Here is a 111,138-nt window from a genome sequence, read left to right on the forward strand (position 1 = left end):
CTTCCGTCAACTATCGGAGGGGTCAATCGAGCACGGCGACCGCTTCGATCTCGACGAGCGCTCCAGGGCGGCCGAGCGCCGCGACGAACAGCACCGTGATGGCGGTCGGGTGGGGCCCCCAGACGCGCATCGACGCCCCGAATCCCTCGTCGACCGACTCGCCGGCGGCGACGTAGACCGCCATGCGCACGACGTTCGACTGATCGGCACCCGCCTCGGCCAGCACCGCGAGCACGTTACGCAGCGCCTGCTCGGTCTGCGGGCCGAGGCCGCCCTCGACGATCGCCCCCGAGGCATCCGTGCCGTTCTGGCCTCCGACGTAGAGCGTGTCGCGCACTCCCCGCGCCAGGACGCCCTGGCTGAAGGCCGGGTTCTTGTGGAGCGCGTCGGGGTTCAGGTGAGTGATATCCATGCCGACCGTTCTACTCCGACCCCGCGACATCCGTCGTGCCCGCGCCCCCCTACTGCAGCGGAGCATCGGGCGGCGCGATCTGCACGCCCCGCTCGAACTCGACGGTGACCCCCTCGATGGCCCGGAGGCGCTCGATGGTGTCGTCGTCGGCCCAGCCGGTGACCACCCCGACGACCTCGAGGTGCTCGTCGACGACGAGGCCGGTCTCGGCGAGCGCCTCGGGCGCGAGGGCGGCGGCGGGGCCGCCGAGCGTGACGTGCACGCGGCGCCTCCGGCCGCCATCGATGCTGGTCACGGCGTGGGCGGCTCGACCGGACCCGGTTCGGTGATCGGACCGGGCTGCCAGGCCATCGGCGCAGGAGCGATGACCGCCATCCGCCGCACGGGCACGACGGCGAGCCCCTTGCCGACCTCCTGTACCGACTGCGGCAGCGGCACGGCCGTTCGCTCGAGCTCCCGCCAGAGCGCCCGTCCGCGGAATCCGGTCTTCTGTCCGAGCCGCGCCGCGACCCCTGCGACGTGCGGGGTCGCCATGCTCGTCCCGCTCTTGATGCCGTGCGAGCCCTTGCCGACGGGCACCGACGAGTCCGTCGCCACGCCGGGGGCGGCGACGTTGATCTCGCCGCCGCCGCCGTTGAGCGCGACGCACGAGAACGACGCACGCTGGAGCGATTGGTCGAGCGCCGCGACCGCGAGCACCGAGGGGCTGTTCGCGGGCGCACCCACGGGCTTCCATCCCTCATTGCCGGCGGCGGCCACGATGAGCGAACCGGCGTTCAACGCGGCCACCGCCGCCTGCTCGTAGTAGACGAAGTGGGGTTGACCCACGGCCACGGCTGACCCGAGCGACATCGAGATGACGTGCGCGCGCTGCCGGATCGCCCAGTCGATGCCCGCGAGGATCTGGCCGCTCGTGCCGCTGCCCGAGTTTGACAGCACCTTGCCGATGAGGAGGCGCGCATGATGCGCCACGCCGTAGCGCCGTCCGCTCGCGGGCGACTTGATCCCGGCTGCGGTACCGGCGCAGTGCGTGCCGTGGGAGTGCCCGTCCTGCACCGACTGGCCCGGGATGAAGCTCTCGCTCGCGATGATCCGGCCGGCGAAGTCGGGGTGCTCGAGGTCGATGCCCGTGTCGAGCACGGCGATCCGCATGCCTGCGCCGGTCCACGGGGCCGTGTGCAGGATGGGCGGGATGGCCCGCACGGCCTTGAGCCCCCACGCGTACGTCGGAGTGTCGGCGTAGACCTCGGCTTCGTCGAGCTCGTCGTCCTCGGTCTCCTCGTCGGCGTCGACGGCGGCCACCTCATCGATGAGCTCGCGTGTCTCATCCGTCTCGATCGTGTCGAAGACGTGCACGTAGACCTCGGGCTCCACCGCGAGGACCGGACTCGCGGAGTCGCCAACCGCACGTGACAGGTCGCCGAGCCGTTCGGGGGCGGAATCGACGACGGCGATGCCGAGCGTCGCGAAGTAGACGCCGTCGCCGTCGACCTCGTCGAGCGTCTCGAACGGCTCGACCTCGCGGGAGTCGGCAAGGTCGAGTCCCGCGACATCCCGCGCCTCGCCTCTCGCCCTTCCGGCGTCGACGTTGTCGAAGGTGATGATCTGCCGACCGGTCGGACCCTCAGGAAGCCGATCGACGGTCGATGCGGTGCTCATGTCGTGTTCCTTTGCTCGGGGGCGCCGTCGCGTACCGAGTGCCGGGGGACAACGCCCGTCGTGCGCACAGTCTGGATCGGGACCGATCGGGCGGCATCGGGGGACACCCTGATTGGCACGATACGCGGGTCCGCCGACGCCGTCACCCGTGTGTCCGCGCGACCTCGACGGCGATTTGGCCGCTGCAGCGGCATCCGTTACCCTTGACGGAGCCGAAGACCGCTGGTTGTCGCGCTGCCCTGAAAACGCAGCATGACCGAAGTCTTGCGAAAGCAAGTGCCCGCGCAGGTGTGACGAAGACTTCCCCGAGTGATCGGGCCGAGCTCCGCGCAACTGCGCCGGAGCTCTTTTCTTTGCCAGCGCTCCCAGGCCGTGCATCGCCACCGCGATGCGCGTTGAAGACACAAGGAGTGGCCATGGCGAACAAGGAAGCCGCGGTTGCCGAACTCACGAACCTGTTCGAGAGCTCGACCGCCGTTCTGCTGACCGAATACCGCGGCCTCACTGTTGCCCAGCTCAAGGAGCTGCGCAAGTCCATCAGTGGGGACGCGAGCTACGCCGTGGTGAAGAACACGCTGACCAAGATCGCGGCGAACAACGCCGGCATCTCGTCGTTCGACGACGAGCTCGCCGGTCCGTCCGCGATCGCGTTCGTGCACGGCGACCCGGTCGCCGTCGCGAAGGCCCTGCGCGACTTCGCCAAGGCGAACCCTCTCCTCGTGGTCAAGGGCGGCTATTTCGATGGCAAGCCCCTGACTGCGCAAGAGGTAGGCAAGCTCGCCGACCTCGAGTCCCGCGACGTGCTGCTGGCGAAGCTCGCCGGCGCCTTCAAGGCCTCGCTGTTCGGAGCCGCATATCTGTTCAACGCACCGCTGTCGAAGGCCGTTCGCACGGTCGACGCGCTGCGTGAGAAGCAGGAGTCCGCTGCGTAGGCGCGAGCCTCTCAAGCGGTGAGTAACCACAACAAGGAGATTAGAAATGGCAAAGCTGTCCACTGAGGAGCTGCTCGAGCAGTTCAAGGGCCTGACCCTCATCGAGCTCTCGGAGTTCGTCAAGGCGTTCGAGGAGACCTTCGAGGTCACCGCCGCCGCCCCCGTCGCCGTTGCCGCTGCCGGTGCCCCGGCCGCGGGTGGTGGCGACGCCGCGGTCGAGGAGGAGAAGGACTCGTTCGACGTCGTCCTCGAGGCCGCCGGCGACAAGAAGATCCAGGTCATCAAGGTCGTGCGCGAGCTCACCTCGCTCGGCCTCGGCGAGGCGAAGGCCGTCGTCGACGGTGCTCCCAAGGCCGTGCTCGAGGGCGCGAACAAGGAGACCGCCGACAAGGCGAAGGCCGCCCTCGAAGAGGCCGGCGCCACGGTCACCCTCAAGTAGTCGGCCGCCCTCGAAGAGGGGAGCAGACACTGGGTGCCACCGTCACCCTCAAGTAGTCGGCCGCCCTCGAAGAGGGCAGCAGACACTGGGTGCAGCGTCGCCTGAACCACACGGATGCCCCGTGCCGATTCGTTCGGCACGGGGCATCCGTCGTCTGCGAGCGGAACTGTCTGGCCGGAGCCGATCGCTGCTACTGTGCTCACGTGGGTGTTCGCGCGGACGAACTCCGCATGAGGTCTTCACGAGCGCTGATCGGGTCGGCGATCATCGTGTTGTCGTATCCGGTCGCCCTCGGCGTCCAGCTCCTCTTCGGCGGCGGCGCTGAGACCGTGATCCACTTCCTCACCGGAGCGGGCTTCGTCGTCTTCGCCACGGCGGTCTTCGACTTCGACCTGCCGCGATGGGTGAACGTGATCGGTGCGGCCGCGGCCGGCGCGTTCGGCGTGATCTTCCTGCTGCAGGGCGTCAGCGACGTGACTCGGCTCGACGGACTCCGGTACGTCGCCTTCGACGTCCTCGGGCAACAGCTCGAGCGGCTGCTGCCGTATGTGGTCTACCTCTGGTTCATCGCGCTGCTGCTGCTGTCGAGCAAGGGCATCTCGCGCATCGTCGGATGGGTCATCATGGTGATCGTCATCGGACTCGAGGTCGCGGCGCTGGTCACCTCGATGCTCGGGATTCCGATGGCGAACGTGAAGGTCGTCATCCTGCTCCCCTTCATCTGGCTCATCTTCGAGAGCACCACGCGCCGACCGGCCCACGGAGCCGCTCCGGGCGACGACGGCCGGCCGGCGGCCGAGCACGCGGCGCCGTGACCATGGTGCTGCCCGGCATTCACCGCCGCTGACGCTCAGCGGGGTGCGCTCGTCGTGCTCCCGCGCACCACGAGCCGCGTCGGCAGCGGGGCTCCCGAGTCGGGCAGCGGGTCGGCCAGTGCGCCCTCGCCGAGCAGGCGCATCACCACGTCGACCGCCAGTCGCCCCTGCTCGCCCGGGTACTGCTCGACGGTCGTCAGGTCGAACATCTCGGCGTACTCGTGCCCGTCGACGCCGATCACGGAGAGCTCCGCCGGAACGGAGATCCCGAGTCGTTCGGCCGCCCGGATCGCGCCGATGGCCATCTCGTCGGATGCCGCGAACAGGGCGGTGGGCCTGCGGCGCGGGTGCCCGAGCAGCTGCAGCGCCCCGGTGTATCCGCCCGGAAGGCTCACGTCGGCCTCCACCACGAGCGCGCGATCGACCTCGAGGCCCTCGGACGCGATGGCGTCGAGGAACCCCTGGAGGCGCCGGCCCTGCACGCTGTCGGGTCGCGCGGCCGCATCGAGGCCCGCGAGGTGGGCGATGCGGGTGTGGCCGAGGTGGAGGAGGTGCTCGGTGGCGAGCTGGCCGACGGCGCGGTCGTCGACGGCGAGGCGCGCGGCGGCGCCCCCACTGCCTCCGAGGCAGACGAGCGGCTTCTCGCGCCGCTCGAGCGCATCGACCTCGTGCCCGGTCAGGTCGACCCCGACCGCGATGACGGCATCGACTCGCTTGCGAGCCAGGAAGAAGTCGAAGACCCGCGCGCGCTCGGCGCCTCGGCCCGCGAGGTTGTAGAGCGTCAGGTCGTACCCGGCGCTCAGCAGGGCACGCTCGATGCCCTCGAGCACCTCGCCGAAGAACCACCGGTTCACGAACGGGATCACCACGCCCACGTTCTTCGTTCGACCCGTGACGAGGCTCGCGGCATCGGGTGACGCGATGTAGCCGATCTCGGCGGCGGCGGCCTCGACCCGTCGTCGGGTCTCGACGGCGACGTAGCCACGGCCGCTGAGGGCGCGCGAGGCGGTGGCCTTCGACACCCCGGCGAGCCGCGCGACATCTCCGATCGCGGCCATCGCGCCGCCTCCCTCCCTCGGGCTGCCCGGTTGCAGTGTAGTGCTCCGAGGCCGCAATGTGGAACCGGTTCCGGATGCCGCAGCCGACGATTCAGCGTGAAATCCCGGGCGGTCATGTGAGCGCTCTCACCCAGACGCTGCGCGCCCGTGTCGTCGGTGTCCGAACCGTGACCTCCGGTCCCTTGTGACGAAGCGGCGGTGTGACCTACCGTGGAGGCTGGAACCGGTTCCGGCTCCCTCCTGCACCACACGCAACCTCGATGAGGAGATGACATGAGACTCACACGGCATCGCCGTTGGCTGGCTCCTGCGGCGATCGCCGCTGCGGCCGGCCTGGCACTGACCGCCTGTACTGGCGACATCGCGAATGAAGAGGCCGGCGACGTCGACTGCGGCCCCTATGAGGAGTACGGCACCTTCGACGGTGCCAACGTCACGGTGGCCGGCACCATCCTCGACCTCGAGGCCGACCGCCTCGACGAGTCGTGGTCCGACTTCGAGACGTGCACCGGCATCACCGTCGACTACCAGGGCTCGAGCGAGTTCGAGGCGCAGATCGCCGTGCTCGCCGAGGGCGGCAACGCTCCCGACGTGGGCATCGTGCCGCAGCCCGGCCTGCTCCAGCGGCTCGCGGCGGGCGGCTGGCTCATCCCGGCGTCCGAAGAGGTCGAGGCCAACGTCGACGAGTTCTGGTCCGAAGACTGGAAGCAGTACGGCACCGCCGACGGCACGTTCTACGCCGCGCCGCTCATGGCGAGCATCAAGGGCTACGTCTGGTACTCGCCCGACGAGTTCGAGGAGAAGGGCTACGAGATCCCCAAGACCCTCGACGAGCTGAAGTCCCTTTCCGAGGACATCGCGGCCGAGGGCGAGCACAAGCCCTGGTGCGTCGGCCTCGAGTCGGGTGACGCGACCGGATGGCCCGGCACCGACTGGATCGAGGACTACATGCTGCGCCTGCACGGCGCCGACGTCTACGACCAGTGGGTGACGCACGGCATTCCGTTCAACGACCCGCAGGTCGCCGAGGCGTTCGACGCCGTCGGTGAGTACCTGAAGAACGACGAGATGGTCAACGGCGGCATCGGCGACGTGTCGACCCTGGTGACCGAGGCGTTCCAGACGGCCGGTCTCCCGATCCTCGACGGCGAGTGCTCGCTGCACCACCAGGCCTCGTTCTACGAGACCTTCTGGAACCCCGAGGGCGGCGACGAGAACACCGTGGCCTCCGACGGAACCGTGTTCGCGTTCCTGCTCCCGCCGGTGAACGCCGACGACCCGCTGTCGGTGACCGGTGGTGGCGAGTTCCCGGTCGCGTTCCGCGACGCCGAAGAGGTCGAGGCGTTCCGTGCCTACCTCTCCAGCGACACGTGGGCGAACGAGCGCGTGAGCCTCGGCGGCGTGATCAGCGCGAACAAGGGTCTCGACCCCCAGGTCGCGTCGAGTGAACTGCTGACCCAGTCGATCGAGATCCTCCAGGACGAGGAGACGACGTTCCGGTTCGACGGTTCCGACCTGATGCCCGGCGCCGTGGGCGCCGACTCCTTCTGGAAGGGCATCGTGTCGTGGGTCGGCGGGCAGAGCACCCAGCAGGTGCTCGACACCATCGAAGCGAGCTGGCCCGCGAGCTAGCTCACCGCGCGTCGCGTGCGGCGCACCCCCACTACGGGGCATGATCGAGGGGCGGGGTCTGCGAACCCCGCCCCTCGGCACCCAGCTTCAACGACGAACCGGGAGGCAACGATGACCACGGCCGATCTGCTCGGCAAGATCCTGCAGGTGGTGATGGGCCTCGCCGTGTTCGCGGCGGTCGTCGGCCTGCTCATCTTCTTCATCGACAAGGCGCCGAAGAAGGGCCGCGACTATTGGCAGCTCGCGCTGTTCCTGCTCCCCGCGATGCTCTTCGTCGTGGTCGGTCTCGTCTATCCGGCCATCCGCACGAGCCTCCTCGCGTTCCAGGACCGCTCTGGCGCCTGGAGCCTCGACAACTTCATCTGGATGTTCACCCAGCCGACGGCCATCCGCACGCTCATCAACACGATCGTGTGGGTGGCGATCGCGCCGATCGTCTCCACGGTGATCGGGCTCGCGTACGCGGTGTTCATCGACCGGTCGCGTGGTGAGAAGTACTACAAGGTGCTCGTGTTCATGCCGATCGCGATCTCGTTCGTCGGGGCGAGTGTCATCTGGCGCTTCGTCTACGAGTACCGCTCGGGCGATCGCGAGCAGATCGGCCTGCTGAACGCCATCGTGGTCGCTTTCGGCGGCGAGCCGGTGCAGTGGCTGCAGACCGACCCGATCAACACGATCCTGCTGATCGTCATCATGATCTGGGTTCAGACCGGCTTCGCGATGGTGCTCCTCAGCGCCGCCATCAAGGGGATTCCGACCGAACAGATCGAGGCTGCGCAGCTCGACGGAACGAACGGGTGGCAACGCTTCAGGAACGTGACGGTCCCTGGCATCCGCGGCGCCCTGGTCGTGGTGTTCACGACCATCTCGATCGCGACGCTGAAGGTCTTCGACATCGTGAGAACCATGACCGCGGGCAACTTCGAGACCAGCGTGGTGGCGAACGAGATGTACACCCAGGCCTTCCGAGCCAGCGAGGTCGGTCGAGGCTCGGCCCTTGCACTGATCCTGTTCGTGATGGTCCTGCCGATCATCATCTACAACGTCAACGTGCTTCGGAAGCAGAGGGAGATCCGATGAGTAGCGTCGCCCCGGCCGAACTCCCGATCGGCAAGGACCTCGCCGAAGGCGAGGCTGCCGAGCTCGCCGAAGTCGAGCCCGGCACCAAGGCAGGCCGCGTCAAGAAGCGACTCACGTCGCGAACCGCGACGATCGCGGCGCTCGTCATCGCCGTCGTCTGGACCATCCCGACGTTCGGCCTGTTCATCTCGTCGTTCCGCCCCGCCGAGCTCATCCGCACGACAGGCTGGTGGACGATCTTCCAGAATCCCGGCTTCACGCTCGAGAACTACGCCAGCGTGCTCTTCTCGAGCTCGAGGTCGTCACCTCAGCTCGGCGCATACCTGGTGAACTCCATCGCGATCACGCTGCTCGCCACCCTGATCACGTTGACCTTCGCGGCGATGGCCGCGTACGCGTTCGCGTGGATCAAGTTCAAGTGGGTGAACTGGTTGTTCATCTTCGTGTTCGCCCTGCAGATCGTCCCCCTGCAGATGTCGCTCGTTCCGGTGCTCCAGATCTTCTCGACCTGGCTCCGGCCGATGCAGGCCTGGTTGCACGACATCGTGCCGATCATCCCCGAGCAGAACTACCTGCCGCTCTGGCTGGCGCACACGATGTTCGGCCTGCCGCTCGCCATCTTCCTGCTGCACAACTTCATCTCCGACATCCCCGCCGACGTCATCGAAGCGGCGAAGGTCGACGGAGCCACGCACGGGCAGATCTTCTTCCGCATCGTGCTGCCGCTGGCGACCCCGGCGCTCGCATCGTTCGCGATCTTCCAGTTCATCTGGGTGTGGAACGACCTGCTCGTCGCGCTCATCTTCTCCGGAGGCACCCAAGACGTCGCACCGATCACGCAACGATTGGCGGAGTTGGTGGGCACGAGAGGCCAGGACTGGCAGTTGCTGACAGCCGCCGCGTTCGTGTCGATCATCATCCCGCTGATCGTCTTCTTCGCCCTGCAGCGATACTTCGTGCGCGGGCTCCTGGCCGGCGCCACGAAGGGATAGACCGCTCGACGTTCCGCGCAGCCGAGGTGAACGGATGCCGCGCCACGAGGCTGCGGCATCCGTTCGCGCAACCCTTGGTCACGCCCACGGCGGCGCGGTAGAACTGGTGCATGGCCGCATCGCCGCTGCTGCTCGGACCGATGCTGCGGTACGTCGACGAGACCTCTGCCGCCATCTGGGTGGAGACGCGTGCGGCGTGCCGCGTGAGCGTCCACGCCGAGGGGCGGTCGTGGGATGCCGCGACGTTCGCGGTGCACGGACACCACTACGCGCTCGTCGAGGTCGACGGCCTCGAACCGGGTACCGAGCGGCCATACGAGGTGCGCGTCGACGGCACGCTCGCCTGGCCCGAACCCGACTCGGAGTACCCGGCGCCGGTCATCGCCACGCTGGCCCCCGGGCGTCCCCTTCGGCTCGCGTTCGGGTCGTGCCGCACAAGCGTGTCGCACGATCGCGCCGGGAACCGCGGGCACGGCGTGGACTCGCTGCGGGCGTTCGCGCTCGCCGTGGCGGGAGGGCGCGGCATCCGACCCGACCTGCTCCTGTTCGTCGGCGACCAGGTGTACGCCGATTCCACGTCGAAGGAGATGCAGGAGTTCATTCGTGCGCGGCGCGACATCCGGGAGGAGCCGGGCAAGGAGCTGAAGGACTACGAGGAGTACGCCCATCTCTACCAGCTCGCCTGGACGGATCCAGCGAACCGCTGGCTGCTGTCGTGCGTGCCCACCGCGATGATCTTCGACGACCACGACATCCGCGACGACTGGAACGCATCGCTGTCGTGGAAGCGGAAGATGGAGGCGACCTCGTGGTGGCAGGGCAGGATCGTCGCCGGGCTCGCGTCGTACTGGGTGTACCAGCACCTCGGGAACCTCTCGCCGAGCGAGCGTGCCGACGACGAGCTGTGGCGGCGGATCAGCACGCACGAGGGCCCCGGTGAGCTCGACCTCACCGAGGCGCTCGATGAGTTCGCCGACCGGTGCGACAAGGACCCCGAGACCTACCGATTCAGCTTCTGCCGCGACTTCGACGACGTGCGCCTGATCGTGGTCGATTCGCGGGTCTCGAGGGAACTCGACCCGTCGAAGCGGGGGCTCCTGGATGCCGCGGAGTTCGCCTGGTTCGACGAGCAGATGCGCGGCGGGTTCCGTCACGTGCTCGTGGCGAGCTCGCTGCCGTTCCTGCTGCCGACGGGTCTGCATCATGTCGAGGCGTGGGACGAGGCCATCTCCGAGGGCGCCTGGGGGCGGGCGGCCGCCTGGGTCGGGGAGAAGCTCCGGCAGGCCGTCGATCTCGAGCACTGGGCGGCGTTCCAGAACAGCTTCCAGGCGGTCGCGCGCATCGCGACCGAGGTGGCCGACGGGGAGCGGGGCGCGCCCCCGCAGACCGTCACGTTCCTCTCCGGCGACGTGCACTACTCGTACCTCGCCGAGGTCGACCGCGAGGGCGGAGGTCGCATCGTGCAGGCGGTCTGCTCGCCGGTGCGCAACCCGCTGCCGAGGTTCCTGCGCTGGTTCGCGGTGGTCATGTCGTACGGCCTGGCCACTCCCATCGGTGCGGCCGCCGCGCGTTCGGTCAAGGTCCCCGATCCGCCGTTCACCTGGCGGACCGTGAAGGGCCCGTGGTTCGACAACAACCTCGCGCTCCTCGAGGACGGTGTTGATGGGCTGACGATGACGTGGAGCACCGGGGTGATCGACGACGGCGACGAGCTGCACCCGCGACTCGAGGCCGTGGCATCCGTCACCGTCCCCGCGAAGCGGGACGTGCCGTTGTCGGCCTGATCGTTCGCCTGCGGCGACATCGGGCGGCGGCGCGGGTGGCGCGACCTAGGCTTGGCGCATGAGTATGCGCGGTGGCGGGCCGGCCGGGCCGGGCGGAGCGGCCGGGGGGGGCAGGGTGCGCTCGCGCATCAGCTCCGCCGACGAGGAGGCGCAGCGCGCCGAGAACGCCGAGGCGCCGAAGATCCCGCACCTGCTGCGCCGGATCACCGAGCTGTTCGCCCCGCACAAGGCGGCGCTCGTCACCACGGTGGTGCTCGTGCTGGCGGGGGCGGCGCTCAGCGTCATCCCGCCGCTGCTGACCCAGCGGGCCTTCGACGACGGGGTGTTCCCAGTCGACCCCAGCGGCGACCAGGCCGGCCCGAACCTCCCGGTGCTCGCGACGATCGTGGGTGCGATGATCGCCGTGTTCATCGTCTCGGCCCTGCTCGGGGTCTGGCAGACCTGGCTCACCGCCACGATCGGCAACAAGGTCATGGGCGCGCTGCGCGTCCGGCTCTTCACGCACCTGCAGGCGATGGAGCTGTCGTTCTTCACGCGCACGAAGACCGGCGTGATCCAGTCGCGCCTGCAGAACGACGTCGGCGGCGTGGCATCCGTGCTCACCAACACCGTGTCGAGCGTGCTCGGCAACACGGTGACGGTGATCTCGGCGTTCATCGCGATGCTCCTGCTCAACTGGCAGCTCACGATCATCGCGCTCATCCTGATGCCGTTCATGGTCATCGCGCAGCGTCGCGTCGGACGGGTGCGGGCCCGCATCGCCGGCAAGACCCAGGAGTCCCTGTCGGAGATGACCGCAATCACGCAGGAGACGCTCTCGGTGTCGGGCATCCTGCTGTCGAAGAGCTTCACGCGGCAGCGGAGCGAGATCGACCGCTACGCGGACGAGAACCGCAACCAGATCCGGCTGCAGGTGCGGCAGCAGATGACCGGCCAGTGGTTCTTCGCGATGGTGAACATCTTCATGTCCTCGATCCCGGCGATCGTCTACCTCGCCGCGGGCTGGCTCATCACCGGCGGCGTCGCCGACATCACCGCCGGGACGATCGTCGCCTTCACCACCGTGCAGGCGCGGCTCCTCTTCCCTCTCATGGGCCTCATGCGCGTCGCCCTCGACCTGCAGACCTCGAGCGCGCTCTTCGCGCGGATCTTCGAGTACCTCGACCTGAAGCCGGCGATCACGGATGCCCCCGGAGCCCGCGATGTGCCCGACGGGCCTGATCTCGGGCGGGTCGAGTTCGACCACGTGACGTTCCGCTACCCCGATGCCGACGACGACTCCACGCCCACCCTCGACGAGGTGACCTTCGCCATCGAGCCCGGGCAGTTCGCCGCATTCGTCGGGCCGTCGGGCGCGGGCAAGACCACGGTCTCGTACCTCGTGCCGCGGCTGTACGAGGCATCGGGCGGTGCGGTGCGGTTCGCCGGCGTCGACGTGCGCGATCTCCGCCAGGAGTCGCTCATGTCGCACATCGGCATCGTGAGCCAGGAGACCTACCTGTTCCACGCGTCGATCGCCGAGAACCTGCGCTATGCCAGGCCCGATGCGACCGACGCCGAGCTCGAGGCGGCCGCCCGTGCCGCGAACATCCACGAGACGATCGCCTCGTTCCCCGAGGGATACGAGACCGTCGTGGGCGAGCGCGGCTACCGGCTGTCGGGCGGAGAGAAGCAGCGCATCGCGATCGCGCGGGTGCTGCTCAAGGATCCCGCGGTGCTCGTGCTCGACGAGGCGACGAGTGCGCTCGACACGATCTCGGAGCGAGTCGTGCAGCAGGCCCTCGACGACGCGTCGCGTGGCCGCACGACGATCGCCATCGCGCATCGCCTGTCGACCGTGGTCGCCGCCGACGTGATCTTCGTGATCGTGGCGGGCCGCATCGTCGAGCAGGGCACCCACGCCGAGCTCGTCGCCGGCGACGGTGTCTACGCCTCGCTCTACCGCCAGCAGGAGGAGCGCCCGGTGCTCGAGCACTGACCCCCTGCCTCGGGTGGCGCTCGTCGTCGGCTGCGAAGACGCCCGGTTCGTTGCGCTCCATCGCGTCACGCGAAGAGATCGGTTTCACGACCGCGCGACTCCTGAAAACAAGGACATCTTCAGCGGAGCATGCGGCCACCGTCGGCGTGAGGAGTGTCCTTCTTTTCAGGAGCTGCGCGGCTTCACGACTCCAGGTGAAGCCGCGGCGCATCGGCGCACGGAACGGATCGAGAACCCGTGCGGGACACCCGGCAGGTCAGCTGCGCTCGTCGAGCATCCGCGTCATGAGGTCGATCTCGGCCTTCTGGCTGTCGACGATCGACCGGGCCAGCGCGACCACCACGCCGTACGAGGAGCGGTCGAGCACCGCCTCCGCCATCTCGACGCCACCCTCATGGTGCGTGATCATCAGCTCCAGGAAGAGCCGCTCGGCGTCGAGGCCCGTGAGCGCGCGCAGCTCCGCCACCTGCTCGGGGGTCGCGTACCCGGGCATCGGCGCGCCGGGCTCGTGCGTCGCGTGGCCCTCGTGGCCTCCGCCGGCGACCGGCCGCGTCATCCAGGTCATCGACGGCTCACTGCCCGCCTGCGAGAGGCCCCACTCATTGAGCCACCCGTACATCTGGCCGGCCTGCTGCCCCTGCGTCGTGGCGATGTCGTAGGCGAGCAGGCGCAGATCGGGGTCGTCGGTCGCATCGCGCACGATCATCGCGAGCTCGACCCCTTGGATGTGGTGCACCTGCATGTCGCGGGCGAATCCCGCCTCGGCGCTGTTCTGCGTCGGCGTGGGATCGCCGAGGGTCGACAGGCGGCCGATCGAGAAGGCCGCGATCGCCACGATCACGAGGGCGACGGATGCCGCGACGAGCACCGCCACCCGGCTCGCGCCGCGACGCCCGTCGTCGGAACCGCCGGCCCGGGTCGACTCGTCGGTCACGCGACCTTACCGGGAGCGTCGATCGCACCGGTGCAGAGCGCGCCGGGCTCGGGCACGTTCTGGCTCTTCCAGTACTCCTCGAGGAACTCCGCGATGCGCGGGTCGTCGACGTTGTCGACCTGCAGCTGGCTGTTCCAACCGCTCAGCACGACGTCGGACGGCAGCCCCTCGAACGGCGAGAGGATGACGTACGTGGAGGGCAGCTTCGACCGCAGCGTCTCGAGGTCGGCATCGGAGAGGCTCGGGTCGTAGGTCACCCAGACGGCGCCGTGCTCCATCGAGTGCACCGCGTTCTCGTTCGGCACGGGCTGGTCGTACACGCCGCAGTTCAACCAGGCGGGATTGTGCTCGCCACCGGCCGGCGGGGTCTGCGCGTAGTCGACTGCGCCCTCGACGTGGCCGGCCCCGTTGTCGAAGGTCTCGACGCCCTCGATCGTGGCCCCCGTGCCGCCTGCGGTGTACGACGCGGGCTGCGGCGTCAGCACGATGGTCGTCACGATCAGCCCCACGATGGCCACCGCACCGACCACGGCGCTCCAGATGCCGATGAGCCGGTTCCGCCGGCGCCGCGCCTCCTTCTTGCGGAACTCCTCGAGCTTGCGCTCGCGGTCGGCGGCTCGCTGCTGCTTAATCGACAGCTGCTTCTGCTGCTGCTTCACCTTGGGGGGAACGGGCGGGGTCGCGTTCACGCGCAGGCCTCTCTCGTAAGGTTGTCCCTTCAATCATACGTACGCATGCGCTGGGAGAACACTCAGCGGCGACACCGCGGGCCGGGCTGCAGCATCCGCGGTGTCGGGTGCCTTCGTCGAAGGTGCTGCATTCCGAGGTCGTCGCGGCTGCGGCATCCGCGTGACTAGAGTGGACCCGTGGTCCTCTCGCTGTGTTGTCGCTGACGCCGACGTCACCCGACCCCAGCCGCCCGACCGTCCGCCGCCCGTCTGCCGCATGGCCTCCGCGGCGCACGAGCCGAGAACCGAAGGACACCATGAAGTACGCAGAATCCATCGTCGACCTCGTCGGCGACACCCCGCTCGTGAAGCTCCACCGTGTGACCGAGGGGGTGACGGATGCCACGGTGCTGGTGAAGCTCGAGTACTTCAACCCGGGCGGCTCATCGAAGGACCGCATCGCCGCCCGCATCATCGACGCCGCCGAGCGCGAGGGCAAGCTGAAGCCCGGAGGCACCATCGTGGAGCCGACGTCGGGCAACACCGGCGTGGGACTCGCGCTCATCGCGCAGCAGCGGGGCTACAAGTGCATCTTCGTGTGCCCCGACAAGGTCGGCGAGGACAAGCGCAACGTGCTCACCGCCTACGGAGCCGAGGTCGTGGTGACGCCGACGGCGGTTGCGCCCGACAGCCCCGAGTCGTACTACGGCGTGTCCGACCGGCTGGCTCGAGAGATCCCGGGCGCGTTCAAGCCCGACCAGTACTCCAACCAGAACGGGCCCCGCTCGCACTACGAGACCACCGGGCCAGAGATCTGGCGCGACACCGACGGCAAGGTCACGCACTTCGTCGCGGGCGTCGGCACGGGCGGCACGATCACCGGAACGGGCCGCTACCTGCGCGAGGTGTCGGGCGACTCGGTGCGCATCATCGGCGCTGACCCCGAGGGCTCGGTGTACTCCGGAGGCACCGGCCGGCCGTACTTCGTCGAGGGCGTCGGCGAGGACTTCTGGCCGACCGCGTACGACCCGGCGGTGCCGCACGAGATCATCGCCGTCTCCGACGCGGAGTCGATCGCGATGACCCGGCGCCTGGCGCGCGAGGAGGGCATCCTCGTCGGCGGCTCGAGCGGCATGGCCGTGGTCGCGGCGCTGAAGGCCGCGGCATCCGCCGGCCCCGACGAGGTCTTCGTGGTGCTGCTGCCTGACGGCGGACGCGGCTACCTGGGCAAGATCTTCAACGACAAGTGGCTCCGGGCGTACGGCTTCGGCAACGCGCCGAAGGGTGACACGGTCGCCGAGCTGCTCGCCGCGAAGGCCGACCGTACGCCGCCGCTCGTCTTCGTGCACCCGAACGACACGGTGCGCGACGCCATCGACAAGATGACCGAGACCGGCGTCTCGCAACTGCTCGTGCTCTCGGCCGAGCCGCCCGTCGTGCTCGGCGAGGTCGTCGGCGCGCTGCACGAACAGGAGCTGCTCGAGCTCGTCTTCTCGGGGCAGGTCAAGCTCAGCGACCAGGTCGCGGGATTCGTCGGCGACTCGCGGCCGCTCATCGGCGTGACCGAGCCCGTGGCCACCGCGCGCAGCGCGTTCACCGACGCACCGGCCATGCTCGTGACCGACGGGGGCAAGGCGCTCGGCGTGATCACCCGCTCCGACCTGCTGACCTACCTGTCGGCCTGACCCATCGCCTCGACTCGAGAATCAAGGAAGTCCCGCGCCATGAACACGAACGACGCACGCTTCGACACCCGCGCCATCCACGCCGGCCAGGAGTTCGACCCGACGACGGGCGCGGTGATCCCGCCCGTGTACCTCACCTCCACGTACGTGCAGGACGGCATCGGCGGCCTGCGCAACGGGTACGAGTACTCGCGCGGCGGCAACCCGACGCGCACCGCACTCGAGACCCAGCTCGCGGCGCTCGAGGGCGGCATCCGCGGCCTGTCCTTCGCATCCGGACTCGCCGCTGAAGACGCCCTGCTGCGCACCGTGCTGACGCCCGGCGACCACGTCGTCATCGGCAACGACGTGTACGGCGGCACGCACCGGCTCATCCGCCGGATCTTCGGCGACTGGGGCATCCGGCACACCACCGTCGACACGAGCGACATCGACGCAGTTCGCGACGCGATCGAGCTGGGCACCACCAAGGTGCTCTGGGTCGAGACGCCGTCGAACCCGCTGATGAAGGTGTCGGATGTCGCGGCGCTCGCCGAGCTCGGCGACGAGGCGGGCGTGCTCGTGGTGGTCGACAACACCTTCGCGTCGCCGGCCCTGCAGCAGCCGATCGCGCTCGGCGCGGCGGTGGTCGTGCACTCGACCACGAAGTACCTCGGCGGGCACTCCGACGTGGTGGGGGGCGCGCTCGTGTTCGCGGCCGGGCAGGAGGAGCTCGCCGAGCGGGTCGGCTTCACGCAGTTCGCCGCGGGTGCGGTGTCGAGCCCGTTCGACGCGTTCCTGACTTCCCGGGGAATCAAGACGCTGGGGATCCGGATGCAGCGGCACAGCCAGAACGCCCTGGCCATCGCGCGGCGGCTCGAGGAGCATCCGGGCATCTCGCGCGTGCTCTACCCGGGCCTCGAGTCGCACCCAGGGCACCAGCTTGCGGCGCGGCAGATGTCGGGCTTCGGCGGCATGGTCTCGATCGACCTCGCGGGCGGCGGTGAGGCGGCGCGCCGGTTCGCGGAGTCGACCCGGTTGTTCCAGCTCGCCGAGTCGCTCGGCGGCGTCGAGTCGCTCGTGAACTACCCGTCGGAGATGACGCACGCGTCGGTTCGCGGCACGGAGGCTGAGGTGCCCGAGTCGATCGTGCGGCTGTCGGTCGGCATCGAGGACGTCGACGACCTGCTGGCCGACATCGACGAGGCGCTGGCCCGCCTGCAACCACCGCCGGTCGTCGAGTAGCGCCGGTCGTCGAGTAGCGCCGCCCGCAGGGCGACGCGTATCGAGACGCATCGCGGGTCTCGATACGCGTGCCGCTTCGGGGCGCGCTACTCGACCACCGAGGTGACGGATCGTGGGTCTCGATACGCGTGCCGCTTCGCGGCTCGCTACTCGACCACCGGGGTGACGGATCGGGGGTCTCGATACGCGTGCCGCTTCGCGGCTCGCTACTCGACCACCGGGTCGCTACTCGACCACCCGACCACACCAGTGGCAGGAAGTCGCCGATGGGTGTCATCCCTGCCATCGCGGGTGTCGGTGGGATGCCGCAGAATGAGCGGGTGACTTCGAACGAGCCCGCCCGCACCCACGCACACGGCGGAACCCTCGGGCTGGGCCAGGGCACGGCGCTCTACGTGGCGAGCGTGCTGGGCACCGGCATCCTCGTGCTGCCGGGGGTCGCGGCCGCTGCCGCCGGGCCGGCGTCGGTCGTCGCGGTCGCCGCGGTGCTCGTGCTCTCGATCCCGCTGGCGGGCACGTTCGCCGCGCTCGCAGCACGGTTCCCCGACCCGGGCGGTGTCGCGAGCTACGTGCGACGCGCACTCGGCGGCACGGCCGCGCGCATGGCCGGATACTGGTTCTTCTTCGGGGTGTGCGTCGGCGCGCCCGTGGTCGCGGTCCTCGGCGGCGAATACGTCGTCGCCGTGCTGGGCGTCGATCGGGCCGCCGTGCCGATCATCGGCTTCGCCGTCTTCATCCCGCCGTTCATCGCCAACTGGTTCGGCGTGCGCGTGGCCGGGTGGGTGCAGTTCGTGCTCACCGGTCTGCTGCTCGCCGTCGTGGTGGGTGTGGTCGCGGCCACGTTCCCGGCCGCCGAGGCCTCCAACTTCGAGCCGTTCCTGCCCCACGGCTGGGCCGGGGTGGGCGTCGCGATCAGCCTCTTCGTGTGGGCCTTCGCCGGGTGGGAGGTCGGCACGCACATCGCCGGTGAGTTCAAGAACCCGCGCCGCATCATCCCGATCGCGACCGCCATCGCCGTGGTCATCGTCGGCACCGGCTACCTCGCCCTGCAGTTCGTGACCGTCGCCGTGCTCGGCGACCGGGCGGGCGCGAGCCAGGTGCCGCTGCTCGACCTCGTCGAGACCACGGCGCCCGGCATCGGGTCGGTGCTCGTCGCGATCGTCGCGGCGATCGTCACGGTCGGCGTAGTCAACGCCTACCTGCCCGCGTTCGGCAAGCTCGGCGCCGCGCTCGGCCGCGACGGCGATCTGCCGAAGTTCTTCGCCAAGGGCGCGGCCGACGGCGAGATCCCGCGCCGCGCGCTCGCCCTGACCGGCGTGCTCATCGTCGTCTACTTCGGGCTCATGCTGCTGAACGAGCTCGACCTCACCGCCTTCATCCTCATCCACACGAGCAACATGGTCGCGATCTACGCGGCCGGCATGCTCGCGGCCACCCTGCTGCTCCAGCGCTGGTCGTTCGGGTGGTGGCTCGCCGTCGTCGCCACCGTCATGACGGCCGGGCTGCTCGTGCTCGCCTGGGCGAACCTCGTGGTCCCTCTCGTGCTCGCCGCCGCGGCGCTGGCCGTGACGCTGGTACGCCGGCTCCGAGCCCGCCGCCACCCAATGGATGCCCCGCCGCCCGACGACGAGGTCGCGAGGCCAACGGCCGACGAGGCCACCGCTCCATCCGAGTTCGTCGCCGCGGGCATGACGTCAGACCTGCGAGCCGACCCCCACGCCGACTCCCTGCAGAAGGAGACCGAGTGACCGAGTACCGCGCCCACTTCGACGCCGAGATCGAGTTCGTCAACGGGGGCGGCCTGCGGGCCGAGGCATTCCGACTCGACCTGCCGTCGGCCGGCCTCACCGAAGCACAGGTCGGCGAGTTGTTCGTGCGGCATCTCGGCCTCGCGATGGTGGGTCGCATCGAGCTCGCGAACCTCGAGATCGTCGAGGAGGCGCACAAGGGCTCGCGCGGAGTGCCCGACGCCTCGGCCGGTGCCGCCGCGGCATCCGGTGCCTCGTCGGCGACCAGGGGCGAGGTCGTCGATCTCAGCCACCCGGTTCGCGCCGGGCTCGTGACGTATCCGGGCATCCCGGCGCCGACGATCGTGCCGCACCTCACGCGCGAGGCGTCGCGCGAGCACTACGCGCCCGGCACCGAATTCGCGATCGACGTCATCACGATGGCCGGCAACACCGGCACGTACCTCGACAGCCCGTACCCCCGCTACGCCGACGGCGGCGACCTCGCGAGCCTCGACCTCGCGACCCTGGTCGGCGTGCCCGCCGAGGTGTTCCGATTCACGGATGCCGCGGGCCGCGGCATCCCCGCAGCGGCATTCCTCGACCGTGAACTCGCCGGCACGGCGGTGCTGCTGCACACCGGGTGGAGCCGGCACTTCGGCACACCCGAGTACGCGCACGGTGCGCCGTTCCTCACCGAAGACGGGGCCCAGCACCTCGTCGACGTGGGCGTCGCCATCGTCGGCATCGATTCGCTCAACATCGACGACACCGAATCGGGCAGCGGCACGCGGCCGGCCCACTCGTTGCTGCTGGCCGCGGGCATCCACGTCGTCGAGCACCTCACCGCGCTCGACCGGGTACAAGCGCGCGGCGCCCGGTTCACGGCCGTGCCTCCGAAGGTCGAGGGGTTCGGCACGTTTCCGGTGCGCGCGTTCGCGGAGCTCCCGGTCGCCTAGCTGTGAGTCGTACTGCGGCCGGCGGTCGTGCTGTCGTCGGTCGTGCTGTCGGCGGTCGTGTTGTCGTCGGTCGTGTTGCCGCCGATCGACTCGCCGTCCCAACGACGTGCGCCGGTGCCGGTGGCGCCCAGCACGTCGTCGGGGTTGTTCAAGCGGCAGGTCCTGAGGCTGAGGCATCCGCACCCGATGCACCCGTCGAGGTCGTTGCGCAGGTGCTCGAGGTCGGCGATGCGAGCGTCGAGGGCAGCACGCCAGCGGCGCGAGAGTCGCGCCCAGTCGGCCTTGGTCGGCGTGCGCCCCGAGGGCAACGAGGCGAGCGCCTCATGCACCTCGGCGAGCGGGATGCCGACGCGCTGCGCCACGCGGATGAACGTGACCCGGCGCAGGGCGTCGCGGCGATAGCGCCGCTGGTTGCGGTCGTCGCGCTCGGCCGTGATGAGTCCCTTGCGTTCGTAGAAGTGCAGCGCCGACACCGACACCCCGCTGCGTGCGGCGAGGTCGCCGACGGTGAGCATCGTGTGTCCGACGGCTTCGAGCTGAGGCATCCCACCATGATCGCCCGAAGCAGAGTTGACCTCAACCGAGGTTGAGGTCGTACGTTGATGCGCATGACTGTTGAGACGACGAATGAGACCGGTGGCATCCCGGCCGTGCGCGAGACCCTGCTCGGCCCCCGCTTCCGCTGGGTCAGCATCGGCATGTTCGCCCTGGTGTTTCTCGCGGCCTTCGAGTCGATGGCCGTGACGGCGGTCATGCCCGCCGTGGCCGCCGACCTCGACGGGCGCGCACTCTACGCACTCGCGTTCGCCGGCCCGCTCGCCGTCAGCGTCATCGGCATGATCGTCGCCGGCAACGCGGCCGATCGCGGCGGCCCGCGGCTCGCGTTGTACACGTCGGTCGCCCTCTTCGTCGTGGGCCTCGTGATCGCGGGCACCGCGGTCGAGATGTGGCAGTTGGTCGCCGGCCGGCTCGTGCACGGACTCGGCGGCGGCGGGCTCACGGTCGCGCTGTACGTGATCGTCGCGAGGATCATCCCGCCCGGCCTGCATCCCGGGATGTTCGCCGGGTTCGCAGCCGCCTGGGTGGTGCCGTCGCTCGTCGGCCCGTTCGTCGCGGGCGTGGTCGCCGACAGCGCGGGATGGCCGTGGGTGTTCCTCGGGGTGGTCGCGCTGGTCGTTCCCGCTCTGCTCATGGTCGTGCCGAGCCTTCGGGGGCTGCGCAGCGGCACCAACGGCGAGCGACCGCCGTGGAGCGTCTCGCGGATCGCGTGGGCGACCCTGGCCGGCGTGGCCGTGCTGGTGCTGAACCTCTCGACCGAGGCGAGTGGGTGGGCCGCCTGGGTGCTCCCGATCGCCTCGATCGCGGTCATCGCGATCGCCGTGCGGCCGATGGTTCCCCGCGGCACGCTCCGTGCCGTTCGCGGCCTCCCGGCCAGCGTGCTCACTCGCGGCGCGCTCGCCGGTGCGTTCTTCGGCACCCAGGTGTACCTGCCGCTGCTGCTGACCGGCGAACCGTACGTGCTCAGCACGGCGATGGCCGGTCTCGTGCTCACGCTCGGCGGCGTCGCCTGGGCGATCGCCTCCCAGGTGCAGGGGCGCAACCCGGTGCGGCTCAGCAACGAACGCGCCCTGCGCATCGGCCTGGTGCTGCTGGGGGCCGCGATCACGATGTCGCTGGTCGCGACCCTGCTGCAGCTGCCGCCGTTCGCGTTCATGCTCGCGTGGACGCTGGCGGGTGGCGGCATGGGACTCATGTACCCGCGCACCACCGTGATGGGCCTGCAGTCCTCGACCGACGAGAACCAGGGGTTCATCAGCTCGGCGATGACGGTCTCGGATGCGCTCGGGGCGGCCGTCGCGATCGCGCTCACGGCCATCGTCTACGCGGTGCTGCTGCCCAGCGGTTCCGTCGTCGCCGTGGCCGGCGCCATCGCGGTCGCCCTCGGCGTCTGGGCGGTCGCGCTCTTCGCCGGGCTCCGCGCGCACGCCGAGCCGCCCGCGCGGGCCGCGACGACCGTGGCGGCCTGACGATGCGGGCGGTCGTCGCGGGCCGGCCGGGCCCACCCGACGTGCTGTCGATCATCACCCTGCCCGACCTCGCGCCCGGTTCGGGGCAGGGGCGGGTGTCGGTCGAGTTCGCCGCGATCACGTTTCGCGACACGATGCTGCGCAGCGGCCGAGCGGATGCCCCGGGGTCGTTCCCGCTCGTACCCGGCAACGGCGTCGGCGGCAACATCGACGCGGTCGGGCCCGACGTGGACCCGGCCTGGCTCGACACGAAGGTGGTGACCTCGACCGGCGGCACGGGTGGCTACGCGAGCTCGGCGCTCGCGCACCTCGACGACCTGCACCGCGTGCCCGACGATCTCGAGCTGCGCGAGGCGACCGCGCTGCTCGCCGACGGCCGCACGGCGATCGGGCTTGCGGATGCCGCCGCCATTCGACCGGGCGATCGGGTCGTGGTGTCGGCGGCGGCCGGGGGCGTGGGCAGCCTGCTCGTGCAGCTCGCCGCCCGCCATGGGGCATCCGTCATCGCGCTCGCCGGCAGCGCGGCGAAGCTGGGCCTGGCGCGCGAACTCGGTGCCGCGCATGTCGTGGACTACCGCGCGTCCGACTGGCTCGAACGCCTCGATGCGGTCGCGCCCGACGGCGTCGACGTCGTGTTCGACGGTGTCGGCGGCGATCTCACGGCGGCGCTCGCCCGGCGCACTCGCACCGGGGGCCGGTACCTGCAGCACGGCGCCGCCGGCGGCGCATGGGGTGAGCTCGATGGGAACGCACTCGCCGCGCGAGGCGTCGCCGTGATCCCGCTCGCGGCGATCGGCAGCAGCCGAGCCGAGCTCTTCGAACTCGTCGAGCGCGCGCTCGAGCTCGCGGCCCGGGGCGACCCGCGTGCCGTCGTCGGCCAGGTCTTCCCCCTCGACGACGCGAGCTCCGCCCACGCCGCGATCGAAGCGCGGGCCACGATCGGCAAGACGCTGCTCGTGCCCTGATCGACACGCCCGGCGCGCGTAGCGCGCTGTGGTGGCATCCGCCGCTCTCGTGCGTGAGGATGGTGGAATGATCGCACCGGCGTACTCACTCAGCGACGGCAATTCGATTCCCGCGATCGGGCTCGGCACCTACGGGTTGAACGAGCAGAGCGGCATCGAGGCGATCGTGTCGGGCATCGCCGACGGGTACCGGCTGATCGACACCGCGTACAACTACGGCAACGAAGACGTGGTGGGCGAGGCGATCCGGCGCACCGACGTCGACCGCAGCGACCTCGTCGTCACGACGAAGCTGCCCGGGCGTCATCACGGCTACGACGAGACGCTGGCGAGCCTCGAGGAATCCCGCAAGCGCCTCGACCTCGACTGGATCGACCTGTACCTCATCCACTGGCCACTGCCGCGCATCGACAAGTACGTCGACTCGTGGCGCGCGATGATCCGGTTGCGGGAGAAGGGCCTCGTGCGCTCGATCGGCGTCTCGAACTTCACGATCGAGATGCTCGAACGGCTCGAGCGCGAGACGGGCGTCGTACCGGTCGTCAACCAGGTCGAGCTGCACCCGTACTTCCCGCAGGCCGAGCTGCGCGCCTACCACGACGAGCACGGCATCCGCACCGAGAGCTGGAGCCCGCTCGCCAAGCGCCTGCGAGCGCAGCTGATGGAGGAGCCCGTGATCGCCGAGATCGCGGCGGTGCACGGGGTGTCGCATCCGCAGGTCGTGCTGCGGTGGCACGTCGAGCTCGAGGCCGTGCCGATTCCGAAGTCGGCGGATGCCACGCGCCGACGTGAGAACCTCGACATCTTCTCGTTCAGCCTCTCCGACGACGAGGTCGAGGCGATCTCGTCGCTCGAGCGCGGTCGGCTGTGGGGCGGCGATCCCGAGACGAACGAGGAGTTCTAGGGGTCGTCTCGCAGTCGGCCCGTCGCGTGTCGGCACCGCCGCCTGAGCTGTCATCGGTCGGGGCTAGGCTCGATCGGGTGAGTGAGAAGATCGGATCCGCGGGGGAGCCCGCGCCGACCCGAGAGCCCGCGGCGACCACGTCCGAGCACTCGGTGATTCCCATGGCCGAGGGAGCCGCGTCGGCCGAGGCATCCGCTCACGCTCCGCACGTCGCCGCGGCGAAGGGGCCGCTGTCGCCCCCGTACCGCTGGCTCTCGGCCGGCATGTACGCGATCATCTTCCTCGCCGCCTTCGAGGCGATGGCCGTCACGACGATCATGCCGCTCGTCGCCACCGACCTCGACGGGCTGTCGTGGTTCGCGCTCGCGTTCGCCGTGCCACTGGCCGCCGGCATCATCGGCATGGTCATCGCCGGCAACTGGACCGACCGCGCCGGACCGCTGCCGTCGCTGATCACGTCGGCGGTGGTCTTCGTGATCGGACTGCTCGTCGCCGGCACGGCCGTCGACATGGGCGTCTTCATCGTCGGCCGGTTCCTGCACGGGCTCTCGGGGGCGGCGGTCATCGTGCCGCTCTACGTGATCGTCGCACGCATCTATCCCGAGGCGCTGCGTGCCCGCGTGTTCGCGGGATTCGCGGCAGCGTGGGTCATCCCGTCGATCGTCGGGCCCGCGATCGCCGGTCTGATCGCCGAGGCGTTCAGTTGGCACTGGGTGTTCCTCGGCGTGATCGGCCTGCTCGTCCCGGCCGCGGCGATGATGCTCGTGCCGATCCTGAAGGTGCTCGACCGGGTGCAGGGCGACCCGCGGGTGCCCTGGAGCATCGGGCGGGTCGGCTGGGCGGTGCTCACTGCGGGGGCGGCGCTCGCACTGTCGCTCTCGAAGGAGTTGGTCGACCCGTGGCGGTGGATCGTCGCGGCGGCGGCGGTCGCGCTCGTCGTCGTCGCGGCGCGTCCGCTCATGCCGGCCGGCACGCTGCGCGCGGCGCGCGGCATGCCCGCGACGGGGCTGATGCGGCTCATCGTCGCGGCCGCGTTCTTCGCCGCCGAGATCTACCTGCCCTACCTCTTCATCGAGCGCTACGACTTCGCACCCAGCCTCGCGGGCATCGCGCTGACCGGGGCGGGAGTGTCGTGGGCTGTCGCCTCGTGGCTGCAGGGCCGGCTCGGTGATCGCGTGTCCGACACGCAGGCGGTGCAGATCGGTGCGGTGGTGCTCGCCGTCTCGCTCGTCACCGTGCTGCTCGTCGCGGCGTTCACGCTGTCGCCCTGGCTCGGGTTCGTCGCGTGGACGTTCGCGGGCGCCGGTATGGGCTTCATGTATCCGCGGTTCTCGGTCGCGGTACTGAAGCTGTCGCCCGTGTCGGCGCAGGGGTTCAACAGCGCCGCGCTGACGATCGGCGAGTCGCTCGGGGCATCCGTCGCGCTCGCCATCACCGCCATCGCCGCGAGCGCCGTCGCGGGCGGCGCGTTCACGACCGAGTTCGCGGTGACCGTCGTGATCGCGTTCGTCGCCGTGGCGCTCGCCGGGCGCGTGCGGCCGCGCGCCTGACTCGTGCGCGCGGCCGGTCGACCTACGACGCCGACGCGCCGGCCGACCAGGCGGGCAGCTGCTGCAGGGTCCAGCGGTTGCCGTCGGGGTCGCGCAGGGTGATGAAGCGGCCCCACGCCTGCTCGTCGACGCCCTCGGCCTCGACGCCCTTGGCGCGCAGTTCGGCGAGCGCGGCGTCGGCGTCGGGGATCACGACCTGGATCACGTCGAGCGAGCCGGGCGCGAGCGTGGCGCCGAGTCCCTCGCCGATCGCGATCGAGCAGGCCGAGCCGGGCGGGGTGAGCTGCACGAAACGCAGATCGTCGCTGACCCGCTGGTCGTGGTCGGCGTTGAAGCCGAGCTTCTCGACGTAGAACTCCTTCGCGCGGTCGACGTCGCTGACGGGCACGTGGATGAGCTCGATCTTCCAGTCCATGGGTCTGCTCCTCGGTGGTGTGGTCGCGATCCGCTTATCGAATCCCTGTGACGTCAGTCTCGCAAGGTCTCCGGTCAGTTTCCGTCCGCATTTCCGGATGCCGCTGCCGTCGAGAGTGCCGTCGAGAGTGCAGTTCGTGCCCTGTTGTGGGCGGCAGGTGCACTCTCGATTCGTAGGAACGTCGTCGACTCTCGTCCAGAGTGCAGTTCGTGCCCTGTTGTGGGCCGCAGGTGCACTCTCGATTCGTAGGAACGTCGTCGACTCTCGCCCAGAGTGCAGTTCGTGCCCTGTTGTGGGCCGCAGGTGCACTCTCGATTCGTGGAGATTTCATCGGGACGAGCCGAGCCGAGCCGTGGCGAGGCGAGCCGAGGTTGGGCGAGGGCGCCCGCACAGTGCGAGGATTGGCGCATGGCGCTGCACATCACCGGAGACCCTGCTGCCGACGAACTGCTGAGCACGGATCCGTTCGCCCTGCTCACGGGCATGCTGCTCGACCAGCAGGTGCCGATGGAGACCGCCTTCGCCGGGCCCGAGAAGATCCGCGAGCGGCTCGGGTCGATCGATCCGGCGACGATCGCCGACCAGGATCCCGAGGCGTTCGTCGAGGTGTTCAAGCAGCGGCCGTCGGTTCACCGCTTCCCGGGTTCGATGGCCGGTCGCGTGCAGGCGCTGGCGTCGGCGGTCCGCGACGACTGGGGTGGCGATGCATCCGCCATCTGGACCCAGGGCGACCCTGACGGCGCTGAAGTGCTGCGCCGGCTGCAGGCGCTGCCCGGATTCGGCGAGCAGAAGGCGAAGATCTTCCTCGCGCTGCTCGGCAAGCAGTGCGGACTCCAGGCGCCCGGCTGGCGCGAGGCCGCCGGTCACTACGGAGTCGACGGATCGTTCGCGTCGGTCGCCGACATCGTCGACCCCGAGTCGCTCGCCAAGGTTCGCGCGACGAAGCAGGCCGCGAAGGCGGCGGCCAAGGCGCCGAAGGGCTGAGTGCCGCTCAGACGCGGCCGCGCTCGGAATGGAGCACGCCCGGTGTCGACGGCTGCGCGCCGAATGCTCGCCCGTACCCGCGCGGAAGTGATGTTCCCCTCCGCGAAATCGGTGCCGAAGTGCCGAAGTGCCGAAGTGCCGAAGTGCCGGAGTGCCTGGCGTTCAGGAAACGAACTACTCAGTGGGTCTCTGGTCCGCGGGCGGCTCGCCGACGAGGAACTCCGCGATCGCGAGCGCCAGCGTGCGCGGCTCCCAGCGGTGGTCGGCCGCCGGTACGGTGCCCGCCTGCGCATTCGGCATGGAGGCGACGACGGATGCCGCAGCCGAGGTCATGATCGGCAGCGTCTCTTCGCCGACCAGCGCTAGCGTCGGCGCCGTGATGCGCCGCCACAGCTCGGCGCGCGGGGCGCTCTGCGTCCACGCCAGCGACTCGGCGTCGGGCTCGAGGCTCGGCGCGATGTCGACCATCGTCGCCCAGGCCGGGCTCTGCTTCGCGCCGTCGAGCCACTCGCGCGGCATGTCGCGCATGTAATACTCGACGGCACCGTCGTGGTCCCGGGCGGCGATGTACTCGCGCAGGCCGGCGAGGTACTCGGCGCCCTCCGATCCACCCTCGTCATCGAGCGGGATCTCGAAGAACACGAGCTTCGACACGGGCAGTCCGGCCGCCGCTGCGGCGAGCGCGATCGAGCCACCCGACGAGTTGCCGAAGAGGGCGACCGCGTCATCCGCCCCCTCGGTGAGGTCGTCGGTGAGTGCGCGCAGGTCATCGATGGTCTGGGCGAGGGTGATGGGGGCATCCGCTGGGCTCTCGCCCCGGCCGCGCCGGTCGTAGTTGACGACGGTGAACCCGTGGCCGGCCAGGAGGTGCGCCATCTCGACGGTCGCGGGGTCGAACGCGCGGAACTGCATGGCGCCGCCGATGAGGATCACCGGCGGCCCCGATCCCTCGCGATCGAACGCGATGCGCGTGCCGTCGGCGGATGTCACGTACTCGGTCATGGAGCTCCCTTGCCGCTTCGCTCGCCACCCTAGCGAGGGCCCACGGCGTCCTCCACCGGTTGCGGCCCGACGCGCGTGCCGCGCCGCGGGAATGTCGGTGGGTGGTGGCAACATGATCGGCACAACACCATATGTAGGGGTAGCGGCATCCATTCACCCCAAGGTGTCGCACTGCATCAGCGGAAGACGCAGGGCGACACGCCGGGGCCGCCGTCCACAGGGCGAATTTACTGAACCGGGCGGGGCTGTGGATAACACCGGTGTGATTCGCGAGAATCCGCGGGTGCCGAGGCATCCGGGCTGGGGATGAACGGTGGATAACGCGGTGGAAAACTACACTGATGTAACTACATCATCTTGTGGCTGTTCAGTTCCGCAGCCACTAGATGTAGTATTAGAAGAACGGAATTCAGCAGTACGGGGGCAGCTCCTCCGGGGGCTCGAGAGAACGAAGAGAACGAGGGGAAACCATGACGGTCACGGTCTACACCAAGCCTTCTTGCGTGCAGTGCAACGCGACGTATCGCGCTCTCGACAGCAAGGGCATCGAGTACGAGGTGCTCGACCTCTCGCAAGACGAGAACGCCCTCGCACAGGTCAAGGAGCTCGGCTACCTGCAGGCCCCCGTCGTGATCACCGACGAAGACCACTGGTCGGGCTTCCGCCCCGACAAGATCGACGAGCTGGCGTCCCGTCTCGTGTGAGAAGGGCGCCGGTCGCGGGGTCTCGATACGCGGCGGGCCTCGCCCGGCGCTACTCGACCACCGGAACCGACGGAGCGGCGAGCGGAGGTGCGTCATGACGAACCTGGTCTACTTCTCGAGCGTCTCGGGCAACACGAAGCGCTTCATCGAGAAGCTCGACCGCCCGGCGATCCGCATCCCGCTGTTCGCGCGTGAGCAGTCGCTGCGCGTCGACGAACCGTACGTGCTCGTCGTCCCGACCTACGGCGGGGGCGACGGCAAGGGCGCGGTGCCGAAGCAGGTCATCAGGTTCCTGAACGACCCGCACAACCGCTCGCTCATCCGCGGCGTGATCAGCGCCGGCAACACCAACTTCGGTGCGGCCTTCGGTCTGGCCGGCGACATCGTCGCCGCCAAAACCGGAGTGCCCCACCTGTATCGCTTCGAAGTGTTCGGAACCCCTGACGACGTTCGCGCCGTCAACGAAGGATTGGATGCATTTTGGCTGACTCAGCACCTGCAGACGGCGTAGCGCTCATGGATGCTCCACGCACCAGCGTCGCGATGGACTACCACTCGCTCAACGCGATGCTCAACCTCTACGGCCCGAACGGCGAGATCCAGTTCGAGAAAGACCGCGAGGCGGCGCGCGAGTACTTCCTGCAGCACGTCAACCAGAACACGGTCTTCTTCCACTCCCTCAAAGAGCGGCTCGACTACCTCGTGGAGAAGGAGTACTACGAGCCCGAGGTGCTGGCACAGTACGACTTCGCGTTCATCCAGAAGCTCAACGACCTCGCCTACTCGAAGAAGTTCCGCTTCGAGACGTTCCTCGGCGCGTTCAAGTACTACACGAGCTACACGCTGAAGACCTTCGACGGCAAGCGCTACCTCGAGCGCTTCGAAGACCGTGTCGTGATGACGGCGCTCGCCCTCGCGCGGGGCGACGAGCAGCTCGCCACCGACCTGGTGGAGGAGATCATCGGCGGCCGCTTCCAGCCGGCGACGCCCACGTTCCTCAACGCGGGCAAGAAGCAGCGCGGTGAGCTCGTGTCGTGCTTCCTGCTCCGCATCGAAGACAACATGGAGTCGATCTCGCGCGGCATCAACTCGTCGCTGCAGCTGTCGAAGCGTGGCGGCGGCGTGGCGCTGCTGCTCAGCAACATCCGCGAGTCGGGTGCTCCGATCAAGCAGATCGAGAACCAGTCGTCGGGCATCATCCCCGTCATGAAGCTCCTCGAAGACAGCTTCAGCTATGCCAACCAGCTCGGTGCACGCCAGGGTGCCGGCGCCGTGTACCTCAGCGCCCACCACCCCGACATCATGCGGTTCCTCGACACCAAGCGCGAGAACGCCGACGAGAAGATCCGCATCAAGACGCTGTCGCTCGGTGTGGTCGTGCCCGACATCACGTTCGAGCTCGCCAAGAACAACGAAGACATGTACCTGTTCTCGCCGTACGACGTCGAGCGCGTCTACGGCAAGCCGTTCGGCGACGTGCCGATCACCGAGAACTACCGGGCCATGGTCGACGACCCCCGCATCAAGAAGTCGAAGATCAACGCGCGCGAGTTCTTCCAGACGATCGCCGAGATCCAGTTCGAGAGCGGATACCCCTACATCGTGTTCGAAGACACGGTGAACCGGGCGAACCCGATCAAGGGCCGCATCAACATGTCGAACCTGTGCTCCGAGATCCTGCAGGTGAACACGCCGACGACCTACAACGAAGACCTCAGCTACAACCAGATCGGCAAGGACATCAGCTGCAACCTCGGGTCGCTGAACATCGCCCTCACGATGGACGGCCCCAACTTCGGCAAGACCGTCGAGACGGCCATCCGTGGACTCACCGCCGTGTCGAACATGTCGCACATCTCGTCGGTGCGCTCGATCGAAGACGGCAACGACAAGTCGCACGCCATCGGCCTCGGCCAGATGAACCTGCACGGCTACCTCGCCCGCGAGCGCATCTTCTACGGCAGCGAAGAGGGCATCGACTTCACGAACATCTACTTCTACACGGTGCTCTACCATGCGCTGCGCGCGTCGAACACGATCGCGATCGAGCGCGGCGAGGTGTTCGAGGGCTTCTGGGACTCCAAGTACGCCTCGGGCGAGTTCTTCGAGAAGTACACGGATGCCGCGTGGGTGCCCGCGACCGCCAAGGTGACGCAGCTCTTCGCCGACGCCGGCGTGCACATTCCGACACAAGACGACTGGCGCGAGCTCGCGGCATCCGTCAAGCAGCACGGCATCTACAACCAGAACCTGCAGGCCGTGCCGCCCACCGGTTCGATCTCGTACATCAACAACTCGACGGCGTCGATCCACCCGATCGCGTCGAAGATCGAGATCCGTAAAGAGGGCAAGCTCGGGCGCGTGTACTACCCGGCGGCGTTCATGACGAACGACAACCTCGAGTACTACCAAGACGCCTACGAGATCGGCTACGAGAAGGTCATCGACACGTACGCCGCGGCGACGCAGCACGTCGACCAGGGCCTGTCGCTGACGCTCTTCTTCAAGGACACGGCAACAACGCGCGACATCAACCGCGCCCAGATCTACGCGTGGAAGAAGGGGATCAAGACGATCTACTACATCCGCCTGCGGCAGCTCGCCCTCGAGGGCACGAACCTGAGCGAGTGCGTCTCATGCATGCTGTGACGCCGGTGGTCGAGTAGCGCCGCCGCAGGCGACAGCCCGGTGGTCGAGTAGCGCCGCCGAAGGCGACGCGTATCGAGACCCCCAGACCAAGAAAGAGGATGAGACGGATGACCCTCACAGACCCGGTGAACTCGGCCAGTAACGACCCGGCGCACACCGGCGGAAAGCTGAAGCTCGTGGATCACGTCAGCGCGATCAACTGGAACCGGATCCAAGACGACAAAGACCTCGAAGTCTGGAACCGGCTGGTCAACAACTTCTGGCTGCCCGAGAAGGTGCCGCTGTCGAACGACATCCAGTCGTGGAACACGCTGACGCCCGAGGAGCAGACGCTCACGATGCGCGTGTTCACGGGTCTGACGCTGCTCGACACGATCCAGGGCACGGTGGGCGCCGTGTCGCTCATCCCCGACGCGCTGACCCCCCACGAGGAAGCGGTGTACACGAACATCGCGTTCATGGAGTCGGTGCACGCGAAGAGCTACTCGTCGATCTTCTCGACGCTGTGCTCGACGAAAGAGATCGACGACGCCTTCCGCTGGTCGGTCGAGAACGAGAACCTGCAGAAGAAGGCCGCGATCGTCATGGAGTACTACCGTGGCGACGAGCCCCTGAAGCGCAAGGTCGCGTCGACGCTGCTCGAGAGCTTCCTCTTCTACTCGGGCTTCTACCTGCCGATGCACTGGTCGTCGCGGGCGAAGCTGACCAACACGGCCGACCTCATTCGTCTGATCATCCGCGACGAGGCCGTGCACGGGTACTACATCGGCTACAAGTACCAGAAGGGGCTCGAGTTGGTCGACCAGGCCAAGCGCGACGACCTCAAGGACTACACGTTCTCGCTGCTCTACGAGCTCTACGACAACGAGGTGCAGTACACCCAAGACCTCTACGACGGCGTCGGTCTCACCGAAGACGTGAAGAAGTTCCTGCACTACAACGCGAACAAGGCGCTCATGAACCTCGGCTACGAGCCCATGTTCCCGAAGACGGTCACCGACGTGAATCCGGCGATCCTCTCGGCACTCTCTCCGAACGCCGACGAGAACCACGACTTCTTCTCGGGGTCGGGCTCGTCGTACGTGATCGGCAAGGCCGTGAACACCGAGGATGAGGACTGGGACTTCTAGGAGCATTAGCAGGCCAGTCTGTCGCTTGGCTGTACTTACCTGAAGACAATTTCCGAGGAGCGAGTCATTCCCACGTCCCATCAGCAATTCATCGAAATTGCCTTTGAGGAGTACAAAGCCGAGCGCCCAGGATCGTTGACCGATGGCCAGCAGTTCATTCGGTTCGCAGCGCATCTCGTGCTACAGCGGAACCCATTCGACATCGATGACGAGGCTCTGGAGGACGGTGTCGTCGATGGTGCGCTGGATGGAGGAGTTGACGCCGTCTACACGCTGTTCAACGGCGAAGTGCTTGAGCACGACAGCGACATCGTTGTCGGGAACGTGCCTCTTGTAGCGAAACAAGGGAACGGCCGACTTGACGTCTACGTCGTTCAGACAAAGATGCATGGTGCCGGCACCACCGCAATTGAGAAGCTTGTAGCCAATTTGCCACGATTGATGGATCTCTCGGAACCAGAGCTGGCAACCGGAGAGTTCAACGATCTCGTTCTGGACCGCTTCCAGGTCGCCCGCGCTGCATGGGCCAATCTCGCAGGGTATGCCTGCCCGCTGCATTTCCATGTGCTCATCGCAACCCTGACGGATGTCGGCGAGTTGAGCGGTGAATCGAAGCGAAAGTCGGAACACCTCGCAGCAACACTGGAGTCGGAGCTTCCCGGCGCAACGGTTGAGGTGTTGCTCGATGGAGCTCGGGAACTGATCGCCCGCCAACGAGCAAAAGCCCCCGTGGAATACAAGATTCCATTTGCGAAAAGCTTTCCAAGCGGGGATGGCGTCGTCGCCTTGGTTCGCCTCGATGAATTCGCCAACTTCGTTGACGATGGCACCGGTCGTGTCACCGCTCGACTTCTCGAAGACAACGTGCGTGATTGGCAGGGTGGCGTCGAAGTGAACGGCGCAATCCGCGCATCCCTGGAGAGTGCCGGGAGCACCCCTTTCTGGTGGCTGAACAACGGCGTAACGCTGATCTGCAAGTCGGTAACGACGATCGGTGAGAGCCTCAAGGTGCTGGAGCCCAGAATCGTCAATGGTCTACAAACCACCCGCGTCATTCACAACTTCCTTAACGAAAACCCCGGTTCTAGAGCTTCATCCGATCTCGTTCTCGTGAGAGTAATCATGAGTGAGGACCCGGCTCAGCGGGACTCCGTCATTCGGGCGACGAATAGTCAGACGAATGTGGACCCCGCATCGCTCCGGGCGACCGATGAGATCCAGCGTCACATCGAGGAGCACTTCGCGAAGAATGGCTTCTTCTACGATCGACGAAAGGGAAGCTTCCGAGACAATCAGAAGCCGGAACTTACGCTGCTGTCGATTCGGGACTTGGGGCAGACGCTAACCGCAATCCTCTCGTCAAGGCCAGATATTGCGCGGGGAAAGCCAACGAGCCTTCTGAAGGATGATCAGCGCTACGCTACTTTGTTCAACGACAAAGTCGGCTTGGAACATGTATCTCTTCGCAGCCAAGGTTTGGACAAGAGTCGGCGCCGTATTGGCGACCGAGCAGGCTGGGACAAACGCAGTAGAGCGTCGGTACCTCAGACTGCATGTGATCTCCGCCGTAGTGTCTTTGAAGCTCGGGACGTGGGTACGGCCGGGTGCCAAATTGTCCGCGCTCGCCAGCTCGGGTTGGGAGCCCTCCGAAGACGAAGTCCACGATGCGTTGCGAGTGGTTCACCGAGAAATCGATGCCTTCATTGCGGGCACGGGGAGCAACCTGGAGAAGGCCACAAAGGCAGGTCAATTTACAACGCGGCTCGGTGAACTTGACTGGAAGTCCGTGCAGGCGTCGTCGGGTGAGGAAGTGGCGTGAGGCGTGGCCCATCGTGGCTCGAGATCTGACTGATAGGCGATATGGCACTTGCATGCGGCGTGCCAAGGGTAGAGCGGTTGCTGCGGCATCCGTTCCTAAGAGGTGAGGCGGCGGTCGAAGCGAGCTAAGGCCCGCGCCTACCGCCACCCCAGCGCCGGCGCCACGTGCGTCAGGATCGACTCGAGGACGTGCGCGTTGTAGCCGACACCCAACTGGTTCGGCACCGTGAGCAGCAGGGTGTCGGCGGCCGCGATCGCCTCGTCTTCGCGCAACTGGTCGATGAGGACATCGGGTTCGGCGGCGTAGCTGCGGCCGAAGACGGCGCGGTAGTCGTCGATCACGCCGAACTGGTCCGACCGGTCGCCACCGCCGACGAAGTACGCGCGGTCCATGTCGTTCACGATGGCGAAGATCGATCGGCTCACCGAGACCCGCGGCTCACGCTCGTGGCCCGCCTCGACCCAGGCGGCGCGGAACGCCTCGATCTGCTTGCGTTGCTGCACGTGGAACGGCTCGCCCGACTCATCCTCCTTGAGCGTCGAGCTCATGAGGTTCATGCCCTGCTCGGCCGCCCACACGGCGGTCGAGTCGGAGCCGGCGCCCCACCAGATGCGGTCGCGGAGGCCCGGCGACTGCGGCTGGATGCCGAGCTGCCCCGGATGCGGATTCGGGAACATGGGGCGTGGGTTCGGCTCGGCGAATCGCGCCCCGTCGATGACCTTCAGGAAGACTGTCGCGTTGTTCCGGGCGACGTCGGCCATGGTCGAGCCCTCGGGCGCCTCGTAGCCGAAGTAGCGGTAGCCGTCGATGACCTGCTCGGGCGAACCGCGCGAGATGCCCAGCTGCAGGCGGCCGCCGGCGATGAGGTCGGCGGCGCCGGCATCCTCGGCCATGTACAGCGGGTTCTCGTACCGCATGTCGATCACGCCCGTGCCGAGCTCGATGCGACTCGTCTTCGCGCCCGCCGCTGCGAGGAGGGGGAACGGGCTGGCGAGCTGGTTCGCGTAGTGGTGCACGCGGAAGTACGCGCCGTCGGCACCGACCTCCTCGGCCGCGACCGCCAAGTCGATCGACTGCAGCAGCACGTCGGACGCCGTTCGCGTCTGCGAGCCGGGCGAGTTCGACCAGTGCCCGAAGGAGAGGAAACCGATGCGCTTCATACTGGTCTCCAACGCTGGGCGCGGCGGCGCATTCCGGAAGCAGTAGCCGGCGCCGCGCCATCCGCTGTCGCCGTCTCGGCTGGCGTCACTCGTCGCGGTCGGATGCCGCAGCCGGCACGGCTTCCTTCGGCGTGACGAGGCGCGACAGGTCGACGGCGACCAGGATGGCGAACACCGCCCATGGCACGAGCGACAGCAGCGCGAACACCACGCCAACCATGCCGAAGTTCGAGGGCACCGCCATGAGCACTGCGGCGACGAGGCCCACGACCGCGGTCGATCGCCTGAACACGGGCGTTCGGAACATCAGGAGGGCGAAGATGAGGAGCGTCGCCAGGTTGAAGAAGTAGTAGATGTCGAACGCGGTGCCCGTCCAAGTTGCGAGCATCCCGTCGCCCACCGCGATGAGGGCTACCCGCTCGGCATCGCCGGCCTGGCCGTAGGCGGTGGCCAGACTGAACATCTCGACGGGGCGTGGCGAGGCCATGTAGGCCGCCATCCCGAGCACGCCGAAAGCGAGGGCGATGACCACGGCTGACCGGCTCACGCGCCACAGGGCGACGGCGAGCGCCAGGTAGAGCAGGAAGGCGAGGAGGTTGCTCACGACGTAGAGCCCGTCGAGCGCAACGACGCCGAGGAGCGGGTTCTCCAGCAGCAACTCGAAGAAGCCCCGGCTGTCACCCGGCGGTGGCCAAGCGAGGAATATCGCGACCTGCACGACGATGAAGGCCACGCTCGCCAGGGCCGCCCACCTGCCGGTGATGATCAAGCCCGCCCACTGGCGGGCGTCCTCACGTGCCCGACCGTCGTCGGAGGCCGACATCCGCTTCCCCCTTCCGATCTCGTCCGTTGTGCCGGTGCCTCCAGTGTGCGCGGATGCCTCGGGGCGCCACCGGGACGAAGGGCCCGGCCTCCGAGCGGACCGGGGCCGTACCTCGGTCCCCAGCGGCGGGCCGAGGACGCATCCGGAAGGAGTCCACATGTCGATGTGACGCAGAATCGGAAGGTGACGACGCCAGCCGCCGAATTCATCGACCGCACGCTTCGGATGGAAGGCTCCGAGGAGCGGGCCGGCGCCGAAGCCGAGCGCATCGGGGGAGGGCTGCGCTTCTACGGTGCCTCAATCGGCGCGGTACGCGGAACAGTGCGCGACGCGCAGCGGCGGTATCCAGGCATGGCGCACGACGAGGTGACGGCGCTCGCCACTGAGCTGTGGTCGAAGCCGGTGTACGAGCGCCGGTTCGCGGCGGTGGTTCTCCTCCAGGGGCACGTGACGATGCTCGGGGGAAACGACCTCACTCGGATCGAGCAGTTCATCCGCGACGCGCGGGTCCTCGAGCTCGTAGAGCCGCTCGCGATCGACGTCGTACGGCCGATGCTTGAACGACTGAGCGGCGCCGAAGCTGCACGCGCTCGGCGGATCATCGAACGGTGGGCAGCGGAGCCCGATCATCTCCTGCGTAGGGCCGCCTCACTGCTCTGACGAATTCGCAGGTGGGCGCGGGGTCAGTCCGCGGCTGCGGGTTCCCGCGGCGGGTTGTGCATGAACTCGAAGCGGATGCCGTTGTCGTCCTCGACGAAGGACGCGTAGTAGCGGTCGTTGAACCGCGGGTACAGCTTGGGCTCGCGCACGGCCGTCCAACCCGCGTCGATCGCGATCGCGTGCAGGCGATCGACCTCGTCGCGCGATGAGACCGGAAACGCGAGGTGCTGCCAGCCGACGCGACCGTGGCGGTGCGGGCCGCTCTCACCCACGCGCGCGGGGAAGAGGATCAGCTCGTCCTCGCCTTTGGACCACGACACGCTGCCGTCGGCATCCTGTCGCTCGCAGCCGAGCGCCTGCATCACCGGATCGAACTGTGCGATGGAGCGAGGCAGGTCGTCGACGGAGACGCCCAGATGATCGAAGAGACGCATCCGGACATCCTATGGGGGAGCAACCCCGCCTACTTCACGACCCGGTACCGCAGGTGGGTCGCGGCATCCGTGGCGATCACCTCTGGCGCCTCGAGTCGAACATGTCCTTCGATCCAGGAGTCGCCGAACAACGGAGTGCCGCTGCCGAAGAGCACCGGCACGAGGTGGATCGAGATCTCGTCGACGAGTCCATCGTGCAGGTACTGGCGGGCGATGTCGGCGCCGCCCATGATGCCGACGTCCTTGTCGCCGGCCGTCGCGCGAGCGGCTTCCAGCGCTGAACGGGTGTCGGGCACGAACGTGTAGACGCCGCCCGCGGGCACGTGGTCGGGCATGCCGTGGCTCACTACGAACAGGGGGATTCGTGCGGGGCCTGTCGGGCCATCGGCATCCCACCACTTGATGGAGTTGTCGTAGGTGCGGCGCCCGGCGATGACCGCGCCCAGCCGTGCGCCGGCCTGCTCGAGCATCTCGCGGTCGCGCTCGTCGCCGGCGAACGCCCAGTCGTGCAGCGCCTCGCCGCCCTCGCCCATGCCGACGTCGGGCGTCATGCCGCTCGCAGCGATGAAGCCGTCGAGCGACATGCTGATGTCGAAGATCACCGTTCCCATGATGTGTTCCCTTCCGTGAAGACGGGCTCCTACACCAGCGTCGAACGGTACGCGGCGCAGATCGACAGAAGGTCGGATTACGCCGGGAATGAACCACACCCCCAATCAGTTGTAGCTACAACAAGCGTCGACCACCGCACCACGTCACGACAGGGAAGAGCCCATGACCGTCACCGAAACCGCCACCGCAACCGCCACCACCCAGGCCACTGCGCCCGACCGCGTGCTCAACGCGCAGACCGGTATGGATGCCGTCACCCTTCGCGTCGGCGACCTCGACCTCATGTCCTCGTACTACACCGACGCGCTCGCGCTGCAGCCGCTCGAGGAGCGCTCGCGGGGCGCCGAGGTGCATCGCGTGCTTGGTCGAGGTGCGACGCCGATGGTGCGCCTGATCTCCACGCCGGGGCTGCCCGGCGTCGACCCCCGCCAGGCCGGCCTGTTCCACACGGCGTTCCTCTTCGACGACGCGCCGGCGCTCGCCGCGACGGTGCTGCGTGCCGCGCAAGACCCACGCAGCCGATTCGCCGGGTCGAGCGACCACCTCGTGAGCGAGGCCTTCTACTTCACCGACCCCGAGGGCAACGGCATCGAGCTGTACACCGACCGCGACCGTTCCGAGTGGCAGTACGCGAACGGCGAGCTGCAGATGTCGACGCTGTTCCTCGACCCGAACGCGTACCTGCAGCGTCACCTCGACCAGAACACGGTCGACGCCGTGGCCAGCAAGGCGGGCAAGGTCGGCCACGTCCACCTGCAGGTGGGGGATGTCGCGACCGCGCGTGCCTTCTACGTCGACGCGCTCGGCTTCGAGACCACCGTCGCCAGCTACCCCGGCGCGCTCTTCGCCGCGGCCGGTGGCTACCACCACCACGTCGCCATGAACGTCTGGAACAGTGCAGGCGCCGGACCGCGCGCCGCGAGCCTCGGCCTCGGCGACGTGGCCATCACCGTGCCCGGTCGCGACGACCTCGACGCACTCGCCGCGCGACTGACGCATCGCAAGATCCAGTTCGCCGACGACGGCCGCTCCATCGTGGTCGTCGACCCGTGGGGCACCCAGGTCACCGTGTCGCTGCCCGGCGCGAACGTTGAGGAGGTGCTGGCTCGATGACCCTGCACGCCGTCACCTCCGAGAACTGGTCGGTGGATGCCGCGCCGGCCGTCGCTCTCTTCCTGCACGGCTACGGCTCGAACGAGCGCGACCTCGCGGCGCTCTCCGCCGCCCTGCCCGAGGGGATGCCGTGGGCGTCGTTGCGAGCTCCGCTGCAGGTCGGGCAGGCCGGGTTCGCCTGGTTCCAGATCACCACGCCCGGCAACCCCGATCCGGCAGCGGTCGAAGTCGCCACCGACGCGATCTGGGCGTGGGTGGATGCCTCGCTGTCACCCGAGACCCGAGTCGTGCCGATCGGCTTCTCGCAGGGTGGGCTCATGGCGTCGCAGCTCCTGCGCACCGCTCCCGAGCGGGTGCTTGCGCCGGTGATCCTCGGCGGCTTCGTGCAGGCGGGCGAGCAGCCGGCCGACGCACAGCTGCGCGAGGAACGCCCGCTGGTGTTCTCGGGCCGCGGCTCCGTGGATCACGTCATCGCCGAAGCGGCCGTGGCGCGCACGGAGGCGTGGCTGCCCGAGTACACGACGCCGACCTCGCGTCTCTACCCCGGACTCGGCCACGGGATCGACGGGCGCGTGCTCGCCGACGTGCAAGCGTTCCTCGCCGAGCAGCTCGCGACGGTGCGCTGATGAGTGAGGATGCCTCGCGCCGGCCGTTCGAGATCGGCATCTTCACCTTCGGTGAGCTGTCGCGCGAGGCGAACGGCGCCTTCGGCGACCCGCGAGCCCGCCTCGAGCAGATTCTCGAGTGGGCACGATTCGCCGACGAGGCCGGGCTCGACGTCTTCGGCGTCGGTGAGCACCACCGTCCCGACTTCGCCGTGTCATCCCCGCAGATGGTGCTGGCCGCCGCCGCCCGCGAGACCGAGCGCATCCGGCTGACGAGCACGGTGACCGTGCTGTCGAGTGCCGACCCGGTGCGGTTGTTCGAAGAGTGGGCGACCCTCGACCTGCTGAGCGCCGGCCGTGCCGAGATCACCGCGGGCCGCGGCGCGTACGTCGAGTCCTTCCCCCTGTTCGGGCAGGAACTCGGTCGCTACGACGAGTATTTCGAGGACCGTCTGGGCCTGCTCCTCGAGTTGCGCGAGAACAACCCCGTCACCTGGACGGGCACGACGCGGGAACCGCTGGATGACGCCGGGATCTGGCCACGCCCGATCCAGGAGCAGCTGCCCGTCTGGATCGCCGTCGGCGGCACTCCGGAATCGGCCTTCCGCGCCGGGCATCTCGGCCTCCCGATGTACCTCGCCATTCTTGGAGCACCCGCGCGTTTCCGCGGACTCGCCACGTTGCACCGCGAGGCCGCGGCTCGTGCTGGTCATCCGGAACCGCAGCTCGGCGTGACCTCGCACTTCCACGCGGGCGACACATCTCAGAGCGCGCGCGACACGTTCTTCCCGCACTACGCCGCCTACTTCGCCGAGAACATGCCTCGAAGCGGGCGACTCGACCGCGAGACGCTGGACGCCTGGGCCGGACCCGGCGGGGCCCTGTTCGCCGGAAGCCCGGCCGAGATCGTCGACAAGATCCTGTGGGAACACGAGATGCTCGGCCACAGCCGCTTCCTCGCCCAGGTCGGCCTGGGCGGGCTGGATCAGCGCGAGACACTGCGCTCGATCGAGCTGCTGGCCACCGAGGTGGTTCCCGAGGTGCGCGCGGCCCTCCGGACCCCGGCCGCAGTCTCGGGCTGAGGCAGGCGACGACGAACCGTCACGTCGAGGACGTGCGTGGCACCGAGGAGAACGCGCGCCGGCCCAGGGGGTCACGCTCCGCGAGCTTCCCCACCACACGGGACAGCCGCGGCATCGTCGCGTTCACGGCGGAGGCCAGGTCCGACATGCGCAATGAAGCGCCCTCCGCCTGCTGCAGGGTGCCGAGCACCAGGAATTCGAAGTGCGTGATGCCCGACTCCGCCTGCAACTGCAGGTCGAGGGCCGAAGGCAGCAGTTCCGCGGTCCACACCAACGACAGCCATGCCCGGGACTCGAGCGCATCCATGCGCGGGGCCTGATACGTCATCATCGCGAGTCTATGTCGGTGGTCGACCGAGGTCTGCGAAGCATCCGGGGCGCATGCGACGACCGCTCACGGCCGGCGCCCCCTCATGTCACAATCGCACGGTCTCGCCGGTCGTATGGAGTGAAGCAGTTCGTGTGAGAGATCACCCGACGCCCTCCACCGAAAGAGGACCGAAATGACCCTCGTACTTCGTACGCCAGAGGACTTTCGCATCGCCCGTCGACACCGTCGCATGCTCACCATGGCTGTCGCGGTCATCGTGCCGGTCATCGTGTGGGCTCTGGCCAGCGCCGCAGGCGCCGAGTTCGTCGTCGCGAATCCGCTCATCGGCACGCTCGAGATCGAATGGACGCTCCTGATCCTCAGCACCCTCCCCATCGCACTGGCGGCATGGGGTGTGCTGGCGGTGCTCGAGCGCCTCACCCGGCGCGCTCGAACGATCTGGACGATCGTTGCCGTCGCCGCGCTCGCACTGTCGGTGCTGCCGATCGCGTTCGTCGAGACGTCCGACAGCACGCGGGTGGCGCTCGGGATCATCCATGTCACCACCGGCCTGTTCCTGATCAGGATGCTCCGCCACGGCGCTCGCAACTGGTAGCCGGCGACCGACGACTTCGTTCCGGCCGTAGCGCGTGGGCCCGGACTGCGACCCGAGATAATAGACGCATGTCTTCCTCCGTCGAGCGCCGCTCCAATCCGACAGCCTGGGCCGCCTTCTGGTTCGCGCTGGCCGGCCTCGTGCTCATGCCCATCCCGCTGTTCATCGGACTGATTCTCGGCGGCGGCCTCTCCATCGTCGCCGCCGTGCTCACGGTGATCGCCCTCCTCAAGGGACTGTCGCGCAGCGGCAAGGGCATCGCGCCCGTCGTCTTCGCCGCGATCTTCATCGCGCTCACGTGGGGCGGCATCTCGGTCGGCGGCGGAACCATCTGGTAGTCGGCCGACCGGTGCGCCGCCGCCGGCATGCGGCTCAGTCGGCGGATGCTTCTGGCGGTGGGTCGTACATGAACTCGGGCCCGACGCCGTTGTCGTCGTCGATGAAGGACGCGTCAGTTGATGATGTCGCCTCGCTCATGAGCGCGGAGCGCGGCCAGCCGTTCTCTCCAGGCCCGCAGGGCTTCGGGAGTGAGGCGCGTCCAATCGGTGACCTCGCCCACGACCCGTAGTGGAGCGCTGCATCGGTACGAGCGGGTGGGGTTGCCGGGGAACTTCTTGTCTGTCACGTTCGGGTCGTTCTCGAACGGGCCGGTCGGCTCTACGATGTAGACCCGGGGGCCGCTTCACCGGGCGCGAGTTCTGCGGCGAGCCCGGCGCCGTCGGGAACCGCCGTGAAGTAGATGTGATTCATCACGATCTCGGGTCGGTAGTTCGACCGGTAGCCCGGCGTGAGGAGTTCGCCGCTCCGGAGGTCGGCCTTCGTGCCGTGGTAGAACGGCCCTTCGTCCAGTGTTTCGGCCACGGAAGAAAGCCTAGGCCGTGGCGGTCATTCGACGAGCTTGCCGACCGTCGAGACCTCGCGCATGAGCGCCGCGATCTCCTCGGGGATCGGCGGGATCTCCTCGCGGGTCACGCCGGTCGAGGGCGACCAGACGAGGTTGACCTGCAGCGCGGCATCCGTCTCGGGGTAGTCGCTGCGGTTGTGGGCCCCGCGGGTCTCGCGGCGTTCGAGCGCCGCCTCGAGGGTGGCCCGAGCCGCCATTGCCGCCGACTTGAGGTCGAAGGCGTGGGCGAGGTCCTGGTAGCCGGCGAGGTCGGGGTGCACGCCGACGTGCTGCATGCGCTCCTCGATCGCGTCGAGCTCGGCGAGGCCGGTGAGCAGGCCCTGCTCGTCGCGAACGACGCCCGCGTGCTCGGTCATGGTGTTGCGGATGGCGCGCTGCAGCGCTCGTACGTTCTCGGGCCCGTCTGCCGCCAGCAGCCCGTCGATCTCGTCGCGCGCCGCCGCCACCGCGGCTGCCGACCGCTTCTGCGCCGGCAGCCCGGCCGAGTACTCCGCCGCGGCCTGGCCCACGATGCGCCCGAACACGAGCAGCTCGATGAGCGAGTTGCCGCCCAGGCGGTTGGCACCGTGGAGGCCAGAGGATGCCTCGCCGATGGCGTAGAGGCCCGGGACATCCGTGCCGTGGTCCTGGGGTCGCACCCACACGCCGCCCATCGAGTAGTGCGCGGTGGGTGCGATCTCGATCGGCTGCTTCGTGATGTCGAGCATCTGCAGCTCGAGCATGGTCTGGTAGACGCGGGGGAGGCGCCGCATGATCGTCTCGCGGGGCAGGTGCGAGACATCCAGCCAGACACCGCCATTGGGCGTTCCGCGCCCCTCCTTGATCTCGGTGTAGGCGGCGAGGGCGACGCGATCTCGAGTCGACAGCTCCATCCGCTCGGAGTCGTAGCGAGCCATGAAGCGCTCGCCGAGGCCGTTGGTGAGGATGCCGCCTTCGCCGCGCGCCGCCTCGGAGATGAGGGTGCCGGCCGCGCTCTCGGGCTCGATGATGCCCGACGGGTGGAACTGCACGAGCTCGGGATCGCGCACGCGTCCGCCCGCCTCGACCGCGAGGCGCCACGAGTCGCCCGTGTTCTCGTCGCGCCGCGACGACGTGCGGCGCCAGATGCGGTTGTGTCCGCCGGCGGCGAGGATGACCGCGTCGGCGTGGATGAGGTAGCGCGTGCCGTCTTCGAGATCGAAGCCGTAGGCGCCGAAGACCGCGCCATCGTCGTTCACGAGGATGCGCGTGACGTAGACCGTGTCGAGGATCGGCACGGTCAGCTGGGCGGCTCGATTGACGAGGGTGCGCTGGATCTCGAGCCCGGTGTAGTCGCCGGCGAACGCGGTTCGGCGGTAGGTGTGCGCGCCGAAGAAGCGCTGCGAGATGCGGCCGTCGTCTTCGCGGGCGAACGGCATGCCGTAGCGCTCGAGGTCCTCGATGCCGCGGGCCGCACCCGAGGTCACGATCTCGACCGTGTGGGGGTTTGCGAGGAGGTAACTCTCCTTGAGGGTGTCGGCCGCGTGCTGCTGCCAGCTGTCGTCAGCGTCCATCGTGGCGAGGGCGGCGTTGATGCCGCCGGCCGCGAGCGAGGTGTGCGCGTCGGACTTCGGCCGTTTGCCGACGGCGAGCACGTCGACGCCCGCCTCGGCGAGTTCGATGGCGGCGCGCAGACCCGATCCACCCGTGCCGATGACCAGGACGGTCGTGGAGATCTGACGCTCAGTGGTACTCATGCCAACCACGGTAGGCTCGCGATTTCGATGAGTCCAATGCATCTTCGACGTGGGGACGATGCGAGTAAGCTATCGATGTGAACTTCGAGCAACTCCGGAGCTTCGTCGAGGTGGCCCGGTTCGGCAACTTCAGCCGGGCCGCCGAAGAGCTGTATCTCGCTCAGCCCTCGCTGAGCCGGCAGATCGCGGCCTTGGAGCGGGATCTCGGTGCCGAGCTGTTCCACCGCGCACGCGGCGGCAGCACGCTGACGGCCGCGGGCGAGGTGCTGCTGCCGCTCGCGCGTCGCATGCTCGCCGATGCCGAGTCGGTGCGACGCGAGCTCGCCGAACTCGCCGGCCTCGAGCGGGGGAGGGTGCGCATCGGTGCGACGCCGACGCTCAGCATCAGCCTCGCCGCCGAGGCGCTCAGCGAGTTCCACCGGGAGCATCCGGGCATCGAGCTGCACCTCTCCGAGCAGGGCTCGCGCCGCCTGCTCGACGAACTCGGCAGCGGCGAGCTCGATCTCGCCCTGGTCACCACCTCCCACGCGGCATCCGCCGCCGCGGCCGAGCGCTTCACCGTGACCCCGTTGCTCGTCGAGCAGCTCGTGGTCGTGTCATCCGCCGCCGAAGCCCCCATCACCAATCGCGACGCGATCAGGCTGGCGGATGTCGCAGGCCTGCCGCAGATCGTCTTCAGCTCGACCTACGACCTGCGCAGCACCACCGACGCGGCCTTCCGCGACGCCGACCTCATTCCCGAGGTGGTGCTCGAGGGCGCGGAGATGGACGCCGTGCTGCGGTTCGTCGAGCGCGGGCTCGGGGTCGCGATCGTGCCCGCGATGGTGCTCATCGACCGCCCCGGCCTGCGCTCGGTGCGGCTCGAAGAGCCGACGCTCACGCGGCTGATCAGTCTCACCAGGCCAGCGGATGTCGCGCCGACCGCTGCCGTCGACGTCATGCAGCGCACGATCGCGGCCACCGCCACGGCGTTCGCGGCCCGGGCGGGAAAGACGATGCGGCTCGCCTGATCGGTGGCCGCGTGACCTGCACGGGACTACCGTGAAGGCGTGTCCGTTCGCGAGACCGACGCACGCACCGCCCACGCCGACGGCGTCGAGCGCCTGCTCGCGAGCTACCGGGCCGTGCCGGCACGTGCCCCGGTGCGGCTCGCGAAGCCCACGTCGAACCTGTTCCGGCCACGTGCGAGGGCGGATGCCCCGGGGCTCGACACCTCAGGACTGACGCACGTGATCGCGGTCGACCCCGAGGCGCGCACGGCGGATGTCGCGGGCATGTGCACCTACGAGGACCTCGTCGCCGCGACCCTCCCGTTCGGGCTCACCCCGCTGGTCGTACCGCAGCTGAAGACCATCACGCTCGGCGGCGCAGTCACCGGGCTCGGTATCGAGTCAGCCTCGTTCCGCAATGGGATGCCGCACGAGTCCGTGCTCGAACTCGACATCCTCACCGGGGCGGGCGAGCTCGTCACGGCGTCGCCCGACGAGCACGTCGACCTGTTCCGCGCCTTCCCCAACTCGTACGGCACGCTCGGCTACGCGGTGCGCCTGCGCATCGAGCTCGAGCCCGTGCAGCCGTTCGTCGCCCTCACGCACCTGCGATTCCACGCGCTCGACGACCTCGTCGCCGAGATGGATCGGATCGTCGAGACCGGCGCCCACGACGGCGTGCGAGTCGACTACCTCGACGGCGTCGTGTTCAGTGCTGAGGAGAGCTACCTGTGCCTGGGCACGCAGACCGCGGCATCCGGCCCGGTGAGCGACTACACGCGACAGCGGATCTACTACCGCTCCATCCAGCACGACGAGGGAGCGCTCCCCGATCGTCTGACCATCGACGACTACCTCTGGCGGTGGGACACCGACTGGTTCTGGTGCTCGAAGGGGTTCGGCGCGCAGCACCCGCTCGTTCGGCGGCTGTGGCCGCGTCGATATCGGCGAAGCAGCTCGTACTGGAAGCTCATGCGTCTCGCACGGCGGTACGGCATCGGCGACAGGCTCGAGCGCCTCAAGCGCCGCCCGCCGCGTGAATGGGTCATCCAGGACATCGAGGTGCCGATCGGGCGAACCGTCGAGTTCCTCGACTGGTTCCTGGCCAATGTGCCGATCTCGCCGATCTGGCTGTGCCCGGTGCGCCTGCGCAACGACGACGGCTGGCCGCTGTACCCGCTGCGGCCCAACCAGACCTACGTCAATGTCGGCTTCTGGTCGACGGTTCCGGTCGGCGCGACCGAGGGCGAGACGAACCGCCGGATCGAGCGCGAGGTCGGCGAGCTCGACGGGCACAAGTCGCTCTACTCCGACGCCTACTACTCCCGGGAGGAGTTCGACGCGCGGTACGGCGGCGACGCCTTTCGCGCGGTGAAGGCGCGATACGACCCCGGCGGTCGACTCCTCGACCTCTATGCGAAGGCGGTGCAACGACGATGACGACGTTCAAGGACCGGGCGCCCGGAACGAGCGAGCCAGCGGCATCCGACCCTGCGTCGATTCCCGACGCGATATCGGGGGCGCCGGCAGATGACGGCAAGCTCGCCCTCGCCGAGATCCTCGAACTCCTGGCCGGCGGTAGGCTGCCCTTGCGGTTCACCGCGTACGACGGCAGCTCGGCCGGCCCGGCGGATGCCCCGTTCGGGCTCGAGCTGACGTCGCCACGGGGCACGACCTACCTCGCCACGGCTCGCGGCGACCTCGGCCTCGCCCGCGCCTACATCGCCGGCGACATCGAGATCCACGGCGTGCACCCCGGCGACCCGTACGAGCTGCTCAAGGCGCTCGCCGACGAGCTCGTGTTCCGGATGCCGCCGCCGAAGACGATGGCCCGGATCGTTCGGTCCATCGGGGTCGAACACCTGCGGCCGATCGCCCCGCCGCCCCAGGAGGTGCCGCCGCGCTGGCGCCGCCTGGCCACCGGACGCCGACACAGCAAGACTCGAGACGCCGAGGTGATCCACTACCACTACGACGTGTCGAACACCTTCTACGAGTGGGTGCTCGGGCCGTCGATGACGTACACGTGCGCGTGCTACCCGAGCGCCGAGGCATCCCTCGACGAAGCGCAGGAGAACAAGTACCGCCTCGTGTTCGAGAAGCTGCGGCTCGAACCGGGCGACCGGCTGCTCGACGTCGGATGCGGCTGGGGCGGCATGGTGCGCTATGCCGCTCGTCGTGGCGTCCACGCGGTCGGCGTGACCCTCTCGCAGGAACAGGCGAGGTGGGGGCAGCGCGCGATCGCCGACGAAGGCCTGGCCGACCTGGCCGAGGTGCGCTTCGGCGACTACCGCGACATCCGTGAGACCGGCTTCGACGCGGTGTCGTCGATCGGGCTGCTCGAGCACATCGGCGTGAAGAACTACCGGTCGTACTTCCGCTTCCTGAAGTCGCGGCTGCGCTCGGGCGGGATGCTGCTGAACCACTGCATCACGCGCCCCGAGAACAAGGCCGAGCCTACGACCCACGGGTTCATCGACCGCTACGTCTTCCCCGACGGCGAGCTCACCGGCTCGGGCCGCATCATCACGGAGGCGCAGAACGCCGGCCTCGAGGTGCTGCACGAGGAGAACCTCCGCCCGCACTATGCGCTGACCCTGCGCGACTGGTGCGCGAACCTCGTCGCGCACTGGGATGAGGCCGTCGAGGAGGTCGGGCTCGAGAAGTCCAAGGTCTGGGGGCTCTACATGGCCGGGTCGCGCCTCCAGTTCGAGCGCGGCGGCATCCAGTTGCACCAGGTGCTCGCGGTCAAGCCCGACGAGCAGGGCGGCGTCGGCGACCTTCCGCTGCGACCGTGGTGGACGCCGTAGAGGCGCTGGTCGATCGCCCGGGCTGCGGTCGGTGGGCTCGAAGCGCTGCCGCCCGCTGGCGGGACGACCATGCGGCCCGCCAGCGCTTGACAGTGCGGAACGTGCGAATCAGACTGCGGGTACACGTTCCTGGGGGAAGTGGTCGTGATGCAAGGGGTACATGAAGGGCTGCGCGCGACCCGCGGTGTCGCGACGGTCACCGGAATCGCCGCGGCGATCGCGCTCGTGCTCGGGCTCGGAGCCGCACCGGCGATGGGAGCGGGGCCCGACACCGGCTTCGTGCAGCCGTACGCCGGGACGCCGGAGTACGAGAAGTGGGCGCCGAAGCAGGCTCCGAGCACGCCGCTGATCAACCGGCCGCTCGGTCAGGCACAAGCGGATCAGATCGCGCGCAAGCTGGGGCTCGACAAGAGCCGCGTCTTCACCGAGGAGCAGTACCTGCTCTTCATCAGTGGCGGAGGGATCGGCGGTGAGCCCGAGTGGGCGAAGCTGGTCGACGAAAGCGTTCGCATCTTCACGAACACCAACGGTCGTCCGCTCATCTCCAACGTCGACGGCACGCCGACGCCGACCGTGCTGGCCAGCTACGGACTGTTCGTCAACCCCGACGGGATCCTGATGAGCCTCGCGAACGACGCTGCACCCACGAAGCAGGTGAACCCCGTCCTCGTGCCGGTCGTGGGGTACCTGGCGAGATGGTGCAGGCACAACGGTTGCGAGGACTCCCTGAAGATGCTCTACGAGGACTCGGCCTATCCGTCTGAGCTCGTCTTCGGAAACGAGGCCCAGCAGCTGGGCGCCCCGGTCCAGCTCGTGCCCAACGACAAGCGCGGCCGGCAGACGACCGTCGGCATGTCGATGGCGCCGTCGATCTGGATCGTCAACTTCGTGCTGCTCTACGTGCTGAGACCCGAGGTGGCGGCGCGGATGCCCGCCTGGTGGACGCCCATTCCCGACGACGTGGTGCAGGCGCTCGAAGCGAGTGGCGGCCAGGTGCCGTACGGTGACTTCGCTTCGTCATTCCGCCGCTGAGCGCCTGGCATCATCGGTCGCGGCCACCAGCACCTGACCGAGACGCGAGCGCGACGGGAGGCGTCAGGCCCGGGCGCCCACCACCTCCGCGGCCCGCAGCGTCCGCGCATAGTCCTCCTTCAGCACGGCGAGGTGGAACCAGGCCTCGGTGCGCATGACGCCGGGCAGCGCGCGGATCCGCTCGAGGCTTGCGTAGAGGGCGCCGGCCGACGGCTCGACGAGCGTCATGATCAGGTCGAACCGGCCGAGCGTGCGCGCGGCGAAGTCGACCCCGCGCCAGGAGCGGATCGCGTCGACGATCGCATCGTCGTCGCCGGCGAGGTTCATGCCGACGCCGAGTGAGAGCTGCCGATGGGCGAGTCCACGTGCCTCGACGGCGCTGATCTTGATCACGCCGGCCGCGATGAGCCGATCGACCCGCGTCGCGACCGCCGACGGCGAGAGACGCACGGCCTCTCCGAGCGCCCGGAAGCTCGTGCGGCCGTCACGTTGCAGGTGCTCGATGAGGCCCGCGTCGGTCGCGTCGATCCGGATGCCGCCGCGATACTCCGAGACGAAGAAGCCCTTGATCACCGTCGAGTAGATGAGGGTGTTGATGTCGGCGACACCCGGCAGCGACCGGATCTGCTCGAGGAGGCGGTGCAACGCGGGCATCGAGCCGAGCCGGATCTCGGTGACGAGGTCGTGCACGCCGCCCACCGCCGAGACGAGCACCGTCTCGCCCAGCCCGCGCAGGTGCTCGGCGACCGGCTCGGTGGTGCCGTCAGTGCGGATCGACACATGCGCGAGCACGTTCTGGCCGAGGAACTCGGGATCGACGGCGGCGATCACGCGCACCGTTCCGTCGGCGAGCATCGCCCGCAGGCGTGCCGAGACCCCGGCCCGCGAATGCCCGAGTCGAGCGGCGAGGTCATGGATGCTCGCCCGGCCGTCGTCTTGCAGGGCGCGGATGAGCTCGGCATCGAAATTCACCATGGTTTACTCGATCCGCTCAGATTCCCACGAACGTGCGTGACGCTCGCCATATCTCCAGTGTAGGCGGCGCGCGAGTGCACGTGCAGCAGAGATGTGCACTCCCGCCAAAGCAAAAGCGCAGTCCGCGAGGGCCTCGCGCTGGAGTTCCGTGCTTGCCGTCGCGCTCGGGTGCTCGTAGCATCCGAATCGTCGCCCCGTTCGCCGGCCACCTCGACCGGCATCACCCACCCGCAAAGGAGCGGTCATGACCTCAACGCACAGCAGGGCCCGGCGCGCCGGCTTCGCGGCCTTCGTCGGCACGACGATCGAGTGGTACGACTTCTACGTCTACGCCACCGCAGCGGCGCTCGTCTTCGGCCCCCTCTTCTTCCCCAGCGAGGATCCCCTCGCCGAGACGGCTGCCGCGTTCGCCACATTCGCGGTCGCCTTCGTCGTCCGCCCCTTCGGCGGCATCCTGTTCGGGCACATCGGCGACAAGCTCGGCCGTCGCGTGTCGCTCGTCATCACGCTGCTGTTGATGGGCGTCGCGACCGTGCTCGTGGGCTGCCTGCCGACGTACGAGGTCATCGGCATCTGGGCGCCGATCATGCTCATCCTCCTGCGCGCGCTCCAGGGTCTCGCGGTCGGCGGCGAGTGGGGCGGCGCGGTGCTCATGAGCGTCGAGCACGCGCCCGAGAAGTCGAAGACGTTCTACGGCGGCTTCACGCAGCTCGGCAACCCGGCCGGCGCATTGCTCGCCTCGGGCGTGTTCGCGCTCATGACCCGATTCGGCGACGACTTCATCATCAACGGCGGATGGCGCATCCCGTTCCTGCTCTCGATCGTGCTGATCGGCGTGGGCCTCTGGGTGCGGTACCGCGTCGAGGAGACGCCGGTCTTCGAGCAGAAGGTCGAAGGCCGCAAGCAGTCGATGCCGCTCGCATTCGCACTCCGCCGCAACTGGAAGCCGATCCTGCTCGGCATCGGCCTGCTGCCGATCTCGACCGGCGGCTATTACCTCGCCACCACCTTCGCCACCGCCTACGCGACCGGGGAGCCGATCTCCATCAGCGAGCAGGTAATCCTCGACGCGATGACGATCGCCTCGTTCGTCGAGTTCGTGGTGACGCTGCCGGTCGCCTGGCTCGGCGACAAGTGGGGCCGCAAGAACGTCATGTACATCGGGCTCGTCACCTCCGTGCTCACGTTCGCGCCGTTCATGCTGGTGCTGCCCGGCAGGATCGAGCCGCTCATCTTCCTGCTCGCCTCGCTCGTGCGTATCGCGATGAGCGCCACGTACGCGCCGATCGCCGCCATCCTCGCCCAGATGTTCCGCCCCCAGGCGCGGTACACCTCCATCGCGCTGGCGTACGGCGTCGGCGCCGCGATCTGGGCCGGCTTCTCGCCGTGGTTCGCCACGCAGCTCATCGCGTGGACCGACAACATCTGGTCGGTCATCGCGATGTTCACCGGCATGGCCATCCTCGCCGGCATCTGCACGAAGCTCGCGCCGCAGCATTCGGATGAGGCGCCGGTCACGGCCTCGTTCAACGCTCGCACCGACACGACGGCGAACCCGACGGCATGAGGAAGCTCACCGCCTTCGACCGGCCGGCGCAGACCGCGCCGCGCCTCGTGACCGCCCGCGCCATCCACACCGTCGACCCGGCGTCGACGACGGCGACGGCCATGCTCCTCGACCGCGGACGCATCCTCGCGATCGGCTCCGCGGCTGACTGCGAGGCGGCGGCGGATGCCGCGGGGCTGGCGCCCGAGCGCATCGACCTCGGCGACGCGGTCGTCGTCCCCGGCTTCATCGATCCCCACGCGCATCCGCTGATGTACGGGCAGATGATGACGTGGGTCGACTGCGGGCCGGCGAAGGCGGGGAGCATCCCCGAGATCGTCGCCCTGCTGAAGGCCGCGGCGGACGAGCTGCCCGAGGGGCGACCGGTGCGCGGCTACGGCTACGAGCACCGCAATCTCGTCGAGCAGCGGCATCCGACCCGCTTCGAGCTCGACGAGGTCGCGACCGATCGCGAGGTGTACCTCATGAACGCCTCGGGGCACGGTGGCGTCGTGAACTCGTACACCCTCGATGTGAACGGCGTCGACCGCGAGACGCCGAACCCCGAGGGCGGGGAGTTCTTCCGCGACGCCGAGGGCGAGCTCACGGGTGAGTTGTCGGATGCCGCGTGCAATATCCTGACCGGTGTGCACGGCGTGAAGATCGGCCACCACGGGCCGAACTTCCACTTGGCCGACGAGCCCGAGGAGCACCTGCGCCAGCTCGACCTCGCGACGCAGCGGTTCCTCGCGGGCGGGGTCACCACGATCGGCGACGCGCAGGTGTCGCGACGCGAGTTCGACATGTACCTGCGATCGGCCGAGGCCGGCCGGCTCGAGCTGCGGGTGTCGATGTACCTGCTCTCGCACCTGCTCGACGATGCCCTCGACATGGGGCTCGTCGGTCAGTTCGGCAACGCGCACCTCAGCTTCGCGGGCATCAAGCTCTACGCCGACGGCACCCTCGGCGGGTGGACCGCGTACTTCCCCGACGGCTACGTCGGCGACCCGTGTCGCACCGGCCAGCTCTACCACGAGCCCGCGGAGTACGCCGAGCTGGTGCGCAGGGCGCACGCGGCCGGCCTGCAGACGGCGACGCACGCGCAGTCGCCGACGGCGATCGAGATGGTCGTCTCGGCGATCGAGGCGGCCCTCGCCGAGCGGCCCGACGACGACGCGCGACACCGCATCGAGCACTGCGGACTGCCGACGCCCGAGCAGATCGTGCGCATGGCGGCGGCGGGTATCCGCCCCGTGAACCAGCCGCAGCACTACTACAACTGGGGCGAGGGCGTCGAGGAGGCCATCGGCACTCCGGGCGAGCGGTTCAACCCGCTCGGCGAGTTCGAGGCGGCGGGCGTGCCGATCACGATCTCCTCGGATGCCCCGGTCGCCGACCCCATCCCGCTCGAAGCGATCCAGACCGCCGTGACGCGGGTCACGCGACGCGGCCACCAGCTCGGATCCGACGACCTGCGCGTCTCGGCAGAGGCCGCCCTGCGTGCGCACACGTACGAGGGCGCGGTGTCGCTCGGGCGCGAGGACGACCTCGGCTCGCTCGAGGTCGGCAAGTACGCCGACTTCGCCGTGCTCGCCGACGACCCGCTCGCCGTCGCACCCGAGCGCATCGCGCAGATCGCCGTGCTCGAGACGTGGGTCGGCGGAGAGCCGCGTCACCGCGCGGCGTGACGAAGGGGGCCCACCCATGACGATGACGGATGCGCCGGTCGACCTCGCCGCACCGTACGCCGACACGGCGGGCCGCGCCGTGCTCGAGACCATCCGCGCCTACGGGGTGACGACGGTGTTCGGCATCCCGGGCACGCACAACCTCGAGTTGTACCGTCCGCTCGCCGACCTCGGAATCCGGGCGGTCACCAACCGGCACGAGCAGGGTGCGGGCTACGGCGCCGACGGATGGGCGCAGCAGACCGGCCTCCCGGGTGTCGTCATCACGACGTCGGGGCCAGGACTGCAGAATGCGATGAGCGCGATCGGCACGGCGTTCTGCGAGTCGCGCCCACTGCTCGTGCTCTCACCGGGCGTGGCGCTGGGCGACGAGTTCCGCGATGTCGGCACCCTGCACGAGACGAAGGATGCCTCGGCCATGGTGGGCGCGATCGCCGAGTGGTCGCGGCGGGTCAAGAGCGCGGCCGAGGCGGTCGATGCGGTGCACGCCGCCTTCGAGCTGTTCCGCACCGGCCGCCCGCGGCCCGTGCACATCGAGATTCCGCTCGACGTGCTCGAGGCGCCGGCCGAGGTGCCCGCCGGCGCTCGGGCGGCCCGCCCTGCTCGGGCACCGGCCGTAGGGGATGCCGCGGCGATCCGCGCGGCCGCCGAGCTCATCGCGGGCGCCCGATCGCCCGTCATCATCGCCGGCGGCGGTGCGACGCGCGCCGTACGCGAGGTCACCGCGCTCGCCGAGCGGCTCGGGGCGCCGGTGCTCACGACGCTCAACGGCAAGGGAACCGTCGACGAGCGCCATCCGCTCTCGCTCGGCTCGAACCTGCGCCTGGCCGCGGCGCGCGAGGTCGCCGAGGCCGCCGACGTGCTGATCGTACTCGGCTCGAAGCTCGGTGAGGCCGAACTCTGGGCGCCCGCGCTCGAGGCGCGCGGCCGCGTCGTGCGCGTGGACCGCTCGGCTGCGCAGCTGCACAAGAACCTCGAGGCGACGGTCGGCATCCTCGGCGACTGCGCGCCGGTCGTGGCCGAGCTGCTTGCGGCGCTGCCCGTGGAGACGCGCCCGGTTCCCGACCTGTCGGCCCCACGTCGGGCGATCGCGGAGGAGACCGCGGCGGCGGCGCCATCGACGGTCGCGCTCGCCGAGCGCATCTCGGAAGCGCTGCCCGACGACGCGATCGTCGCGGGGGACTCGTCGCAGATCGTGTACCTCGCGCTCGCGAACGTGCTGCGCTGCGCCCGACCGCACTCCCTGCTCTACACACCCACCTACGCGACGCTCGGCTACGGGCTGCCCGCGGCGATCGGCGCTCGCGTCGCCCAGCAGGACCGACCGGTGGTCGCCGTGCTCGGCGACGGCGCCCTGATGTTCGCGGTCAACGAGCTCGTCACCGCGGTCGAGCAGCGTCTCGACCTGACCATCGTGTGCGTCGACAACGGCGGCTACGGCGAGATCCGCCAGAACGAGCTCGACCGGGGCATGCAGCCGATCGGCGTCGACCTGGTGCAGCCCGACTGGGCGGCGCTGGCGAACGCCTTCGGGGCCCGTGGCCGGCGCGTCGACGACCTCGCCGCCGTCGCCGACGCGATCCGCGACGCGATCGCTGAAGGTGGCGTGCAGCTCGTACATGTGCCGCAGGCGCAGGAGTGATCGCGCACCCGCCTCGCTTGACCCACCCACCGGAAGGAACTCGAGATGCACTCCTCGAACACCGATGACACGGATGCCACGGCCCCTGTCGGCGCGGCCGACACGTCGGGCGCGGGCACCGGATCGAGGCATCCGGTCGGGCCCGTCGACGCCAGCCTGGTGCCGCGTTTCGCGGGCATCGCCACGTTCGCGCGCCTCCCACGACTCGAGGACGTCGAGCGCGCCGACATCGCCGTGGTGGGCGTGCCGTTCGACAGCGGCGTGAGCTACCGCCCGGGTGCGCGCTTCGGACCGGCGCACGTGCGCGAGGCATCCCGTCTGCTGCGGCCCTACAACCCGGCGCAGGACATCTCGCCGTTCGCGACGCAGCAGGTCGCCGACGCCGGCGACCTCGCGGTGAACCCCTTCAGCATCGACGAGGCCGTCGCCGAGATCGAGCGGGGTGCGCGGGCGCTCGACGACCGCGCCGACCGGCTCGTCGTCATCGGCGGCGACCACACCATCGCCCTCCCGCTGCTGCGTGCGGTGCACGCGAAGCACGGCCCGGTCGCCGTGCTGCACTTCGACGCGCACCTCGACACGTGGGACACCTACTTCGGGGCTCCGGTGACGCACGGCACGCCGTTCCGCCGGGCGTCGGAGGAGGGGCTCATCGACCTCACCGCGAGCATGCACGTCGGCACGCGCGGACCGCTCTACGGCGTGGAGGATCTCGCCGACGACGAGCGGCTCGGCTTCGCGATCGTCACGAGCGAGGACCTCGAGGAGCACGGCGTCCCCGCGGCGATCGAGCGCATCCGCGCCCGCATCGGGGACGCGCCGCTGTACATCTCGGTCGACATCGACGTGCTCGACCCTGCGCACGCGCCCGGCACAGGCACACCCGAAGCGGGTGGGATGACGAGCCGGGAGCTGCTGCGCATCCTGCGCGCGCTCGCGGATCGCCGCATCGTCGGGGCCGACATCGTCGAGGTGGCCCCCGCCTACGACCACGCGCAGCTCACGGGGGTCGCGGCATCACACGTGGCCTACGAGCTCATCAGCGCGATGGCGCCGCGGGACCCGGGGCCTCGGTAGGCCCTGGCTCTCCGTCGTCATGGCGGCGGTGCCGCATGCGAGACTGCACCGGTGACGGATATCGAGATGGCCCGCATCGCGGCCGGCACCGTCAACCTGCACGACGCGCGCCGCAAGGTGCGCTGGAGTGTCGAGCTCGAGTCGTTCGAGATCGGCGTGTTCCCGGTGACGCAGGAGCAGCTCGCGGAGTTGCTCGGCGAGACGGCGTCGCACCCGCGCCGGCCGGCGTCCGACGTGAGCTGGCTTCGCGCCATCCGATTCTGCAACGCGGCATCCGAGTGGGAGGGACTCGACCCCGCCTACACCTATGACGGCGAGGACGTCACCTGGCACGTCGACGCCGACGGATACCGGCTGCCGACCGAGGCGGAGTGGGAGTTCGCATGCCGTGCCGGCTCGACGGGCCCGCACTACGGTCCGCTCGACGAGATCGCCTGGACGAGCGCCGACGGCGTGACCACCCCACAGGACGTGGGTGGCAAGCATCCCAACCTCAACGGGCTGTTCGACACGCTCGGCAACGTGTGGGAGTGGTGCTGGGACCTGCTCGACCCGGCGCGGTACGACGAGTACCGGGTGTTCCGCGGGGGCGGGTTCGCCGATGACGCATGGAGCGTGCGCGCCTCGACGCGTCGCGGCGGAGCGCCGCGCATGCACCACGACGACGTCGGGTTCCGGGTCGCGCGAGGCGGCTTCGATGCGACGGATGCCGCGCAGGGATGGTCGGCGCAAGCCGACCTCGAGCGCGCCGAACTCGACGGGCCGACGCCGTTCGGCTGGACGCCGCGCCGCTGAGCGGCCGGACGCCGCGACGCTGAGCGGCCGGACGCCGCGACGCTGAGCGGCCGGACGCCAGCCACCCTCTTGGAATCCGGAACCCTCCTTGGACTCCTGAGCCGTTCCGGGATTCCTGAGCCGTTCCGGGATTCCTGAGCCGTTCCGGGATTCCTGAGCCGTTCCGGGACTCCTGAGCCCTTCCGGGACTCCTGAAAGCAAGGACACCGATTGCCTCGTCGGTATCAAGAACACGGATCCTGAACGTGCGAAATCCCTCGGCGCCGTCCTTCTTTTCAGGAGTCTCCGCGGCCGGACGCCGTCACCCGGCGCGGAGGACAGCGCGTCTACTTCACGACCCGGAACCGAAGGTGCGCTGCGGGTGCCGGCCGCACAACCTCTTCGCGGCGTCACCTCGGGCCTGGAGCGCGACCGGCTGAACCGATCGCTACGCCGTCGAGCCGGGCGCGCGCTCGTGCGCAGTGCGCGCCGCCTCGGCGGCTCGCTCTGCCCACTTCGGCGTCTCGCCGAAGCGCATCGGCGGCACGAGTCGGCCGGCGGCGCTGTCGTCGATGAGCTGCGCCAGTCGCCGCTCGCGAGTGGCCTCCTGCTTGGCCGAGAGCACCCAGTGCACGACTTGACGGCGATAGGTCGGGGTCGCGGCCTCGAAGAACGCGGTCGCCGCGGAATCGGCTGCCAGCTTCTCGGCGAACGCGGGCGGCAGCTCTCGAGCGGGGTTCTCGAAGGAGTAGACGCCCGACCGGTCGTCGCGCCGTCGCTCGAACGCGGCGATGCCGGCCGGATGCATGCGGCCCTCGGCGGTGAGTCGCTCGACGTGGGCGATGTTCACGGCCGACCAGTTGCTCGACGGCTTGCGCGGCGTCCACCGCTGGCGACGGGCATCGTCATCGATGCTCTGCGAGACCGAGTCGATCCATCCGAAGCAGAGTGCCTCGGGCACCGCCTGCTCCCACGTCAGCCCGCGATCGGGCACGTGCTTCTTGTACAGGCCCATCCACAACTCGGTCTCAGTGGCGTGGTTCGCCTCGAGCCATGCCCGGAACTCCTCGGGGCCCGAGAAGAAGATGGCGGGCCGCTCAGGGGTGCCGCCCGGCGTGCCGATCTCCGTCATGAGGAGAGTCTGCCAGTGACCTCCGTCATCACTGGGGCTGTCGACCGTTCGCGGCCCTATGCCGTTCGCTGCGCGGCGGGTACGCTGAGAGGACGGGTCGGCGACATGGACCTCGGACGAGCGGCCACGGGTCGGCCCCCACGGGCAACCGTGCACCAACGCCCGAACGGAGCAGGCCACCGATGTCCTGGGATGACGATTTCGACGCCGACGAATACGGCGTGCCCCGGGAGGGTCCGGCTCGCGGACGCGGGGCAGGATGGCGCGTCGCCCGGCGGGCGTTGGGGTACGCCGGCGCCGTCGTCGGCGTGGTCGCCCTGGCCGCCGGAGCGGTCTACGCCGTCAGCACGGTCGGGCTCGCGGCGAAGCCCGGAGGATTCTCGGCGCCGGCCGCCTATGGCCCGAGTGTCGCGCTTCCGCCCCTCGCCCCGCCGACCGCGCGTGCCGAGCAGGGCGGCGGCGGCCAGTCCGACACGCTGTCAGAGCAGCAACCAGCAGCCGTGTCGGAGTCTCCGCTGCCGTCGGTGCCGGTGGTCGATCCCGAGTGGACGTCCCGGATCGCCGAAGCCACCGGGATCCCGCAACGAGCCCTCCTGGCGTACGCGCTCGCCCACGTGGCCCTCGCCGAGGAGGAGCCCGAGTGCGGCATCGACTGGGCGACGATCGCCGCGATCGGTTCGGTCGAGTCGCGTCACGGAAGCCATGGCGGGAGAGCGCTCGACGAGAACGGCTCCGTGCAGCCGGCGATCATCGGCCGAGCCCTCGACGGCGACGGCGTGGCCAAGATCGCCGATACGGATGGCGGGCTCCTCGATGGGGACACCAGCTGGGACCGCGCGGTCGGGCCCATGCAGTTCATCCCCTCGACGTGGGCCAAGTGGGGCAGCGATGCCAACGGCGACGGCATGGCCGACCCGAACCAGATCGACGATGCCGCCCAAGCTGCCGCGCGGTACCTGTGCGCCTCGGGATCGATGACGAGCCCTGAGGGATGGCGAGCGGCCGTGTACTCGTACAACCACGACAACGACTATGTCGACAAGGTCGCCAGGGTCGCGAACGAGTACGCCGCGGCATCCTCAGGTTGAGGCGCTCGTCGGCCGGGAGCGGCCGTCGAGGATGCCCTGGGGGCCACCCCGGGATCGTATGCCCTCTTCGGCATGACTTCCGCATGTCGGAACACCCGCCATCGCCAGGTGCTCCAGATCCGGGGCGGAATCTCCGTATCGGCGGTTCGCATTTTGCCTGATCAACCCTGAATTCTGCCCGATATCCGAGGCGACGCCGCACAGTGCGCGGTCGGGGTTGCTCAGCATGCAACAGTTGACGCCCCTGTCAGCCGTGGGCTAGACAGATCGGCAAGCACCGGCCCGCCTCCCCAAAAGGAGGGTCGGTGCCGTCGGAGTGACGCCCCCGCATCACCCCCTTCGTATGACTCCGACTCAACTGCACGACAGCGCCCGCAATGAGGAGGGAACGCACTGATGTCCATGTTGAGGAGAAGGAAAGCGCTCGGGGGGTCGGCGGTGCTCGCCGCCATCCTGGGCCTGACCCTGACCACGCTGAATCCGATCGGGCCAGCCGTCGGTTCGGAGCCGCTGCCCGAGCTCACTCGCGACGCCGACGAGGAAGTCAGCGTCATCGAGGTGACCCTGGCGGATCACACCGAGCTCGATCGCCTGGTCGACACCGGAGTCGACCTCGATCACGCCGCTCACCTGAACGCCGACGGCTCGATCACGGCGCACGCGGTGATCAGTCCGAGTGAAGCCAAGGCGCTGCGCGCGCACGGGTTCCAGGTCGGCGAGACCCTGCACGACGAGGACGACACCCAGGCGGTCCTCGCCGAACGGGATGCCACCATCGCCGCCGCCGTCGAGGAGAACGAGGAGTTCGCCGCTGCGGCGGACGCTGCCGACGTCGCCGACGTCAAGATCATCCGTGCCGACTACTACACCCAGTTCGGCGTCGGGTACCTCTCGGTCGAGGCCAAGTGGGCCGACGGTCAGACCAACTCGTCGCAGCTCACCGTCGAGCGCGACAGTGGGCCGGGCACCGAGCTCGGCTCGGGCGGCACGCAGAACATCAGCCGATTCGTCGACGCCGGCGTGTACCTCTACCACCGAGGTGCCTCCACCGTCGAGAGCCGGCCGGACACGATTCGCATCGTCAGCCCGACCGGCGATGTGGCGACGGCGAAGGTGAACGACTGGCTGCCCATCGAGGGTGAGCCGACGTGGGGTCCGAACTACCAGACCGACTTCATCACGTCATACCTCACGCCGACCGAGCTGTACGACCGGGTCAAGGCCCTGGCCGCGGAGTTCCCCGAGATCTCCGAGATCGTCGAGCTGCCGTACCAGACGAACGGATACCGGCGCCACGCGCAGGCGGTGCTCGGCAACAGCAACGCGAACCGCGTCGCGATCGACTCCGTCGCGTGGGGTCACGAAGGTGGTAACGACATCAGCGTCGCCCTGACCTCGCCCGGCATCGCGAACTCGCCGCTGTCGGTGGCGGTCGACGGGTCGAGCGTCACGGTCTCGCCCGCGACCACCGCGAGCGGCTCGGTCCCCAGCACCGCCGCTCAGGTGGTCGCCGCGATCAACGGCTCTTCCGAGGCATCCGCGCTGATCGAGGCCTACACCTACCGCGGCAATGCCGGATCGGGCGTGGTGGCACCCGGGTCGGCCGACCTCAGCGACGGGCTCTCGGCGCCGGACTCGGTGTCGCGTGACCCGCACCCGGTGTACGCGATCCGGATCGGCAAGGTGCGTGACGGCTCGAAGCCGGGCGTGCTGGCCTACGCGCAGGAGCATGCGCGCGGGTGGGTCCCGCCGCTGGTCGCCGTCGAGTCGGCTGAGCGCCTGCTGCGCAACTACGCGCAGGACGCCTCGACCAAGAAGCTGGTCAACAACCTCGACATCTGGATCGTGCCGTCGGTGAACCCCGATGGCGGGCACTACTCGTTCTACGACTTCAATTCGCAGCGCAAGAACATGTTCAACCACTGCGAGCGCACGGGGAGCGCCGACTTCAATGCGAGGAACAGCTGGGGCGTCGACAACAACCGCAACTACGACGTCTACAGCCTGTTCGACGGCTACAACGGGGCGTCGTCGTCGTGCACGAGCGGCACGTACGCGGGCCCGGCGGAGCTGAGCGAGCCCGAGAGTGCGAACATCGACTGGATCGCCGGCGCGAACCCGAACATCAAGTTCGCGATGAACCTGCACAGCTCGGGCAACTACTTCATGTGGTCGCCCGGCGCCTACATCACGCCCGGTCGGATCTCGGCGCCGCGGCCGACGCTCGAGGAGGAGTCGTTCTTCTGGGGCGCCTCGTCGCGAATCCTCTCGGAGATCAAGCGCTACCGGGGCATGTCGGTCACGCCGGCGCGCACTGGGCCGATCTCGGACGTGCTGTACTCGGCGGCCGGCAACTCCGGTGACATGCTCTGGTACAAGTACGGGATCTACGCGTGGAACTTCGAGGTCGGGACGACGTTCCAGCCGCCGTTCGAGAACGACAACCCGAACGGCGCTTCGGCCCACGCCGAGTCGCAGGAGTTCGCCAACGGGCTCATCGAGCTCATGCGGGTCGCGCACGACTACGACAAGGACTCGCAGCGCCCGACGAGCTCCGTGGAGGTGTCGGCGAGCGCCGAGGCCGGCATGGTCGACGTGATGTTCGAGGTCTCCGAGTCGGCGGCCGTGTTCTACACGCTCGACGGCTCGAAGCCCACGTACGAGTCCACGCTCTACGGCACCGCCGGACTCCGCGAGGGGGCCGAGACGCTCACGGTGCCGGCCGGCACGAAGATCCACTGGTTCTCGGTGGACTCGGCCGGGAATGTCGAGAAGAACTACCGTCCCGATGGGAACGGGAACAACTTCAACAAGACGACGGTGACGGCTCCGCGCTGATCCGACGTCCATGACGGCTGCGGCCGCGGTCATCCAGAAACGGATGCCGCGGCCGCAGTGCCGTTCCTGGAGCCGTGCGACGCTCGCCCTACGCGCCGAACGCCTCACCGAAGGCGCGCGGGCGTCGCCCGGGTGGTTGTTCGGGCCGTGGGCCCGGGTCGGGCAACGGCGGAATGGGCGCCGTGGTGGGGCGCCCCGCTTGCAGGTCGAGCTCGTCATCGAAGTGGTGCACGGTCAGCGGCGGTCCCGAGGCGAGCCGGTAGGTCGCGGCATCCGAGCCGATCTCGACGCGGAGGACGTGCCCTGCCACCCGGATCCCGAAGGTGAGTCGGGTCAGCTGGGGCGGCAGGCGCGGGGCGAACCGCAGGCCGGCGTCACTGTCCCGCATGCCGCCGAACCCCGCGGTGATGCTCGTCCACAGGCCGGCCAGCGAGGCGATGTGCAGTCCTTCCTCGGCATTGCCCTGCGTGTCGTCGAGGTCGATGGTGGCGACCTCGGCGAGGTAGTCGGCGGCGAGGTCGAGGTGGCCCACCTCGGCAGCGATGATCGCCTGCACCGACGCCGAGAGCGAGGAGTCGCGCACGGTGAGCGGCTCGTAGTAGGCGAAGGCGCGCGCCTTCTCCTCGGGGGTGAACGCCTGATGGGCGAAGTAGAGCGCCAGCACCAGGTCCGCCTGCTTGACGACCTGCTTGCGATAGAGATCGAAGTAGGGGAAGTGGTCGTGCAGCGGGTAGTCGTCGGCTCCCGTGGCTTCGAAGTCCCATCGCTCCTGGTCGGTGAATCCGGCCGACTGCGGATGCACGCCGCGCCGGGTGTCGAACGGGACGTGGATGGCGTCGGCCGTGACCTTCCAGTTGCCGACCTCGTCGTCGGTCACGTCCAGCGCGCGGGCGACGTCGGGATGGCGACGCGCCGCCGCCGCCGCACCGTGCAGATTGAGCCGGGCCATGAGGTTCGTGAAGACGTTGTCGTCGACGATCGCGGAGTACTCGTCGGGGCCGGTGATGCCGTCGAGGTGGAAGCGACCGGCATCGTCCCATCGGCCGAGCGAGGTCCAGAGCCGTGCCGTCTCGACCAGCAGTTCGAGCCCGGCCTCGCGCTCGAAGACGTCGTCCCCGGTCGCACGCACGTAGTGCAGCACGGCACCCGCGATGTCGGCGTTGAGGTGGAAGGCGATCGTGCTCGCCGGCCAGTATCCGGAGCTCTCGCGTCCGTCGATGGTGCGCCACGGGAAGGCAGCGCCCCCGAGGTGGAGCTCCCGAGCTCGCTCGCGAGCGTGATCGAGGGTCGCATGGCGCCAGCGCAGGGCCTGATTCGCGGCGTCGGGTGCGGTCGAGGTCAGCACGGGCAGCACGAAGGCCTCGAAGTCCCAGAACGTGTGGCCCTCGTAGCCGGCACCGGTGAGGCCCTTGCCCGGCACCGAGCGGAGCTCGGCCCGGGCGGCCGCCTGGAACACGTGGAAGAGTGCGAACCGAACGGCCTGCTGCAGCCTCGGCTCTCCGTCGACCTCGACGTCGGCGCAGGTCCAGTAGTCGTCGAGGCGCTCTCGCTGGCCCGCGGCGAGGCCCTTCCAACCGTCCTGCATCGCGTCGGCCACGGCGCCCTCGGCCCGGTCGCGCAGCGCCGGAGCCGATGCGGCGGCCGACCACTCGTGCCCGACGAACTTCACCACCTCGAGGCGCTCATCCGGTTCGAGTCGTGCGGTGATGGTGGTGCGGGCCAGATCTGCGGATGCCTCGGTGAGCACGTTCGGCGCGCCGGCACGGTTGCCCGTCGTCGTGACGACATGGTCCATGGCGACCGCGACGCCGAGGTCGCTGTGCCGAGTGCGGTGCACCAGCGTGGCCGCCGTGCCGAGGACGAAGTGGTCGACGCCCTCAAGTGGTGCGTCGAGGACCTCCTTCACGCGAGGGTCGGGATGCATCTCGGGGAGGGGCTCGTTCGCGACGAGCTCGGATTGGACTGTCACCGTCACGGCTGCGCCGACAGCTTCCACCTCGTAGCGCACCGCCGCGATGGCTCGGTGCGTCAGTGAGACGAGTCGGGTCGACGTGATGCGCACCGTGCGGCCGGCCGGCGACGTCCACTCGACCTCGCGGTGCAGGGTGCCGGCGCGGAAATCGAGCCGTTGCTCGTGACGAGCTGCGCGACCTTGGGTGAGATCGAACGGCTCGTCATCGAGCAGCAACCGGATGATCATGCCGTTTGGCACGTTGACGACGCTCTCACCAGAGCTCGGATAGCCGTACCCCTCCTCGGCGTACGGCATCGGGCGCCGCTCGAACACGCCGTTGAGGTAGCTCCCGGGGATTCCGTGCGGTTCGCCCTCGTCGAGGTTCCCTCGCCATCCGATGTGCCCGTTCGACAGCGCGAACACCGATTCCCGGTGGGCCAGTCGTGACACGTCGAGACCGGCGAGGCCGATGCTCCACGGTTCGACATCGAAGGGAAGCGGTCGGCCCATGCGTTCCGACGATACCGACTGGCCCGAACGGCGCGGAAACGCTCCCGGGTGGTTGCCGCGCGGCATCCGCTCTGGTAGATGCCGCGCGTACGATGGCAGTGTCACGGCCGCACGTCCGATCGTTCGACGGGAGAGCGCCATGGTCCAGGTCCGCGTCCTCGGTGTCGCGCTCGATGCTGCCCGGCAGCACATCGTGCTCCTGAAGCCGCTGCTCGAGGATCCGGGGGTGGGTCGGGTGCTGCCGGTGTGGATCGGTGCGCAGGAGGCGACCTCCATCCTGATCGCCGTCGAAGGACAGCACGCGCCCCGACCGCTGTCGCACGACCTCATCACGACGCTGTTCGGCACCCTGGGCGCCAAGGTCGAGCGGGTCGACGTGACCCGCATCGAAGACGGCACCTTCTACGCCGAGCTCACGCTCGCGACGCCGACCGGCCCGCAGGTCCTCGACTCCCGGCCGTCCGACGCCATCGCGCTCGCCGTCCGGGCCGACGCCCCGATCTGGGTGGCCGACGAGGTGCTCGAGGAGGCGGGCATCCCCGCCGAGATGGTCGACGTCGAAAGTGAGGACAGCGGCGAGACGACCGAGGAGAAGCTCGACGAGTTCAAGCGGTTCCTCGAGGACGTGGATCCCGAGGACTTCCAGGGCTGACGCGCGCCACAATCAGGTGCAGCCCGCGCACCGGAAGAATGGCCGACATGAGCGCCGCGATTCCCGCCCTGACCGAGATGCCGTCGCCCGTCTACGTGATGTCGACCGAGGGCTACCGCATCGCCACGTACACCTGGGGTGACGCGGATGCCCCGGTCGTGCTGTGCGTGCACGGATTCGCGTCGAGCTGCCGCGACAACTGGGTGAACACGGGGTGGGTGCGCGACCTGCTGCGCGCGGGGTTCAGCGTGCTCGGCCTCGACCAACGCGGGCACGGCGAGAGCGCCAAGCCCCACGAGGCATCCGCGTTCAACATGGATGCGTTCGTGAACGACATCGTGATCGTGCTCGACACCTACCTGCTCGACACGGTGCTCTACGCCGGGTACTCGCTCGGCGCGCGAGTCGGCTGGCAGGTCGCCGTGCAGGTGCCGCACCGCGTCGAGCGTGCGGTGCTGGGCGGCATCCCCGATGGGCGCCCGCTCGCTCGCCTGCAGATCGAGCAGGCGCGCGCGTACGCCGAGCGCGGCACGCCGGTCGAGGATCCCGTGACGCGCAACTACATCACGCTCGCCGAGCGGGTGCCGGGCAACGACGCCCGCGCACTCGTGGCCCTCGCCGAGGGCATGCGACTCGGCGACGCCGACCCCGATGCATCCGACCCGCCGCGGCAGCCGGTCCTGTTCGCCACGGGCAGTGAGGATGCGATTCTGCCGCAGTCGCGCGCACTGGCGGATGCCACACCGAGCGGATCATTCGTCGAGTTGCCCGATCGGCACCACTTCAATGCGCCGGGGTCGCGCGTGTTCCGCCGTGCCGCCGTGGAGTTCTTCAGCGAGTGAGGGTACGCGGCCGTCGCTGCTGAGCGGTGGCTGGACACCATGTACCCCGTTCGCGCGTCGCGATGATGCTCGGCCGAAGTCTAGAATCCGGTCAGCGAACGTGCAGTGATCGTGCAGCTGGGGGGCCGGCATGAGTGATGCAACGACGACGCAATCTCCTCCGTCGGGCGAGGATCAGGCTGCCCCCGAGTCGCCCGCGCCGGGTGCAGCGCAGCCGTCGCCACCGCCGGTCACGGAGTGGGTCGATGGTCGGATGCGTCCGCTGGCGTACCTGGCCTCGTGGTCCATGGTTGCCCTGGTCGCCCTCATCGCGCTCGGCGAGATCGATCGGCTCATCTCCGGCGCATTGAGTTGCACGCGGGATGGATTCGACTGCGGACCCGTCGGGCACTCGTTGAACGCTGCCATCGGGCCCTTCGCGTTCGAACAGCGTGAGGCATTCCCCGGATGGGGGTCGAGTGCGTTGCATGGTGACGTCGTCACGTGGCTCATCGTTTCCGTCGTGATCGACTTCGTCTTCATTGCGGCGTACGTGGCGGTTCTGCTCCCGCTGCTCCGTCGTGGAATCGACGAGGCCGGCAACTATCCCGTCGCGGCATACCTGCTCGGGATCCTCGTCCTCGTCGAGCTCTTCGAGGCGGTCGCGCTGCTTGCGGGCGCGGCGATGCTGAACGTGCCGCGGCCGGTCGAGTTCGCACTCGAGACCATCGGTTGGATCGTGGTCGCGGCGGCGACGGCGAAGTGGGTCGTCACGGCGCTCCTCGTGGTCGCGCTGCTGCGCAATCGGCTCACCCGTGGAGTGCTCGGTTGGGTGTTCCAACGGCTCGTCCAGGGGCTCTGGCTGCATCGGCTCTCCGCGGTGCTCCTGATCCTGCTCTTCGCGCTGGCGTGCATTCCGTCTGACGGCATCCTCGACCAGTTGCCCGACATCCAACGCCAGTGGCTCGGCGAGGAGTTCCAGGGCTGGCACATCCTGTTCGCATTCGCGACGATGACGCTCGCATCCCTGGCCGCGTTCGTGCTCGGGCGGAACCGGACGCGACGTGCGATCGCAGCGCATGTGCTCGGCGTGCCCCAGATGAAGGACGAACTGCGCAGGACGCTCCTCTGGTGGCTCATCCCGCCGATCGCCTGGCTCGTGCTCGCTGCGCTCGCTGGCGTGACGGCCTGGATCAACGACGGCTGGAAAGCGATACCAGGCGCCTTCGGATGGGAATGGACCGCGTTCCTCGGGGTCACGGTCATCGTGCTCGGGACATCCTTCATCGCCCGATCGGGCGAGTGGAACCGAGAGGTCGAGCGCGACCACTGGCGTGCACGGTACGCATGGATCGTCGGCGACCTGCTCGCGGTGCTCGTGCTCGCGATCGGCGGGCTCGGACTCGTTCGTTCGATGACCGCGCCGGTCTTCCTCGGACCGGGCGGCTCGCTCGAAGGCTGGCCCTGGGCCGGCGCGCTGCTCCTGTGGCTCGGCGGCGCCGCGGTGGCCGTCGCCGCGCCGCAGATGCTCCGGTGGCTGGCTCCCGGAGCCAGCCGTCCACGCTGGCTCGCGCGCCTCCGGTCGGCGCAGGATCCGACCGCGATGCGGACCCCGGAGCTCCCTGACGAGTGGCGGTCGTACCGTCATTGGCTCGCCGGCATCCTCATCGCCTCGATGGTGCTGTTGCTGATCATCGCGCTCATCCCGACGTTCATGGCCCTCGTGCTCGGCCCCGTCGCCCTGACCGTGCTCGCGATCACGGCCTGGACCACCGCACTCGGCGCCTTCACGGTGGCATTGCAGGAGTATCGTCCGCTGGCGGTGTTCCGTTGGATGCGGCTGACCGCGACGCCCGTGCTCACGCTCGGCCTGACCATTCCCCTGATCTCCGGCGCGATCATTCCCACCTTCGGTGGCGACACCGGCATTCACGCAGTCCGGCAGATCGATTCGGCCGGGTCGGGGTCGGATGCCGCTGGCATGCCGGGACTCCGGACGCGCCTGAACGAGATCGACTGTCCTGTACAGATCGGTGAACAGACGGTGCAACCGGTCCTGCTGGTGGTCGCCGAAGGCGGAGGCATTCGTGCCGCCTACTGGACCGGCCGCGCCCTCGAGATCCTGAACTCGGGCGACGGATGCCTCGGCGGCAGCATCCTGGCATCCAGCGGTGTGAGCGGGGGCAGCGTCGGCCTGGCGGTCACCGCCACACGCGGCGAGGGAACGATCACCGAACAACTGCAGAAGCTCGCGACACCCGAGACCGTCGGGTCCGGAGTGGCAGGCCTGCTCGTCGGAGATGCCATCGCAACCGCCCTGGGTGTGCACGTACCGTCGCTCATTCACGACGAGGGATTCATCTGGCGCGATCGGGCCGCGCTCATCGAGAGCGGTTGGACCGAGGACGCCACGGGGCTCGGCGATCAGTACGACCCGATGCCCTCGGAGCGAACCGGATTCCTCGTCATGAACTCGACCGACACGAACACCAAGTGCCGTATCCTCGTCGGCCCGAATGTGTTCCCTCGGACGGTGACCAGTGATGCCGGATGCGACCTGTCGACAGACCAACCTGCCGCGAGCCGATGGCTCGGGAGGCAGTGTCAGCGCTCGCTCAGCTGGGCCTCGGCGGCGATGCTGTCCGCGCGGTTTCCGATCATCACCCCCGCGGGTCGGATGCCCGACGCTCCCGGTTGCCCGGATTCAGTGCAGCTGATCGACGGCGGATATGCGGAAGGTTCCGGCCTCGGAACCATGGCCGACCTCGCACCGTCGATCGCCGCCGCCCTGCGCTCGAGGAATGCGGTCGTCGGCAGCGGCGGACCGTTCTACGTGCCCATCATCGTGTACCTTCGCAACTCGGCCGGGTTCGACGTGGCCGAAGAGCTCAAGGACATCACCGCGGAGCCGCTGGTTCCGCTGATGGGCATGGCCGCCAAGGCCGAACAGGCCGCCGAGGCTGCGTGGATGCAGCGACTCGCCAGCACGCTGCGCAGCTCCTGTCCCGCTTCGGGCCAGTGCAATGCCGCGCAGCAGGAGGTCCGGGAGGCCTTCGGAAACGGCATCGTCGTCGTGGCTCCATCGACCCGGCCCGCCGTCGTTCCCCCACTCGGATGGGCGCTCTCCGCGCACAGCATCGAAAGCCTCGAACGATCGCTGAAGACCGAGGCGGAGGAGTGCGCTGGCACGGAGCCCGAGGCTGACGCCCCGTTCGCTCGGCTGTGCCATCTGGTCGGGCTCGATTCCGCCGACGACTGACTCGAGCGAGGCCCGCGGGAGCGCCCAGGGGTGGCATCCCGTCACCGTCCTTTCGAACTCGCCACACGTGGGGCGCATTTCACATGACCGGATCGTCGAGCGCATCCGCCGACTCGACGAGCGTGCGAAGCGCTGCCGTGAAGCGGGCGGCGGGCGCGCCGTCGATCACCGCGTGGTCGAAGCTCAGGGTGAGCGGGAGCATCGGCCGCGCCACGATGCGTCCCTCGTGGACGACGGGACGCTCCATGACCTCGCCCACGGTGACGATGAGCGTGAGCGGGGCGAGCGGAACAGCCCAGCCCCAGCCGCTCGAGTACATCCCGAGTGAGGTGACGCCGACCGCGGGTCCGAACGTCGCCGCCGCGCGCGGTCTCCTCGCGGCCATGCGGAACGCGGTCCGACGCAGGGGACCGGGCAGCCGCAGGGCCCGTGCGGTCAGGCCGGCCGGGGGCCTCGAGGCACCGGGGCCGACCTTCGCGGCGTGCAGCATGCTCGAGATCTCCGCGCACGATCTGCGGTCGGCGTCCCGGATCGTGGCGACATCCAGGACCGCTGCCTCTCCGTCCGATGCCGTTCGACCGTCGCACCGACGTCGACGCGCTCGAAGGTGAGGATGCGGTTGCCGGCCCTGCGCGCATTCACCTCGGGGTGGAGCGCGACCGCACGACCGAGGGTCGCAACCACGAAGCCGGTCCACGAGATGCGGTGGTCACTCTCGGCGATTCGCGCCTTCGCCTCGGTCACGTCGAACTCGAGCAGCGCGTGCACTTGGAATCGGCGGCTCGCGCCGATCAATCGGTTCAGCACCGGCTGACGGTTCTTCGGTATCGGCGTGAGGAGATATCCGGGTGATTGCCGTGTCGTCAGCGGACTCCCTCCCAGAGGCCTCGCTCCCACGCTCGCGGGTCATCCACCACCTGCGAGATGGTGTCGAACCGCATCGTGGCCCGGCTCGTCGGGTCGTACCTCGGCCAGCCGGGATCACCGTGCGTGGCGAAGTCGACCCAGGCGGCGTGCATCGCGTGTGCGAGCTCCTGCGGCGGGTCGTCACCGAGCAGTCCCCCGAAGAGCGGCGCGTCGGGTCTTGCGGTGTCGAACACGAACGGGACCTCGAGCGCGTGCACCGCACCGAGGCCGGGGGAGGGCCACGCGAACTCGTACATGTACGTGCTGCCGACGCCCGCCCCGGAACTCGCCTCGGCATGCGCATCGGCGAGGCGGATCGCCGGGATCCGTGTCCACCAGTCGGTCTGGACCGCCGCCAGCAGGTCACCGGGGGCGGATTCGGGGTACCGATCCCGATAAGCCGAGAGCGCCTCCTCGGCCGAGATGCAGTAGGCCCCGAGCGACAGATATCCGTGAGCTGCGACCGGCCCGGTCAGGATCTCGTCGTTGATCTGGGGGAACACCCCGCTCACCACGATCCACAACCGCCAGTCCTCGGTGTTCGTACCGACGATGACGTCGACCTCGCTTCCCGCCCCGGCCGTGATCCGCTCGATGGGCGGCCCGGGAAGGATCTCGCCGTCGATCACCGGCTGCCACGGCATCATGCTCGCGACCACATCCCGACCCCAACGTTCGGGATCGGGGTCGGCCATCAGTTCGCGCTTCAGCTGGGCCTGCGCGGCGAGGAGCCGATCGATCCCGACGGCGGCGATGGCCTCTCGTGTCGCCGGCACACCGAGCTTGTGGGCGAGGTATTCGCCGATCCGCGTCGCGTTCGCAGCGGAGATGACGTGGTGCGCTGCGCCGCTCTGCAGGATCGCTCGGCGGCACAACCCCTCTGCGCGCGGCATCGCGAGCAGCACGCCGATGCTCATCGCACCGGCCGACTCTCCGAACACCGTCACGTTGCCCGGATCTCCGCCGAACGCGGCGATGTTGTCGCGCACCCATTCCAGCGCGGCGACCTGGTCGAGCAGTCCGACGTTCGCGATGCCGTCGCCGAGGTAGAGCAATCCCTCCGCGCCCGGCCGCCAGTTGATCACGACGCACACGACGCCGTCCCGAGCGAAACGACTCCCGTCGTAGGCGGCCGTCGAGCTGATCTCGAACATGCCACCCTGAATCCACACCATGACCGGCAGCCCGATCGCCGCCGGGTCGGGCGTCCAGAGATTGACATTGAGATAGTCATCGGACGCCGTGGCGAGTCTGACGTGGGCGAACGCTTCATCCACGTCCACCCAGTCCTCGGCCGGGCCGACCGCCGACCCGCCCGTCGCCGGCGGTGCCACCTGTGGCGGCTCGGGGCCCGGTTCGGTCGCCTCACGCACACCGCTCCAAGGCTCCGCTGGTCTCGGTGGAAGCATCCGATTCACGCCGACGGCTGCTGCAGCGTACGGAATTCCGAGGAAGACGTGCACCCCGTCGGTGACGGTCCCGCGGAGTTCGCCCTGCGAGACCTTGACCACCGCGCCCATACGACGACTGTGCGCCTCGAGCAGGCCCGATGCAGGGGCGAAGGTCCCGTGACCAATGGCTCTGGACGACGATCTGACGCCCCGCCGAGAATCGAAGCATGGCACGAGGTTCTCGGGCAGCGGCGGCGGTGGCGATTGCGACCGTGGTCGGCTACCTGGCGCTGCAGTGGCTCGGTCGGACCTCGGGGTCGACGGCGGCCGAGCGCCGAGCGCAACTGCCGGGCGACGAGCTGGTGCGGCATCCACAGGTCGGAGCCACCCATGCCGCGACCATCGCGGCCCCACCCGACCGGATCTGGCCGTGGCTGGTGCAGGTCGGCTGGCATCGCGGCGGCTGGTACACGCCTCGCTGGGTCGACGTTCTGCTGTTCCCCGACAACTGGCCCAGCGCGCAGCGGATCCTCGACGAGTACCAGGAACTCGCGGTCGGCGACGAGATTCCAGACGGCTCGCCCGACACCGAGTGCCGGTTCATCGTGCGCGAGGTGGAGGTCGGCGAACGGCTGGTCCTGGAGTCGACGACCCACCTCCCGCTCTCCTGGCGGCAACGGGGCCTGGCGCACCTCCGGTGGACCTGGAGCTTCCAGCTCACGCCCCTCGACGGCGGGCGTGCGACGCGGATCGTCTTCCGGTGGCGTGCCCGAACGAGTCCCTGGTGGCTCACCGTCGGCGCCCATCTCACGATCATCCCGGCGGATCACCTCATGTCGAGCGGGATGCTGCGCGGGCTGCGTCGTCGTGCCACCGGCGCTTCGCCGCAGGCGCTCGCGGAGCGCGGTCGGTAGGGTCTGAGGCATGGACGGCAAGGGCCGCACTCGCGTGCTGCTCACGGGTGCGACGGGAAACCTCGGCCGCGCCGTGCTCGCCGAGTTGCGCGAGCGCGACGACCGGGTCACGGTACTCGCCCTCGCCCGACGGACGGACCGCAGCCGCACGGTGCTCGAGCGCTTCGCCGACATGGAGAATCTCGAGGTGGCTTGGGGCGATCTGACGGATGACGCGTCGGTCGCCGCGTGCGTGCGACGCGCGGATGTCGTGCTGCACGCCGGCGGTCTGGTCTCGCCCGAGGCCGACGCGCATCCCGAGCTGGTGCAGCCGGTGAACGTGGGCGGCATGCGGAACATCATCGATGCGGTGAGGTCGCTGCCCGAGCCGGGCGCCGTCGCGGTCGTCGGCATCGGCTCGGTCGCCGAGACCGGTCCCCGCAACCCGCCACGCCACTGGGGCCGCATCGGCGATCCGGTGCAGATCTCCCGGTTCGACGAGTACGGGCTCAGCAAGGTCATCGCCGAACGTGAACTCGTCGACTCGGGGCTGCCGAAGTGGACGTGGCTTCGGCTGCCCGGCATCGTGCACCCCGCGATGCTCGGCATCCGCGACCCGATCATGACGCACCTGACCATCGGCGACGTCATGGAGTGGGTGTCGGCCGAAGATGCAGCCCGCCTGCTCGCGAACCTCTGCGATCCGGATGCCGCAGCCGACGTCTGGGGCAGCGTGCACAACGTCGGTGGCGGCGACGGCTGGCGGCTGACGAACTGGCAGTTCCTGAACGCGCTCGGCGGCGCGATGGGCGTCCGCGACATCCGGCGATGGTACGACCGCAACTGGTTCGCCACCCGCAACTTCCACGGCCACTGGTACACCGACAGCGACCGGCTCGAGGAGCTCGTGCCGTTCCGTCGAGACACGTTCGAGGGTGCGCTGCACCGCGCGACGGCGGCCGCGCCGGCCACCGTGCGCAACGCCGGTCGCGTGCCCGCCTGGATCGTCAAGCGGTTCGCGATGCAGCGACTGGCGCGGATGCCGCGGGGCACGATGGCTGCGGTCCGCGACCGCGACGAGGCGAGGATCGCAGCGTACTTCGGGTCGCTCGACGAATGGCGCGCGATCGGCGACTGGTCGACCTTCGAGCCGCCCGACCCGTCACGGGTGCCGACCATGCTCGACCACGGCTTCGACGAGTCGAAGCCGGCGGCGGGGTGGACGGCGGGCGACTACGCCGGTGTCGCGGCGCACCGGGGCGGGCGGTTGCTGAGCTCCGACCCGCCGACCGGCGACGTGTCGACCCGGCTCACCTGGGCATGCGCCGACGGGCACGAGTTCCGGGCGAGCGCTCGTCTCGTGCTCGCCGCCGGTCACTGGTGTCCGGTCTGCGTCGCCGACCCGGTGGGGTACGAGACGCAGGCGCACGAGAATGCGTTCCTCGCCCAGGTCATCGAGGACCGGAGCGATACGCTGACCTCATCCCCCACCTGAACGGCAATCCCCTCCTGAAAGGCCGCGCGATGAGCACCCCGCACAATCCGTATCGATCCGTCGCCCCCGCCGGCTGGCACCTCGAACAGTCGACGGGGAGGTACCGGTGGTGGGACGGGGCGAACTGGACCGTGTACTACGAGCAGATGCCCATGGAAGCGCCGCGGCCGCAGGCGACCACGCAGCACCGGACCGCCGCAGGCGGGCCCGAGTCCGTCGCCGCCCAGTCGATGGCCGCCCGAGGGCCCGTGTATGCCCCCGAGCCCAACGGCTTCGCGATCGCCGCGTTCATTCTCGGCCTCTGGGGCTTCCTCACGACGTGGATCCCGTTGTTCATCGGCCTCCTGCTCGGAGGGCTGCCTGACCTGCTCGCCATCGTCTTCGGCATCATCGGCATCATCCGCGCCAACCAGTCGAACGGTCGCGGCATGGCGTTCGCGGTGGCCGGGCTCGTGCTCGGCGGCCTCGCGTTCATCTCGATCTTCTTCGGCGCCGGCACCATCTGGTGAGCGCAGGGACCATCTGGTGAGCGCCGGGACCATCTGGTGAGCGCCCAAACCATCTGGTCCCATCTGTGGTGACGCCACAGGTCCTTGCTTTCAGGAGTCTCGCCGGGAGCTCGAGGAGCCCGGCACGGCCGCCGGCTCACCCCGCCCGGCAGCGCCGAGCGGACCCGCGTCAAGCCGTAGCCGCCGCGGGCCGTGCTCGTTACGCTGAAACGCAGACCCCACGGGAGGAGATCTCATGACGATCAACGACGACGACATCACGCGCGAGCCGGGTGCCGATGGAGAGGGAATCGCCGACGGCGGCGCCAACCCCGAGGGCCGTGACGGCGGTGCCGACGGTTCGGCGGGCGGCGAGGGCGTCGCCGACGGCGGCGCGAACCCCGGCGGACACGACGGCGGCGCCGATGGGGCCGCCTCCGAGGGTGAAGGTGTCGCTGACGGCGGCGCCAACCCCGAGGGCCGCGACGGCGGTGCCGACGGTTCCGCACAGTGAGCGACTCGGAGCGCGGGCTCTCAAGCCGGCCCGCGCTCTCTCGCTGCATCCGGGTCTCGGCTGACGAGTTTGCCGAGCGCCACTGGGGCCGCGAGCCGCTCCTCTCCCGTGCCGACGAACTCGGCTCCCCGTTCGACGACCTGTTCTCGTCCGCCGCGGTCGATGAGCTGATCACGTCGCGCGGCGTGCGCACGCCGTTCATCCGGATGGCGCACGAGGGAACCGTGCTCGCGGCATCCGCCTACACCGCCCCCGGTGGCTACGGCGCCGAGATCGCCGACCAGGTCTCGAGCGACAAGGTGCTCGACGAGTTCGCGGGCGGCGCCACGATCGTGCTGCAGGGGCTGCACCGGTTGTGGCCGCCGCTCATCGACTTCACTCGCGCCCTCGTCGACGACCTCGGTCAACCCGCGCAGGTGAACGCGTACGTGACGCCACCGTCGTCGCAGGGCTTCGACCCCCACTACGACACCCACGACGTGTTCGTGTTGCAGATCGCCGGCGAGAAGCACTGGCGCATCCACGCACCGGTGCACGTCGACCCGTTGCGTACGCAGCCGTGGTCCGACCACCGAGCAGCCGTGGCCCGTGCGGCCACCCGAGAGCCGGTCATCGACGCGGTGCTGAGCCCCGGCGACGCCCTGTACCTGCCGCGCGGGTGGATCCACTCCGCGACGGCCCTCGGCGCGACATCCGTGCACCTCACCGTGGGCATGTCGGCCTACACGCGGGCCGACCTCGTGCAGGCGCTCGTCGAGCGGGCCGGTGATCGTGCCGAGTTGCGCGCTTCGCTGCCGCTGGGCATCGACGTTCGTGACTCCGCGGCACTCGCCCCGCTCGTCGAGCAGACCGTGCGCGACCTCATCGAGGCACTGCACGAGACGGATGCCGCGTGGCCGGCCGCGGCCCTCAGCCGCCGCTTCGACGCCGACACCCGCGCAGAAGCCCTCGCGCCCCTCGCGACGCTCGACGCCCTCGCCGAGCTCGACGGCCGCAGCGTGGTGCGGTGGCGCCGATCGTTGCACGCCGGAATCACGACGGTCGAAGACCGCGTGCGCATCGTCTCGCGCGCGAAGTCGCTCTCGCTTCCCATCGAGGCGGAGCCGGCGCTTCGCCGAATCGCCGACGGGCGACCCATCGCGGTCGGCGACTTGCCCGGCCTCGACCCCGAGAGCGCGGTGGTGGTGGCACGACGGCTGGTGCGCGAGGGCTTCGTGGTGCCGGTGGCGGCGCCGGCGTGACCCTGTCGGCAGAGCAGTGGGCGCCGTGCAGCGACCGGGCACGGGAGCGTGTCGACCCGCTCGCCGGCACCGGCCCCCGCGGGCTCCGCTGGTTCCTCATCGAGGTCGCGGCGAGCTGGGGCCACAACGCCCTGCTCGACCTGCCGTTCGACCGCGCGCTCGGCCGCGCGCTGGTGCGTCGCATCGAGGCAGCCGGCATGCGTCCGCTCGCCATCCGTCGGACCGGCCGGCGGGTCACGCCGTCGACGCAGCGGTGGGCGATGGTCGATTCCCGTCCGGGTCACGAGAGCGTCATCTGGGGTGAGGTGAAGGATGCCGCGGCGCTCCTCGACGTGCCGCTCGACGGTTCCGGCGGAACTCCGTCGTCGAGACCGCTGTACTGCGTCTGCACCCACGGCCGCCACGACCGATGCTGCGCCGTGCGGGGACGGCGCGTGGTCACGGCGCTCGCGGAGGCGTACCCCGAGGAGACGTGGGAGTGCTCGCATCTCGGCGGCGATCGCTTCGCGGGCACGATGGTGGTGTTCCCCCACGGGCTCTACTACGGGTACGCCGACGACGGCGATCCGGTTCGCATCGGCCAGGCGTTCGACGAGGGTCGCATCGTGACCGAGAAGTACCGCGGGCGCAGTTCGCTGACCCATCCGGTGCAGGCCGCGCAGCACTATGCCCGGGAGGCGTTCGGCGACGACCGCATCGACGCGTTCCCGCCCGTGGCGGAGGAGACGACCGAGGGCGGCTGGCGCGTGCGGCTCTCGGCGGCGGCCCGAGACGTCGTGGTCGACGTCGAGGAGACCCAGTCGGAGCCCCTGCTCTCGACCTGCGCCGCGACTCGGTTCGTGCAGGTGCGCCAGTACGCGCTGCGGTCGATCCGCATGGAGTGAGCGTTCGCCTACGGGCCGTCGGCGTCGAACTCGCGCCGCAGGTACCTCGGAGCCTGCACGCGCCACGCTTCGGTGACGAGCTCGGCGAGATGGTCATCGTCGATGCCGGCCATGCGGAACGCGACCTTCGGTTCGCCCCACCTCGTCGTGGTGCGCAGGAACACGTCGGGCGCCATCTCGACGAGGGCGAGCGCGTCGACCGGGTCGGCGACCTTCACCCCGACGACGAGTTCGGCCGCGATGATCGCTCGCATGTCTGCCGGGATGCTCGGCCACGGATGGCACTCCCATGCGAACAGCTTGCGCCGAACGAACCACGCTGCGCCGCCCGTCGTCGCGCGCTCCTCGCTGCCGGGGAGCCCGACGGTGATGCGGCGGACGTCGTCGAGAGTGGCCACCGTGCGAGCCTACCCAGCACGACCGACACGGGCGGGGCGTCGGAGTCTACTCGCTCGAGTGCTCGCCGTCTCGGGGCAGACGCGGCGCGCACGTCCTCCTACGCTCGGGGGTTCAGCCTCCGGAAACCGATGCAAGGAGCTCACCATGCCCGAAGCGCCCATCGCCCAGCACGCCCGGTCCATGGCCGACGACGAGGGCGGCATGCCCGAGCAGCAGCAGACGCCTCCCGGCCTGACTTCGCAGATGAACCCGGTTCCCGATCACGGGGAGTCCTCCTGGGAGGGCCGGGGCCGGCTCGAGGGCCTCAAGGCCCTCATCACCGGCGGCGACTCCGGCATCGGACGAGCCGTCGCGATCGCCTTCGCCCGGGAGGGCGCCGATGTCGCGATCAACTACCTCGCACCCGAGGAGGAGGACGCCCGCGACACCGCCGGGTGGGTCGAGAAGGCCGGACGCACGGCCGTGCTCGTCGAGGGCGACCTTCGTGACGAGCAGACCTGCCGAGACGTCGTGGCACGCGCCGCCGCCGAGCTGGGCGGGCTGAACATCGTCGTCAACAACGCCGGCTACCACTGGGCGCGCGGCGAGAAGGGGCTCAAGGGCCTGACCGCCGAACAGCTCGACCGCGTGATGCGCACCAACCTCTACGCCCCGCTGTGGGTCAGCCAGGCCGCGCTCGAGCACCTCGGTCGCGGCGATTCCATCATCATCACGAGCTCGGTGCAGGCCTACGAGCCGTCGGTGCCGATGATCGACTATGCCGCGACCAAGGCAGCACTGAACAACATCACGGCCAACCTCGCCCAGGAGCTGGGTCCAGAGGGCATTCGGGTCAACGCCGTGGCGCCGGGCCCGATCTGGACGCCACTGCAGCCGGCCACAAAGGAGCCCGAGGCCGTCGCCAACATGGGCAAGGACACCCCGTTGGGTCGGATCGGTCAACCCGCCGAGCTCGCCGGCGCCTACGTCTTCCTCGCCTGCCCGGCCGAAGCCAGCTACGTCACGGGGACCGTCGTCGGTGTCACCGGGGGGACGCCCGTCTTCTGAGCGCGTCCTGCGCCGGTCCAGTGGGTACGACGGATGCCGCGGCATCCGTCGATACTTGAAAGGTGCGAGGCCGACGGCCTCGATCGTCGACGACCGGTTGGAGGTGACGTGGACTGGGCTGATGATGACGTCGACTCGGTCATCGACGCATGGTCGGAGATCCTGCCCGACGTCGACCTCACGCCGCTCGATGTCATGTCGCGGCTTCGCCGAGTGGCGCGCGACCTGCAGGTCATCCGGGAACGCGCCTTCGCGTCGGCCGAGCTTCGAGCGTGGGAGTTCGACATCCTGTCCAACCTGCGCCGCGCATCCAACGGGGAGTCGATGACGCCGTCGCAGCTCTCGGCGGTGACGAGCACGGCGTCGGCCACGTCGACCTACCGCGTCGATCGCCTCGTCGAACGTGGGATGGTCGCCCGTACCGACAACCCCGATGACCTGCGAAGCCGACTCGTGACGCTGCTTCCCGAGGGGCGCCGTCGTGTCGAAGCCGCCATGCGAGAGCTCGTGGGCGCGGAGGCCGCGCTCGTCGCCGACCTGTCCCGCAACCAGGTCGCCACCGTCGTCGAGGCCCTGCGCATCATCGCGGCGGTGTCGTCGCGGCGTGCGCCACGACCCTAGGTTCTCCGAGCACGCTCCGCGGCGAGGAGGTACCGTCGACTATGGGCGATCAGCAGGTGCTCACCGAGCCGCCGGCACGGTGGCGGCCCGGCCGCACGGGCCGTCGGGAGCCGGCGGGGTGGACGCGGTCGCTCGCCGAGGGCGACGATGCCGGCTTCTTCGGACCGGGCAGTGCGGTGTGGGCCGTCAACGGCTCGCTGCCGACCCTGGTGGCGGGCATCCGCGCGCTCCTGCTGCAGACCTTGCATCCCGGGGCGATGGCGGGCGTGCACGATCACTCGCGCTACAGCGAGGATCCGCTCCGGCGACTCGACGGAACCGTGCGATGGGTCGCCGTGACCACGTTCGGTGACCGGCGCGCGGCCACCGCGGCATCCGCCTTCGTCTCACGCCTGCACGAACACGTGACCGGCACCTACGTCGACGCGCGGGGCGTCGAACGCAGCTACTCGGCGAACGACCAGGAGCTGCTGCGGTGGGTGCACGACGCGTTCACCGAGGCGTTCGTCGGTGCGCACCGAATCTGGGGTGGTCCGATCCCGGGCGGGCCCGACGCGTACGTGCGCGAGTGGGCGCAGGCGGGTCGGCTCATGGGCCTGGCGGATCCGCCGACCACCGTGGCGGAGTTGCAGGCCGAGCTCGAGGCGTTCCTCCCCGAGACGAAGCTCGACGAACGGGTCGTTGCCGCCGTGCGGTTCATCCGCCGACCCGGACTCCCGGGGCTCACCGGACGGCTCTACCCGATCCTGTTCGGGGGTGCGGTCGCCTCACTCGACCCGCGATATCGGGCGCTGCTCGGCCTGCGCCGGCCGTGGTGGCCGGCGATCACGCTGACCCGGATGTTCCTCGCCGTCGCGGTGCGAGTGCTCGGCCGCGTCTCGCCGAGCGAGCAGAACGCTCGGGCTCGCGTCGCGCGCCTCGACGGCGCTCATGCGTCGATGTCCTCGGCCGACTGACGGACGAACGCTCGGTACGTTGGATGCATGCAGATCATCGACCTCGGCGACGTCGCCCCATACGACCCCGAGCGCTTCGTGGCGCAGGTCGTGGCAACAGGGGAGCACTCGAACGTGCGGGTCTTCCGCCTCTCGCAGGGGCAGTCGGTGCCGCCCCACACCCATGGGCACTCGGATGTGACGCTCTTCGCCGTCGAGGGCGAGGGCGTCATCGAGACTGAGTCGGGCCAGCGCCGGTTCCCCGCCGGCTCACTGGCGACCCTCAGCGGCAGCGAGGAACTTCGGCTGTCCAATCCCGACGCCGGGGGCTTCACCGTGCTCGCCTTCTTCGCACCGGCGTTCCCGCCGGCGCGCTGAATCGACGCTCGAGCATCGAATCGGATCACGAGAGGAAGAACACATGGCGAGAGCGGTCGTCTACCGGCACAGCGGCGGCCCCGAGGTGCTGAGCCTCGAGGAGATGCCCGACGCAACTCCCGGCCCCGGCGAGGTGGTGGTCGCCGTGCGCGCGATCGGCGTGAACCCCATCGATGTGAAACAGCGCACTGGTGCAAGGGCTCCCGATCCGGCGGGTGAGCCGAGGCGCATCGGCCAGGATGCCGCGGGCGTGGTCGAGGCCGTCGGTGACGGCGTCGACTCGGTGAGCGTCGGCGACGAGGTGATCGTGCGGCGTGCGCGGGGCGCGTATGCGACCCAGGTGGTGGCCCGCGCCGACCAGCTGGTGCGGAAGCCGGCCGAGCTCGGCTGGACCGAGTCGGCGAGCATCGGGGTGCCGGTGGCGACGGCGTACCAGGTGCTTCGCTCGCTCGGGGTCGGTGAGGGCGACACGCTGCTGCTCCACGGTGGATCTGGCAGCGTCGGGCAGGCCGCGATCCAGTTCGCCGTGGCCGCCGGAGCACGGGTGATCGCCACCGCGAGCGAACGCAATCACGACCGGATCCGCGCGCTCGGCGGTGAGCCGGTGGCGTACGGCGCCGGCCTCGAAGCGCGTGTGCGAGAGCTTGCGCCCCGAGGAGTCACCGTGGCGATCGACTGCGCGGGCACCGACGAGGCGATCGAGGTGTCGCTCGCCCTCGTGGCCGATCGAGACCGCATCGCCACGATCGTGCGCGGTCGGGATGCCGCCGGCTGGGGGATCCGCGCGTTCAGCGGCGGCAACCCGGTACCGCTCACCGACGAGGAGCAGCGCTGGCGCGACGAGGGCGTCGAGGTCGGCGCAGCATTGGCCGCCGAGGGGCGATTCGACCTCGAGGTGGGCCGGACGTACCGACTCGAAGACGCTGCCGAGGCGCAGCGCGCGAGCGAGTCGGGCGAGGTTCGCGGCAAGATCGTGCTGCTCGTCTGACCGCGCTCACGACTCCTCGTACCAGCGCAGCACGCGCATCGCCCGAAGGGTGTTCCATCGGCTCGGTTCGCCCTCTGGCGCGTCGACCGCGAAGAACACCTGCCCATGCCAGGGCTTGCCGGCGATCCAGCGGCCGTCGTCGCCGCGGCGCGATCGCAGCAGGTCGATCGCCTCCGAGAGGCGACGGTCTGGCCTGCCGCCCGCCTCGCGGAAGTAGTCGAGCGCCCGCAGCACGTCGTAGAACCAGTAGGGCGGGAACGAGAAGTTCAGGTAGCGATCTCTCACCACCTCGCCCGTGGAGCGCCGCCGGAACAGGCTGCGTTCGAGCAGGTACTCCTCACCCCGGCGGCGAGCCTCGGCAAGGGCGGCGTCGGTCGAGGCATCGCCCGACCCTCCGGCGCGCTCCAACGCGAGCAGTCCCTCGAGCACGCAGATGGTCGAGTCGAACGAGCTGCGGGTCGATCCTTCGACGCGATCGCAGTTCCATCCGCCGTCGTCGAGCTGCTCCTCGCGGAGCAACCCGATGATGCGGGCACTGCCATCGCCGAGCTCACCGAAGTAGGCGGCGTTCGCGAGCACGCCGCCGTTCACGCACTCCTCGACCTCGCCGTGGAAGTACGGCCGGTCGTCCCAGTCGCTCCATACGACGCCGTCGCGCGTTCGGGCGACCGCCGCCCGTACCGCCGGGTCGGTGGGTTCGGCGCCCAGTCGCCGGAGCAGGTGCAGCGACCAGTGCGTGCCCCTGCGGTCGCCATCGACGCCGTACTCATGATCGCCCCAGTACCCGCGGTCATCCTGCAGTGCGAGCAGCCGAGCGGCCCACCCCTCGTGCGCCACGCGGGCGCGCTCGGCAACGACGGCCTCGTCGGGCGCATCGAGCAGGTCGCGCATCACCTGCCAGCGAATCGAAACGTCTGCGTCGAGAAGCCAGTCGGTCACGTGCATGCGGACCATCCTTGCCGATGCCGCCGACACCCGGCGCTCACCGCAGATCGAGTCGCATCAGCACGCGAGGAAACCCGTTCAGCACCGATGCCGTGTCGGCCGCCTTCGAGAAGCCCGCCTTCTCGAACAGGCCCTTCGTGCCGACGTAGGCCATGGTGAGGTCGACCTTCGCGCCGTCGTTGTCGACGGGATACCCCTCGATCGCGGGCGCTCCCTGGTCGCGCGCGAACTCGACGGCGCCGGCCAGCAGGTGGTGCGAGATGCCCTGGCCCCGATGCCCCGGCCGCACGCGGATGCACCACACCGACCAGACGTCGAGGTCGTCGACATGCGGGATCTTGCGGTTCGTCGCGAAGCTGGTGTCGGCCCGCGGATGCACGCCGGCCCACCCGACGACCTCGTCACTGTCATATGCGAGGACACCGGGTGGCGGGTCTTGGGTGACCAGTTCGCGGACCTTCGCACCGCGGGCCGGGCCGGTGAGCGCCTGGTTCTCTTTGGAGGAGGTGAGCCGATAGCTCAGGCACCAGCACACGCTGGCGTCGGGCCGCTTGGGCCCGACGATGGTTTCGACGTCGGCGAAGACGGTCGCGGGTCGCACCTCGATCGCCATATCGACACCCTGCCAGCAGCCTCCGACACCGGCAACGGCGACGCGAATGGTGCGGCCGAGGGTGGCCTCTTGAGATCGTCACGTCACCTCCGAGAGGCTGTCGACATGACCGCACCGGATGCTTCGCGGGTGCTGTTCTGGCGACGGACCGACGTGGTCGGGCTCGAACGAATGGTGCTGACGAGTCACCTGACGGGATCGCCGCCGAGTCGACCGTCGTCTGCCTCGACGACGGCGGTTTCGAGCTGCGGCACCGCTGGAGGCTGACCCCCGACTGGGGCACCCTCCGATCAGGCGCCTGCCCGAAAGCCGGTGCCCGCCTCACGCTCGACACGTGCTACGTCGATGCGTCGATGATGAACGTGGTGCGCTCCAGGCAGCGGTACGTGCGCGTGAATCCGAACCGCGTGCGCTACGTCGATCTCGGCGTCGCGGCCGGGTTCGAGGCCGACCTCGACGTGGACGAGGACGGACTCGTGCTGCGGTACGGGCACCTGTTCGAGCGGGTCAACCCCTCGCGAGCGGGCTCCGCATCCTCCTAGCGTCGAAGCACATCGATCGAACGACCGAGGTGAACACATGGCCGACGTACTGATCTTCGCGCCCGCGCCGCTGCTCACGGTCACGCTCGAGGGCGATGCGGCATCCGGCGATCTGCACATCCACTCAGGTGGCCAGGGCATCTGGCAGGCACGAATGCTCCGAACACTCGGGCGCAGCGTCGCGATCGCGGGAGCGTTCACGGGCGAGCCCGGACGGGTCGTGCAGCACCTGCTCCACGACGAGGGCATCGAGGTGCACGCCGTCGAGCGCGAGGGTCGCGGCTCGGCGTACGTGCACGACCGACGCAGTGGAGAACGCGTCGCAGTCGCGGAGCTTGCCGGTGACCCGCTGTCGCGGCACGACCTCGACGAGCTCTACGCCGTCATGCTGCGGGAGGCGATGAACGCCAGCCTCGTGATCCTCAGCGGTCCGGCTGACGATGGGATCCTCCCCGACGATGTGTACCGTCGGCTCGCCGCAGACGTGACGGCAGCGGGGCGCCCGGTGGTGGTCGACCTGGCCGGCACACGGCTCGCCTCCGCCCTGGAGGGCGGCGTGCGACTGGCGAAGGTGAGCGACTCCGAGTTGCGCGATGCCGGGGAGCTGGAGGGCGATTCGGTCGACGAGCTGGTGCAGGCCGGACGACGGATGCGGGATGCCGGGGCCGAGAGCGTCCTCATCACGCGCGCCCACGAACCGGCCCTGCTCATCGACGGCGACGAGGCGGTCACCGTTCGGGTGCCGCAGATGCAGGAGGTCGACTCCGCTGGGGCGGGAGACTCCTTCACCGCCGCGGTCGTGGCCGCGCTCGCCGCGGGTGACTCGCTGCAGGAAGCCGTGGCGCTGGGTGCGGCGGCCGGCGCGCTGAACGTCACTCGGCACGGCCTCGGCACCGGCGACCACGAGGCGATCCAGCGGCTCCGCGAGCGGGTGGACGTGCGCCCGGTCGGCGACCAGGGCGAAACGGCGGAGGAGGCCGAGATCGTCAGCCCCGACCAGCTCGCCGCTCGCGCGGAGGTGGATGAACGATGACGACCGTGCTGATCACGAACGACGACGGCATCCAGTCGCCCGGCCTCCACGCGCTGGCCGAAGCCGCGGTCGCCGAGGGATTCGTCGTCGTGGTCGCCGCGCCCGATACCGAGTCGAGCGGTTCGAGTGCCTCGATCATCGGCGCCGAGCCCGACGGGCAGATCCGCATGCAACGTCGCGAGATCGAAGGACTCGAGCTGCCCTGCTACGCCGTGCGCGCTGCTCCTGCACTCATCGCGCTGATCGCGGCGCACGGCGCGTTCGGTGCCGTGCCCGACCTCGTGCTCTCCGGCATCAATCGCGGTGCGAACATCGGTCACGCCATCCTGCACTCGGGCACGGTCGGGGCTGCGCTGACCGGCGGGGCGAACGGAGCACGCGGCCTGGCGATCTCGCTCGACGTCGGCATGAACCCCAAGACCCATGAGTGGGCCGCAGCCGCGAAGATCACTCGCCGTCTGCTGGCAGGGGTCGTCGCCGCTCCGCCCGGCACAGTACTCAACCTCAACGTGCCGAACGATGCTCGCGCGGGCGACCTCGATCCGCAACCGGCGACGCTGGCCCCATTCGGAATCGTGCAGACCACCGCCGTGGCCCCGGCCGGCGAGGGTGACGAGGGCGGCGTACGATTGACGGTCGCCGACCTCGCCGGCGAGCACGATCCGCGAAGCGACGCGCACCTGCTCGCGGCCGGTCGGCCGACGCTCACGGCGGTGAGCGCGGTGGGCGAAGCGCCGCTCCCCGACTCGCTGCGGTGAAGCCGGCGCGACGCGTGCGCGGTTGCGTTCCGTGCGCGGTGCGCCGCGCGCCGTGTCAGACTCGAGGGATGCCCCTCGCCACGATCGACGCCAATGGCGTGCCCTTCACCGTGCGACGCGCGGAGCGCGATGACCTTCCCGCGCTGACCGAACTGATCGCTGCGGACGCCCTCCGCGCGAACGACGACAGCAGCGCGCCGGAGCACCGCGGGCCCTACGAGGTGGCGTTCGACGCGATCGACCGCGATTCTGCGCACACGCTGGTCGTGGTGGAGGACGCCGACGGCGCCGTCGCCGGCACGATGCAGCTCACGTTGCTCCCGGGTCTCGCGCGCGCCGGCGCGGCGCGCATGCAGATCGAGGCGGTGCGGGTGGGCGAGTCTGCGCGCGGGCTCGGGCTCGGCTCGGCGATGATCCGCTGGGCCATCGACGAGGGCCGTGCGTGTGGAGCGGCGCTCGTTCAGCTCACCTCCGATGTTCGGCGCGAGGATGCCCATAGGTTCTACGAGCGACTCGGATTCGAGGCGTCGCACGTCGGTTTCAAGCTGTTCCTCTGAGCACGTCCTGTGAGCCCTTGACGGATGGCCGCCCGCGAACGAGGCTGAACGCACTCGGTATCCGCAACGGCGCGGGGAAGCCCGCGCGAAAGGGGCAAGCCACATGGACCTCACGACCGAGAAGGAGAAGACCGATCTCTCGACCGAGCGGATCGCCTGCGCGTTCTCGAGCCACCGCTTCGACGTCGCCCTGCCGTACCTCGCCGACGACGTCATCTGGACGGTGGTGGGTTCCGATCCCCTGATCGGGCGAAAGGCCGTGAAGAAGGCCTGCGAGCGCACGGCCGGCGGTCTCGCTGCGGTGACCACCGAGTTCCAGCGTCAACGCACCGTAGTGGGTGAGGACAGCGTGGTGGTCGACAGCCTGGCGAGGTACACGGGGGCCGACGGCGACGTCTCGGTGGTCGCCTCCTGCGACGTGTTCGACTTCGACGAAGCCGGCCGCATCACCGAGATCGTCTCGTACACGGTTGAACTTCCGACCTAGGAGTCGGGTTCCGCCTCTTCGTCGGCGTGCCGGTGGACGACCTTCCATTCGCCGTCCTCCCGGCGGTATACCTGGGTCACCCTGAGCACGTAGTCGCGCGGCTCGCCGTCGACGCTCGTCGACGTGATCTCCCGATGGACGGTGTAGGCGAGGTCGCCGCTCACATCTGCGGCGACGAGGTCGATGTCAGTCGATGTCACGTCGGAAAAGCCCTCCGCCAGCCTCAGGAAGACATCGCGCGCACCGGCGGGGTCGATGGCATTGCGCCACGCGCCGAAGAGCGTCACGGGTGCTCGCTCCGACCAGGTCTGGAACCGTGGCCCGGCATCGCCGTCATGGAGCGCGTCCTCGGCGGCGCGCCACGTGGTGTCGAACCAGTCGAGGAATTCGTCGCGATCGGCCATGGCTGCATTCAAGTCCTCGTGGGCGGATGCCGAAAGGTGTTTCCGTCACTCGGGCTGGTTTCCCGCGTCGCCGTTGATCGTGAACGGCGATGTGACGCCCTCGTACATGACGTGAGCCACGAGTCCGTCGACCGCGTGCGGGAGCGTGTGGCAGTGATCGCTCCAGATGCCGGGGTTGTCGGCGACGAAGGCGATGTCGTATCGCTCGCCGGGGTGCACGTCGAGCGAGTCGACGATCCATGGGCTTCCGGATGCCGCGACGCCGTCGCGTGACAGCACGACGACGTGGTGGCCGTGCAGGTGCATGGGATGCACGTCGCCCGAGTCGTTGCGGAGGTGCATCACGACGACCTCGCCCTCGCGGACCTCGAACATCGGCACGTCGGGGAACATCCGTCCGTTGATGGTCCAGAAGTTGCCGGGGCGGCCGTCGATGATGCCGAAGCGCCGGGCGATCACGTACTCGTACGAGCGGTCGGGTGACGACGGGTCGAAGCCGAGCGGCGCCGGCGAGCCGTAGGCGAACAGGTCGATCGTCTCCGAGGGCTGGCGCGCTGCCGGCGGGTCGGACGCTTCGGGGCCGCCGATCACGATGCTGCGGGCACCGCCCACGTGGAGTCGCACGGCGCTGCCGTCGGCCGGCGCCCGCACCGCGACATCCGCTCGCCCACCGGCGGGGATGAGCAGGCGCTGCCCGTCGACGTCGGTCGGCTCGCTCACGTCGTCGCCGTCGGTCGCGACGACCCGGTACGGAGCCGTCGACCAGACTGCGGCGGTGCCCTGGTCGCTGTTGATGACGCGCACGCGCACCGTGGAGCCGGGGTCGGCGGTGACGCGCTCATCTGCGACACGGCCGTTGAGGGTGTGCTGACCGCCGTACACGTGGAGCAGCGCGGTGACGTCGAGGTCGGCGGCATCCGTCGACGGCACGGCCGGGTCGATCACGATCGCACCCAGGAGGCCGCGCAGCACCTGCTCGTGCGACACCTGATGCGAGTGGTACCAGTACGTGCCGGCATCCTGCGCCACGAAGCGGTAGACGTGGCGGCCGCCGACGGGCACCGCATCCTGCGTGATGCCGGCGACGCCGTCGGCCGCGTTCGGCACGTCGATGCCGTGCCAGTGCAGGGTCGCCCCAGCCGCCACCGACTCGTTCACGAGCGTCACCTCGACGAGCTCGCCCTGCCGGGCGCGGATCTCGGGGCCGGGCGAGGTGCCGTTCAACGTGTAGCCGTCGACTCGGCGTCCGCCCGGCACGTCGATCGGCTCCTGCCGGGCCACGAGCTCGACCCGCACGTCGGGGGCGCGGTCGGGGTCGGCGGTGAGCGAGGTGACGCTGACCTCGCTGCTGGAGGCGACGGTTCCGGATGCCGCGGCAGCGCCGCCGCTCTCACCGCCGTGCCCGGCGTGACCGCCGCTGCTCCCGTGGGCGCTGCCGCCCATGGTCATGACCGAGTACTCACCCAGCAGTGTGGAACTCCACGCGACCGCGCCGGCGCCGAGCGCGGTCGCCACCGCGACCCCGACGACGGCGCATCGCAGGAGGTCACGCCGAGACGGCATCGGAGCTCGCCCCCTCGGAGGGCGTCACCGACGTGTCCGCGGGGTCTGCCTCCCGTGCCCGCCGGACGCGGAACGCCGAGAACGACGCCGTGGCCACGACCGCGAGCGCGTTCGCACCGTGGATCAGTCCGAGATACGGCATGTCGGTGATCGAGAAGCCGAGCGTCACCTGCAACGCGACGAGCCCGAACACGATCGCCGCCCACGTCGTCGTGCCGCGGACCCGCACGAAGAACGAGACCACGAGCAACGCGAGCGCGATGAGCGGGATGAGCACACCGCCAACGACCCCGTGGATCAGGAATCCGATCTCGCCGACGCCGGCCGCCTGGAAGCTCTCGAGCAGCGCCTTGTCGACCACGCCGCCCTCCGACACGAGGTTGAGCATGCCGCCGAACGCGAACGCGATCGCGGCGGCCTGCACGACGACGGCGCCCGCGACGGTCCAGGCGAGGCCGATGTAGAGCTTGCGCATGATGCCTTCTCCTTCGTGCGGCGCCGGTCCGTGGCATCCCTTCGACGGGCTCAGGGCGGCGCCGCTTCGCCCTCGACCCTCGTCGACCCGCGATGCAGGCGGAACGCAGCAGGCCGGATGCCGCGTGGCGGAACGCCTTGGACTGCATGGTGGCCAGCCTCCAAGGGGCGGTGCGGATGTCCCTCTCCCGCGGCCTGCCCGAGAGGAGGACCATGGAACCGTGGACCGCAGGTGGCTGTGCCTCGCGACGCTGGGCCCGATCGGGGTCGCCGCGCTGGTGTACATCGTCATCGTGCGGGGCTTCATCGAGGCCGACGCCGACCACGGGCTCGCGTGGCCGATCCTCGGCGCGCTTCCGTTGTTCGTGCTGGGCATCTGGCTGCTGACGGTGACGAGATCGCTGACCGCCGTGCTCATCGCGCTCGCGGCGACGGCCATCCTCGTCGGCTCCGCATACGAGACCTTCCTGCATCGCAACATCGAGATCATGGCGGAGCCCTGGTTCCCGCTCTTCAACCTCATCGGGCTCACGTCCGACGCGGTGGCGACCTCGGCATTCCTCATCGTCTTCGCGACGTTCCCCGACGGTGTGGTCGAGCACCGATGGCAACGGATCGCCGTGGGCTTCCTGTGGGTCCCGCTGCTCCAGGGTCCGCTGACGCTGCTCACGACACCGCACGTCGTGATGTCGCCGTGGATCGGCATCAGCGGCGACGGCATCCCCAATCCGTACGTCGTGCCGTGGCTCGAATGGGCGCAGCCCATCGTGACCGTCCTGTTCTTCCAGTCGTGGCCGGCGGTGATCCTCGGGCTCGTCGTGCTCGGCACGCGGGCGCTGTTCGGGTCGCCCGAGGTTCGGCGGCGCACCCGCGTCATGGCGATCACGATCGCCGCGGCCTCGGCGGCGTTCGCGATCTGGCCGCTCCTTCCGTGGCCCGAGGTCGGCCAGTTCCTCGTGTACGCGGTGCTCATCGCAATCCCGATCGCCGCGGTGCACGGCATCTTCAAGTACGGGGCGTTCGACGTGCCGTCGGGCGATCGCGGACGCAACGCCGCGCGCTCCGCGAACCTGATCATCACCGTGTTCTACGCCATCGGGGTCGCGACGCCGGCGATCCTGCTGGCCGGGCGTCTCCGCGTCGTGCCCGCCGTGATCGTCACGACCATCGTCGCGGTCGTGCTTCTGCCGGTGCGCACCTGGGTGCAGCGGTGGATCCACCGGCGGCTCTTCGGCGATCGCGACCGCCAGCTCGAGCTGCTGGGCGGGCTCGGCGCGAGCCTCGAGGAGGCCGGCGAGCCGGGCGACCTGCTCACCCGCCTCGCCGAAGCCGTGCGCGATGGGCTCGGGGCGTCGTGGGTGCAGATCCGGCTCGCATCGACCAACGGAACGCTCGCCGCGTCGCCGATGGGCGCCGCGGGCGACGCGGACCCGTCGGCCGAGCCCACGCTCACGGCCGATCTCGTGCGCGGCGACGAGACCCTCGGTCGCATCGACGTGGGACCGCGTCACCACGGCGACTACAACGACGCCGAGCGGATGCTGCTGCGCACGGTCGCCGGCCAGGCCGCGGCATCCGTCGCGAACGTGCGGCTGACCGCGCAACTTGCCGAGCAACTCGACGAGCTCACCGCGTCGCGCGAGCGGCTCGTGGCCGCGCAGGACGATGAGCGCCGGCGGCTCGAGCGCGACCTGCACGACGGGATCCAGCAGAACGTCGTGGCGCAGATCGCGGGCCTGCGGCTCGCCCGTAACCGGCTTCAGCGCGGCGAACTCACGCCCGAGGAACTCGTCGAGCTGCAGGACCAGGCGCGCGAGACGCTCACCGACCTGCGCGAACTCGCGCAGGGCATCCACCCGCCAGTGCTGAGCGACAACGGCCTCGTCGCCGCCGTCGAATCGGGTGTCGCGCGATACCCGATCCCGCTCACGGTCGAGGCGGATGCCGCGGTGCGCGCCGAGCGGTACCCCGACGATGTCGAGACGACCGCCTACTACGTGGTGCGCGAGGCGCTGGCGAACACGGCGAAGCACGCGAACGCGACGCAGGCCTCCGTGGCGCTCGCCCGGGACGACGGGCACCTGCGCATCGCGATCACCGACGACGGGTGCGGCATCACCGGATCTGCGACGGATGCCGCGGCGTCCTCGCACGGTGGACTCGCGAACATCCGCGACCGGGTCGCCGCGCTCCGCGGCACCGTGAGCGTGTCGCCGGCCGACTCATCGGGCACCGGCACGACGGTGCTCGTCGACCTGCCGGTCGGTGATCGCGTTGAATGACCAGGCCGTGCTGCGCGTCGTGATCGCCGAGGACAACTACCTCGTGCGGGAGGGGCTGCGTCGCCTGCTCGAGGACTCCGGCGAGATCGACGTCGTCGCCTCGACGGGGAATGCGATCGAGCTGGTCGACGCCGTGCGACGCCTGTCGCCGCACGCGGTCCTGACCGACATCCGGATGCCGCCGGGCCACCACATGGAGGGCATCGAGGCAGCCCACGCCATCCGCGCGACCTCGCCGTCGACGGGCGTGGTGGTGCTGTCGCAGCACGCCGACGAGAGCTACGCGCTCGCACTGTTCTCCGACGGCTCGGCCGGGCTCGGCTACCTGCTGAAGGACCGCATCGGCGACCTCGAGGACCTCGTGCACGCGCTGCGCGAGGTGCGGGCGGGTGGTTCGGTGATCGACCCGCAGATCGTCGACACGCTCGTGCGCCGCCGCAGTGCGGCGGGCGCGGCCAGCCCGCTCGCGGCGCTCTCGCCGCGCGAGCTCGAAGTGCTGCGCGAGATGGCGGCGGGCAAGACCAACGCGGGCATCGAGCAGTCGCTGTTCCTGTCGTCGTCGACGGTGGAGAAGCATGTCAACGCGATCTTCACGAAGCTGCGGCTTCCAGAGACGGGCGTGCATCGGCGGGTGGCGGCGGTGCTGACGTTCCTGCAGGACGGCGAGGCGTCGTCGGAGTGAGCGCCGAGGTCGCGTCGATCCGGCGGAAGCAGCGCGACGCCCTGCGACGGTGCTACGGCAGAAAGCTATTGACAAACGATAGATACACCACGATAGTCGATGCATGACGAAGATGAATTGGGTGGTCATCCCACTCAGGGTGCTGCTCGTGCTGGTCTTCCTCGGGCTCATCATGGCGCAGGTGTTCAGCCTGCCCGGCGAGTTCCGGCAGATGGCCGACGAGAATCCCGACGCGGGGTTCGTCCCGGGACTGCTCCTCACCTTCGCGATCCTCGAGATCCTCTGCTTCCAGATCGTCATCGTGTGCACGTGGCGGCTGCTCACGCTGGTCAGGGCCGATCGCATCTTCAGCGACGAGTCCTTCGTGTGGGTCGACGTGATCGTCTGGGCGATGGCTGCCGCGTGGATCATGCTGGCCGGCCTGTCGACCTACCTCGTCGCCGTGATCTATTTCACGCCCGAGCTCCGTGACCCCGGAACTCCGATCCTCCTGACCGGGATGGTGCTGATCGGCGCCGTCGTCGTGCTGACGGTGGTCGTGCTCCGCGCGCTGCTGCGGCAGGCCACCGTGCTGCGCACCGACCTGGAGGAAGTGATCTGATGCCGATCATCGTGCGCATCGACGTCGAACTCGCCAAGCGCAAGATGAGCGTCGGCGAGTTCGCCGACCGGGTCGGGCTCACGCCGGCGAACGTCGCCGTGCTGAAGAACGGTCGCGCCAAAGCGGTGCGGTTCAGCACCCTCGACGCCATGTGCCGTGTGCTCGAGTGCCAGCCGGGTGACCTGCTCGAGTGGGTCGAAGCGGCCGAGCCCGAGGCGCAGTCGGCATCGACCGACTGATCGATCGAGCGAGCGCCTCACCGGTTCGGATTGGACGCAGCCCCGTCGAGCCAGAGCGTGTCGGTCGGGTCGCTGTGCGTGCCACCGCTGTCGACGTGCTTCGTGCTGATCTGCGGGCCCATCGTGATGACGTGCACGAGCGCCATCGCGTGGCCGCGGCCGAGGCCGTAGTCGGCGGCGAGCCATTCGACGATGGGCGTCGCCTTGGTGCCCGGGCCGAAGCCCTTCTCGTCGGCGAGTGCGACGAACTGGCGGGGCGGGAGTCCGGCCTTGGTCTCGATGTTGTCGAGGTAGGCCTGGAATGACATTGCGGTGCTCTCCTTCGTTTCTTCGTCTGGCCGAGTCAGTCCTCGTCGGCCCAGGTCTGGATGATGACGTCCGACGCGTGGATGCAGAGCATCTTCAGCCGCCCGTCGCCGACGTTCTCGAAGCGGTGCCACACCCCGGTCGGCACGGTCGCAGTGTCGCCGACACCAGCGATCAGTCGGCGGTCGCCCATGGTGATCTCGGCGGACCCCTCGAGCACGACCCAGGTCTCGGTGTAGGGGTGCCAATGCAGCCCCGGCCCCTGTCCGGGCTCGTTGTCGACGAAGAAGTACGAGATGCCGGCGCCGTGCTCGCGACCGACGAATCGGCGGGTACGCCCGGTGCCCACCACCAGTGATTCGGCCGGCACGATGCCGACGCTCGCCGTGCCGTCCATGGTGGGTGCGAGGGTGATCTCAGCGGTGTTCATGGGTGCTCCATTCGGACTCGGATGCCTCGGTATCGGATGCCGCGACTGCGGTCTCGGCGGATGCCTGCAGCAAGGCTCGCGCGCAACATCCGTCGTCGGTAGTGTTTCGACGTGGATCGAAACTTCGTGGAGTTCCGCCTCGCGCCGGGCGATGTCTCGGCGATCCGCTTCGGCGTCTCACCCGGCCATGAGTTGTGCCACGCAGTGCGGGTGCTGCAGCGCCCGGGCGAGCATCCGCTGCAGTGGGGCTGGCTCCGCAGCGTGCGCGAGCGCGTGCCGCGCGACGCCTTCGAGCTCTTCGCCGTGATCGTGCGCGATCGCGGATACTTTCCCGACTTCCTCACGACCACGCCGACGTGGGAGCTCGAGCCCATCCACGAGGCCGCGCGGCTGCGGGAGGTTCCCGATGAGCTCATGCGAGTCGACCTCGGCAAGGTGCTGGTGAGGTCGACGGGAGCCAGGCGCGACGCGGTGCAGCGCATGCTCGACGACCTTCCGCGTGCCCGGGCGATGATCGCCGACGCGTGGCTCGAGTTGTGGTCGGCGTTGCTCGACCCGGTATGGGCGCAACTCGAGCGCATCCTGCGCGCCGACATCGCGGTGCGCGCCCGCCGCATCGCCTCCGATGGCCTGGCCAGCATGGTCGAGGGGCTGCATCACACCGTCGGATGGCACGAGAGCGCGCTCCGGGTCGAGCTCGCGCTGCACTCCGAGGTGCTCGACTGCCGCGGCTCGGGGGTGGTGCTCGTTCCGTCGGTGTTCGGCGGCCTCGGGTGTGCCGTGCTCACCGAGCCACCCGCTCAACCGACGATGTTCTATCCTGCGCAGGGCGTCACGGAGCAGTGGGCGACGGATGCCGCGGCGCTCGCGGAGGCGCTGGCGGTGCTGCTCGGCGGCGCTCGCGCCGACATCCTGCTGACCGCGCACGAGGAACGCACCACGTCACGAGTGGCGACTGACGCCGGGATCGCCCTCTCGACGGCCTCGCACCATCTCACGGTGCTTCGCGACGCCGGTCTCATCGCCAGCCGACGCGACGGCGCGAGGATGCTCCACCTGCGCACCCCGCTCGGGGAGGCGCTGGTGGGGTCCTCGGGATGAGCGGTCACCGCTCGGCCATCGATCTTGCGCTGTGCTGGGATCCCCCTATCTGACCAGTGATTTCGTCGGCCTCGAATGTCGGTGGCTGCTGATTGGATGAAGCCGTGCCAGCGATCATCGACCTTCCGCCTGCAGCGGCTCTCGAGTTCGAACTGGCCGCGATCGAGACCTTCGATCGCATGATCCGGCAGATCCAGGCCGACCAGTACCGGCGGGTCCAACGCGCTCGCGAGCTCGCGGCCGAAGTCGACGGCGTCACACCGTCGAGCACGTCCCGTGAGCGCGATATGGCGATGCGCTCCTTCGTGGCCGAGCTCGCCACCACACTGGGGCTGCATGAGGTCACCGCGTCGCGCCTGGTGGCCGAGGCCGAGCGGCTGACGGGGCCGCGCGTTGCGACGCGTGAAGCGCTGAGCGAGGGCACGCTCTCGCTCACCCAGGTCCGCTCGGTGCTCGAGCTCACCCATGGCTTGCCCGTCGAGGTCGCCGATGCCGTTGAACAGGTCGCGCTCGATGCCGCCGCGGCCGCCGTGACACGGGGCGTGGTATCCACGAACGCCGAGGTGCGCCGCCGCATGCGGCGGGTGCGTGAGCGGCTGCATCCCGAGCCCATCGTCGACCGGCGCGCCCGCGCCAGCGACGAGCGGCGGGTCTGCGTCGATCCAGCACCCGACGGCATGGCGTGGTTCAGTGTGTTCCTCGAGGCCGAGCGGGCGCTCGCGATCGACGCTCGCCTCACGGCGCTGGGCGCACGCGAGACATCGGGTGATTCCCGCACCGCCGCCCAGCGCGCCGCAGACCTCGCCGCCGATCTGCTCCTGGGGGGTGTGCTCGGCGACGATGGCCGAACCCGCGCCGGCCTGGCCGCCGGCACCGGTGCGATGCGGCCGAGCATCAACGTCACCGTGCCGGTGCTGACCTTGCTCGGCCTCGACGACGAGCCGGCCGACCTCGATGGGTACGGCCCGATCGATGCCGAGACCGCACGACGGCTTGCCGCGCACGCGCCGTCGATGCGGCGCATCCTGGTGCATCCAGAAACCGGCGCGGTGCTCAGTTACGGGCGCGAGCACTACCGCGCACCGGCCGACCTCGACGGGTTCGTGCGGTACCGTGACGGTCGCTGCCGATTCCCGGGCTGCTCACGACGGGCCGACCAGGCCGATCTCGACCACACCACCGCACGTGCGCACGGCGGCGAGACCTGCGACATGAATCTCGCGGCGCTCTGCCGACACCACCACCGCCTCAAGCACGAGAGCGGATGGCGGATGGTGCAAGAGCCCGGCGGCGTGATGCAGTGGACGTCACCGGTCGGTCACGTGCTGCGCACACTGCCCGAGCGGCCGTTCACGCCGGTCGCCGCGCGCGACGGGGCCGCCGGGCTTCCGGCACCGCCCGACGTTGCGGCGACTCTTGCGCCGCCGGTCCCGCCCGATCCGAACGAGTCGTTCGACGACGAGTTGCGGTGGTTGCTCATGCAGCACGCGCAGCACGAGCAGCACGAGCCCGCGCCATTCTGAGCCGAGCCTGCCGTCTCTGAGCCGCGCCTGCCGTCGTAGCACGGGGTCCCGAAGGCAACAACCTCCTTGCCGCCGACCGGGTCGACTCGAGATGGTGGTGCTCAGCGGCATCCGCTCGGACCCCCGTCGACCGATCGAACTTGGAAGGACTGCGACGATGGACATCACCGACAACGGACCCGACCCCAACGCCTTCGACATCGAGACGGCCACACGCGAGAACGGCACGTACCGCACCGTCGCCTGGACCGGCCGGTACCTGCAGGTGACGCTCATGTCGATCCCGGTGGGCGAGTCGATCGGCCTCGAGGTGCACCCTGAAACCGACCAGTTCCTGCGGCTCGACGCAGGAAAGGGCAGGGTGAAGATGGGTCCCTCGAAGGACGACCTGAGCTTCCAACGCGATGTCGCCGACGGATGGAGCATCCAGGTGCCGGCCGGCACCTGGCACGACGTCGAGAACACGGGCAACGAGCCCCTGCGACTCTACGCGGTGTACGCGCCGGTGCATCACGCCCCCGGCCTCGTGCAGAAGACGGCCGATGAGGCCGAGCGCGACGAAGAGACGGGCAAAGACGAACCGCCGTCGTGGGCGGTCGAGCCCGAGGGCGGTTCGCCCGACGAGCACGCCTGAGCGGGTGACCGATGCCGCGGTGGGGATGCCGCGGCATCCATCATTCGCAGCACACGTGTCACATCCTCGTGAGCGCCGGTGTCTCCATGCTGAAGGCAAGAACCATTGGAGGAGACATGACCGGCTCGACCCGAATTCCGTCCACGGAGATCACCGGACTCTACGGCGCGCTCATGAAGACGATGAGCAAGCGGATGGTGGGCTTCGTTCCCGACTCCCTGGGGGTGATGTGGCATCACCCCCAGGTGCTGAAGGACATGGCTCAGTTCGGTCGCAAGGTCGAGAAGTGGAATCGGCTCGACCCGAACCTCAGCTCGTTCGCGTCGATGGCGACGGCCGCACTCGTAGGCTGCAGCTTCTGCCTCGACCTGCATTACTTCCTGGCGCACAATCACAAGCTCGACGAGGCGAAGGCACGCGAGGTACCGCGATGGCGGGAGTCGTCGGTGTTCACGCCGCTCGAGCGACGCGTGATGGAGTACGCCGAAGCCATGAGCCAGACGCCGCCGACCGTCACCGATGAGCTCTCCGAGGAACTCCTCGCCGAGTTGGGCGCCCCAGCGCTCATCGAGTTGAGCGCGACGGTCGCCTACCTCAACGCGACGGCACGGGCGAACATCGCCCTCGGCATCCACTCCGACGGGTTCGCGGACGCCTGCGACCTGCCGCCGCTCGCCACCCGGCCAGCCGACGACGTAGTGTCGCGAGCATGAGTACCGACCCGTTCGTCCGGCACCGCGGGCTGCTCTTCACGGTCGCCTACGAGATGCTCGGCTCGGCGGCCGACGCCGAGGACGTGCTGCAGGAGTCGTGGATCCGATGGGCCGGTGTCGACCACAGCGGCGTGCGCGATCCCCGGGCGTACCTCGTTCGGATCGTGACCCGGCAGGCACTCAACCACCTGCGCACCGTGTCGCGCCGCCGCGAGGACTACGTGGGGGAGTGGCTGCCCGAGCCGCTGCTCACGAGCCCGGATGTCGCGGATGACGTCGAGCTCGCCGAGAACCTCTCGATGGCGATGCTGACCGTGCTCGAGACGCTCGGGCCGACCGAGCGAGCGGTGTTCGTGCTGCGTGAGGTGTTCGACCTGCCCTATGACGAGATCGCGGAGGCGGTCGGCAAGACGCCGGCCGCCGTGCGGCAGATCGGCCACCGCGCGCGAGACCACGTGGCGGCTCGGCGCCCTCGCGTGCGCGTGGATCCGACCGAGCAGGAGCAGGTCGTCGAACGCTTCATCGCCGCGTTCAATACCGGCGACCTGCAGTCGCTGATGGACGTGCTCGCACCCGATGTCGTCGCGGTCGCAGACGGAGGTGGCCAGGTCCGCGGCGCGGCCCGACGGCCGATCGTCGGGGCGAAGAAGTTGGCGGCCTACCTGGCCGGCGGCCTGGCGAAGCTCGAGGTGCGGGCTGTGGCCACTCGGGCGTGGGTGAACGGTGAGCCCGGCGTGCTGATCGAGGTCGACGGGCAGGTCGCCGCCGCGGTGAGCCTCACCATCGAGCACGGGAAGATCACGCGCACCTACTCGGTCGCAAACCCGCAGAAGCTCGCATGGCTCGACACGGAGGCGCTGCTCGCTCGGTGAGGACGCTCGGGCGCGCGGCTCGTCGGCGCGTCGGTCGTCGGCGTGTCACTCGTCGGGCATCGAGCGGCGGTCGCCGACGACGCGATCGGTGAGCGGGAAGGCGAGCGAGTCCGCCCGCACCCACCACTCCATCACGTCGTAGGCGAGTCGCCCCGCCGCGACGGAGGGATCGGCATCCGACACCTTCGCCGCCTCGGCCGGATCGCAGGCGAAGATCGACATGCCGCGATACGACGCATCGCTCTGCTCGCCGAAGGGTCCGTTCACGACGAGCACACCTCGCCGTCCCAACTCGGCGCGATAGGCGAGGTGGCGCGCCTGCAGCGCGTCGAGCTCGTCGTCGGGCATCTCGGGCGCATCCGCCGGACGCCGCAGCACGACGACCGTGTAGACGTCGAACGCCTCGGGGATGTCGGGGTTTCGGGGCATCCGTCTGCTACGCGTTCTCGAGTTCGGCGATGACGATCTTCTTCTGCTGCATCATCACCTGGATCTGCTCGGGCCGGCGGGTCAGTTCGCCCATGTTCGCGGGAATGACCTGCCAGCTGACGCCGAATCGGTCTTTGCACCAGCCGCACTGCTCGGCCTCGGGAACGTGCGACAGCTTCGCCCAGTACTCGTCGATCTCGGCCTGGTCGGCGCACGACACGATGAACGAGATCGACTCGTTGAACGTGAACAGCGGCCCGCCGTCGAGGCAGACGAAGTCGACGCCGTTCAGGATGAACTGCCCGTTGATCACCTTTCCCGTCATGCCCGCGAAGTGCTCATCGAGCGACGCGTCGGGATACTCGTCGATCCGCGTGATGCGCGAGTTCGGGAACACGCTGACGTAGTACTCCATCGCCTCGCGCGCCTGGTCGTCGAACCAGAGGCACGGCTGGATCGGTGCGAGCTGGGCCATCGCTGACTCCCTTGTTCGAGGATGCCGGTTCGCTCACGCTACGCCGATCCTCGGGCACACGGAACGCCCGCGGATCACGCGGATGTCGGCGTGCGATCGACCCGGTCGGTCAGCGGTCGGCGAGCACGGCGTCGAGGCTCTCGCGCACGATGGCGAGCCCGCGGGCGAGCTCCTCCTCGGTGATCGTGAGTGCCGGCAGGAACTTCAGCACCTCGTCGAACGCACCCGACGTCTCGATCACGAGCCCGCGGCGGAACGCCTCCTTCGAGATGCGCCCGGCGAGCGAGCGGTCGGAGTCGCACGCGAGGCCGTACATGAGGCCCCGGCCGCGCACGGCGAAGCCCTGATCGGGGTGATCGGTGGCGATGCGGTCGAGCTCGGCGCGAAGGAGTTCGGACTTCGTGCGAACCCCGTCGGTGAATGCGGAGTCCGCCCAGTAGGTCTCGAGCGCGACCCGGGCGGAGACGAACGCGAGGTTGTTGCCGCGGAACGTGCCGGTGTGCTGGCCCGGCTTCCACACGTCGACCTCGGGGCGCAGCAGGACGAGTGACATGGGCAGGCCCGACCCCGAGATCGACTTCGAGACGGTCACGAGATCGGGCACGATCCCGGATTCCTCGAACGCGAAGAACGCCCCGGTACGACCGATGCCGGCCTGGATCTCATCGAGGATGAGCAGGATGCCGCGGGCCTCGGTGAGCTCGCGCAGGCGCCGCAGCCACGACACGCTCGCGACGTTGATGCCGCCCTCGCCCTGCACGGCTTCGACGATCACGGCGGCGGGCAGGTCGAGTCCGGAACCCGCGTCGTCGAGCATCTTCTCGAGCAGGTCGAGCGTGTCGACATCGGAGCCGAGGTATCCGTCGTACGGCAGGCGGGCGATGTCGTCGAGGCCCACGCCGGCCGCCCCGCGGTAGTGGCTGTTGCCCGTTGCGGCGAGCGAGCCCAAGCTCAGCCCGTGGAACGCGTTCGTGAACGCCACGATGTTCGACCGGCCCGTCGCCTGACGGGCGACCTTGAGCGCGGCCTCGACGGCGTTCGCACCCGTCGGGCCGGTGAACTGCAGCTTGTGGTCGAGACCGCGCGGCTGCAGCACGACCCGCTCGAACGTCTCGATGAACGCCTTCTTGGCCGAGGTCGCCATGTCGAGGCCGTGGATGATGCCGTCTCGCTCGAGGTACTCGATGATCGCCCGGGTGAATGCCGGGTTGTTGTGCCCGTAGTTGAGCACGCCGGCGCCCGCGAAGAAGTCGAGGTACTCGCGGCCGTCGGCGTCGATGAGGACCGACCCGGTCGCACGGTCGAACACGGTCGGGAAGGCGCGGACGTACCCGCGCACCTCCGACTCCCGGCGGTCGAAGACGTCGAGGGTGGCGGATTCCAGGATCGCGGATTCGCTCATGGCGGAGTGCTCCTCACGGGTCGGGGATGCATCGAGCGTAGATGGTGACGGCTGGGAGACCCTCGAATGCCGAGGGTCGTCAGGCCTCAGGATGCCGCGACCACCATGAGCACCGCCTGCAGGTCGAGCGCGAAGTGCACGACGAGCAGGTAGGGCAGCACCCTCGGGCGCCAGCGCAGCGCGATCGACAGCAGCAGCGCGAACGGCAGGAACATGAGCGCACGCCACATGATGAACTCGGTGTCGAAGATGAGCGGCAGCGCGGCGTGCTGGAACGCGTGCACCAGCGCCGGAAGCAGCACGATGAGCCACGCCGAACGGGTGAGGCGTGCCAGGTGCGGCTGCACGTACCCGTAGTAGGTCGGCAGCTCGGCGAGCGCGGTCGTGATCGGGAACAGCACGAGGCCGGCGATCGCGGCCCACATCGGCAGCGGCTGCACGAACAGGTCGAGCGCGACCTGCGGGTCGCCGAACAGCCAGGCGGCCAGCCCGATGTTGGGCAGCGCGGCGAGCGGAGCAGCGATCGCAACGATGCCGAGGGTGGTCAGGATGTCGCGCCCGAGCGTTTCGCGACGTACTCGGTAGAGCGACGCGATCGACGATCCGTCGAGTCGCAGATACCGGGCGAGCAGGCCGAGGTTCACGAGGTTCGCGGCCGTGGCGGTGAGCGGCCACCACGCGGCGGAAGCGGCCCACGGGTCTGCGGTGCCGCCGACGGCGAGGAGGCCGGCGATCACGGCCTGGAACACGGCGAAGAGCGCGAGCCGCACGAGCAGCAGCTCGGCGATGCGACGTCCTGGGACGCGCACGGCGCGGCCGTCGAGCTCCGCAGGCGCGCTGATGGCGGCGGATGAGGTCAGAGCGCTCATGGCTGGGATTCCTTCTGCGTCGGTTCTGGTTCGAACAGTTCGATCGCCGCACGCCAGGTGGCGTCGAGGTCGGCGGTGGACGGGAAGCGCCCGGCGAGCTCGAGGTCGACGAGCCCGTGCGCGAGGCCCCACAGCGCCCGCGCGCGCGCCTGGTCGCCGCCGACCGCTGCGAGGAGCGGTGCCGCAGCAGCCGCCTCGACGCCGGGGGCGAGTCGGTCGCGGTCGAGTGGATGCCGCGTCACGAGCGTGTACTGCTGCGGGTTCGCGAGCGCCCACGCCCGGTACGCATCTCCGAGACCGCGCACATCAGGGCGAGCCGCTTCGAGTTCGACCGCCATCGCGCGCAACGCCCGCTCCTGGAGCGCGGCGAGGATCTCCTCCTTGCCGCTGACGTGCTTGTAGAGCGACGGCGCGCGGATGCCGAGGAGCTCCCCCAGCCGCCGCATCGAGAGGGCGTCGGGCCCTTCTTCGACGAGCAGGCCGGCTGCGGCATCCAGGATCTCGTCTCGTCGGCTCATCGGACGGGCACGACCGTCTCGACGCGGTCGCGGAGTGCGGCGTTCATGAGCTCGAACCCGGACTCGGTGCGGGCCAGCGCGCCGCGCATGAGCGGCACCAGCACGCCCCGGAAGGTCTCGGCGTGCGTGAATCGGCAGGCGTGCGCGCCGATCGGTTCGATCGTGAACGAGTGCTCGCCGTCGAAGATGCCCCGCACGCCGAACGAACCCAGCCAGGCGAGCTGGCGCCCGGGGATGAAGCGGGTGATTCGGGGGCGGAAGGTCATGGCCGCGCCGCCGGGGGGAGCGATGCGGACTCGCAACCGCTCGCCCAGGGCGAGGCGCCCGTGGATCTCGGTCACGAACGGGTTCCATTCGCGGAACAGGCTGGTGTCGGTGAGCGTAGCCCAGACGGCGTCGGCCGGCGCGTCGATGCGGATGCCGGTGGTGATGGTGGTGGGCATGGGAACTCGATCCTCTCGGCTAACGGTGTTAGCTCAAGGTTAGGGCTAACGCCGTTAGCCGTCAAGCTCGAGGCGGAACGTGTCCGTCAGAGAAGCACGGCGGCAAGGCCGCCGCCGAGGGCGAGCACACCGGCGACGAGCAGGGCCAGCTCGGTGCCGACGAGGTGCGTCTTGACGAACCGCACGGCCACCATGTTGGTGATCGAGTGCACCGGCAGGGTGAGCAGCACGAACCACGGCGAGGCGAACAGCAACAGCGTGAAGCCGATGTGCAGCGCGGTGGCGCTGAGGCGTTCGAGCAGGCCCCAGACGCCCGACTGCGGTTCGGTCATGCCCAGATCTCGCAGCTGCTGCTGCGCCTCGAGCGACTTCGGATCGTCTTTCGTCATGAGCGACGCCAGCACCAGCATGTTGACCACGACGAGGAGGACCTCGACCGTGGCCCAGCCGAAGCCGGCCCAGAGTGCCTCGTCGAGACTGCGGATCGCGAGGAGCACGAGCGCCAGGCGCACGAGCTCCTCGGCGGGGCCCGAGAACCAGCCCACGATGGTCATCGCCCGCTGGCGGCCGAACAGGCGATCGGCGATGAGCGCGACCGGCTGCCGCAGCACGAGTGCCACGAGCCAACCGGCGGCGCCGAGCACGAGAGCCAGCCAGAGCGGCGCCCCGATCGTGGCGATGAGGATCGCACCGGCGAGCAGCGGGGCGACGAGCATCAGCGGCACGTTTCGGCGGGCCCGGGGTGCGAGCAGGGTCAGGTCGGTCATGCGTTTCCGTTCGGTCGATCGACCGGCATCGTGATGGTGCCGATCAGGCGGGGGGTTCGGTCTGTGGACCGGGGATGGTGGCGGTGGGCGTCGAGCACGGCACGCAGCTCGGCGAGCAGCTCGCGCAGCTCATCGTCGGTCAGGTTCAGCACGAGTTCGCGGTACCCGACACCGTCGGCGAGCAGGTCGACCTCGGGTCGCTCGAGGTAGTGGCCGAACTCGCCGAGCAGCCCGGCGACGAAGGTTGCGAAGTATCGGAAGTGGTCGTCGCGCGTCGCGGTCGCGAGGTCGTCGGCGCCCAGGATGCCGGCGCCCGCGGCGAGCGAGTACGTGCGCTCGATCGCCCCGCGCACGGGCCGCTCATCGACGACCGCGATGATGCCCGCCTCGTGCAGCGCGGCCAGGTGCCGGTACAGCGTGGCATGCGGAAGCGTGGGGAGGACCTCGGCCAACTGCTTCGGGGTCAGCGACTGCGAGCCGAGGGCGCGCAGGATCGCGATGCGCTGCGGCTGCAGCAGCACGTCGGCCTTGGCGAGTGGCTTCTCTCTCACAATTGAGAACGATATCACAAGTGAGATAGGTGAGGTTGATCAACAGTATGCAACCAAACAGTTGCGCGAAGAGCGGCAATATGCAACTATCGGGTTGCAGGAGTAAAGCAACTGAACAGTTGCACTCACCCATCGAAAGGAACGATCATCATGACCATGACCGACAACCAGCCATCGATCATCGACGAGGGCACGTTCAGCGTGCGCCGTACCATCCGCATCGCCGCGCCGGTCGAGAAGGTGTGGCGCGCGATCACCGAGCCCGAGCACATCTCCCGATGGTTCGGGCGCACCGTGCTCGACGGTGCCGGACCCGGGGCAACCGGGACGATGACCTTCCCCGACTACGGCGCGGTGCCCATCCGGGTCGAGGCGATCGATCCGCCCCACCTGGTGTCGTACCGCTGGGGCAACGACGATGCGCTCGGGCGACTGCCCGACGCCGTCGACGACGACACGTCGACCGTGTTCACGTTCACCCTCGAACGCGTGGAGGACGGCACGCAGCTCACCGTCGTCGAGACGGGGTTCGACCGCACCTCCGACCCCGCCGCGAACATGGCGTCCCATGGGGAGGGCTGGGTCTCGGAGCTCGACAAGCTCGTGGCCCTGCTCGAGGGCGCTGGAGCGTCGAGCGTCGAGGGTGCCGCGTGAGCACAGGAACGCTGGTCCCCGTGTTCGCCGCGCTCGGCGACGACACGCGATGGAGCATCCTGGCGGCGCTCGGCGAGGGAGACGCATCCGCGTCGGCCCTCGCCGGGCGCCTGCCCGTGACTCGGCAGGCGATCGCGAAGCACCTCGCTGTGCTCCAGGAGGTGGGTCTCGTCGAGCCGATCCGGGTCGGCCGAGAGGTGCGGTACCGCGTCATCGGCTCGCAGTTGGCCCAGACGGCCCGCCGGCTCGAGGCCATCGGCGCCGAGTGGGACCGTCGTCTCGCGGCCATCAGGCAGATCGCCGAGGAGCTGTAGCGCGATCGGGCGGGCGCATCTGCCTCGCTCGCGCCATGATGGAGGGAAGGATCGCCATCGCCCCTGAAGGAGGCGTCGCCATGGCATTCGACACTCCCAACGGCACGCGTGGAGCGCGTCAGCCCGGCCGCAGCCGCCTCGAGCGCTGGGGCAACCAGCGAATGGTCGAGAGCCTGCGCCGCAAGGGCGATCGGCGTGGAACGAAGCTCGTCCTCGTCACGCTCGGCAGGAAGACCGGCACTGAGCGGATGACGCCCGTGCGATGGTTCCCCGACGTCGGCGAGTCGCGCCTCATCGTCGCTTCCGCGAGCGGTGCACCCCGCAACCCGTCGTGGTACTACAACATGGCCGCACACCCCGACCGGGTGCGTATCGAGTTCGCCGGGCAGCGCATCGACGTCACGCCGCAGCAGCTCCACGGCGCCGAACGTGATGCGGCATGGCAGCGCATCAAGTCGAGCGCACGAGGGTTCGCCCGGTACGAGCGGATCACCGACCGGGAGATCCCGGTGATCCGGTTGACTCCTCGCGCCGGCGTCGAGCCGCGGCATCCTGCTGGGAACGAAGGAGGACGGGATGAGTGAGGAAGATCGCGAACGGGCGTGGGAGTATCGCGATCGAGCGGGGTATCCCGACGGCGTCGGCTACCTCGACGAGGGCACCGACGAGCTCGTCGACGAGGTGACGGCCGACGCCGTGCGCGCCGTCGATCGGCCGTCGGCTGACGCGGAAGCCGAGATCGAAGTGCACCGCCGCGACGACGAACACGTCTATTTCGCCACGATCGGCGATCTCGAGGTCGCCGATCTGCGCTACGACGAGGTCGACGGCCGTGTCGTGGTGTACACCACGACCGTCGCTCCCGAGTTCCGTGGTCGCGGCATCGCCACGGATCTCATCGCCGACGTGCTCGACGACGTGCGCGGCCGGGGCATGCGCGTCACTGTCTACTGCCGCGTCGTCGCCGCGTTCATGGCCGGGAACCCGCAGTTCGCCGACCTGATCGACCCCGAGCATCCGGGCCGCTGAACCCATCCGGTGACCACGTGTCGGTGATCGCCGCCAGAATGGAAGGCGACGTGGAGGCGATGCGCATGAACGAGCTGACGACTGATCCGACGATGCCGACGACCGGGGCGGCGGTTCCCGATCTCGCGAGCACGTCGCATGTGCCCGGCCACCACGCGATCGGCTGTCCCGAGTGCTTCGAGGAGTTGCAGCGCAATCGCGACTGGTGGAAGGCGCGCCCCGAGAGTTCGCGGCTGGTCGGCCTCGTCGTCTCACGCGACGACATGCCGCCGGTCGTCGAGCAGCGGAACGACCTGGCCGCCTTCGGAGTCGCGATCCTCGACTTCAAGCACCCCGTCCCCGAGGCGACCGTGACGTGGGAGCAGCGACTCGGCCGCCTCTTCGAGACGCTGCGGCCCGGCGACGTGCTCGTGGTGGCGAACGAGCGTGCGCTCGGTCGCACGGCGGAGGAGATCGCACGCACGATCCGCATCCTCCGCCGGCACAACCTCGTCGTGAAGGTGCTCAGCCACGGAGCGCCGCACCTCGAGGACGCACGCGCCTGACAGTGCGACCGTGATCAGCGACCGCGACATCGCACGCTGGCGGCTGCACTCGCAGTTGCTCGCCGCTCCGGTCGGCGCTGCCGATGAGGTCGTGCAGACACTGCTCGCCGTGCAGGCCGAGAATCCGTCGCAGTCGGCCTGGGCGGTCGCGACGCGCACGGCCTCGCCGCGTCAGGACGACCTGGGCGACGCGCTCGCCGACGGTCGCGTGCTGCGCACCCACGTGCTGCGTTCGACCTGGCACTACGTGCGCCGCGACGACATCCAGTGGCTGCAGGAGCTCACGTCTCCGCGCGTGCGGCCGATCTTCGAGCAGCAGCTGCAACCCCTTGGCGAGCGTGTGTCGCAGATCGCCGAGGCGATCGAGCAGACCCTGGCGGCGACATCCCGTCGCACTCGCTCCGAGCTCGCCGACGCGCTGGCCGACCGCGGCGAGGAACTGACCGGCTTCCAGCTGATGCTGCTGCTCGGCTTCCTCGAACTCGAGGGCCGAGTGACCAGCGGAGCACCGCGTGACGGCGAGCACACCTACGCCCTGTTCGCCGACCGGGTGCCCGAGCCGAGGCGCCTCGAGCGCGACGAGGCTCTCGCCGAGCTGGCAGTGCGCTACTTCAGCTCGCACGGCCCTGCGACCGAACGCGACCTCACGTACTGGGCCACACTGACGCTCACCGACGTGCGCCGGGGCCTCGCCGCCGCCGAAGGCCGGCTCGCCTCGTTCGAGCACGACGGGCGCACGTTCTGGCACGCGCCGGGCGATGCTCCAGCATCCGCGCCGCCCTCGGGTCACCTGCTGCAGCTCCTCGACGAGATGTACCGGGGCTACCAGGACTCGCGCTGGATGCTCGATGCCGACGGCGTGGTGCCGCGCGGACGTGAGTCGGCGATCGGCATGGCCATCGTCGATGCGCAGCTCGTCGCCGGCATGAAGCGCACGGTCGGCGCGAAGGCAGTGACGTTCGCGATCCGGCCGCATCGAACGCTTCGCAAGCGCGAAGTCGCGAGCATCCACGATGCCGCCGACCGGTACGGCGAGTTCCTCGGGCTCGAGGCGCGGGTGCGTATCGACGCCTGAAGCGCGAGGGTCGGATGCCGCGGCAGGACGTCCTCGATCTGTGTCGGCGGCATCCGTGGTGCGCTATCCTCCAGCCCATCCCGGGCAGATGGTGGAGATCCAACATGTCTGAAGATCGCCGAACCGATCCGCCATCCGGTGGACCCACGACGTCGAAGGAGGGCCGCGGCGGCATCCTCCGATCCATCGCCCACCGCCTGGTGGGCGACCGGCCCCTCCTGCCCGATGAAGGGGCGCTGCCGTCGTTCGACCGCGCGACGAGCTGGCTCAATTCGGACCCCCTGACCCCGGCCGGTCTGCGCGGACGGGTCGTGCTCGTCGACTTCTGGACGTACACCTGCATCAACTGGCTGCGGACGCTGCCCTACCTGCGGGCATGGCACGAGAAGTACGTCGACGCGGGTCTGACGATCGTCGGCGTGCACACCCCCGAGTTCGGCTTCGAAGCAGACCTCGACAACGTCACGGCGCAGACCCGGAACCTCGGCGTCCGCTACCCGGTCGCCGTCGACAGCGCCTACGGCGTCTGGGATGAGTTCGCCAACCACTACTGGCCCGCGGTCTACATCGCCGATGCGCAGGGGCGCCTTCGGTACCACCACTTCGGCGAGGGCGAGTACGCCATGACCGAGATGGTGATCCAGCAGCTCCTCGTCGACGCGGGCGCGTCGGACCTCGACCTGGACCTGGTGACCGTCGATCCGCAAGGACTGGAAGTGGCGGCCGACTGGACCTCGCTGCGGACGCCCGAGACCTATCTCGGGTACGGCCAGAGCAGCGGATTCGTCGGCGAGGATGCCGCGACCTACGATCGCCCGCACTCCTACGCGGCGACCGGGCGCCTGCTGCCCAACACGTGGCAGCTCTCGGGCGACTGGACGCACGCACGACATGCTGCGGTGCTGAACGAGCCGGGCGGCCGGATCGCCTTCCGCTTCCACGCCCGCGACGTGAACCTCGTCATGGGGCCGGTGCAGTCCGAGGCATCCGTGCCGTTCCGGGTCACGCTCGACGGCCGACCGGTGGGCGAGTCACGCGGAACCGACGTCGACACCGACGGTCGAGGCGCCGTGGCCGATCAGAACACGTACCAGCTGGTGCGCCAGCTGGATCGGGTGACCGATCGGGTGTTCGAGATCGAGTTCCTCGACGGGGGCGTCGAGGCCTACTGCTTCACGTTCGGGTGAGCTGCTTCACGTTCGGGTGAGTGAACGACGAAGCGGCGGATGCCCGAGGGCACCCGCCGCTTCGTCAGAGCGTCAGCTCTGGAACCGGTTCTTGAACGCGTCGGCGCTCTTGCCCGCGCCGTGCGACTTGCCCGGCACGCGCACGCCGTTGACCGTCGACGTGTCGTACGCGAACGTGATCACGGCGGTCGCGACTGCGTCCGCGTTCACGTCCAGCGCGAACACGTTGACGTTGCCCACGAGGTCGTAGTCAAGACGCAGCTGGTCGTACAGCGCCACGTTCTGGCCGTCACCACGCAGGTTGTCGCAGAACTGGTGGTAGCACGGGTCGTACGAGGCGCCGATCACGCCGCCGTAGAGCGCAGCCTCGTCGGCCGTCTTCACGCCCTCCGCGCCGGTGAACAGGCCACCGGCCGGGATCCCCACCGCGATGAACGGACCGTAGTCGCTGCGACCCGAGAACTCGGTGTCCTGGTACGGCAGCCCGCGGCTCTCGTAGAACCCCTCGAAGACGTCCTCGATCTCGGCGGACCCAGGCGGGATGAACCCCGGTTGCGCCGTGCCGCTCGAGTTGTCGCCGTCGTAGACCCCGAACATGTAGTTCGGCGAGCCGATCATGTCGAAGTTCACGTACAGCGCGATCTGGGCGATCTCGGCCTCGGTGAGCTGCTCGACGTAGTACTCGGACCCGAGCAGGCCCTCCTCCTCCGCGCCCCACCACGCGAATCGAACCGTGTTGTTCGGCTTGACCTTCTGCATCTGGATCGCCGTTTCCAACAGTGCGGCGCTTCCGGAACCGTTGTCGTTGATGCCGGCGCCGTCCTGCACGCTGTCGAGGTGCGCGCCCGCCATGACCGTGTTGGCATCGTTGCCAGTCGCGGTCTCGGCGATGACGTTGTACGCGACTCGCGTCTCAGCCGTGAACTCGACCGTCACCGTGACGGTCGCGCCCGGCGTGGAGGCGAGATTCTCGCCGACCGCCGACGTGACGAACACCGCCGGGATCGTGAGGCCGGTGGCGTCGCCGATCATGTTGAGGAGCCCCGTGCGTCCGGGCTGGCCCTCGTTCATGATGATCACGCCCGTAGCGCCCGCGGCTTGCGCGTTGAGCGCCTTCACCGCGAAGCCGCAGGTGCCGCGCTGCATCAACGCGATCGCGCCCGGCGTGAACCCGGCGAAGTCGGCTGCCTCGCAACCGCTGGTGTTGCTGTTCGCCGGAAGTGCGGCTGCTGGAATGACCAGGTCGACCGGCCGGAGTGCGCCCGTCGCGGTTCCCTCGGGTGTGCCGGAGTCGAAGGTGTTGCGCAGGAAGTCGATGCCGTTGACGAAGGTCGTCGGAATCGGGCTGACGCGGATGAGCTCGCTGTTCTCCTCGAAGTAGGGGAACTCGAACTCCTGCACCTCGGGCGTGTAGCCCGCGCCCTGCAGCTGCTCGACGACGTAGTCGACCGAGGCCTCGTAGCCATCGCGACCGGCTGCCCGGTCGCCGTGCTCATCGGCGATGTCCTGGAGGGCCTCGAGATGGTCGAGCACCCCCTCGACCGTGACGGCCTTCGTGAGTTTCTTCACTGAATTGTTGTTCGGTGCTGCGTACGCGGGTGTTGCCGCCAGCGCCGCCGCCGCGAGTGCGGCGATCGTCGCGACGCTCCACACGCGCCTGGTTCGGTTCTGCATGTCGCCCCCTTCTGCCGGCACGACGTCGGGCCGGCGGTTTGATCGCATGTTGGCACAGCCTCGTGGCTCAGGTCGAGACCCAATCTCGCGTCAAGCCCCTGAGCAAGTGGTCGCACGGGAGTTACGGTCGAGTGCAGTCCTCGAGGGAGCGAGTTCGAGTGAGTACACCGTCGATCCTCATCGCCGACCGTTACCGACTGATCAACCTGCTCGGCACGGGCGGGATGGGCGTCGTGTGGCAGGCGTGGGACGAGCGGCTTCGCCGCGCGGTCGCGCTCAAGATGCTCCGCACGCAGCCCGAGCTCACCGACCGTGAACGAGAGGTCGCAACGGAACGGGCCATGCGCGAGGCGCGCATCACCGCCGGCCTGCACCACCCGCACGCGGTGACGGTCTTCGATGTCGTCGAACACGAGGGCCAGCCGTGCATCGTGATGCAGTTCATCGAGTCGACCCCCCTGTCGGTGCTCCTGCGCGAGCACGGACCGCTGACCCCGCGAGAGACGGCCCGCATCGGCGCGGAGGTGGGCTCGGCCCTGGCCGCCGCCCACAAGCTGCGCATCGTGCACCGGGACGTCAAGCCCGGCAACATCCTGATCACCGAGGACGGGTCGGCGATGATCAGCGACTTCGGCATCTCGCACGCGCTCGGCGACACCACCATCACCGGAACGGGGATGATGCACGGCACCCCGGCCTACCTCGCACCCGAGGTCGCACGAGGGAAGGCCTCGAGCTTCGCGTCCGACGTCTTCTCACTCGGCTCGACGTTGTACGCGATGCTCGAAGGCACGCCGCCCTTCGGTGTGGACAACAACGCGATCGCCCTGCTGCACAGGGTCGGGCGCGGAGCGTACCCGGGCCCGCAGAACGCGGGAGCGCTCGCCCCGCTGCTCGATGAGATGCTGTCGGCCGACCCGAAGCGGCGGCCCGCGATGAGCTCCGTCGCCTCCGGGTGGGCGGCGATGTACGGGGGCACGGATGCCGCGGCAGCGGAGTGGGGGACCGGGCCGCTTGCTGGCGCTGGTGCTGGTGCTGGTGCCGTCGCGGCGGCGGGCGGGGCTCGGGACGGCGACCGACCCGCCACAGCGGAAACGCGCCCGGTCGGCGCGACCACGGAGACCGAGCGGTTGGACGAGGCCACGGCGGAGACCGAGCGGCTGGATGAACCGACGGCCGTGACGGAACGCGCCGAGGAGCCCGAGGTCGCGGCGCCTGCGGCCTCGGAGACAGAGGACGCCGCCGGAATTGCCGCCTTCGACGCCGTGGTAGCGCCCGCGCGGAACCGGCCGACGCCGCCCCCGAGGGCGAGGCCCATC

The 111,138-nt window shown here is 69.4% G+C and carries 112 protein-coding genes and 1 pseudogene (1 of these 113 only partly in view); 75 read left to right on the forward strand and 38 right to left on the reverse strand.

What is annotated here, in order from left to right; all coding sequences use genetic code 11:
• Positions 1-22 precede the first annotated feature (22 nt).
• From HUS56_RS08575 to HUS56_RS08585, 3 genes are read right to left on the reverse strand one after another with little or no spacing between them, the layout of a single operon-like run.
• Positions 23-412 carry a RidA family protein gene (locus tag HUS56_RS08575; protein ID WP_173922992.1) on the reverse strand — a complete coding sequence of 130 codons (390 nt, stop codon included), beginning with the start codon at positions 410-412 and terminating at the stop codon, positions 23-25.
• Positions 413-461: 49 nt separating this feature from the next.
• A complete protein-coding gene (locus HUS56_RS08580) occupies positions 462-707 on the reverse strand; it encodes a hypothetical protein (protein ID WP_173922993.1) in 246 nt (81 codons plus the stop codon).
• Entirely contained in the window at positions 704-2,071 is a 1,368-nt protein-coding gene (locus HUS56_RS08585) for a S8 family serine peptidase (protein WP_173922994.1), read from the reverse strand. The genes HUS56_RS08580 and HUS56_RS08585 overlap by 4 nt, the downstream gene beginning before the upstream one ends.
• Before the next feature lie 416 nt (positions 2,072-2,487).
• On the opposite strand from HUS56_RS08585, the gene rplJ reads away from it, so the two are divergent.
• The 3 genes from rplJ to HUS56_RS08600 all read left to right on the forward strand — a co-directional run bounded on the left by rplJ (position 2,488) and on the right by HUS56_RS08600 (position 4,257).
• Positions 2,488-3,003 carry a 50S ribosomal protein L10 gene (rplJ, locus tag HUS56_RS08590; RefSeq protein ID WP_173922995.1) on the forward strand — a complete coding sequence of 172 codons (516 nt, stop codon included), beginning with the start codon at positions 2,488-2,490 and terminating at the stop codon, positions 3,001-3,003.
• 46 nt (positions 3,004-3,049) lie between these two features.
• Positions 3,050-3,442, forward strand: coding sequence for a 50S ribosomal protein L7/L12 (gene rplL / locus HUS56_RS08595; RefSeq protein WP_173922996.1), 393 nt, complete (start codon positions 3,050-3,052; stop codon positions 3,440-3,442).
• A 230-nt stretch (positions 3,443-3,672) separates the two neighbouring features.
• Positions 3,673-4,257: a hypothetical protein gene (locus HUS56_RS08600; RefSeq protein WP_173922997.1), complete on the forward strand. Its 585-nt coding sequence runs from the start codon at positions 3,673-3,675 to the stop codon at positions 4,255-4,257.
• Positions 4,258-4,292: 35 nt separating this feature from the next.
• Here HUS56_RS08600 and HUS56_RS08605 read toward each other — a convergent pair whose 3' ends face one another.
• Positions 4,293-5,315 (reverse strand): LacI family DNA-binding transcriptional regulator, encoded by a 1,023-nt coding sequence (locus tag HUS56_RS08605; RefSeq protein WP_173922998.1) that lies wholly within the window; start codon positions 5,313-5,315, stop codon positions 4,293-4,295.
• 273 nt (positions 5,316-5,588) lie between these two features.
• Between HUS56_RS08605 and HUS56_RS08610 the strand changes: the two genes are divergently transcribed.
• From HUS56_RS08610 to HUS56_RS08630, 5 genes are all read left to right on the forward strand, one after another.
• The gene (locus HUS56_RS08610) at positions 5,589-6,947 is read left to right on the forward strand and encodes an ABC transporter substrate-binding protein (RefSeq protein ID WP_173922999.1); all 1,359 of its coding nucleotides are present in this window, start codon (positions 5,589-5,591) and stop codon (positions 6,945-6,947) included.
• 111 nt (positions 6,948-7,058) lie between these two features.
• Positions 7,059-8,027, forward strand: coding sequence for a carbohydrate ABC transporter permease (locus HUS56_RS08615; protein ID WP_173923000.1), 969 nt, complete (start codon positions 7,059-7,061; stop codon positions 8,025-8,027).
• The gene (locus HUS56_RS08620) at positions 8,024-9,019 is read left to right on the forward strand and encodes a carbohydrate ABC transporter permease (protein WP_173923001.1); all 996 of its coding nucleotides are present in this window, start codon (positions 8,024-8,026) and stop codon (positions 9,017-9,019) included. The genes HUS56_RS08615 and HUS56_RS08620 overlap by 4 nt, the downstream gene beginning before the upstream one ends.
• A 110-nt stretch (positions 9,020-9,129) precedes the next feature.
• On the forward strand, positions 9,130-10,803 hold the full coding sequence (locus HUS56_RS08625; RefSeq protein WP_173923002.1) for an alkaline phosphatase D family protein: 1,674 nt from the start codon (positions 9,130-9,132) through the stop codon (positions 10,801-10,803).
• A 58-nt stretch (positions 10,804-10,861) separates the two neighbouring features.
• Positions 10,862-12,781, forward strand: a complete 1,920-nt coding sequence (locus tag HUS56_RS08630) for an ABC transporter ATP-binding protein (protein WP_371808301.1) — start codon at positions 10,862-10,864, stop codon at positions 12,779-12,781.
• Between the two features lie 256 nt (positions 12,782-13,037).
• On the opposite strand, the gene HUS56_RS08635 is transcribed toward HUS56_RS08630, so the two are convergent.
• A complete protein-coding gene (locus tag HUS56_RS08635; RefSeq protein ID WP_254431365.1) occupies positions 13,038-13,715 on the reverse strand; it encodes a DUF305 domain-containing protein in 678 nt (225 codons plus the stop codon).
• Positions 13,712-14,404, reverse strand: coding sequence for a DUF3105 domain-containing protein (locus tag HUS56_RS08640; RefSeq protein WP_173923003.1), 693 nt, complete (start codon positions 14,402-14,404; stop codon positions 13,712-13,714). Before HUS56_RS08640 ends, HUS56_RS08635 begins: the two co-directional genes overlap by 4 nt.
• A 296-nt stretch (positions 14,405-14,700) precedes the next feature.
• On the opposite strand from HUS56_RS08640, the gene HUS56_RS08645 reads away from it, so the two are divergent.
• The 4 genes from HUS56_RS08645 (at position 14,701) to HUS56_RS08660 (ending at position 19,978) form a co-directional block, all read left to right on the forward strand.
• Positions 14,701-16,068: a cystathionine beta-synthase gene (locus tag HUS56_RS08645; RefSeq protein WP_173923004.1), complete on the forward strand. Its 1,368-nt coding sequence runs from the start codon at positions 14,701-14,703 to the stop codon at positions 16,066-16,068.
• Between the two features lie 39 nt (positions 16,069-16,107).
• Positions 16,108-17,292 (forward strand): cystathionine gamma-synthase, encoded by a 1,185-nt coding sequence (locus HUS56_RS08650; RefSeq protein ID WP_173923005.1) that lies wholly within the window; start codon positions 16,108-16,110, stop codon positions 17,290-17,292.
• A 320-nt stretch (positions 17,293-17,612) separates the two neighbouring features.
• Positions 17,613-19,040, forward strand: coding sequence for an APC family permease (locus tag HUS56_RS08655; RefSeq protein ID WP_254431366.1), 1,428 nt, complete (start codon positions 17,613-17,615; stop codon positions 19,038-19,040).
• On the forward strand, positions 19,037-19,978 hold the full coding sequence (locus HUS56_RS08660) for a cyclase family protein (protein WP_173923006.1): 942 nt from the start codon (positions 19,037-19,039) through the stop codon (positions 19,976-19,978). The genes HUS56_RS08655 and HUS56_RS08660 overlap by 4 nt, the downstream gene beginning before the upstream one ends.
• On the opposite strand, the gene soxR is transcribed toward HUS56_RS08660, so the two are convergent.
• Complete coding sequence (gene soxR / locus HUS56_RS08665) at positions 19,975-20,523, reverse strand: redox-sensitive transcriptional activator SoxR (RefSeq protein WP_173923007.1); 549 nt, start codon at positions 20,521-20,523, stop codon at positions 19,975-19,977. The genes HUS56_RS08660 and soxR overlap by 4 nt on opposite strands.
• 63 nt (positions 20,524-20,586) lie before the next feature.
• Between soxR and HUS56_RS08670 the strand changes: the two genes are divergently transcribed.
• The 4 genes from HUS56_RS08670 (at position 20,587) to HUS56_RS08685 (ending at position 25,424) form a co-directional block, all read left to right on the forward strand.
• A complete protein-coding gene (locus HUS56_RS08670; protein WP_173923008.1) occupies positions 20,587-22,005 on the forward strand; it encodes an MFS transporter in 1,419 nt (472 codons plus the stop codon).
• Positions 22,006-22,007: 2 nt separating this feature from the next.
• The gene (locus HUS56_RS08675; RefSeq protein WP_173923009.1) at positions 22,008-22,970 is read left to right on the forward strand and encodes a zinc-binding dehydrogenase; all 963 of its coding nucleotides are present in this window, start codon (positions 22,008-22,010) and stop codon (positions 22,968-22,970) included.
• Positions 22,971-23,037: 67 nt separating this feature from the next.
• Entirely contained in the window at positions 23,038-23,874 is an 837-nt protein-coding gene (locus tag HUS56_RS08680) for an aldo/keto reductase (RefSeq protein WP_173923010.1), read from the forward strand.
• 77 nt (positions 23,875-23,951) lie between these two features.
• The gene (locus HUS56_RS08685; protein WP_254431367.1) at positions 23,952-25,424 is read left to right on the forward strand and encodes an MFS transporter; all 1,473 of its coding nucleotides are present in this window, start codon (positions 23,952-23,954) and stop codon (positions 25,422-25,424) included.
• A 22-nt stretch (positions 25,425-25,446) separates the two neighbouring features.
• Here HUS56_RS08685 and HUS56_RS08690 read toward each other — a convergent pair whose 3' ends face one another.
• Complete coding sequence (locus tag HUS56_RS08690) at positions 25,447-25,839, reverse strand: glyoxalase superfamily protein (protein ID WP_173923011.1); 393 nt, start codon at positions 25,837-25,839, stop codon at positions 25,447-25,449.
• Positions 25,840-26,247: 408 nt separating this feature from the next.
• On the opposite strand from HUS56_RS08690, the gene HUS56_RS08695 reads away from it, so the two are divergent.
• Entirely contained in the window at positions 26,248-26,823 is a 576-nt protein-coding gene (locus HUS56_RS08695) for an HhH-GPD-type base excision DNA repair protein (protein ID WP_173923012.1), read from the forward strand.
• Between the two features lie 174 nt (positions 26,824-26,997).
• On the opposite strand, the gene HUS56_RS08700 is transcribed toward HUS56_RS08695, so the two are convergent.
• Positions 26,998-27,825 carry an alpha/beta fold hydrolase gene (locus HUS56_RS08700; RefSeq protein WP_173923013.1) on the reverse strand — a complete coding sequence of 276 codons (828 nt, stop codon included), beginning with the start codon at positions 27,823-27,825 and terminating at the stop codon, positions 26,998-27,000.
• 470 nt (positions 27,826-28,295) lie between these two features.
• Here HUS56_RS08700 and nrdH point away from each other — a divergent pair, with 470 nt between their 5' ends.
• From nrdH to HUS56_RS08725, 5 genes are all read left to right on the forward strand, one after another.
• Positions 28,296-28,529, forward strand: coding sequence for a glutaredoxin-like protein NrdH (gene nrdH, locus HUS56_RS08705; RefSeq protein WP_173923014.1), 234 nt, complete (start codon positions 28,296-28,298; stop codon positions 28,527-28,529).
• Positions 28,530-28,623: 94 nt separating this feature from the next.
• On the forward strand, positions 28,624-29,040 hold the full coding sequence (gene nrdI, locus HUS56_RS08710) for a class Ib ribonucleoside-diphosphate reductase assembly flavoprotein NrdI (protein WP_173923015.1): 417 nt from the start codon (positions 28,624-28,626) through the stop codon (positions 29,038-29,040).
• A gap of 5 nt (positions 29,041-29,045) precedes the next feature.
• Entirely contained in the window at positions 29,046-31,178 is a 2,133-nt protein-coding gene (gene nrdE, locus HUS56_RS08715; RefSeq protein ID WP_254431368.1) for a class 1b ribonucleoside-diphosphate reductase subunit alpha, read from the forward strand.
• Between the two features lie 107 nt (positions 31,179-31,285).
• Positions 31,286-32,308, forward strand: a complete 1,023-nt coding sequence (gene nrdF, locus HUS56_RS08720) for a class 1b ribonucleoside-diphosphate reductase subunit beta (protein WP_173923016.1) — start codon at positions 31,286-31,288, stop codon at positions 32,306-32,308.
• Between the two features lie 135 nt (positions 32,309-32,443).
• A complete protein-coding gene (locus HUS56_RS08725) occupies positions 32,444-34,078 on the forward strand; it encodes an AIPR family protein (protein WP_173923017.1) in 1,635 nt (544 codons plus the stop codon).
• A gap of 186 nt (positions 34,079-34,264) precedes the next feature.
• On the opposite strand, the gene HUS56_RS08730 is transcribed toward HUS56_RS08725, so the two are convergent.
• Positions 34,265-35,287 (reverse strand): LLM class flavin-dependent oxidoreductase, encoded by a 1,023-nt coding sequence (locus HUS56_RS08730; protein WP_173923018.1) that lies wholly within the window; start codon positions 35,285-35,287, stop codon positions 34,265-34,267.
• 85 nt (positions 35,288-35,372) lie between these two features.
• On the reverse strand, positions 35,373-36,110 hold the full coding sequence (locus tag HUS56_RS08735; protein WP_173923019.1) for a hypothetical protein: 738 nt from the start codon (positions 36,108-36,110) through the stop codon (positions 35,373-35,375).
• 183 nt (positions 36,111-36,293) lie between these two features.
• On the opposite strand from HUS56_RS08735, the gene HUS56_RS08740 reads away from it, so the two are divergent.
• Positions 36,294-36,770, forward strand: coding sequence for a DNA alkylation repair protein (locus tag HUS56_RS08740; RefSeq protein WP_254431369.1), 477 nt, complete (start codon positions 36,294-36,296; stop codon positions 36,768-36,770).
• A gap of 23 nt (positions 36,771-36,793) precedes the next feature.
• Here the strand turns inward: HUS56_RS08740 and HUS56_RS08745 are convergent, their stop codons facing one another.
• Both HUS56_RS08745 and HUS56_RS08750 read right to left on the reverse strand, forming a co-directional pair.
• Entirely contained in the window at positions 36,794-37,204 is a 411-nt protein-coding gene (locus tag HUS56_RS08745; RefSeq protein ID WP_173923020.1) for a VOC family protein, read from the reverse strand.
• Between the two features lie 29 nt (positions 37,205-37,233).
• Positions 37,234-37,815 carry a dihydrofolate reductase family protein gene (locus tag HUS56_RS08750; RefSeq protein ID WP_173923021.1) on the reverse strand — a complete coding sequence of 194 codons (582 nt, stop codon included), beginning with the start codon at positions 37,813-37,815 and terminating at the stop codon, positions 37,234-37,236.
• A gap of 163 nt (positions 37,816-37,978) precedes the next feature.
• On the opposite strand from HUS56_RS08750, the gene HUS56_RS08755 reads away from it, so the two are divergent.
• Genes HUS56_RS08755 through HUS56_RS08765 form a run of 3 tightly spaced genes read left to right on the forward strand, consistent with a single transcriptional unit; the run spans position 37,979 to position 40,616 of the window.
• Complete coding sequence (locus HUS56_RS08755) at positions 37,979-38,929, forward strand: VOC family protein (RefSeq protein WP_173923022.1); 951 nt, start codon at positions 37,979-37,981, stop codon at positions 38,927-38,929.
• Positions 38,926-39,555: an alpha/beta hydrolase gene (locus HUS56_RS08760; RefSeq protein ID WP_173923023.1), complete on the forward strand. Its 630-nt coding sequence runs from the start codon at positions 38,926-38,928 to the stop codon at positions 39,553-39,555. The genes HUS56_RS08755 and HUS56_RS08760 overlap by 4 nt, the downstream gene beginning before the upstream one ends.
• Positions 39,555-40,616 (forward strand): LLM class flavin-dependent oxidoreductase, encoded by a 1,062-nt coding sequence (locus tag HUS56_RS08765; protein WP_173923024.1) that lies wholly within the window; start codon positions 39,555-39,557, stop codon positions 40,614-40,616. The genes HUS56_RS08760 and HUS56_RS08765 overlap by 1 nt, the downstream gene beginning before the upstream one ends.
• A 19-nt stretch (positions 40,617-40,635) precedes the next feature.
• Here the strand turns inward: HUS56_RS08765 and HUS56_RS08770 are convergent, their stop codons facing one another.
• On the reverse strand, positions 40,636-40,923 hold the full coding sequence (locus HUS56_RS08770) for a hypothetical protein (protein ID WP_173923025.1): 288 nt from the start codon (positions 40,921-40,923) through the stop codon (positions 40,636-40,638).
• Between the two features lie 196 nt (positions 40,924-41,119).
• Here HUS56_RS08770 and HUS56_RS08775 point away from each other — a divergent pair, with 196 nt between their 5' ends.
• Together HUS56_RS08775 and HUS56_RS08780 are read left to right on the forward strand one after the other, a co-directional pair.
• A complete protein-coding gene (locus HUS56_RS08775; protein ID WP_256368797.1) occupies positions 41,120-41,542 on the forward strand; it encodes a DUF6069 family protein in 423 nt (140 codons plus the stop codon).
• A 68-nt stretch (positions 41,543-41,610) separates the two neighbouring features.
• Positions 41,611-41,880, forward strand: coding sequence for a hypothetical protein (locus HUS56_RS08780; RefSeq protein ID WP_173923027.1), 270 nt, complete (start codon positions 41,611-41,613; stop codon positions 41,878-41,880).
• Between the two features lie 113 nt (positions 41,881-41,993).
• On the opposite strand, the pseudogene arr reads toward HUS56_RS08780, so the two are convergent.
• Together arr and HUS56_RS08790 are read right to left on the reverse strand one after the other, a co-directional pair.
• A pseudogene (gene arr, locus HUS56_RS08785) lies at positions 41,994-42,403 on the reverse strand (NAD(+)--rifampin ADP-ribosyltransferase).
• A gap of 24 nt (positions 42,404-42,427) precedes the next feature.
• A complete protein-coding gene (locus tag HUS56_RS08790) occupies positions 42,428-44,161 on the reverse strand; it encodes an L-aspartate oxidase (RefSeq protein WP_173923028.1) in 1,734 nt (577 codons plus the stop codon).
• A 77-nt stretch (positions 44,162-44,238) separates the two neighbouring features.
• On the opposite strand from HUS56_RS08790, the gene HUS56_RS08795 reads away from it, so the two are divergent.
• From HUS56_RS08795 to HUS56_RS08810, 4 genes are all read left to right on the forward strand, one after another.
• Positions 44,239-45,171, forward strand: a complete 933-nt coding sequence (locus HUS56_RS08795; RefSeq protein ID WP_173923029.1) for a LysR family transcriptional regulator — start codon at positions 44,239-44,241, stop codon at positions 45,169-45,171.
• Between the two features lie 39 nt (positions 45,172-45,210).
• Positions 45,211-46,590, forward strand: a complete 1,380-nt coding sequence (locus HUS56_RS08800; protein WP_173923030.1) for an FAD-binding oxidoreductase — start codon at positions 45,211-45,213, stop codon at positions 46,588-46,590.
• The gene (locus HUS56_RS08805; protein WP_173923031.1) at positions 46,587-47,960 is read left to right on the forward strand and encodes a class I SAM-dependent methyltransferase; all 1,374 of its coding nucleotides are present in this window, start codon (positions 46,587-46,589) and stop codon (positions 47,958-47,960) included. The genes HUS56_RS08800 and HUS56_RS08805 overlap by 4 nt, the downstream gene beginning before the upstream one ends.
• A gap of 147 nt (positions 47,961-48,107) precedes the next feature.
• Positions 48,108-48,992, forward strand: coding sequence for a hypothetical protein (locus tag HUS56_RS08810; RefSeq protein WP_173923032.1), 885 nt, complete (start codon positions 48,108-48,110; stop codon positions 48,990-48,992).
• Between the two features lie 63 nt (positions 48,993-49,055).
• On the opposite strand, the gene HUS56_RS08815 is transcribed toward HUS56_RS08810, so the two are convergent.
• Positions 49,056-49,967: an Lrp/AsnC family transcriptional regulator gene (locus HUS56_RS08815; protein WP_254431370.1), complete on the reverse strand. Its 912-nt coding sequence runs from the start codon at positions 49,965-49,967 to the stop codon at positions 49,056-49,058.
• Positions 49,968-50,211: 244 nt separating this feature from the next.
• Here HUS56_RS08815 and HUS56_RS08820 point away from each other — a divergent pair, with 244 nt between their 5' ends.
• From HUS56_RS08820 to HUS56_RS08840, 5 genes are read left to right on the forward strand one after another with little or no spacing between them, the layout of a single operon-like run.
• Positions 50,212-51,534 carry an MFS transporter gene (locus tag HUS56_RS08820; protein WP_173923033.1) on the forward strand — a complete coding sequence of 441 codons (1,323 nt, stop codon included), beginning with the start codon at positions 50,212-50,214 and terminating at the stop codon, positions 51,532-51,534.
• On the forward strand, positions 51,531-53,201 hold the full coding sequence (locus tag HUS56_RS08825; protein ID WP_173923034.1) for an amidohydrolase: 1,671 nt from the start codon (positions 51,531-51,533) through the stop codon (positions 53,199-53,201). The genes HUS56_RS08820 and HUS56_RS08825 overlap by 4 nt, the downstream gene beginning before the upstream one ends.
• Before the next feature lie 22 nt (positions 53,202-53,223).
• Positions 53,224-54,843 carry a thiamine pyrophosphate-binding protein gene (locus HUS56_RS08830; RefSeq protein ID WP_173923171.1) on the forward strand — a complete coding sequence of 540 codons (1,620 nt, stop codon included), beginning with the start codon at positions 53,224-53,226 and terminating at the stop codon, positions 54,841-54,843.
• Between the two features lie 45 nt (positions 54,844-54,888).
• On the forward strand, positions 54,889-55,920 hold the full coding sequence (speB, locus tag HUS56_RS08835) for an agmatinase (RefSeq protein ID WP_173923035.1): 1,032 nt from the start codon (positions 54,889-54,891) through the stop codon (positions 55,918-55,920).
• Between the two features lie 51 nt (positions 55,921-55,971).
• On the forward strand, positions 55,972-56,715 hold the full coding sequence (locus tag HUS56_RS08840) for an SUMF1/EgtB/PvdO family nonheme iron enzyme (protein WP_173923036.1): 744 nt from the start codon (positions 55,972-55,974) through the stop codon (positions 56,713-56,715).
• 427 nt (positions 56,716-57,142) lie between these two features.
• Here HUS56_RS08840 and HUS56_RS08845 read toward each other — a convergent pair whose 3' ends face one another.
• Positions 57,143-57,826 carry a YdeI family protein gene (locus HUS56_RS08845; RefSeq protein WP_173923037.1) on the reverse strand — a complete coding sequence of 228 codons (684 nt, stop codon included), beginning with the start codon at positions 57,824-57,826 and terminating at the stop codon, positions 57,143-57,145.
• A gap of 182 nt (positions 57,827-58,008) precedes the next feature.
• Between HUS56_RS08845 and HUS56_RS08850 the strand changes: the two genes are divergently transcribed.
• Both HUS56_RS08850 and HUS56_RS08855 read left to right on the forward strand, forming a co-directional pair.
• Complete coding sequence (locus HUS56_RS08850) at positions 58,009-58,914, forward strand: lytic transglycosylase domain-containing protein (protein WP_173923038.1); 906 nt, start codon at positions 58,009-58,011, stop codon at positions 58,912-58,914.
• 396 nt (positions 58,915-59,310) lie between these two features.
• Complete coding sequence (locus HUS56_RS08855; RefSeq protein WP_173923039.1) at positions 59,311-61,752, forward strand: M14 family metallopeptidase; 2,442 nt, start codon at positions 59,311-59,313, stop codon at positions 61,750-61,752.
• Between the two features lie 88 nt (positions 61,753-61,840).
• Here HUS56_RS08855 and HUS56_RS08860 read toward each other — a convergent pair whose 3' ends face one another.
• Complete coding sequence (locus HUS56_RS08860) at positions 61,841-64,216, reverse strand: glycoside hydrolase family 65 protein (RefSeq protein ID WP_173923040.1); 2,376 nt, start codon at positions 64,214-64,216, stop codon at positions 61,841-61,843.
• 139 nt (positions 64,217-64,355) lie between these two features.
• On the opposite strand from HUS56_RS08860, the gene HUS56_RS08865 reads away from it, so the two are divergent.
• From HUS56_RS08865 to HUS56_RS08875, 3 genes are all read left to right on the forward strand, one after another.
• Positions 64,356-64,868, forward strand: a complete 513-nt coding sequence (locus HUS56_RS08865; protein WP_173923041.1) for a bifunctional nuclease family protein — start codon at positions 64,356-64,358, stop codon at positions 64,866-64,868.
• 47 nt (positions 64,869-64,915) lie between these two features.
• A complete protein-coding gene (locus HUS56_RS08870; RefSeq protein WP_173923042.1) occupies positions 64,916-65,710 on the forward strand; it encodes an alpha/beta fold hydrolase in 795 nt (264 codons plus the stop codon).
• Between the two features lie 130 nt (positions 65,711-65,840).
• Positions 65,841-68,948, forward strand: a complete 3,108-nt coding sequence (locus HUS56_RS08875; RefSeq protein ID WP_173923043.1) for a hypothetical protein — start codon at positions 65,841-65,843, stop codon at positions 68,946-68,948.
• A gap of 79 nt (positions 68,949-69,027) precedes the next feature.
• On the opposite strand, the gene HUS56_RS08880 is transcribed toward HUS56_RS08875, so the two are convergent.
• Both HUS56_RS08880 and HUS56_RS08885 read right to left on the reverse strand, forming a co-directional pair.
• The gene (locus HUS56_RS08880) at positions 69,028-69,438 is read right to left on the reverse strand and encodes a 2-oxo acid dehydrogenase subunit E2 (RefSeq protein WP_173923044.1); all 411 of its coding nucleotides are present in this window, start codon (positions 69,436-69,438) and stop codon (positions 69,028-69,030) included.
• Positions 69,439-69,811: 373 nt separating this feature from the next.
• Positions 69,812-71,374 (reverse strand): carboxylesterase/lipase family protein, encoded by a 1,563-nt coding sequence (locus tag HUS56_RS08885; RefSeq protein ID WP_173923045.1) that lies wholly within the window; start codon positions 71,372-71,374, stop codon positions 69,812-69,814.
• Positions 71,375-71,472: 98 nt separating this feature from the next.
• Between HUS56_RS08885 and HUS56_RS08890 the strand changes: the two genes are divergently transcribed.
• The 6 genes from HUS56_RS08890 (at position 71,473) to HUS56_RS08915 (ending at position 76,760) form a co-directional block, all read left to right on the forward strand.
• Positions 71,473-72,159 (forward strand): hypothetical protein, encoded by a 687-nt coding sequence (locus HUS56_RS08890; RefSeq protein ID WP_173923046.1) that lies wholly within the window; start codon positions 71,473-71,475, stop codon positions 72,157-72,159.
• A gap of 10 nt (positions 72,160-72,169) precedes the next feature.
• Positions 72,170-73,633, forward strand: a complete 1,464-nt coding sequence (locus HUS56_RS08895; RefSeq protein ID WP_173923047.1) for an NAD(P)-dependent oxidoreductase — start codon at positions 72,170-72,172, stop codon at positions 73,631-73,633.
• A 29-nt stretch (positions 73,634-73,662) separates the two neighbouring features.
• Entirely contained in the window at positions 73,663-74,142 is a 480-nt protein-coding gene (locus tag HUS56_RS08900; RefSeq protein WP_173923048.1) for a DUF4190 domain-containing protein, read from the forward strand.
• A 235-nt stretch (positions 74,143-74,377) separates the two neighbouring features.
• On the forward strand, positions 74,378-74,635 hold the full coding sequence (locus HUS56_RS08905; RefSeq protein WP_173923049.1) for a BatC protein: 258 nt from the start codon (positions 74,378-74,380) through the stop codon (positions 74,633-74,635).
• Entirely contained in the window at positions 74,632-75,876 is a 1,245-nt protein-coding gene (locus tag HUS56_RS08910) for a cupin domain-containing protein (RefSeq protein ID WP_173923050.1), read from the forward strand. The genes HUS56_RS08905 and HUS56_RS08910 overlap by 4 nt, the downstream gene beginning before the upstream one ends.
• Positions 75,873-76,760, forward strand: coding sequence for a sucrase ferredoxin (locus HUS56_RS08915; protein WP_217423967.1), 888 nt, complete (start codon positions 75,873-75,875; stop codon positions 76,758-76,760). The genes HUS56_RS08910 and HUS56_RS08915 overlap by 4 nt, the downstream gene beginning before the upstream one ends.
• A gap of 8 nt (positions 76,761-76,768) precedes the next feature.
• Here the strand turns inward: HUS56_RS08915 and HUS56_RS08920 are convergent, their stop codons facing one another.
• Positions 76,769-77,158 carry an MmcQ/YjbR family DNA-binding protein gene (locus HUS56_RS08920; protein ID WP_173923051.1) on the reverse strand — a complete coding sequence of 130 codons (390 nt, stop codon included), beginning with the start codon at positions 77,156-77,158 and terminating at the stop codon, positions 76,769-76,771.
• Between the two features lie 145 nt (positions 77,159-77,303).
• On the opposite strand from HUS56_RS08920, the gene HUS56_RS08925 reads away from it, so the two are divergent.
• From HUS56_RS08925 to HUS56_RS08945, 5 genes are all read left to right on the forward strand, one after another.
• Positions 77,304-78,206, forward strand: coding sequence for an SDR family oxidoreductase (locus HUS56_RS08925; protein WP_173923052.1), 903 nt, complete (start codon positions 77,304-77,306; stop codon positions 78,204-78,206).
• Between the two features lie 108 nt (positions 78,207-78,314).
• Positions 78,315-78,827 carry a MarR family winged helix-turn-helix transcriptional regulator gene (locus HUS56_RS08930; protein ID WP_254431371.1) on the forward strand — a complete coding sequence of 171 codons (513 nt, stop codon included), beginning with the start codon at positions 78,315-78,317 and terminating at the stop codon, positions 78,825-78,827.
• Between the two features lie 41 nt (positions 78,828-78,868).
• Positions 78,869-79,783 (forward strand): oxygenase MpaB family protein, encoded by a 915-nt coding sequence (locus tag HUS56_RS08935; protein WP_173923054.1) that lies wholly within the window; start codon positions 78,869-78,871, stop codon positions 79,781-79,783.
• Between the two features lie 27 nt (positions 79,784-79,810).
• Entirely contained in the window at positions 79,811-80,140 is a 330-nt protein-coding gene (locus HUS56_RS08940; protein WP_173923055.1) for a hypothetical protein, read from the forward strand.
• Between the two features lie 43 nt (positions 80,141-80,183).
• Complete coding sequence (locus HUS56_RS08945) at positions 80,184-81,128, forward strand: NADP-dependent oxidoreductase (RefSeq protein WP_173923056.1); 945 nt, start codon at positions 80,184-80,186, stop codon at positions 81,126-81,128.
• Between the two features lie 6 nt (positions 81,129-81,134).
• Here the strand turns inward: HUS56_RS08945 and HUS56_RS08950 are convergent, their stop codons facing one another.
• Together HUS56_RS08950 and HUS56_RS08955 are read right to left on the reverse strand one after the other, a co-directional pair.
• Positions 81,135-82,073: a hypothetical protein gene (locus HUS56_RS08950; protein WP_173923057.1), complete on the reverse strand. Its 939-nt coding sequence runs from the start codon at positions 82,071-82,073 to the stop codon at positions 81,135-81,137.
• 37 nt (positions 82,074-82,110) lie between these two features.
• Complete coding sequence (locus HUS56_RS08955; RefSeq protein WP_173923058.1) at positions 82,111-82,686, reverse strand: GNAT family N-acetyltransferase; 576 nt, start codon at positions 82,684-82,686, stop codon at positions 82,111-82,113.
• Between the two features lie 263 nt (positions 82,687-82,949).
• Between HUS56_RS08955 and HUS56_RS17145 the strand changes: the two genes are divergently transcribed.
• The 5 genes from HUS56_RS17145 (at position 82,950) to HUS56_RS08980 (ending at position 86,063) form a co-directional block, all read left to right on the forward strand.
• A complete protein-coding gene (locus HUS56_RS17145) occupies positions 82,950-83,228 on the forward strand; it encodes a putative glycolipid-binding domain-containing protein (protein ID WP_256368800.1) in 279 nt (92 codons plus the stop codon).
• A gap of 37 nt (positions 83,229-83,265) precedes the next feature.
• On the forward strand, positions 83,266-84,261 hold the full coding sequence (locus HUS56_RS08965; RefSeq protein WP_173923059.1) for a PfkB family carbohydrate kinase: 996 nt from the start codon (positions 83,266-83,268) through the stop codon (positions 84,259-84,261).
• Positions 84,258-85,019, forward strand: coding sequence for a 5'/3'-nucleotidase SurE (gene surE / locus HUS56_RS08970; RefSeq protein WP_173923060.1), 762 nt, complete (start codon positions 84,258-84,260; stop codon positions 85,017-85,019). The genes HUS56_RS08965 and surE overlap by 4 nt, the downstream gene beginning before the upstream one ends.
• 68 nt (positions 85,020-85,087) lie before the next feature.
• Positions 85,088-85,576: a GNAT family N-acetyltransferase gene (locus tag HUS56_RS08975; protein ID WP_173923061.1), complete on the forward strand. Its 489-nt coding sequence runs from the start codon at positions 85,088-85,090 to the stop codon at positions 85,574-85,576.
• Positions 85,577-85,679: 103 nt separating this feature from the next.
• Positions 85,680-86,063 (forward strand): nuclear transport factor 2 family protein, encoded by a 384-nt coding sequence (locus HUS56_RS08980; RefSeq protein ID WP_173923062.1) that lies wholly within the window; start codon positions 85,680-85,682, stop codon positions 86,061-86,063.
• Here the strand turns inward: HUS56_RS08980 and HUS56_RS08985 are convergent.
• The 3 genes from HUS56_RS08985 to HUS56_RS08995 are packed head-to-tail and all read right to left on the reverse strand — an operon-like array spanning position 86,060 to position 88,505.
• Positions 86,060-86,467, reverse strand: a complete 408-nt coding sequence (locus HUS56_RS08985) for a nuclear transport factor 2 family protein (protein WP_173923063.1) — start codon at positions 86,465-86,467, stop codon at positions 86,060-86,062. The two genes, HUS56_RS08980 and HUS56_RS08985, sit on opposite strands and share 4 nt — an antisense overlap.
• A 45-nt stretch (positions 86,468-86,512) precedes the next feature.
• Positions 86,513-87,982 carry a multicopper oxidase family protein gene (locus tag HUS56_RS08990; protein ID WP_254431372.1) on the reverse strand — a complete coding sequence of 490 codons (1,470 nt, stop codon included), beginning with the start codon at positions 87,980-87,982 and terminating at the stop codon, positions 86,513-86,515.
• A gap of 31 nt (positions 87,983-88,013) precedes the next feature.
• Entirely contained in the window at positions 88,014-88,505 is a 492-nt protein-coding gene (locus tag HUS56_RS08995) for a hypothetical protein (protein ID WP_173923065.1), read from the reverse strand.
• 220 nt (positions 88,506-88,725) lie between these two features.
• Between HUS56_RS08995 and HUS56_RS09000 the strand changes: the two genes are divergently transcribed.
• The 4 genes from HUS56_RS09000 (at position 88,726) to HUS56_RS09015 (ending at position 92,308) form a co-directional block, all read left to right on the forward strand.
• Positions 88,726-90,786 (forward strand): sensor histidine kinase, encoded by a 2,061-nt coding sequence (locus tag HUS56_RS09000; protein ID WP_173923066.1) that lies wholly within the window; start codon positions 88,726-88,728, stop codon positions 90,784-90,786.
• Positions 90,779-91,468 carry a response regulator transcription factor gene (locus tag HUS56_RS09005; protein WP_254431373.1) on the forward strand — a complete coding sequence of 230 codons (690 nt, stop codon included), beginning with the start codon at positions 90,779-90,781 and terminating at the stop codon, positions 91,466-91,468. The genes HUS56_RS09000 and HUS56_RS09005 overlap by 8 nt, the downstream gene beginning before the upstream one ends.
• A gap of 103 nt (positions 91,469-91,571) precedes the next feature.
• Positions 91,572-92,069: a DUF2975 domain-containing protein gene (locus HUS56_RS09010; protein WP_173923067.1), complete on the forward strand. Its 498-nt coding sequence runs from the start codon at positions 91,572-91,574 to the stop codon at positions 92,067-92,069.
• Positions 92,069-92,308 carry a helix-turn-helix transcriptional regulator gene (locus tag HUS56_RS09015; RefSeq protein WP_173923068.1) on the forward strand — a complete coding sequence of 80 codons (240 nt, stop codon included), beginning with the start codon at positions 92,069-92,071 and terminating at the stop codon, positions 92,306-92,308. Before HUS56_RS09010 ends, HUS56_RS09015 begins: the two co-directional genes overlap by 1 nt.
• 17 nt (positions 92,309-92,325) lie before the next feature.
• Here the strand turns inward: HUS56_RS09015 and HUS56_RS09020 are convergent, their stop codons facing one another.
• Complete coding sequence (locus HUS56_RS09020; protein WP_173923069.1) at positions 92,326-92,616, reverse strand: DUF4287 domain-containing protein; 291 nt, start codon at positions 92,614-92,616, stop codon at positions 92,326-92,328.
• A gap of 35 nt (positions 92,617-92,651) precedes the next feature.
• Positions 92,652-93,044 carry a cupin domain-containing protein gene (locus HUS56_RS09025; protein WP_254431374.1) on the reverse strand — a complete coding sequence of 131 codons (393 nt, stop codon included), beginning with the start codon at positions 93,042-93,044 and terminating at the stop codon, positions 92,652-92,654.
• Between the two features lie 111 nt (positions 93,045-93,155).
• Between HUS56_RS09025 and HUS56_RS09030 the strand changes: the two genes are divergently transcribed.
• From HUS56_RS09030 to HUS56_RS09050, 5 genes are all read left to right on the forward strand, one after another.
• Entirely contained in the window at positions 93,156-94,145 is a 990-nt protein-coding gene (locus HUS56_RS09030) for a DUF5937 family protein (protein WP_173923070.1), read from the forward strand.
• Between the two features lie 104 nt (positions 94,146-94,249).
• Complete coding sequence (locus HUS56_RS09035; RefSeq protein WP_173923071.1) at positions 94,250-95,668, forward strand: HNH endonuclease signature motif containing protein; 1,419 nt, start codon at positions 94,250-94,252, stop codon at positions 95,666-95,668.
• Between the two features lie 157 nt (positions 95,669-95,825).
• The gene (locus HUS56_RS09040; protein ID WP_173923072.1) at positions 95,826-96,302 is read left to right on the forward strand and encodes a cupin domain-containing protein; all 477 of its coding nucleotides are present in this window, start codon (positions 95,826-95,828) and stop codon (positions 96,300-96,302) included.
• A gap of 116 nt (positions 96,303-96,418) precedes the next feature.
• Positions 96,419-97,015: a carboxymuconolactone decarboxylase family protein gene (locus HUS56_RS09045; RefSeq protein WP_173923073.1), complete on the forward strand. Its 597-nt coding sequence runs from the start codon at positions 96,419-96,421 to the stop codon at positions 97,013-97,015.
• The gene (locus HUS56_RS09050) at positions 97,012-97,887 is read left to right on the forward strand and encodes an RNA polymerase sigma-70 factor (protein WP_173923074.1); all 876 of its coding nucleotides are present in this window, start codon (positions 97,012-97,014) and stop codon (positions 97,885-97,887) included. The genes HUS56_RS09045 and HUS56_RS09050 overlap by 4 nt, the downstream gene beginning before the upstream one ends.
• Positions 97,888-97,932: 45 nt before the next feature.
• Here the strand turns inward: HUS56_RS09050 and HUS56_RS09055 are convergent, their stop codons facing one another.
• The 8 genes from HUS56_RS09055 to HUS56_RS09090 all read right to left on the reverse strand — a co-directional run bounded on the left by HUS56_RS09055 (position 97,933) and on the right by HUS56_RS09090 (position 103,341).
• On the reverse strand, positions 97,933-98,316 hold the full coding sequence (locus tag HUS56_RS09055; RefSeq protein WP_173923075.1) for a YciI family protein: 384 nt from the start codon (positions 98,314-98,316) through the stop codon (positions 97,933-97,935).
• Between the two features lie 7 nt (positions 98,317-98,323).
• Positions 98,324-98,791, reverse strand: a complete 468-nt coding sequence (locus tag HUS56_RS09060) for a VOC family protein (RefSeq protein ID WP_173923076.1) — start codon at positions 98,789-98,791, stop codon at positions 98,324-98,326.
• A 109-nt stretch (positions 98,792-98,900) separates the two neighbouring features.
• A complete protein-coding gene (gene ectB, locus HUS56_RS09065) occupies positions 98,901-100,193 on the reverse strand; it encodes a diaminobutyrate--2-oxoglutarate transaminase (RefSeq protein WP_173923077.1) in 1,293 nt (430 codons plus the stop codon).
• An 86-nt stretch (positions 100,194-100,279) separates the two neighbouring features.
• Positions 100,280-101,062, reverse strand: a complete 783-nt coding sequence (locus HUS56_RS09070; protein ID WP_173923078.1) for a hypothetical protein — start codon at positions 101,060-101,062, stop codon at positions 100,280-100,282.
• Positions 101,059-101,580: a TetR/AcrR family transcriptional regulator gene (locus HUS56_RS09075; RefSeq protein WP_173923079.1), complete on the reverse strand. Its 522-nt coding sequence runs from the start codon at positions 101,578-101,580 to the stop codon at positions 101,059-101,061. The genes HUS56_RS09070 and HUS56_RS09075 overlap by 4 nt, the downstream gene beginning before the upstream one ends.
• On the reverse strand, positions 101,577-102,023 hold the full coding sequence (locus HUS56_RS09080) for an SRPBCC domain-containing protein (protein ID WP_173923080.1): 447 nt from the start codon (positions 102,021-102,023) through the stop codon (positions 101,577-101,579). Before HUS56_RS09080 ends, HUS56_RS09075 begins: the two co-directional genes overlap by 4 nt.
• An 86-nt stretch (positions 102,024-102,109) precedes the next feature.
• Positions 102,110-102,790 (reverse strand): hypothetical protein, encoded by a 681-nt coding sequence (locus HUS56_RS09085; protein ID WP_173923081.1) that lies wholly within the window; start codon positions 102,788-102,790, stop codon positions 102,110-102,112.
• Entirely contained in the window at positions 102,787-103,341 is a 555-nt protein-coding gene (locus HUS56_RS09090) for a helix-turn-helix domain-containing protein (protein ID WP_173923082.1), read from the reverse strand. The genes HUS56_RS09085 and HUS56_RS09090 overlap by 4 nt, the downstream gene beginning before the upstream one ends.
• 150 nt (positions 103,342-103,491) lie before the next feature.
• On the opposite strand from HUS56_RS09090, the gene HUS56_RS09095 reads away from it, so the two are divergent.
• The 7 genes from HUS56_RS09095 (at position 103,492) to HUS56_RS09125 (ending at position 108,145) form a co-directional block, all read left to right on the forward strand.
• Positions 103,492-103,995, forward strand: coding sequence for an SRPBCC family protein (locus tag HUS56_RS09095; protein ID WP_173923083.1), 504 nt, complete (start codon positions 103,492-103,494; stop codon positions 103,993-103,995).
• A complete protein-coding gene (locus HUS56_RS09100) occupies positions 103,992-104,309 on the forward strand; it encodes a helix-turn-helix transcriptional regulator (protein ID WP_173923084.1) in 318 nt (105 codons plus the stop codon). Before HUS56_RS09095 ends, HUS56_RS09100 begins: the two co-directional genes overlap by 4 nt.
• A gap of 80 nt (positions 104,310-104,389) precedes the next feature.
• Positions 104,390-104,893: a nitroreductase/quinone reductase family protein gene (locus tag HUS56_RS09105; RefSeq protein WP_173923085.1), complete on the forward strand. Its 504-nt coding sequence runs from the start codon at positions 104,390-104,392 to the stop codon at positions 104,891-104,893.
• Positions 104,886-105,338, forward strand: coding sequence for a GNAT family N-acetyltransferase (locus tag HUS56_RS09110; protein ID WP_173923086.1), 453 nt, complete (start codon positions 104,886-104,888; stop codon positions 105,336-105,338). Before HUS56_RS09105 ends, HUS56_RS09110 begins: the two co-directional genes overlap by 8 nt.
• A gap of 65 nt (positions 105,339-105,403) precedes the next feature.
• Positions 105,404-105,883, forward strand: coding sequence for a dehydrogenase (locus HUS56_RS09115; protein WP_173923087.1), 480 nt, complete (start codon positions 105,404-105,406; stop codon positions 105,881-105,883).
• A 10-nt stretch (positions 105,884-105,893) separates the two neighbouring features.
• Positions 105,894-106,958, forward strand: a complete 1,065-nt coding sequence (locus HUS56_RS09120) for a winged helix DNA-binding domain-containing protein (protein WP_173923088.1) — start codon at positions 105,894-105,896, stop codon at positions 106,956-106,958.
• Positions 106,959-107,062: 104 nt separating this feature from the next.
• Positions 107,063-108,145 carry a redoxin domain-containing protein gene (locus HUS56_RS09125; RefSeq protein WP_173923089.1) on the forward strand — a complete coding sequence of 361 codons (1,083 nt, stop codon included), beginning with the start codon at positions 107,063-107,065 and terminating at the stop codon, positions 108,143-108,145.
• Positions 108,146-108,217: 72 nt separating this feature from the next.
• On the opposite strand, the gene HUS56_RS09130 is transcribed toward HUS56_RS09125, so the two are convergent.
• Positions 108,218-109,819, reverse strand: a complete 1,602-nt coding sequence (locus HUS56_RS09130; RefSeq protein WP_173923090.1) for a M20/M25/M40 family metallo-hydrolase — start codon at positions 109,817-109,819, stop codon at positions 108,218-108,220.
• A gap of 158 nt (positions 109,820-109,977) precedes the next feature.
• On the opposite strand from HUS56_RS09130, the gene HUS56_RS09135 reads away from it, so the two are divergent.
• Positions 109,978-111,138, forward strand: partial view of a serine/threonine-protein kinase gene (locus HUS56_RS09135; protein WP_173923091.1) — the 5' portion only. It continues 639 nt past the right edge of the window; the window shows 1,161 of its 1,800 coding nt (coding positions 1-1,161); its start codon is at positions 109,978-109,980; the stop codon falls past the right edge of the window.

The sequence above is a fragment of the Agromyces sp. Marseille-P2726 genome (genome assembly GCF_902809835.1).
Lineage (GTDB): Bacteria > Actinomycetota > Actinomycetes > Actinomycetales > Microbacteriaceae > Agromyces.

What these genes read in the sequence shown, in the direction of transcription:
- HUS56_RS08575 (WP_173922992.1), bottom strand. Translation starts at nt 412, where the DNA reads ATGGATATCACTCACCTGAACCCCGACGCGCTCCACAAGAACCCGGCC.
- HUS56_RS08585 (WP_173922994.1), bottom strand. Translation starts at nt 2,071, where the DNA reads ATGAGCACCGCATCGACCGTCGATCGGCTTCCTGAGGGTCCGACCGGT.
- rplJ (WP_173922995.1), top strand. Translation starts at nt 2,488, where the DNA reads ATGGCGAACAAGGAAGCCGCGGTTGCCGAACTCACGAACCTGTTCGAG.
- rplL (WP_173922996.1), top strand. Translation starts at nt 3,050, where the DNA reads ATGGCAAAGCTGTCCACTGAGGAGCTGCTCGAGCAGTTCAAGGGCCTG.
- HUS56_RS08600 (WP_173922997.1), top strand. Translation starts at nt 3,673, where the DNA reads ATGAGGTCTTCACGAGCGCTGATCGGGTCGGCGATCATCGTGTTGTCG.
- HUS56_RS08605 (WP_173922998.1), bottom strand. Translation starts at nt 5,315, where the DNA reads ATGGCCGCGATCGGAGATGTCGCGCGGCTCGCCGGGGTGTCGAAGGCC.
- HUS56_RS08610 (WP_173922999.1), top strand. Translation starts at nt 5,589, where the DNA reads ATGAGACTCACACGGCATCGCCGTTGGCTGGCTCCTGCGGCGATCGCC.
- HUS56_RS08615 (WP_173923000.1), top strand. Translation starts at nt 7,059, where the DNA reads ATGACCACGGCCGATCTGCTCGGCAAGATCCTGCAGGTGGTGATGGGC.
- HUS56_RS08620 (WP_173923001.1), top strand. Translation starts at nt 8,024, where the DNA reads ATGAGTAGCGTCGCCCCGGCCGAACTCCCGATCGGCAAGGACCTCGCC.
- HUS56_RS08625 (WP_173923002.1), top strand. Translation starts at nt 9,130, where the DNA reads ATGGCCGCATCGCCGCTGCTGCTCGGACCGATGCTGCGGTACGTCGAC.
- HUS56_RS08630 (WP_371808301.1), top strand. Translation starts at nt 10,862, where the DNA reads ATGAGTATGCGCGGTGGCGGGCCGGCCGGGCCGGGCGGAGCGGCCGGG.
- HUS56_RS08645 (WP_173923004.1), top strand. Translation starts at nt 14,701, where the DNA reads ATGAAGTACGCAGAATCCATCGTCGACCTCGTCGGCGACACCCCGCTC.
- HUS56_RS08650 (WP_173923005.1), top strand. Translation starts at nt 16,108, where the DNA reads ATGAACACGAACGACGCACGCTTCGACACCCGCGCCATCCACGCCGGC.
- soxR (WP_173923007.1), bottom strand. Translation starts at nt 20,523, where the DNA reads ATGCCTCAGCTCGAAGCCGTCGGACACACGATGCTCACCGTCGGCGAC.
- HUS56_RS08670 (WP_173923008.1), top strand. Translation starts at nt 20,587, where the DNA reads ATGACTGTTGAGACGACGAATGAGACCGGTGGCATCCCGGCCGTGCGC.
- HUS56_RS08675 (WP_173923009.1), top strand. Translation starts at nt 22,008, where the DNA reads ATGCGGGCGGTCGTCGCGGGCCGGCCGGGCCCACCCGACGTGCTGTCG.
- HUS56_RS08680 (WP_173923010.1), top strand. Translation starts at nt 23,038, where the DNA reads ATGATCGCACCGGCGTACTCACTCAGCGACGGCAATTCGATTCCCGCG.
- HUS56_RS08690 (WP_173923011.1), bottom strand. Translation starts at nt 25,839, where the DNA reads ATGGACTGGAAGATCGAGCTCATCCACGTGCCCGTCAGCGACGTCGAC.
- HUS56_RS08695 (WP_173923012.1), top strand. Translation starts at nt 26,248, where the DNA reads ATGGCGCTGCACATCACCGGAGACCCTGCTGCCGACGAACTGCTGAGC.
- HUS56_RS08700 (WP_173923013.1), bottom strand. Translation starts at nt 27,825, where the DNA reads ATGACCGAGTACGTGACATCCGCCGACGGCACGCGCATCGCGTTCGAT.
- nrdH (WP_173923014.1), top strand. Translation starts at nt 28,296, where the DNA reads ATGACGGTCACGGTCTACACCAAGCCTTCTTGCGTGCAGTGCAACGCG.
- nrdI (WP_173923015.1), top strand. Translation starts at nt 28,624, where the DNA reads ATGACGAACCTGGTCTACTTCTCGAGCGTCTCGGGCAACACGAAGCGC.
- nrdE (WP_254431368.1), top strand. Translation starts at nt 29,046, where the DNA reads ATGGATGCTCCACGCACCAGCGTCGCGATGGACTACCACTCGCTCAAC.
- nrdF (WP_173923016.1), top strand. Translation starts at nt 31,286, where the DNA reads ATGACCCTCACAGACCCGGTGAACTCGGCCAGTAACGACCCGGCGCAC.
- HUS56_RS08730 (WP_173923018.1), bottom strand. Translation starts at nt 35,287, where the DNA reads ATGAAGCGCATCGGTTTCCTCTCCTTCGGGCACTGGTCGAACTCGCCC.
- HUS56_RS08735 (WP_173923019.1), bottom strand. Translation starts at nt 36,110, where the DNA reads ATGTCGGCCTCCGACGACGGTCGGGCACGTGAGGACGCCCGCCAGTGG.
- HUS56_RS08745 (WP_173923020.1), bottom strand. Translation starts at nt 37,204, where the DNA reads ATGCGTCTCTTCGATCATCTGGGCGTCTCCGTCGACGACCTGCCTCGC.
- HUS56_RS08750 (WP_173923021.1), bottom strand. Translation starts at nt 37,815, where the DNA reads ATGGGAACGGTGATCTTCGACATCAGCATGTCGCTCGACGGCTTCATC.
- HUS56_RS08755 (WP_173923022.1), top strand. Translation starts at nt 37,979, where the DNA reads ATGACCGTCACCGAAACCGCCACCGCAACCGCCACCACCCAGGCCACT.
- HUS56_RS08760 (WP_173923023.1), top strand. Translation starts at nt 38,926, where the DNA reads ATGACCCTGCACGCCGTCACCTCCGAGAACTGGTCGGTGGATGCCGCG.
- HUS56_RS08765 (WP_173923024.1), top strand. Translation starts at nt 39,555, where the DNA reads ATGAGTGAGGATGCCTCGCGCCGGCCGTTCGAGATCGGCATCTTCACC.
- HUS56_RS08770 (WP_173923025.1), bottom strand. Translation starts at nt 40,923, where the DNA reads ATGGATGCGCTCGAGTCCCGGGCATGGCTGTCGTTGGTGTGGACCGCG.
- HUS56_RS08775 (WP_256368797.1), top strand. Translation starts at nt 41,120, where the DNA reads ATGACCCTCGTACTTCGTACGCCAGAGGACTTTCGCATCGCCCGTCGA.
- HUS56_RS08780 (WP_173923027.1), top strand. Translation starts at nt 41,611, where the DNA reads ATGTCTTCCTCCGTCGAGCGCCGCTCCAATCCGACAGCCTGGGCCGCC.
- HUS56_RS08790 (WP_173923028.1), bottom strand. Translation starts at nt 44,161, where the DNA reads ATGAGTACCACTGAGCGTCAGATCTCCACGACCGTCCTGGTCATCGGC.
- HUS56_RS08805 (WP_173923031.1), top strand. Translation starts at nt 46,587, where the DNA reads ATGACGACGTTCAAGGACCGGGCGCCCGGAACGAGCGAGCCAGCGGCA.
- HUS56_RS08810 (WP_173923032.1), top strand. Translation starts at nt 48,108, where the DNA reads ATGCAAGGGGTACATGAAGGGCTGCGCGCGACCCGCGGTGTCGCGACG.
- HUS56_RS08815 (WP_254431370.1), bottom strand. Translation starts at nt 49,967, where the DNA reads ATGGTGAATTTCGATGCCGAGCTCATCCGCGCCCTGCAAGACGACGGC.
- HUS56_RS08820 (WP_173923033.1), top strand. Translation starts at nt 50,212, where the DNA reads ATGACCTCAACGCACAGCAGGGCCCGGCGCGCCGGCTTCGCGGCCTTC.
- HUS56_RS08825 (WP_173923034.1), top strand. Translation starts at nt 51,531, where the DNA reads ATGAGGAAGCTCACCGCCTTCGACCGGCCGGCGCAGACCGCGCCGCGC.
- HUS56_RS08830 (WP_173923171.1), top strand. Translation starts at nt 53,224, where the DNA reads ATGACGGATGCGCCGGTCGACCTCGCCGCACCGTACGCCGACACGGCG.
- speB (WP_173923035.1), top strand. Translation starts at nt 54,889, where the DNA reads ATGCACTCCTCGAACACCGATGACACGGATGCCACGGCCCCTGTCGGC.
- HUS56_RS08845 (WP_173923037.1), bottom strand. Translation starts at nt 57,826, where the DNA reads ATGACGGAGATCGGCACGCCGGGCGGCACCCCTGAGCGGCCCGCCATC.
- HUS56_RS08850 (WP_173923038.1), top strand. Translation starts at nt 58,009, where the DNA reads ATGTCCTGGGATGACGATTTCGACGCCGACGAATACGGCGTGCCCCGG.
- HUS56_RS08855 (WP_173923039.1), top strand. Translation starts at nt 59,311, where the DNA reads ATGTCCATGTTGAGGAGAAGGAAAGCGCTCGGGGGGTCGGCGGTGCTC.
- HUS56_RS08860 (WP_173923040.1), bottom strand. Translation starts at nt 64,216, where the DNA reads ATGGGCCGACCGCTTCCCTTCGATGTCGAACCGTGGAGCATCGGCCTC.
- HUS56_RS08865 (WP_173923041.1), top strand. Translation starts at nt 64,356, where the DNA reads ATGGTCCAGGTCCGCGTCCTCGGTGTCGCGCTCGATGCTGCCCGGCAG.
- HUS56_RS08870 (WP_173923042.1), top strand. Translation starts at nt 64,916, where the DNA reads ATGAGCGCCGCGATTCCCGCCCTGACCGAGATGCCGTCGCCCGTCTAC.
- HUS56_RS08875 (WP_173923043.1), top strand. Translation starts at nt 65,841, where the DNA reads ATGAGTGATGCAACGACGACGCAATCTCCTCCGTCGGGCGAGGATCAG.
- HUS56_RS08880 (WP_173923044.1), bottom strand. Translation starts at nt 69,438, where the DNA reads ATGCTGCACGCCGCGAAGGTCGGCCCCGGTGCCTCGAGGCCCCCGGCC.
- HUS56_RS08885 (WP_173923045.1), bottom strand. Translation starts at nt 71,374, where the DNA reads ATGGGCGCGGTGGTCAAGGTCTCGCAGGGCGAACTCCGCGGGACCGTC.
- HUS56_RS08890 (WP_173923046.1), top strand. Translation starts at nt 71,473, where the DNA reads ATGGCACGAGGTTCTCGGGCAGCGGCGGCGGTGGCGATTGCGACCGTG.
- HUS56_RS08895 (WP_173923047.1), top strand. Translation starts at nt 72,170, where the DNA reads ATGGACGGCAAGGGCCGCACTCGCGTGCTGCTCACGGGTGCGACGGGA.
- HUS56_RS08900 (WP_173923048.1), top strand. Translation starts at nt 73,663, where the DNA reads ATGAGCACCCCGCACAATCCGTATCGATCCGTCGCCCCCGCCGGCTGG.
- HUS56_RS08905 (WP_173923049.1), top strand. Translation starts at nt 74,378, where the DNA reads ATGACGATCAACGACGACGACATCACGCGCGAGCCGGGTGCCGATGGA.
- HUS56_RS08925 (WP_173923052.1), top strand. Translation starts at nt 77,304, where the DNA reads ATGCCCGAAGCGCCCATCGCCCAGCACGCCCGGTCCATGGCCGACGAC.
- HUS56_RS08935 (WP_173923054.1), top strand. Translation starts at nt 78,869, where the DNA reads ATGGGCGATCAGCAGGTGCTCACCGAGCCGCCGGCACGGTGGCGGCCC.
- HUS56_RS08940 (WP_173923055.1), top strand. Translation starts at nt 79,811, where the DNA reads ATGCAGATCATCGACCTCGGCGACGTCGCCCCATACGACCCCGAGCGC.
- HUS56_RS08945 (WP_173923056.1), top strand. Translation starts at nt 80,184, where the DNA reads ATGGCGAGAGCGGTCGTCTACCGGCACAGCGGCGGCCCCGAGGTGCTG.
- HUS56_RS08950 (WP_173923057.1), bottom strand. Translation starts at nt 82,073, where the DNA reads ATGCACGTGACCGACTGGCTTCTCGACGCAGACGTTTCGATTCGCTGG.
- HUS56_RS08955 (WP_173923058.1), bottom strand. Translation starts at nt 82,686, where the DNA reads ATGGCGATCGAGGTGCGACCCGCGACCGTCTTCGCCGACGTCGAAACC.
- HUS56_RS08965 (WP_173923059.1), top strand. Translation starts at nt 83,266, where the DNA reads ATGGCCGACGTACTGATCTTCGCGCCCGCGCCGCTGCTCACGGTCACG.
- surE (WP_173923060.1), top strand. Translation starts at nt 84,258, where the DNA reads ATGACGACCGTGCTGATCACGAACGACGACGGCATCCAGTCGCCCGGC.
- HUS56_RS08975 (WP_173923061.1), top strand. Translation starts at nt 85,088, where the DNA reads ATGCCCCTCGCCACGATCGACGCCAATGGCGTGCCCTTCACCGTGCGA.
- HUS56_RS08980 (WP_173923062.1), top strand. Translation starts at nt 85,680, where the DNA reads ATGGACCTCACGACCGAGAAGGAGAAGACCGATCTCTCGACCGAGCGG.
- HUS56_RS08985 (WP_173923063.1), bottom strand. Translation starts at nt 86,467, where the DNA reads ATGGCCGATCGCGACGAATTCCTCGACTGGTTCGACACCACGTGGCGC.
- HUS56_RS08995 (WP_173923065.1), bottom strand. Translation starts at nt 88,505, where the DNA reads ATGCGCAAGCTCTACATCGGCCTCGCCTGGACCGTCGCGGGCGCCGTC.
- HUS56_RS09010 (WP_173923067.1), top strand. Translation starts at nt 91,572, where the DNA reads ATGACGAAGATGAATTGGGTGGTCATCCCACTCAGGGTGCTGCTCGTG.
- HUS56_RS09015 (WP_173923068.1), top strand. Translation starts at nt 92,069, where the DNA reads ATGCCGATCATCGTGCGCATCGACGTCGAACTCGCCAAGCGCAAGATG.
- HUS56_RS09020 (WP_173923069.1), bottom strand. Translation starts at nt 92,616, where the DNA reads ATGTCATTCCAGGCCTACCTCGACAACATCGAGACCAAGGCCGGACTC.
- HUS56_RS09025 (WP_254431374.1), bottom strand. Translation starts at nt 93,044, where the DNA reads ATGAACACCGCTGAGATCACCCTCGCACCCACCATGGACGGCACGGCG.
- HUS56_RS09040 (WP_173923072.1), top strand. Translation starts at nt 95,826, where the DNA reads ATGGACATCACCGACAACGGACCCGACCCCAACGCCTTCGACATCGAG.
- HUS56_RS09045 (WP_173923073.1), top strand. Translation starts at nt 96,419, where the DNA reads ATGACCGGCTCGACCCGAATTCCGTCCACGGAGATCACCGGACTCTAC.
- HUS56_RS09050 (WP_173923074.1), top strand. Translation starts at nt 97,012, where the DNA reads ATGAGTACCGACCCGTTCGTCCGGCACCGCGGGCTGCTCTTCACGGTC.
- HUS56_RS09055 (WP_173923075.1), bottom strand. Translation starts at nt 98,316, where the DNA reads ATGCCCCGAAACCCCGACATCCCCGAGGCGTTCGACGTCTACACGGTC.
- HUS56_RS09060 (WP_173923076.1), bottom strand. Translation starts at nt 98,791, where the DNA reads ATGGCCCAGCTCGCACCGATCCAGCCGTGCCTCTGGTTCGACGACCAG.
- ectB (WP_173923077.1), bottom strand. Translation starts at nt 100,193, where the DNA reads ATGAGCGAATCCGCGATCCTGGAATCCGCCACCCTCGACGTCTTCGAC.
- HUS56_RS09070 (WP_173923078.1), bottom strand. Translation starts at nt 101,062, where the DNA reads ATGAGCGCTCTGACCTCATCCGCCGCCATCAGCGCGCCTGCGGAGCTC.
- HUS56_RS09075 (WP_173923079.1), bottom strand. Translation starts at nt 101,580, where the DNA reads ATGAGCCGACGAGACGAGATCCTGGATGCCGCAGCCGGCCTGCTCGTC.
- HUS56_RS09080 (WP_173923080.1), bottom strand. Translation starts at nt 102,023, where the DNA reads ATGCCCACCACCATCACCACCGGCATCCGCATCGACGCGCCGGCCGAC.
- HUS56_RS09085 (WP_173923081.1), bottom strand. Translation starts at nt 102,790, where the DNA reads ATGACCGACCTGACCCTGCTCGCACCCCGGGCCCGCCGAAACGTGCCG.
- HUS56_RS09095 (WP_173923083.1), top strand. Translation starts at nt 103,492, where the DNA reads ATGACCATGACCGACAACCAGCCATCGATCATCGACGAGGGCACGTTC.
- HUS56_RS09105 (WP_173923085.1), top strand. Translation starts at nt 104,390, where the DNA reads ATGGCATTCGACACTCCCAACGGCACGCGTGGAGCGCGTCAGCCCGGC.
- HUS56_RS09110 (WP_173923086.1), top strand. Translation starts at nt 104,886, where the DNA reads ATGAGTGAGGAAGATCGCGAACGGGCGTGGGAGTATCGCGATCGAGCG.
- HUS56_RS09115 (WP_173923087.1), top strand. Translation starts at nt 105,404, where the DNA reads ATGAACGAGCTGACGACTGATCCGACGATGCCGACGACCGGGGCGGCG.
- HUS56_RS09125 (WP_173923089.1), top strand. Translation starts at nt 107,063, where the DNA reads ATGTCTGAAGATCGCCGAACCGATCCGCCATCCGGTGGACCCACGACG.
- HUS56_RS09130 (WP_173923090.1), bottom strand. Translation starts at nt 109,819, where the DNA reads ATGCAGAACCGAACCAGGCGCGTGTGGAGCGTCGCGACGATCGCCGCA.